Annotated in this window: 95 protein-coding genes, 1 tRNA gene and 3 pseudogenes (1 of these 99 running past the window's edge); 35 read left to right on the top strand and 64 right to left on the bottom strand. The window is 69.5% G+C overall.

The window, feature by feature from the left end:
• Together HC028_RS12700 and pulA are read right to left on the bottom strand one after the other, a co-directional pair.
• Window positions 1-316: the 5' portion of a DUF2267 domain-containing protein gene (locus HC028_RS12700; RefSeq protein ID WP_168076772.1), read on the bottom strand. Its footprint begins 68 nt before the window's first position; 316 of the gene's 384 nt are visible here — the first part of the coding sequence; the start codon lies at window positions 314-316; its stop codon lies off the left edge, out of view.
• A gap of 67 nt (window positions 317-383) precedes the next feature.
• Window positions 384-6,047: a pullulanase-type alpha-1,6-glucosidase gene (pulA, locus tag HC028_RS12695; RefSeq protein ID WP_168076770.1), complete on the bottom strand. Its 5,664-nt coding sequence runs from the start codon at window positions 6,045-6,047 to the stop codon at window positions 384-386.
• A 285-nt stretch (window positions 6,048-6,332) separates the two neighbouring features.
• On the opposite strand from pulA, the gene HC028_RS12690 reads away from it, so the two are divergent.
• Both HC028_RS12690 and HC028_RS12685 read left to right on the top strand, forming a co-directional pair.
• Window positions 6,333-9,188, top strand: a complete 2,856-nt coding sequence (locus HC028_RS12690) for an aconitate hydratase (RefSeq protein WP_168076768.1) — start codon at window positions 6,333-6,335, stop codon at window positions 9,186-9,188.
• A gap of 102 nt (window positions 9,189-9,290) precedes the next feature.
• Window positions 9,291-9,536 (top strand): DUF2630 family protein, encoded by a 246-nt coding sequence (locus HC028_RS12685; protein ID WP_168076766.1) that lies wholly within the window; start codon window positions 9,291-9,293, stop codon window positions 9,534-9,536.
• Window positions 9,537-9,548: 12 nt separating this feature from the next.
• On the opposite strand, the gene HC028_RS12680 is transcribed toward HC028_RS12685, so the two are convergent.
• Complete coding sequence (locus tag HC028_RS12680) at window positions 9,549-10,196, bottom strand: HAD family hydrolase (protein WP_168076764.1); 648 nt, start codon at window positions 10,194-10,196, stop codon at window positions 9,549-9,551.
• Window positions 10,197-10,352: 156 nt separating this feature from the next.
• Between HC028_RS12680 and HC028_RS12675 the strand changes: the two genes are divergently transcribed.
• Complete coding sequence (locus HC028_RS12675; protein WP_168076762.1) at window positions 10,353-10,961, top strand: TetR/AcrR family transcriptional regulator; 609 nt, start codon at window positions 10,353-10,355, stop codon at window positions 10,959-10,961.
• An 8-nt stretch (window positions 10,962-10,969) separates the two neighbouring features.
• Window positions 10,970-11,731, top strand: a complete 762-nt coding sequence (locus tag HC028_RS12670; protein ID WP_168076760.1) for an SDR family oxidoreductase — start codon at window positions 10,970-10,972, stop codon at window positions 11,729-11,731.
• Here HC028_RS12670 and HC028_RS12665 read toward each other — a convergent pair.
• The 3 genes from HC028_RS12665 to HC028_RS12655 form a co-directional block, all read right to left on the bottom strand.
• The gene (locus HC028_RS12665; RefSeq protein WP_239075400.1) at window positions 11,725-13,662 is read right to left on the bottom strand and encodes an ABC transporter ATP-binding protein; all 1,938 of its coding nucleotides are present in this window, start codon (window positions 13,660-13,662) and stop codon (window positions 11,725-11,727) included. The two genes, HC028_RS12670 and HC028_RS12665, sit on opposite strands and share 7 nt — an antisense overlap.
• A gap of 128 nt (window positions 13,663-13,790) precedes the next feature.
• Entirely contained in the window at window positions 13,791-14,666 is an 876-nt protein-coding gene (locus HC028_RS12660; RefSeq protein WP_168076758.1) for an enoyl-CoA hydratase/isomerase family protein, read from the bottom strand.
• Window positions 14,663-14,893, bottom strand: coding sequence for a helix-turn-helix domain-containing protein (locus tag HC028_RS12655; RefSeq protein ID WP_168076757.1), 231 nt, complete (start codon window positions 14,891-14,893; stop codon window positions 14,663-14,665). The genes HC028_RS12660 and HC028_RS12655 overlap by 4 nt, the downstream gene beginning before the upstream one ends.
• Window positions 14,894-15,030: 137 nt before the next feature.
• On the opposite strand from HC028_RS12655, the gene HC028_RS12650 reads away from it, so the two are divergent.
• On the top strand, window positions 15,031-16,398 hold the full coding sequence (locus tag HC028_RS12650) for a hypothetical protein (protein ID WP_239075397.1): 1,368 nt from the start codon (window positions 15,031-15,033) through the stop codon (window positions 16,396-16,398).
• Window positions 16,399-16,422: 24 nt separating this feature from the next.
• Here HC028_RS12650 and HC028_RS12645 read toward each other — a convergent pair whose 3' ends face one another.
• Window positions 16,423-18,033 carry an ABC-F family ATP-binding cassette domain-containing protein gene (locus HC028_RS12645; protein ID WP_168076755.1) on the bottom strand — a complete coding sequence of 537 codons (1,611 nt, stop codon included), beginning with the start codon at window positions 18,031-18,033 and terminating at the stop codon, window positions 16,423-16,425.
• Window positions 18,034-18,288: 255 nt separating this feature from the next.
• On the opposite strand from HC028_RS12645, the gene ypfJ reads away from it, so the two are divergent.
• Window positions 18,289-19,218: a KPN_02809 family neutral zinc metallopeptidase gene (gene ypfJ / locus HC028_RS12640; protein WP_168076753.1), complete on the top strand. Its 930-nt coding sequence runs from the start codon at window positions 18,289-18,291 to the stop codon at window positions 19,216-19,218.
• A 6-nt stretch (window positions 19,219-19,224) separates the two neighbouring features.
• Here the strand turns inward: ypfJ and HC028_RS12635 are convergent, their stop codons facing one another.
• The 9 genes from HC028_RS12635 to HC028_RS12595 form a co-directional block, all read right to left on the bottom strand.
• Window positions 19,225-19,857, bottom strand: a complete 633-nt coding sequence (locus HC028_RS12635; protein WP_168076751.1) for an acVLRF1 family peptidyl-tRNA hydrolase — start codon at window positions 19,855-19,857, stop codon at window positions 19,225-19,227.
• A gap of 70 nt (window positions 19,858-19,927) precedes the next feature.
• The gene (locus tag HC028_RS12630; protein ID WP_168076749.1) at window positions 19,928-20,269 is read right to left on the bottom strand and encodes a metal-sulfur cluster assembly factor; all 342 of its coding nucleotides are present in this window, start codon (window positions 20,267-20,269) and stop codon (window positions 19,928-19,930) included.
• Window positions 20,266-20,727 carry a Fe-S cluster assembly sulfur transfer protein SufU gene (sufU, locus tag HC028_RS12625; RefSeq protein ID WP_168076975.1) on the bottom strand — a complete coding sequence of 154 codons (462 nt, stop codon included), beginning with the start codon at window positions 20,725-20,727 and terminating at the stop codon, window positions 20,266-20,268. Before sufU ends, HC028_RS12630 begins: the two co-directional genes overlap by 4 nt.
• The gene (locus HC028_RS12620; protein WP_168076747.1) at window positions 20,727-21,986 is read right to left on the bottom strand and encodes a cysteine desulfurase; all 1,260 of its coding nucleotides are present in this window, start codon (window positions 21,984-21,986) and stop codon (window positions 20,727-20,729) included. Before HC028_RS12620 ends, sufU begins: the two co-directional genes overlap by 1 nt.
• Before the next feature lie 12 nt (window positions 21,987-21,998).
• Complete coding sequence (gene sufC / locus HC028_RS12615) at window positions 21,999-22,772, bottom strand: Fe-S cluster assembly ATPase SufC (RefSeq protein WP_168076745.1); 774 nt, start codon at window positions 22,770-22,772, stop codon at window positions 21,999-22,001.
• On the bottom strand, window positions 22,769-23,092 hold the full coding sequence (locus HC028_RS12610) for a Rieske (2Fe-2S) protein (RefSeq protein ID WP_168076743.1): 324 nt from the start codon (window positions 23,090-23,092) through the stop codon (window positions 22,769-22,771). The genes sufC and HC028_RS12610 overlap by 4 nt, the downstream gene beginning before the upstream one ends.
• Window positions 23,089-24,234 (bottom strand): Fe-S cluster assembly protein SufD, encoded by a 1,146-nt coding sequence (gene sufD / locus HC028_RS12605; protein ID WP_168076742.1) that lies wholly within the window; start codon window positions 24,232-24,234, stop codon window positions 23,089-23,091. The genes HC028_RS12610 and sufD overlap by 4 nt, the downstream gene beginning before the upstream one ends.
• Window positions 24,235-24,286: 52 nt before the next feature.
• Window positions 24,287-25,708 (bottom strand): Fe-S cluster assembly protein SufB, encoded by a 1,422-nt coding sequence (sufB, locus tag HC028_RS12600; RefSeq protein WP_168076741.1) that lies wholly within the window; start codon window positions 25,706-25,708, stop codon window positions 24,287-24,289.
• The gene (locus HC028_RS12595) at window positions 25,705-26,478 is read right to left on the bottom strand and encodes a helix-turn-helix transcriptional regulator (protein ID WP_168076740.1); all 774 of its coding nucleotides are present in this window, start codon (window positions 26,476-26,478) and stop codon (window positions 25,705-25,707) included. Before HC028_RS12595 ends, sufB begins: the two co-directional genes overlap by 4 nt.
• 157 nt (window positions 26,479-26,635) lie before the next feature.
• Here HC028_RS12595 and HC028_RS12590 point away from each other — a divergent pair, with 157 nt between their 5' ends.
• A complete protein-coding gene (locus HC028_RS12590) occupies window positions 26,636-27,583 on the top strand; it encodes a COX15/CtaA family protein (RefSeq protein WP_168076974.1) in 948 nt (315 codons plus the stop codon).
• Window positions 27,584-27,660: 77 nt separating this feature from the next.
• On the opposite strand, the gene HC028_RS12585 is transcribed toward HC028_RS12590, so the two are convergent.
• From HC028_RS12585 to HC028_RS12575, 3 genes are all read right to left on the bottom strand, one after another.
• Entirely contained in the window at window positions 27,661-28,569 is a 909-nt protein-coding gene (locus HC028_RS12585; protein ID WP_168076739.1) for an ATP-grasp domain-containing protein, read from the bottom strand.
• Entirely contained in the window at window positions 28,566-28,889 is a 324-nt protein-coding gene (locus HC028_RS12580) for a hypothetical protein (protein ID WP_168076738.1), read from the bottom strand. Before HC028_RS12580 ends, HC028_RS12585 begins: the two co-directional genes overlap by 4 nt.
• A 292-nt stretch (window positions 28,890-29,181) precedes the next feature.
• The gene (locus HC028_RS12575; protein ID WP_308442034.1) at window positions 29,182-30,165 is read right to left on the bottom strand and encodes a heme o synthase; all 984 of its coding nucleotides are present in this window, start codon (window positions 30,163-30,165) and stop codon (window positions 29,182-29,184) included.
• A gap of 391 nt (window positions 30,166-30,556) precedes the next feature.
• Between HC028_RS12575 and tkt the strand changes: the two genes are divergently transcribed.
• The 6 genes and pseudogenes from tkt to pgl all read left to right on the top strand — a co-directional run bounded on the left by tkt (window position 30,557) and on the right by pgl (window position 39,171).
• The gene (tkt, locus tag HC028_RS12570; protein ID WP_239075402.1) at window positions 30,557-32,599 is read left to right on the top strand and encodes a transketolase; all 2,043 of its coding nucleotides are present in this window, start codon (window positions 30,557-30,559) and stop codon (window positions 32,597-32,599) included.
• Between the two features lie 24 nt (window positions 32,600-32,623).
• Window positions 32,624-33,790, top strand: a complete 1,167-nt coding sequence (gene tal / locus HC028_RS12565) for a transaldolase (RefSeq protein ID WP_168076735.1) — start codon at window positions 32,624-32,626, stop codon at window positions 33,788-33,790.
• 93 nt (window positions 33,791-33,883) lie between these two features.
• Complete coding sequence (locus HC028_RS12560) at window positions 33,884-35,530, top strand: glucose-6-phosphate isomerase (protein ID WP_168076734.1); 1,647 nt, start codon at window positions 33,884-33,886, stop codon at window positions 35,528-35,530.
• Between the two features lie 55 nt (window positions 35,531-35,585).
• Entirely contained in the window at window positions 35,586-37,103 is a 1,518-nt protein-coding gene (gene zwf, locus HC028_RS12555; RefSeq protein ID WP_168076733.1) for a glucose-6-phosphate dehydrogenase, read from the top strand.
• 34 nt (window positions 37,104-37,137) lie between these two features.
• Window positions 37,138-38,127: pseudogene (locus HC028_RS12550) on the top strand (glucose-6-phosphate dehydrogenase assembly protein OpcA); the annotation flags it as partial.
• A gap of 273 nt (window positions 38,128-38,400) precedes the next feature.
• Window positions 38,401-39,171: a 6-phosphogluconolactonase gene (gene pgl / locus HC028_RS12545; protein WP_168076732.1), complete on the top strand. Its 771-nt coding sequence runs from the start codon at window positions 38,401-38,403 to the stop codon at window positions 39,169-39,171.
• A gap of 30 nt (window positions 39,172-39,201) precedes the next feature.
• On the opposite strand, the gene HC028_RS12540 is transcribed toward pgl, so the two are convergent.
• The 12 genes and pseudogenes from HC028_RS12540 to rsgA form a co-directional block, all read right to left on the bottom strand.
• Window positions 39,202-39,546 (bottom strand): RNA polymerase-binding protein RbpA, encoded by a 345-nt coding sequence (locus HC028_RS12540; RefSeq protein ID WP_168076731.1) that lies wholly within the window; start codon window positions 39,544-39,546, stop codon window positions 39,202-39,204.
• A 108-nt stretch (window positions 39,547-39,654) separates the two neighbouring features.
• Window positions 39,655-39,912 (bottom strand): preprotein translocase subunit SecG, encoded by a 258-nt coding sequence (gene secG, locus HC028_RS12535; RefSeq protein WP_168076729.1) that lies wholly within the window; start codon window positions 39,910-39,912, stop codon window positions 39,655-39,657.
• 148 nt (window positions 39,913-40,060) lie between these two features.
• Window positions 40,061-40,843, bottom strand: a complete 783-nt coding sequence (gene tpiA, locus HC028_RS12530) for a triose-phosphate isomerase (RefSeq protein ID WP_168076728.1) — start codon at window positions 40,841-40,843, stop codon at window positions 40,061-40,063.
• A complete protein-coding gene (locus HC028_RS12525) occupies window positions 40,840-42,030 on the bottom strand; it encodes a phosphoglycerate kinase (RefSeq protein ID WP_168076727.1) in 1,191 nt (396 codons plus the stop codon). Before HC028_RS12525 ends, tpiA begins: the two co-directional genes overlap by 4 nt.
• Window positions 42,027-43,031 carry a type I glyceraldehyde-3-phosphate dehydrogenase gene (gap, locus tag HC028_RS12520; protein ID WP_168076725.1) on the bottom strand — a complete coding sequence of 335 codons (1,005 nt, stop codon included), beginning with the start codon at window positions 43,029-43,031 and terminating at the stop codon, window positions 42,027-42,029. The genes HC028_RS12525 and gap overlap by 4 nt, the downstream gene beginning before the upstream one ends.
• A 255-nt stretch (window positions 43,032-43,286) precedes the next feature.
• Window positions 43,287-44,267 (bottom strand): DNA-binding protein WhiA, encoded by a 981-nt coding sequence (gene whiA, locus HC028_RS12515; RefSeq protein ID WP_168076715.1) that lies wholly within the window; start codon window positions 44,265-44,267, stop codon window positions 43,287-43,289.
• A 74-nt stretch (window positions 44,268-44,341) separates the two neighbouring features.
• On the bottom strand, window positions 44,342-45,328 hold the full coding sequence (locus HC028_RS12510; RefSeq protein ID WP_168076713.1) for a gluconeogenesis factor YvcK family protein: 987 nt from the start codon (window positions 45,326-45,328) through the stop codon (window positions 44,342-44,344).
• Window positions 45,325-46,233, bottom strand: a complete 909-nt coding sequence (gene rapZ / locus HC028_RS12505; protein ID WP_275408233.1) for an RNase adapter RapZ — start codon at window positions 46,231-46,233, stop codon at window positions 45,325-45,327. Before rapZ ends, HC028_RS12510 begins: the two co-directional genes overlap by 4 nt.
• A 68-nt stretch (window positions 46,234-46,301) precedes the next feature.
• On the bottom strand, window positions 46,302-48,380 hold the full coding sequence (gene uvrC, locus HC028_RS12500; RefSeq protein WP_168076711.1) for an excinuclease ABC subunit UvrC: 2,079 nt from the start codon (window positions 48,378-48,380) through the stop codon (window positions 46,302-46,304).
• Window positions 48,381-48,470: 90 nt separating this feature from the next.
• Window positions 48,471-48,950, bottom strand: coding sequence for a Rieske (2Fe-2S) protein (locus HC028_RS12495; RefSeq protein WP_168076709.1), 480 nt, complete (start codon window positions 48,948-48,950; stop codon window positions 48,471-48,473).
• Between the two features lie 200 nt (window positions 48,951-49,150).
• Window positions 49,151-52,138: an excinuclease ABC subunit UvrA gene (uvrA, locus tag HC028_RS12490; RefSeq protein WP_168076707.1), complete on the bottom strand. Its 2,988-nt coding sequence runs from the start codon at window positions 52,136-52,138 to the stop codon at window positions 49,151-49,153.
• A 310-nt stretch (window positions 52,139-52,448) separates the two neighbouring features.
• Window positions 52,449-53,288: pseudogene (rsgA, locus tag HC028_RS12485) on the bottom strand (GTPase RsgA); the annotation flags it as partial.
• Between the two features lie 208 nt (window positions 53,289-53,496).
• Here rsgA and HC028_RS12480 point away from each other — a divergent pair.
• Genes HC028_RS12480 through HC028_RS12470 form a run of 3 tightly spaced genes read left to right on the top strand, consistent with a single transcriptional unit; the run spans window position 53,497 to window position 56,288 of the window.
• On the top strand, window positions 53,497-54,207 hold the full coding sequence (locus tag HC028_RS12480; RefSeq protein ID WP_168076703.1) for a maleylpyruvate isomerase family mycothiol-dependent enzyme: 711 nt from the start codon (window positions 53,497-53,499) through the stop codon (window positions 54,205-54,207).
• Window positions 54,208-54,217: 10 nt separating this feature from the next.
• Complete coding sequence (locus tag HC028_RS12475) at window positions 54,218-54,862, top strand: MBL fold metallo-hydrolase (RefSeq protein ID WP_168076701.1); 645 nt, start codon at window positions 54,218-54,220, stop codon at window positions 54,860-54,862.
• Window positions 54,863-54,890: 28 nt separating this feature from the next.
• Entirely contained in the window at window positions 54,891-56,288 is a 1,398-nt protein-coding gene (locus HC028_RS12470; RefSeq protein ID WP_168076699.1) for a N,N-dimethylformamidase beta subunit family domain-containing protein, read from the top strand.
• On the opposite strand, the gene HC028_RS12465 is transcribed toward HC028_RS12470, so the two are convergent.
• The 3 genes from HC028_RS12465 to HC028_RS12455 all read right to left on the bottom strand — a co-directional run bounded on the left by HC028_RS12465 (window position 56,285) and on the right by HC028_RS12455 (window position 60,059).
• The gene (locus HC028_RS12465; RefSeq protein ID WP_168076698.1) at window positions 56,285-57,040 is read right to left on the bottom strand and encodes a metal-dependent hydrolase; all 756 of its coding nucleotides are present in this window, start codon (window positions 57,038-57,040) and stop codon (window positions 56,285-56,287) included. The genes HC028_RS12470 and HC028_RS12465 overlap by 4 nt on opposite strands.
• Entirely contained in the window at window positions 57,037-58,713 is a 1,677-nt protein-coding gene (locus tag HC028_RS12460; protein WP_168076696.1) for a carbamoyltransferase family protein, read from the bottom strand. The genes HC028_RS12465 and HC028_RS12460 overlap by 4 nt, the downstream gene beginning before the upstream one ends.
• A gap of 131 nt (window positions 58,714-58,844) precedes the next feature.
• Window positions 58,845-60,059: an AI-2E family transporter gene (locus HC028_RS12455; RefSeq protein WP_203981235.1), complete on the bottom strand. Its 1,215-nt coding sequence runs from the start codon at window positions 60,057-60,059 to the stop codon at window positions 58,845-58,847.
• A gap of 175 nt (window positions 60,060-60,234) precedes the next feature.
• On the opposite strand from HC028_RS12455, the gene HC028_RS12450 reads away from it, so the two are divergent.
• The 4 genes from HC028_RS12450 (at window position 60,235) to HC028_RS12435 (ending at window position 65,169) form a co-directional block, all read left to right on the top strand.
• Window positions 60,235-62,352 (top strand): catalase, encoded by a 2,118-nt coding sequence (locus HC028_RS12450; RefSeq protein ID WP_203981236.1) that lies wholly within the window; start codon window positions 60,235-60,237, stop codon window positions 62,350-62,352.
• Between the two features lie 67 nt (window positions 62,353-62,419).
• Window positions 62,420-62,968 carry a G/U mismatch-specific DNA glycosylase gene (mug, locus tag HC028_RS12445; RefSeq protein ID WP_168076694.1) on the top strand — a complete coding sequence of 183 codons (549 nt, stop codon included), beginning with the start codon at window positions 62,420-62,422 and terminating at the stop codon, window positions 62,966-62,968.
• A gap of 88 nt (window positions 62,969-63,056) precedes the next feature.
• On the top strand, window positions 63,057-63,410 hold the full coding sequence (locus tag HC028_RS12440) for an ankyrin repeat domain-containing protein (protein WP_205861366.1): 354 nt from the start codon (window positions 63,057-63,059) through the stop codon (window positions 63,408-63,410).
• Between the two features lie 334 nt (window positions 63,411-63,744).
• The gene (locus HC028_RS12435; protein WP_168076690.1) at window positions 63,745-65,169 is read left to right on the top strand and encodes an aldehyde dehydrogenase family protein; all 1,425 of its coding nucleotides are present in this window, start codon (window positions 63,745-63,747) and stop codon (window positions 65,167-65,169) included.
• 72 nt (window positions 65,170-65,241) lie between these two features.
• Here the strand turns inward: HC028_RS12435 and HC028_RS12430 are convergent, their stop codons facing one another.
• The gene (locus HC028_RS12430; protein ID WP_168076688.1) at window positions 65,242-65,496 is read right to left on the bottom strand and encodes a DUF6158 family protein; all 255 of its coding nucleotides are present in this window, start codon (window positions 65,494-65,496) and stop codon (window positions 65,242-65,244) included.
• A gap of 119 nt (window positions 65,497-65,615) precedes the next feature.
• On the opposite strand from HC028_RS12430, the gene HC028_RS12425 reads away from it, so the two are divergent.
• From HC028_RS12425 to HC028_RS12415, 3 genes are read left to right on the top strand one after another with little or no spacing between them, the layout of a single operon-like run.
• Entirely contained in the window at window positions 65,616-66,053 is a 438-nt protein-coding gene (locus HC028_RS12425) for a phage holin family protein (protein ID WP_168076686.1), read from the top strand.
• Window positions 66,050-66,439 carry a DUF3618 domain-containing protein gene (locus tag HC028_RS27055; protein WP_203981237.1) on the top strand — a complete coding sequence of 130 codons (390 nt, stop codon included), beginning with the start codon at window positions 66,050-66,052 and terminating at the stop codon, window positions 66,437-66,439. Before HC028_RS12425 ends, HC028_RS27055 begins: the two co-directional genes overlap by 4 nt.
• Window positions 66,436-66,738 carry a DUF4235 domain-containing protein gene (locus tag HC028_RS12415; RefSeq protein ID WP_308442035.1) on the top strand — a complete coding sequence of 101 codons (303 nt, stop codon included), beginning with the start codon at window positions 66,436-66,438 and terminating at the stop codon, window positions 66,736-66,738. The genes HC028_RS27055 and HC028_RS12415 overlap by 4 nt, the downstream gene beginning before the upstream one ends.
• Window positions 66,739-66,813: 75 nt before the next feature.
• Here HC028_RS12415 and HC028_RS12410 read toward each other — a convergent pair whose 3' ends face one another.
• Window positions 66,814-67,704 carry a transglycosylase SLT domain-containing protein gene (locus HC028_RS12410; protein WP_168076684.1) on the bottom strand — a complete coding sequence of 297 codons (891 nt, stop codon included), beginning with the start codon at window positions 67,702-67,704 and terminating at the stop codon, window positions 66,814-66,816.
• A 151-nt stretch (window positions 67,705-67,855) separates the two neighbouring features.
• On the opposite strand from HC028_RS12410, the gene typA reads away from it, so the two are divergent.
• Entirely contained in the window at window positions 67,856-69,718 is a 1,863-nt protein-coding gene (gene typA, locus HC028_RS12405) for a translational GTPase TypA (RefSeq protein WP_168076682.1), read from the top strand.
• A 24-nt stretch (window positions 69,719-69,742) separates the two neighbouring features.
• Here the strand turns inward: typA and mptB are convergent, their stop codons facing one another.
• The 3 genes from mptB to HC028_RS12390 all read right to left on the bottom strand — a co-directional run bounded on the left by mptB (window position 69,743) and on the right by HC028_RS12390 (window position 73,300).
• Entirely contained in the window at window positions 69,743-71,290 is a 1,548-nt protein-coding gene (gene mptB, locus HC028_RS12400) for a polyprenol phosphomannose-dependent alpha 1,6 mannosyltransferase MptB (RefSeq protein WP_168076671.1), read from the bottom strand.
• Window positions 71,291-71,302: 12 nt separating this feature from the next.
• On the bottom strand, window positions 71,303-72,112 hold the full coding sequence (locus tag HC028_RS12395; protein WP_168076669.1) for a tyrosine-protein phosphatase: 810 nt from the start codon (window positions 72,110-72,112) through the stop codon (window positions 71,303-71,305).
• 141 nt (window positions 72,113-72,253) lie between these two features.
• Window positions 72,254-73,300: a TerC family protein gene (locus HC028_RS12390; protein ID WP_168076667.1), complete on the bottom strand. Its 1,047-nt coding sequence runs from the start codon at window positions 73,298-73,300 to the stop codon at window positions 72,254-72,256.
• A gap of 378 nt (window positions 73,301-73,678) precedes the next feature.
• Here HC028_RS12390 and HC028_RS12385 point away from each other — a divergent pair, with 378 nt between their 5' ends.
• Window positions 73,679-73,972: an antibiotic biosynthesis monooxygenase family protein gene (locus HC028_RS12385; RefSeq protein ID WP_168076665.1), complete on the top strand. Its 294-nt coding sequence runs from the start codon at window positions 73,679-73,681 to the stop codon at window positions 73,970-73,972.
• A 114-nt stretch (window positions 73,973-74,086) separates the two neighbouring features.
• On the opposite strand, the gene uvrB is transcribed toward HC028_RS12385, so the two are convergent.
• From uvrB to rpsA, 3 genes and pseudogenes are all read right to left on the bottom strand, one after another.
• Entirely contained in the window at window positions 74,087-76,219 is a 2,133-nt protein-coding gene (gene uvrB / locus HC028_RS12380) for an excinuclease ABC subunit UvrB (RefSeq protein ID WP_168076663.1), read from the bottom strand.
• Between the two features lie 338 nt (window positions 76,220-76,557).
• Window positions 76,558-77,139: pseudogene (coaE, locus tag HC028_RS12375) on the bottom strand (dephospho-CoA kinase); the annotation flags it as partial.
• A 142-nt stretch (window positions 77,140-77,281) separates the two neighbouring features.
• On the bottom strand, window positions 77,282-78,787 hold the full coding sequence (gene rpsA, locus HC028_RS12370) for a 30S ribosomal protein S1 (protein WP_168076661.1): 1,506 nt from the start codon (window positions 78,785-78,787) through the stop codon (window positions 77,282-77,284).
• Window positions 78,788-79,051: 264 nt separating this feature from the next.
• On the opposite strand from rpsA, the gene HC028_RS12365 reads away from it, so the two are divergent.
• Together HC028_RS12365 and HC028_RS12360 are read left to right on the top strand one after the other, a co-directional pair.
• A complete protein-coding gene (locus HC028_RS12365; protein ID WP_239075398.1) occupies window positions 79,052-79,885 on the top strand; it encodes a class I SAM-dependent methyltransferase in 834 nt (277 codons plus the stop codon).
• Between the two features lie 10 nt (window positions 79,886-79,895).
• Complete coding sequence (locus HC028_RS12360) at window positions 79,896-80,477, top strand: Uma2 family endonuclease (RefSeq protein ID WP_168076657.1); 582 nt, start codon at window positions 79,896-79,898, stop codon at window positions 80,475-80,477.
• A 10-nt stretch (window positions 80,478-80,487) separates the two neighbouring features.
• On the opposite strand, the gene polA is transcribed toward HC028_RS12360, so the two are convergent.
• The 11 genes from polA to HC028_RS12305 all read right to left on the bottom strand — a co-directional run bounded on the left by polA (window position 80,488) and on the right by HC028_RS12305 (window position 92,675).
• Window positions 80,488-83,187, bottom strand: coding sequence for a DNA polymerase I (polA, locus tag HC028_RS12355; protein WP_168076654.1), 2,700 nt, complete (start codon window positions 83,185-83,187; stop codon window positions 80,488-80,490).
• Window positions 83,188-83,247: 60 nt separating this feature from the next.
• Window positions 83,248-83,823, bottom strand: coding sequence for a DUF6328 family protein (locus HC028_RS12350; protein ID WP_239075399.1), 576 nt, complete (start codon window positions 83,821-83,823; stop codon window positions 83,248-83,250).
• A gap of 314 nt (window positions 83,824-84,137) precedes the next feature.
• Window positions 84,138-84,905 carry an amino acid ABC transporter ATP-binding protein gene (locus tag HC028_RS12345; protein ID WP_275408234.1) on the bottom strand — a complete coding sequence of 256 codons (768 nt, stop codon included), beginning with the start codon at window positions 84,903-84,905 and terminating at the stop codon, window positions 84,138-84,140.
• A complete protein-coding gene (locus HC028_RS12340) occupies window positions 84,902-85,879 on the bottom strand; it encodes an amino acid ABC transporter permease (RefSeq protein ID WP_168076653.1) in 978 nt (325 codons plus the stop codon). The genes HC028_RS12345 and HC028_RS12340 overlap by 4 nt, the downstream gene beginning before the upstream one ends.
• A 2-nt stretch (window positions 85,880-85,881) precedes the next feature.
• Window positions 85,882-86,832 (bottom strand): ABC transporter substrate-binding protein, encoded by a 951-nt coding sequence (locus HC028_RS12335; RefSeq protein ID WP_168076648.1) that lies wholly within the window; start codon window positions 86,830-86,832, stop codon window positions 85,882-85,884.
• Window positions 86,833-86,896: 64 nt separating this feature from the next.
• Window positions 86,897-87,607, bottom strand: coding sequence for an ABC transporter ATP-binding protein (locus tag HC028_RS12330; RefSeq protein ID WP_168076646.1), 711 nt, complete (start codon window positions 87,605-87,607; stop codon window positions 86,897-86,899).
• Entirely contained in the window at window positions 87,597-88,508 is a 912-nt protein-coding gene (locus HC028_RS12325) for an ABC transporter ATP-binding protein (protein ID WP_168076644.1), read from the bottom strand. The genes HC028_RS12330 and HC028_RS12325 overlap by 11 nt, the downstream gene beginning before the upstream one ends.
• Window positions 88,501-89,628, bottom strand: a complete 1,128-nt coding sequence (locus HC028_RS12320; protein ID WP_168076959.1) for a branched-chain amino acid ABC transporter permease — start codon at window positions 89,626-89,628, stop codon at window positions 88,501-88,503. Before HC028_RS12320 ends, HC028_RS12325 begins: the two co-directional genes overlap by 8 nt.
• A gap of 29 nt (window positions 89,629-89,657) precedes the next feature.
• Window positions 89,658-90,608: a branched-chain amino acid ABC transporter permease gene (locus HC028_RS12315; protein ID WP_168076957.1), complete on the bottom strand. Its 951-nt coding sequence runs from the start codon at window positions 90,606-90,608 to the stop codon at window positions 89,658-89,660.
• 98 nt (window positions 90,609-90,706) lie between these two features.
• The gene (locus tag HC028_RS12310; protein WP_168076642.1) at window positions 90,707-91,864 is read right to left on the bottom strand and encodes a branched-chain amino acid ABC transporter substrate-binding protein; all 1,158 of its coding nucleotides are present in this window, start codon (window positions 91,862-91,864) and stop codon (window positions 90,707-90,709) included.
• Between the two features lie 205 nt (window positions 91,865-92,069).
• On the bottom strand, window positions 92,070-92,675 hold the full coding sequence (locus HC028_RS12305; RefSeq protein WP_275408235.1) for an ANTAR domain-containing response regulator: 606 nt from the start codon (window positions 92,673-92,675) through the stop codon (window positions 92,070-92,072).
• Window positions 92,676-92,758: 83 nt separating this feature from the next.
• On the opposite strand from HC028_RS12305, the gene HC028_RS12300 reads away from it, so the two are divergent.
• Both HC028_RS12300 and HC028_RS12295 read left to right on the top strand, forming a co-directional pair.
• Window positions 92,759-92,832 (top strand) — tRNA-Leu (locus HC028_RS12300).
• Window positions 92,833-93,108: 276 nt separating this feature from the next.
• Entirely contained in the window at window positions 93,109-93,531 is a 423-nt protein-coding gene (locus HC028_RS12295) for an SRPBCC domain-containing protein (protein WP_168076638.1), read from the top strand.
• A gap of 20 nt (window positions 93,532-93,551) precedes the next feature.
• Here the strand turns inward: HC028_RS12295 and HC028_RS12290 are convergent, their stop codons facing one another.
• The 6 genes from HC028_RS12290 to HC028_RS12265 form a co-directional block, all read right to left on the bottom strand.
• Window positions 93,552-94,439, bottom strand: coding sequence for a hypothetical protein (locus HC028_RS12290; protein ID WP_168076956.1), 888 nt, complete (start codon window positions 94,437-94,439; stop codon window positions 93,552-93,554).
• A 178-nt stretch (window positions 94,440-94,617) separates the two neighbouring features.
• A complete protein-coding gene (locus HC028_RS12285; protein WP_168076636.1) occupies window positions 94,618-96,279 on the bottom strand; it encodes an amidohydrolase in 1,662 nt (553 codons plus the stop codon).
• 53 nt (window positions 96,280-96,332) lie between these two features.
• A complete protein-coding gene (locus HC028_RS12280) occupies window positions 96,333-97,358 on the bottom strand; it encodes an ABC transporter permease (protein WP_168076634.1) in 1,026 nt (341 codons plus the stop codon).
• Window positions 97,355-98,854 (bottom strand): sugar ABC transporter ATP-binding protein, encoded by a 1,500-nt coding sequence (locus tag HC028_RS12275; RefSeq protein WP_168076632.1) that lies wholly within the window; start codon window positions 98,852-98,854, stop codon window positions 97,355-97,357. Before HC028_RS12275 ends, HC028_RS12280 begins: the two co-directional genes overlap by 4 nt.
• Before the next feature lie 86 nt (window positions 98,855-98,940).
• Window positions 98,941-100,095, bottom strand: a complete 1,155-nt coding sequence (locus HC028_RS12270) for a sugar ABC transporter substrate-binding protein (RefSeq protein ID WP_168076630.1) — start codon at window positions 100,093-100,095, stop codon at window positions 98,941-98,943.
• Window positions 100,096-100,142: 47 nt separating this feature from the next.
• Window positions 100,143-101,288 carry an FAD-dependent oxidoreductase gene (locus HC028_RS12265; protein WP_168076628.1) on the bottom strand — a complete coding sequence of 382 codons (1,146 nt, stop codon included), beginning with the start codon at window positions 101,286-101,288 and terminating at the stop codon, window positions 100,143-100,145.
• A gap of 234 nt (window positions 101,289-101,522) precedes the next feature.
• On the opposite strand from HC028_RS12265, the gene HC028_RS12260 reads away from it, so the two are divergent.
• The gene (locus HC028_RS12260; protein WP_168076626.1) at window positions 101,523-102,497 is read left to right on the top strand and encodes an Lrp/AsnC family transcriptional regulator; all 975 of its coding nucleotides are present in this window, start codon (window positions 101,523-101,525) and stop codon (window positions 102,495-102,497) included.
• Window positions 102,498-102,525: 28 nt separating this feature from the next.
• On the opposite strand, the gene HC028_RS12255 is transcribed toward HC028_RS12260, so the two are convergent.
• A complete protein-coding gene (locus tag HC028_RS12255) occupies window positions 102,526-103,548 on the bottom strand; it encodes an Lrp/AsnC family transcriptional regulator (RefSeq protein ID WP_168076624.1) in 1,023 nt (340 codons plus the stop codon).
• A 43-nt stretch (window positions 103,549-103,591) separates the two neighbouring features.
• Window positions 103,592-105,265, bottom strand: coding sequence for an amidohydrolase (locus tag HC028_RS12250; protein WP_168076622.1), 1,674 nt, complete (start codon window positions 105,263-105,265; stop codon window positions 103,592-103,594).
• A gap of 436 nt (window positions 105,266-105,701) precedes the next feature.
• Here HC028_RS12250 and HC028_RS12245 point away from each other — a divergent pair, with 436 nt between their 5' ends.
• From HC028_RS12245 to HC028_RS12225, 5 genes are all read left to right on the top strand, one after another.
• On the top strand, window positions 105,702-106,862 hold the full coding sequence (locus HC028_RS12245) for an FAD-dependent oxidoreductase (RefSeq protein ID WP_168076620.1): 1,161 nt from the start codon (window positions 105,702-105,704) through the stop codon (window positions 106,860-106,862).
• A gap of 86 nt (window positions 106,863-106,948) precedes the next feature.
• Window positions 106,949-108,175 (top strand): TMAO reductase system periplasmic protein TorT, encoded by a 1,227-nt coding sequence (gene torT / locus HC028_RS12240; RefSeq protein ID WP_168076618.1) that lies wholly within the window; start codon window positions 106,949-106,951, stop codon window positions 108,173-108,175.
• Window positions 108,176-108,192: 17 nt separating this feature from the next.
• Window positions 108,193-109,740 carry a sugar ABC transporter ATP-binding protein gene (locus HC028_RS12235; RefSeq protein WP_168076616.1) on the top strand — a complete coding sequence of 516 codons (1,548 nt, stop codon included), beginning with the start codon at window positions 108,193-108,195 and terminating at the stop codon, window positions 109,738-109,740.
• Entirely contained in the window at window positions 109,724-110,773 is a 1,050-nt protein-coding gene (locus HC028_RS12230; RefSeq protein WP_168076614.1) for an ABC transporter permease, read from the top strand. Before HC028_RS12235 ends, HC028_RS12230 begins: the two co-directional genes overlap by 17 nt.
• A gap of 95 nt (window positions 110,774-110,868) precedes the next feature.
• Window positions 110,869-112,311 carry an aldehyde dehydrogenase family protein gene (locus HC028_RS12225; RefSeq protein ID WP_168076612.1) on the top strand — a complete coding sequence of 481 codons (1,443 nt, stop codon included), beginning with the start codon at window positions 110,869-110,871 and terminating at the stop codon, window positions 112,309-112,311.
• 1 nt (window position 112,312) lies between these two features.
• Here HC028_RS12225 and HC028_RS12220 read toward each other — a convergent pair whose 3' ends face one another.
• Genes HC028_RS12220 through HC028_RS12210 form a run of 3 tightly spaced genes read right to left on the bottom strand, consistent with a single transcriptional unit; the run spans window position 112,313 to window position 115,227 of the window.
• Window positions 112,313-113,023, bottom strand: a complete 711-nt coding sequence (locus HC028_RS12220) for an SDR family oxidoreductase (RefSeq protein ID WP_168076610.1) — start codon at window positions 113,021-113,023, stop codon at window positions 112,313-112,315.
• A gap of 48 nt (window positions 113,024-113,071) precedes the next feature.
• Window positions 113,072-114,193 (bottom strand): Gfo/Idh/MocA family protein, encoded by a 1,122-nt coding sequence (locus HC028_RS12215; RefSeq protein WP_168076608.1) that lies wholly within the window; start codon window positions 114,191-114,193, stop codon window positions 113,072-113,074.
• A gap of 29 nt (window positions 114,194-114,222) precedes the next feature.
• On the bottom strand, window positions 114,223-115,227 hold the full coding sequence (locus HC028_RS12210) for an alcohol dehydrogenase catalytic domain-containing protein (RefSeq protein WP_168076606.1): 1,005 nt from the start codon (window positions 115,225-115,227) through the stop codon (window positions 114,223-114,225).
• Between the last annotated feature and the right edge of the window lie 116 nt (window positions 115,228-115,343).

Genomic DNA, 115,343 nt, shown 5'->3' with positions numbered 1-115,343 from the left:
ACTCGCCGTGGCTGACCGCCTCGTGCACGGTCGTCAGTACGGCGCGCACCGCGTCGAGGGCCTGCGCGGTGTCGACGCCGGCCCGCTGGGCGACCCGGTGGACGAACTCCTGGATCCCGAACTGCTCGGCGGGTCCCCGGTTGGCTCGCAGCGGCACCTGCAGGGCCTTGGGCAGTTCGGAGGCGAGGTCATGGGCCTCGGCCTCGGTGATCCGCTCGGCGAGGGTCTGCAGGGTCGTCGCGGCCAGGACCTCCGCCTGTTCCCGGGGCACCCGCGCGAGAACCGCGACGGTGTTGATGAAGATGTCGTATTTCATGATGGCGCTCGCTACCCCGACCCGGCCGCGGCAACCCGGAAAATCCTTCAGGATCATGGAGCCTCGACTACGGCTGGACGAAGACCGCCACGGTACGCCCCGGCACCGTGAGCGTGCCGGTCGACGAATCGAAGCCGGAGTGCTTCACCACCGGGTCGCTGCCGGCCGCCTGCACCGGGTGCAGCGCCACGGACCCGCCGCGCAGCGCCGGGACGGTCTGGTCCGCGGCCGACGGCGTCGCGTTGAAGACGACGGTGATGGACTTCCAGCGCGGATCCCCGGTCAACCGCATCGTGATCACGCCGGGCGTCTCGCCCGTACCCGACAGCGGGAACGACACCGACCGCTGGACGTCCACGGCCGTGGTCAGCCCGAACGCTGGTGAGCTGGTGCGGATGCGCAGCAGCTCGGCGTAGCCCCGTGCGGTGGCGTCGACCGCCGCGCAGTCGGGCACGAGTTTCGGGTCGGCCAGCAGCGGCCGCGCATAGGGCCACTTATCGCGATTGTCGGCGGCCGGCGGGAGCCCGCGCCCGAAGCCGTTGCCGGCGCGGCAGTCCCACGAGATCTCGTTGAACCAGTCGCCGGAGTTGAACGAGTTGCGGTCCAGGGACTTGGAGCGCAACCGGTCGGAGCCGGCGGTACTGAACCCGACGCCCTGGCCGAGGATCGTGGTGGACAGCGCGAGCACCTGCATCCGGGCCCGGTCGGCGGCGGAGGTACCGGCCGGCAGCTTGTACGCGAGCGCGTCGTACAGGATCTCGTTGTCGTGCGCGTCCACGTACGTGATCGCCTCGCGGGGAGAGTCGGTGTACCCGGCCGACGAGCCGTCGTAGTCGACCTGCGCGCCGGCCACCTCCCGTCCGGTCGAGTCGGTGAACCGGTAGCCGGCCAGGTTCCCGGTCAGCCCGACCTTGATCAGGTCCTGGTAGTGCAGGAGCCGGGCCCGCTGCTCGGCGGCGGTGCCGTTCACCGGGTCGCCGTTCGGGTCGGTGTACAGGCCGGACGCGAAGCCCTGCTGACGCGGGTTCGGGTCGAACGGACCACCGCCCCGGACCCCGTCGCGCAGCCGGTCGTTGAACGTACCGATCCCGGTGCCGGCCATTTTTGCCTGCGTGGCCTGTGTAAACCGGGCGTTGTCAGCGACCTCGCCGAAGTTCCAGCCCTCGCCGTACACGTAGATCTTCCTGCCGTCGACGCCGTCCCGGGCGAGGGTGAGCCGGTCGAGGGCGGCCCGGACGGCCAGGATGTTGGCCTTCGGGTGGTGGCCCATCAGATCGAACCGGAAACCGTCCACCTTGTACTGCCTGGCCCAGGTGACGACCGAGTCGACCACGAGCTTGCCCATCATGGCGTGCTCGGGCGCGGTGTTCGCACAGCAGGTGGAGTTCGCCACCGTGCCGTCGTCGAGCAGCCGCTGGTAGTAGCCGGGCACGATCTGGTCGAGTACGGAGAACCGGTCCACGCCGGCGGCGTGCGTGTGGTTGTAGACCACGTCCATGACCACCCGCAGCCCGGCGCCGTTCAGGCCGGCGACCATCTGGCGGAACTCGGTGACCCGCCGGGCCGGGTCGGCGGCGTAGGAGCCCTCCGGGGCGGTGTAGTGCAGCGGGTCGTAGCCCCAGTTGTAGCCGTCGGAGTCGGCCACGCCCGCGACGCACTCCTGCTGCTTCTCGCTGTCGGGCGGCAGGCTGGCCAGGTCGCAGGCCGGCATCTGCTGGTCGGACTTACGCTCCGGCACCGACGCGAAATCAAAGACCGGAAGCAGGTGTACGTGCGTGAGCCCGGCCTGCGCCTGAGTGCGCAGGTGCGTCATGCCGGCCGACGTCGCGTCGGTGAACGCGAGGTAGGTGCCCCGATGGTCAGCGGGGACGCTGGCGTCGGCGATAGAGAAGTCCCGGACCGACAACTCCTGGATCTGGATCTTCGACGGGTCGACTCCGGGCTTGCGCAGGGAACCCCAGCCGGCCGGCGCGAGCGAGCGGTCGCTCAGGTCGGTGACGCGGCTGAAGGTCGAGTCGACGGACAGGTCGACCGAGTACGGGTCGGTGACGCTCGCGGTCACGACCTTCTGCTCGGCCGGTTGCCAGGCGGTCACCCGGTACCGGTAGTACTTGCCCTTCCAGTCGCCGGACGCCTGCCACACCCCGGTGGCGTCGTCGCGGCGCATGGGCAGCACTCGAGGCGTCGCATCCGGCGTGTCGGCCAGTTCGAGGGAGACTGCCTGCGCGGTGGGCGCCCAGACGCTCAGGGTCGCCTTCTTCCCGTCGAACGTCGCGCCCAGCCTCGCGCCGGTCGCCTTCGCGTACACGTCGTCGAGGACGCCCGCGACCTGCGCGGAGGTCGCCCCGAGCACGGCGCCGTCGGCGTCCCGCTCGGTGACGATCACCTGGCCGCGCAGCGCGTCGCGGACCTTGCCCCGGTCGGCCGGGTCGACGGTGAACGCCTGGTAGTTCCACAGGTGCGGGTACTTCAGCCGCTGCGCCTCGGTCAGCACGCCCGCGTGCAGGCGGATCGTCTTGCCGTTGCCGCGCAGGTCGTAGATCTTGCCGTCGGTCGGCCCGACCTTCCACAGCACGGTGTCCCGGTCGATCCACTGGGCCTTCGCGCGTGTGGTGTCGGTGTCGGGTCCCGCTGCTGCCGGCATGGGTAACAGGTAGCGCGGCTGACCCGCCAGCAGCCACACCTCGTGTCCGGTCTTGCCCAGATCGATGGACTGGTCCGCCGGCAGATCCTTCTCGTCACCCTTGTGGACGATGTAGTTCAGGATTTTCGCGCCGTCGGCGAGCGGCACCCGGAAGACGGCGCCGTACGCGTCCTGCCCGACCGGCTTCCGGGGCGCGCTCCAGTCGGTGGGCGTCGCCGCGCCGGCCCACAGGTGCAGCCCCCAGCCGTCGTAGTCGCCGGCCGGGCGCCGGTAGTGCAGCACCGCCGTGTGTTCGGCCGCGGCCCGCGTGGGGTGGGCGGCCGCCTCCCCGGAGCGCACCCACGCGTCGCCGGCTGCCGCCGGGATCACCGACTGGTCGGCTTCCTTCTCGGCCCCCTTGTACACAGTGAACGCGACCGGCTTGGTCGGATAGCCGACCGGCACCCGCCAGTACGCGCCGTAGCTGTCGACACCATCGGGTTGGCGCTCGGTGGGCGTACCGGCCGCGAGCCCGTCGCCCGACACGCGCAGGCCCCATCCGGTGTACTGCCCGTCCGGCCGGCCGTAGTGGACCGTCACCGACGTGGTCGCCGCCGCGTCCGACGGGTACACGGCAGGGTCGCCCTGTTTCAGCCAGATCTCGCCGGTCCGACCGGCGTCCACGCTGCCCGTGCCGTCCGTCGCGCCACTCGCGTTGGCGATGGTGACGCTGACCGACCGGGCCCCGGGCTTGAGCTTCACCCAGGCGAACCGGCCGTACGCGTCCTCGCCGGCAAAGGGCTGCGCGGCGGTGGCGTCCACGTCGCCCGACGCCTGCAGGCTCCAGCCGGCATAGTCGCCGGCCGGCCGCTGGTAGTGCACGACGACGTGGTCGCGGTCGGTCGTCGTCGGCGGGGTGCCGACCGCCGCGGTCGTGGTGGCCGAGCTCGTGCGGCCGGCGCCGTCGCGGACCACCGCCTTGTAGCGCAGTTTCGTGCCGCCTTCGAGCCCGGCGAGGTCGTGGTAGACCCGGTACGGGGCGCGGGTGGCCGTCCCCAGCGACTGCCACGGTCCGTTGCCGATCTGCACCGCGTACGCGACGGTTGCCAGGGGGTCGCCGGTGACGTCGGCGACGATCTCGGCGCGGGTCGGCACCTGCTGGCCCGCCGCGGGTTTGGTGATCTTTATCGTCGGCGCTGTCGCCGGCTTGGACAGGGGCTTGGTCGCCTTGTAGACGACGGCCGACAGCGGCGGGACGGTGACGGTCAGGCGTTTGCCCGCGTCGCTCGCGACCCGCTCCCCGGCGTTCGGGTAGAGCCGCTCGAAGCTGCCCCCGTACGTGCCGAACGTGGCGGTCTGCGCGGTGTTCGCGTTGTTCGTTGCGACGACGTACTCGCCGCGCTGGGCCGGGTCGACACGGGAGAACGCGAAGATGCCGGGGCCGTTCGCCGCGTACCGGGTGACCTGCACGCCGTCGCGCAGGGCGGGGTGGTCGCGCCGCAACTCCCCCAGCTTCGCGATCCTCCGGTAGATCGGGTGGTTCACGTCGTACTGGTCGACGGCGTGCGTACGGTCGGTGCCGAGCAGCGGGTCGTCGAGGTAGTCGGCGGTCCGCGAGGCGAACATGTCCTGCCGGGCGTCCTTGTCCCCACCCGGCCCGGTGAAGCCCTGCTCGTCACCGGAGTAGACGATCGGCTGGCCGCGGGTAAGGAACATCAGCTCGTGGGCCAGGACGTCCGTGCGTAGCTGGGTGGCTCCATCTCCGCCGGCAGCGCGCGCGAACGAGCCGATCCGGCCCATGTCGTGGTTGCCGAGAAACGTGGGCAGCCGGTTGGCGTCGGTGCCGCTCGTCGCGTACAGATCGTCGCTCGCGTACAGCGTGGCGAGGTCGATGGCTGACCCGCCGAGCACCGCGTACCCGGTCGCCGCCGCCTGGAACGGGAAGTCCAGGGTGGCGCCCAGCCGGCCGCGGCGCACGTACGTGGAGTTGAAGTCCGGATCGCCGCTGAACACTTCGCCGAACATGAAGAAGTCGGGCTTGCCGGCCCTCCGCGCGGCCTGCTGGACGCCGGCGGCGAACTGCGGCCAGAACGGCAGGTCGACGTGCTTGACGGTGTCGATGCGGTACCCGTCGACCCCAACCCGACCGATCCAGCTGGAGTAGATGTCGGTCATCCCGCGTACCACCTCGGGCCGCTCGGTCCACAGGTCGTCGAGGCCCACGAAGTCGCCGTACTCGGCGTTCTCGCCCACGTAGGTGGAGTCGCCCCGGTTGTGGTACATCGTCGGATCGTTGAGCCACTCGGGCTTCTTGACGCCGGTGTCGGCGGGGGTGGCGAACCGCGGGCGGTACGGGAACGAGTCGAGGTTGACCGCCGGGAAGCCGCGCTTGCCGTCGGCGTAGTTACTGTCCTCGAACGGATGCCCGTTCGCGTCCTGGTACGGCACGTCGGCCTTGCTCACGTACGCGCGCTTGTCCTGGATGATGACGTCCGCGGTGTGGTTGGTGATGATGTCGAGGTAGACCTTCATGCCGCGCTTGTGCGCAGCTGCCACCAGCGTCTTCAGGTCCTCCTCGGTCCCGAAGTGCGGATCCACCCGAGTGAAGTCGGTGATCCAGTAGCCGTGGTAGCCGGCCGACACGTCGTTGCCGTTGACCTGCACCGGCCGGTTGCGAAAGATCGGCGCGAGCCAGATGGCGGTGGTGCCGAGCCCCTGGATGTAGTCGAGCCGGTCGAGAACGCCCTTGAGGTCGCCACCGTGGTAGAAGCCCTTGTCGGCCGGGTCGTAACCGGTGGCCGTCCGGTCGCCGGCCAGGCCGCCCCGGTCGTTGCGGGGGTCGCCGTTGGCGAAGCGGTCGGGCAGCGCGAAGTAGAACTGTTCGGCGCGGGTGCGTCGGCCGGCACCCCCGGCCGCCTCCAGCAGCGATTCTGCCGAGGGTTCGCGCTCCCAGGTGGGCGCGCCGGGGATCTGGTGCGTACCGGCGGCCTGTTCCGTACCGGCAACTGCCCGTTGCGGCAGCTCGACCACTGCGGCGGAGGCGCTGGCGGTCAGGGTGAGGCTGAGCGCGCAGCCGAGCGCGACAGCGACGGATCCAAGGATTCCCATAGCGACCGTCCTCGATGGGTAGGTGGCCGCAACGTATCGGTAACTGAAAATTTCAGCAAGACCTTGCAGGTTGCTCGCGCACCCGCCATCCCCGCTTTTGCTGAGGTGTTTCCGAGTGATCTTTCGAACGTCGGCGAAACTTGCGTCGTTTAACAAGACGGACGTACGGTTTTATTTAATAGGCAGTGGTGTCAGGAGGACGCGCGGAGGGCCGACCCGCCGCAGCCGACCGGCCCGGCCTGCGGGAGACTGCTAGCCGACCAACCAGTGACGCGAGGAGTACACGTGGCAAGCCTCGACTCGTTTGGCGCCCGAAGCCAGCTAGGCGTCGGTGACGCCAGCTACGAGATCTACAAGATCAGTCAGGTGGAGGGGTCGGCGCGACTGCCGTACAGCCTCAAGATCCTCCTGGAGAACCTGCTGCGCACCGAGGACGGCGCGAACATCACCGCCGACCACATCCGCGCACTCGGTTCGTGGGACCCGACCGCCGAGCCCAGCGTGGAGATCCAGTTCACCCCGGCGCGGGTACTGATGCAGGACTTCACCGGCGTGCCCTGCGTCGTCGACCTCGCCACGATGCGGGAGGCCGTGCGGGAACTGGGCGGCGACGCCACCAAGGTCAACCCGCTCGCCCCCGCCGAACTGGTCATCGACCACTCCGTCATCGCCGACCTGTTCGGCCGCGCAGACGCGTTCGTGCGCAACGTCGACCTGGAGTACCAGCGCAACCAGGAGCGCTACCAGTTCCTGCGCTGGGGCCAGACCGCGTTCAACGAGTTCAAGGTCGTCCCGCCGGGCACCGGCATCGTGCATCAGGTCAACATCGAGTACCTCGCCCGCACCATCATGACCCGAAACGGCGTCGCCTACCCGGACACGGTCGTCGGCACCGACTCGCACACCACGATGGTCAACGGCCTCGGCGTCGTCGGCTGGGGAGTGGGTGGCATCGAGGCCGAGGCGGCCATGCTCGGCCAGCCGGTGAGCATGCTCATCCCGAAGGTCGTCGGCTTCAAGCTGCACGGTGAGATGCCCGAGGGCACCACCGCCACCGACCTCGTGCTCACGATCACCGAGATGCTGCGCCAGCACGGTGTCGTCGGCAAGTTCGTCGAGTTCTACGGCCCCGGCGTCTCCGCCGTCCCGCTGGCCAACCGGGCCACCATCGGAAACATGAGCCCTGAGTACGGCTCGACCGTCGCCATCTTCCCGATCGACGACGAGACCGTGCGGTACCTGCGCCTGACCGGCCGGCCGGAGGAGCAGCTGGCGCTCGTCGAGGCGTACGCCAAGGAGCAGGGCCTCTGGCACGATCCGGCCGCCGAGCCGGAGTACTCCGAGCGCCTCGAGCTCGACCTGTCCACGGTCGAGCCGTCCCTCGCAGGTCCGAAGCGCCCACAGGACCGGGTGCCGCTGCTGTCGGCCAAGACCCTGTTCCGCGCCGCGCTCAAGGACTACGTCAAGGCGCCGGTGCCGGTCAACGTCGAGTCGGCGGGCAACGGCGTCGATGGCAAGGCAGACGAGGCCAGCGCCGAGTCGTTCCCGGCCAGCGACCCGCCGGCGGTCCATGCCGAGCAGCGCACCGAGGACCCGGCCGACAAGCCGCGCGACCTCATCTCGGCCGCCGTGGGCGCCGCCGGGCGGGCCACCAACCCGGTGACGGTCACCCTGGACGACGGTACGAGGTTCGAGCTCGACCACGGCGCCGTCGTGATCGCCGCGATCACCTCCTGCACCAACACGTCCAACCCGCAGGTCATGCTCGGCGCGGCGCTGCTCGCCAAGAAGGCGGTCGACCGCGGGCTGGCCCGCAAGCCGTGGGTCAAGACCACCCTGGCGCCGGGCTCCAAGGTCGTCATGGACTACTACGAGCGGGCGGGCCTGACCCCCTACCTGGAGAAGCTCGGCTTCAACCTGGTCGGGTACGGCTGCACCACCTGCATCGGCAACTCCGGCCCCCTGCTGGAGCCGATCAGCGCCGCCATCAACGACAACGACCTGACCGCGGTCAGCGTTCTGTCGGGCAACCGCAACTTCGAGGGGCGGATCAACCCCGACGTCAAGATGAACTACCTGGCGTCGCCGCCGCTGGTCGTCGCGTACGCGCTCGCCGGCACGATGGACATCGACCTGGCCAACGAGCCGCTGGGCAACGGTGCCGACGGTCAGCCGGTGTACCTTCGCGACATCTGGCCGACGGCGCTGGAGGTCGAGGAGGTCATGGCGACCGCGATCGCGAGCGAGATGTTCGCCCGCGACTACGCCGACGTGTTCGCGGGAGACGAACGCTGGCAGTCGCTGCCCACCCCGACCGGCGACACGTTCGACTGGGCCGCCGACTCCACGTACGTGCGCAAGCCCCCGTACTTCGAGGGCATGCCCGCGGAGCCGGCCCCGGTGTCGGACATCGCGGGCGCCCGGGTGCTCGCCAAGCTCGGCGACTCGGTGACCACCGACCACATCTCTCCGGCCGGCTCGATCAAGGCCGACTCCCCCGCCGGGAAGTACCTGTCCGAGCACGGCGTCGACCGGCGCGACTTCAACTCGTACGGGTCCCGCCGGGGCAACCACGAGGTCATGGTCCGGGGCACCTTCGCCAACATCCGCCTGCGCAACCAGCTGCGGCTGCCGGGCACCGGTTCCGCTGCGGGAGCTGCGCTCCCTGAAGGCGGCTTCACGGTCAACCACCTCACCGGCGAGCAGACGACGATCTACGACGCCTCCGTCGCCTACCAGGAGGCCGGCGTGCCGCTGGTGATCCTGGCGGGCAAGGAGTACGGCTCGGGCTCGTCGCGGGACTGGGCGGCCAAGGGCACGATGCTCCTGGGCGTGCGGGCGGTCATCGCCGAGAGCTACGAGCGCATCCACCGCTCGAACCTGATCGGCATGGGCGTTCTGCCGCTGCAGTTCCCGACCGGCGAGAACGCCGAGTCGCTCGGCCTGACCGGCACCGAGACGTTCACGATCTCCGGGATCGAGGCGCTCAACGCCGGCACCACGCCGCGGTCGGTGACCGTCAGCACCGACACCGGCGTCACGTTCGACGCCGTGGTGCGCATCGACACCCCCGGTGAGGCGGACTACTACCGGCACGGCGGCATCCTGCGGTACGTGCTGCGCCGGATGCTGGCGAGCTGAACCTGACGACAAAAGCGGGGCGGCGTCCTTTGTGGACGCCGCCCCGTCGCCTTTCTGACTGCCACACGTTTCGACTGCCCCGGATGTGGAAGGCTCGCCGGTATGGCCGAGGACCCGATCCTCAAGCACATCCGGGAACTCGTCGAGGATGAGCGCCGGCTGCGCGCGAAGGTGCTGACCGGAGAGCTGCCCACCGACGAGGAGCAGGCCCGGCTACGCCAGGTCGAGAAGTCGCTGGACCAGTGCTGGGACCTCCTGCGCCGCCGCCGCGCCGCCGAGGACCAGGGCACGGACCCCGACACGGTGGTGCCGCGGCCGGCCGATGAGGTCGAAGACTACTTGCAGTAACCGCTCCTCGAGCTACTCCGCCCCCATCAGGACGGCAAGGGCCTCGATCGCGCTGTCGACGGTGCGGGTCGGGGTGAACCGCGGGTCGGGCCAGGTCCTCCCGCGGCGCAGCCAGATGCTCGGCGCTCCGATCGCCTCGGCGCCGCCGATGTCGGCTTCGGGTGCGTCCCCGATGACCCACGCGCCGCGCAGCCGGACCCTCGCCCGCTCGGCGGCGATCGCGTAGATGCGCGGGTTCGGCTTGCGGCACCCCGCCTCTTCCGAGATCACCCAGGTGGCGAGGTACCGGTCCAGGCCGGTGCGGCGCAGCTTCTCCTCCTCCAACCGCGTCTCGCCGTTGGTGACCACCACCGGCACCCAGCCCGCGTCCTCCACGATGCCGAGCGCGCACGCGACCAGCGGATCAAGGCGCAGCCGCTCCATCAGCCCCTCTCGTACGATCTCGACGAGATCGAGCGACGGCACGCGCAGCCCGTACCGGGCCTGGATCGCGTCGGCCAGGTCCCAGGCCGGCGTCAAGCCGTCGGCGTCTACCGAGAGCAACCAGTCCAGGTCATAGTCGGGAGCGTCGATCCGTTCGAGAAAGTCGCGCCCCCACGCGCGAAATGCCCCTTCGCGGTCGATCAGCGTGTTGTCCAGGCTGAGTAGCAACAGGGGCACGCCGGGACCCTACGTGACATTGTCGGCTTCCGGACACCCCCTTGTCCGCTCCCAAATTGGCAAACCGGCTGTAACCAGTCGTTCCAGCGGTCAGCATGGGCAAGATCATTGGTTGGAAAATTGCACGACGCCGGCCGCGACTGTCACGATCGACTCGTGCCCAGGGTGAGTCAGGACCAACTCGACGCGCGCCGCCGCGAAATTCTCGCCGGTGCGCGTACCTGCTTTGCCCGGCACGGGTACGAAGGCGCCACGGTCCGCCGGCTCGAGGACGAGATCGGCCTGTCCCGTGGCGCCATCTTCCACCATTTCCGGGACAAAGAGTCGCTGTTCCTGGCCGTCGCGGAGGACGATGCGGTGGCGATGGTCGCCACCGTCGCCGAGCACGGTCTCGTACAGGTCATGCGCGACCTGCTGGCCCGCGCCGCCGAGCCGGCGGTCGGCGCTACTGGCGAGCCGGAGGTGGCCGGCTGGCTCGGCACCCAACTGGAGGTGTCCCGCCGGCTGCGCACCGACCCCGAGTTCGCCAAGCGGTGGGCCGCGCGCTCCGAGGCGATCTCTGCGGCCACCCGGGAACGCCTGACCCGTCAGCGCGAGGCCGGCGTGCTGCGCGCGGACGTACCCGTCGACGTGCTCGCCCAGTTCCTCGAGCTCGCGTACGACGGCCTCGTACTGCACCTGGCGACCGGCCGGCCCGCCGACGACCTCGACGTCGTGCTGGACCTCGTGGAGGAGACCGTTCGGCGTCCCCGCTCTCACCCCTAGGACGTGAAATGGACCTTGGACTGGCTGGCCGCGCTTACGTGCTGACCGGCGCGTCCCGCGGGCTCGGCTTCGCGACCGCGCAGGCTCTCGTGGCCGAGGGCGCCCGAGTGGTCATCTCCTCCCGGAACGCTGACCGGGTCGCCGCCGCGGTGGAACAGCTCGGCGGTTCCGACGTCGCCGTCGGGCTCGGCGCCGACCTCGCCGACGAGACCACCCCGGCCCACCTGGTACGGCTGGCGTTCTCGACGTTCGGCCGGCTCGACGGCGCGCTGATCTCGGTAGGCGGCCCACCCCGGGGAACCGCGCTCCAAGCCACCGACGACCAGTGGCTGCAGGCGTTTCGCTCGGTCCACCTCGGTTCGATCCGCATGGCCCGCACCGCTGCCGACCGCCTCGATGAGGGGGGCGTGATCGGGTTCGTGCTGTCCACCTCGGTCCGCCAGCCGATCCCGGGTCTCGGCATTTCCAACGGGCTGCGCCCAGGTCTCGCCGGGGCCGCCAAGGACATGGCCGACGAGCTGGGTCCGCGCGGCATCCGGGTGGTGAGCCTCCTGCCCGGACGGATAGCGACAGACCGCAGCCGTGAACTGCTCGCCGCGGCGCCGGACCCGGAACAGGCCCTCGCCGCGATCCGGGCGGAGATCCCCCTGCGCCGGCTCGGCGAACCGGAGGACTTCGGCCGGGTTGCGGCGTTCGTCCTCTCCCCGGCGGCGAGCTACCTCACCGGACTCACCGTGCCGATCGACGGTGGCGCGCTGCGCGCCTACTGACCGACCGGCTCGGGTCCTGACATGGTCGCGATCGTCTCCACCTCGGTGAACGGCCGGGGCGAGTCGGCCACCGCGAACTGGGTCCGGTACAGCTCGGCGTACAGCCCACCGGCGGCGACCAGCTCGTCGTGGGTACCCCGCTCGACGATCCGGCCCTTGTCCATCACCAGGATCTGGTCGGCCTCGCGGACGGTCGACAGCCGGTGCGCGATGACGAGAGCGGTGCGGCCGGTGAGCGCCTCGGTGAGGGCCCGCTGCACCGCCGCTTCGGACTCCGAGTCCAGGTGCGCCGTCGCCTCGTCGAGGATCACGACCGAGGGGGCCTTGAGCAGCAGCCGGGCGATCGCGATGCGCTGCTTCTCGCCGCCGGAGAACCGGTAGCCCCGCTCCCCCACCACGGTGTCGAGCCCGTCGGGCAGCTCGCGGATCAGGTGGCCGACCTGCGCCCGGTCCAGCGCGGTCCACAGCTCCGCGTCGGTCGCGTCCGGCCGCGCGTACCGGAGGTTCTCCGCGATCGTCTCGTGGAACAGGTGCGAGTCCTGGGTGACGACCCCGATCGTGTCACGCAGCGACGACAGCGTCGCGTCCCGTACGTCGACGCCGCCCACCAGCACGCTCCCGGCGGTCACGTCGTACACCCGCGGCAGCAGCATCGCGGTCGTGGACTTGCCCGCCCCGGACGGCCCGACCAGCGCCACCATCTGGCCCGTCTGCACGGTGAACGAGACCTGGCGCAGCACCGGCTCGCTCACGGTGCGGTCGAGGGCCGCGACATCCTCGAGGGAGGCCAGCGAGACGTCCGACGCGCTCGGGTACCGGAAGGACACGTCACGGAACTCGACCCGGCCGGCGCCGCGCGGGATCGGGCGGGCGTCCGGGGACTCGGAGATCGCCGGTTCGAGGTCGAGCACCTCGAAGACGCGCTCGAACGACACCAGCGCGCTCATCACGTCGACGCGCACGTTGGAGAGCGCGGTCAACGGGCCGTAGAGCCGGGTGAGCAGCAGCGCGAGACTCACGACGGTGCCTGCGGCAAGCGCCCCACGCACCGCGTACCAGCCGCCGAGGCCGTACGTGAGCGCCTGGGCGAGCGCGGCGACCAGCAGCATGGCCACGAAGAAGGTGCGGCTGTACATCGCCGACTGGATGCCGATGTCACGTACCCGCTCGGCCCGCTCGCCGAAGCGTTTCGCCTCGACGTCCGGCCGGCCGAACAGCTTGACCAGGAGCGCGCCGGCCACGCCGAAGCGCTCGGTCATCGTTGCGTTCATCTTCGCGTCGAGCTGGTAGGACTCTCGGGTGATGTCGGCCAGCCGCCGGCCGACGCGCCGGGCCGGCAGGATGAACATCGGCAACATGACCAGCGACAGCGCGGTGATCTGCCAGGAGAGCGTGAACATGACCGCGGCGGTGAGCGCCAACTGGATGACGTTGCTGACGACGCCGGACAGCGTCGACGTGAATGCCCGCTGCGCGCCCAGCACGTCGTTGTTGAGCCGGCTCACCAGCGCCCCGGTCTGGGTACGGGTGAAGAACTGCAGCGGCATGCGCTGCACGTGGTCGTAGACCTGTCTGCGCAGGTCGAGGATGATTCCTTCGCCGATGCGGGCGGAGTACCACCGCTGGGCGAGCGACAGCAGCGCGTCGGCGACGGCCAGCCCCGCGATGAGCAGCGCCGTCAGCACGATCGCCCGCGTCGCCTCGCTGCCACCCTTATTGATCAGGTTGACCACCCGGCCGGCGAGCACCGGCGTGGCGACCCCGATACCGGCGGCGAGGACGACGGCGAACAGGAACACGATGATGTCGCGCCGGTAGGGCCGGGCGAATGCGAACACCCGCCGGGCGGTCTCGCGCCCGATCTTGCGGCCGGAGAGGTCTCCCTCGCGCCGCATCGAGCGCAGCATCTCCCAGCCGCCCATGCCACCCATAGGGCCCACCGACACACCTCCGCGTCACGTCCGCACGCCAGTGTCGCGGACGGATACGACAACGGTAGATGCGAGCGCTTTCTTCCCAAGTTTCCTTGGGCAGGTTACTCGCCGCCGGACGTGCCGGCTTACTCGCCGACGCCAGCGAGGTCGCGCAGCCGGCGGATCTGAGCCGCCCGCTCGGCCTCCTCCTGCTCGGCGTAGCCGCGCCAGGCGGCCCCGGCGATCAGCGCCTTGATCTCGACGACGGCGTCGCGCGGAGCCGACAGGACAGCGGCGGTCAGATCGGCCACCGCCGCGTCCAGGTCCGCGCGCCCGACGACCAGATTGGCCAGCCCTATGCGCTCGGCCTCAGCCGCCGGCACCCGGCGGCCGGTCACGCAGATCTCCAGCGCACGGGCGTATCCGACCAACTCGACCAGGCGTTTCGTACCGGTCAGGTCCGGTACGAGCCCGAGGCTGACCTCCGCCATCGTGAACGTGGCGTCGTCGGTGACGACCCGGAAGTCGCAGGCCAGCGCGAGTTGGAAGCCGGCTCCGATCGCGTGCCCCTGCACGGCCGCGATCGTGATCAGATCGGGCCGGCGAAGCCAGGAGAACCCTTCCTGGAACAGCGCGATGCGATCCTGCGCCTGCTCCGGGGGGAGCGACACGAGCTCCACGAAGGTGCCGCTGGGCGCCGACGAATCGCCTGCGCCCGTGACACGGTCAGCAGTTCCCCGTTCATCCGCGGCCGAGCCCCCCGCTGCCTCGCCACCTGACGCAAGCGCTCCGGCCACGGACAGATCGAGACCTGCAGAGAATGCCCTTCCCTCACCGCGCACCACCACGACGCGTACGTCGCCCGGCAGCTCTCGCGCGAAATCACGGAGAGCCGCCCACATAGCGGGTGTCTGCGCGTTGAGGACGTCGGGCCGGCACAACGTCACCGTTGCAACCGGCCCCTCCCGATCCAGTCGAACCCCGACGGACGGGGCCGGCTGGCCGTTCTCTTGCCCGGTCACGCCTTCTTCCGCCGGCGTGCTCCGCCGCGCTGGCGCAGCTGGACTCCGGACTCCGTCAGAACACGGTGCACGAAGCCGTACGAGCGGCCGGTCGACGAGGCCAACGCCCGGATACTCTCACCGCTGGTGTAACGCTTCACGAGATCCTTGGCGAGCGTCTGGCGTTCGGCTCCGACGATCCGGCGACCCTTCTCGGTGCTGGTGGTGGTGGTGGCGGTGGCTGCCATGTTGATTCCTCACGTCCCAGACTGAGCGGTTGGTGCGGTCTCACCTATTAGACCGCCTCACGCGATCATGCGCCAGATATAGACCTTGCGCCAACCGAGACGCGCACCCCTGTCCCGTACCGATAGCGTGGTGCCCCGTGACGAGCAATGCGGGCGTTGGCACCGCCACCGACCCGCCCGACCAGCTACGGGACCTCGATGGGCAGGCTCATCGGGAATGGCGGGACGCCATCGGGTGGGGCGTCCTCACCCTCATCGGCCTCGCGATCACGGCTCTCGCGGTACGCGCGGGTGCGCAATTGGGCACCGCCAGCGCACCGTTTCTCGGCTGGTACCGCTTCCAGATCGGGCCGCCGAGCCTCCTCGCCCCGGCCGTCGCGGCCGTGGTCATCCTGGTCAGCGCGCGCGGCTGGCTCGACCGGGTGCGGTGGTCGGTCCTGCTCGCGTGGTCATACGTTGCCGCGTTGAGCTGGGCACTGGCCTTGGCACTGGTCGACGGGGTGTCCGGGCTGACCCGGGCGCTGAGCTCACCCGAGGAGTACTCGGCCGATCTCGCCGCGGTCGGCGACGATCCCGTCCACTTTGTACAGCACTTCACCGAGCACGCCGGCCAGCTCTCGGTCGCCGCGCGCGGACACCCGCCAGGTCCGGTGCTGCTGCTGTGGGCGCTGCACCGGGTCGGCATCCGCGACGAGGTCGTGCTCGGGCTGCTCATCACCGCGCTCGGCGCGCTCGTGGTGCCGCTCGTGCTCACCGCGGTGCGCGGCACCTGTGGTGAGACGGCGGCCCGCCGCTACCTGCCGGTGCTGGCGTTGGCGCCGTACGCGGTGTGGACCGCGGTGAGCCTCGACGCGATCGTCGCCATGCTCGGTGCCGCGATGATCGCCGCGGGCGTACGCGCGAGCGACCGGGAGCGCACCGGCTGGCGGGCGGCCAGGTGGGCCGGGATCGCCGGTTTACTGGCCGGGATCGCGGCGCTGTTCTCGTACTCGGTGCCCTGGTTGGGCCTTGCCCTCATCCTGCTCTACTTCGCCCGGCGGCGCCCGTTCCTCAACCTCGCCAGCGGCATCGGCGCGTTGATCCCGGTGCTCGCCGTCTCGGACCTGGTCGGCTTCTCGTGGGCCAACGGGCTCGGGGCGGCGCACGCCGACTGGACCAGCCGGATCGTGCCGTACCGGTCAGTGGCCTGGTGGAGCGGCATCAGCCTGGTGGCGCTGCTGCTCGCGGTCGGGCCGCCGCTGTTCGCCAGCCTGCGCAAGGTACGCAACACGCCCGCCTGGCCGTTCCTGGTCGGCGCCGGCACGGCCATTGTCTTCTCGGTACTCGCCGGGCTGGCGCGTGGCGGCGTGGAGCATGCCTGGCTGCCGTTCTTTCCGTGGCTGACCGTCGCGGCCGTGGCACCGCAGCGGCAGGCCGGGCCGCCGGTGCCCACCCCGCTGCTGTTGACCGCCCTCGGCGCGGTCGCCGCGATCGTCGTGGAGGCGGTACTGGCGACGCCCTGGTAACCGGCCCCTCCTCAGCAGAAAGCCCTACGCGAGCTCCACCAGCTCCAGCAGGTCGTCGCTCCACGCGTCCTCGACACCGTCGGGCAGCAGGATCGCCCGGTCGGGCTTGAGCGCGGTGACCGCGCCGGGGTCGTGGGTCACCAGCACGATCGCCCCCGGGTAGCGGGCGATCGCGTCGAGTACCTGCTCGCGACTGACCGGGTCGAGGTTGTTGGTCGGCTCGTCGAGCAGCAGCACGTTCGCGCCGGAACAGACGAGCGTGGCCAGGGCCAGCCGGGTCTTCTCACCACCGGAGAGCACACCGGCCGGTTTGTTCACGTCGTCGCCGCTGAACAGGAAGGCACCGAGGATCTTTCGAAGCTCGGTGTCGTTCTGGTCGGACGCGGCGGATCGCATGTGTTCGAGGATCGTCCGGTCGACGTCGAGCGTCTCGTGCTCCTGCGCGTAGTACCCGATCCGCAGGCCGTGGCCGTGGATCACCTCGCCGGTGTCGGGCTGCAGGTAACCGCCGAGCATCCGCAGCAGCGTCGTCTTGCCCGCCCCGTTGAGCCCGAGGATCGCCACCCGTGAACCGCGGTCGACCGCCACGTCCACGTCGAGGAAGATCTCCAGCGAACCGTAGCTCTTGGACAACCCCTGGGCGGTCAACGGGGTCTTGCCACAGGGCGCCGGGGCCGGGAAGCGGACCTTCGCCACCTTGTCCGAGACCCGCTCCTCCTCCAGACCCGACAGCAGCTTCTCGGCGCGCTTGGCCATGTTCTGCGCGGCGGTCGCCTTCGTCGCCTTGGCCCGCATCTTGTCGGCCTGTGCCAGCAGCGCGCCGGCCTTCTTCTCGGCATTGGCCCGCTCGCGGCGGCGGCGCCGCTCATCGGTCTCGCGCGCCTCCAGGTACGCCTTCCAGCCCAGGTTGTACGCGTCGATCGTGGACCGGTTGGCGTCGAGGTACCAGACCTTGTTGACGACGGCGTCGAGCAGGTTGACGTCGTGGCTGATGACAACCAGGCCACCCTTGTGGCCAGCGAGGAAGGCACGCAGCCAGTTGATCGAGTCGGCGTCGAGGTGGTTGGTCGGCTCGTCGAGGAGCAGGATGCCGCCGCCGGTCTCGCTCGCGTCGCGGAAGAGGATCCGGGCCAACTCGATGCGGCGGCGCTGACCACCGGAGAGCGTGCCCAGCGACTGTTCGAGGACCCGGTCGGGCAGCCCGAGGTTGGCGCAGATCCGGGCAGCCTCGGCCTCGGCGGCGTAGCCACCCAGCCCGGCGAACTGGTCTTCGAGCGTGCCGTACCGGCGCAGCAGCGCGTCGCGCTGTGGCGGCGAACCGGCCAGCTCGACCTCGATCTTGTGCATCTCCGACATCAGCGTGTCCAGCCCGCGGGCGGACAGCACCCGGTCACGGGCGGACATGGTGAGATCCCCGGTACGGGGATCCTGCGGCAGATATCCGACGGGTCCGCGGGTGTCGACCGAGCCGCTGTACGGCTGCCCCTCACCGGCGAGAACCTTGAGCGTCGTAGTCTTACCCGCGCCGTTGCGGCCGACGAGACCGATCCGGTCGCCCGGCTGGATGCGTAGGGTGGCATCCGCCAGCAGAATCCGGGAGCCGGCGCGCAGTTCCAGGGCGGTAGCGGTAATCATGCGGGGAAAGCTCGCTCTCTTGGGATCGGCACTGACCAGGGGGGCACGCGGAAACGCCGGCCGCGTCAGCGGTCGGCGTGGAGCAGGTCAGTCTCTGCAGGCGAGCACCGACCCATTGTACCTACTCCCCCGCGCCGATCAGCGACACGATTATCGATCGCGGCCACCGGGTACTCACGGTGCGCGCGGACCCTGAGGTGCGCAGCGGGGGCAGTGGTTTGATGACGTGAGCTTGAGTCGGCGATCGGGGTCGAGATGGAACTCAACGAGAACGCAGATCTGGATACCAGCCAGGTCGAGGACGCGCGCGGAGCCGGTCGTGGCGGGGGCGGATTCGGCGGCATACCGATCCCGATCGGCGGCGGGATCGGCACGATCATCACACTCGTCGTGGTCGTGATCGGCCTGGTGGTCGGTGGCGGGACGTTCGGCCGCAGCATGCTGGGCGGCGGCGACGGGAACGATCAGGGCAACAACACGCAGCTCGAACAGAAGTGCGCGGCGAGCAACCCCGACCGGTTCAAGGACGCCGACTGCCGCAACCTGCTCTACGTCAACTCGATCCAGTCCTACTGGCAGAGCGCGCTGCCCCAGATCTTCGGCAAGGCCTACAGCCAGGCTCCGACCAGGTTCTTCTCCGGCGGCGTCAACACCGGCTGCGGGCAGGCCGACTCCGGTGTCGGGCCGTTCTACTGCCCCGCCGACGACCATGTGTACATCGACCTGGACTTCTACCAGGAACTGGCGAGCCGGTTCGGCGCGAAGGGCGAGTTCGCGCAGCCGTACGTGCTGGCCCACGAGTACGGACACCACATTCAGGACCTGCTCGGCACCGAGGCGCAGATGCGCCGCGCGCAACAGCGCGACCCGAGCAACGCCAACCAGTACTCGGTGATGCTGGAGTTGCAGGCCGACTGTTACGCCGGGGTGTGGACCAACCACGCCACCGAGACCAAGAGCGCGAAGGGTCAGGCGCTGTTCAAGAGCATCACCCAGCAGGACGTCCAGGAGGCTCTGACGGCGGCCGCCGCGGTGGGCGACGACGCGATCCAGAAGAAGATGGGCGGCGCCGTCGACGAGCACAAGTTCACGCACGGCTCGTCGGCACAGCGCCAGCAGTGGTTCAGCAAGGGGTACGAGACCGGCGATCCGCGGTCCTGCGACACGTTCGGCAACGGGGTGTAGCAGCCGTCAGGGCAGCCGTATCCGGACCTTCCGAGCGGCTGTGACGGCGGCCTTGAGCACGGCGAGCTTCGGGTCTGGTACGTCGAGAAAGCGGTCGACCCGAAGCTCGCGCAGCGCCGCGAGGCGCGGATCGGCGAGCACGTCATCGACCAGCCGCCGGTCTCCTCCGGTCACCAGCGCGTCCAGGGCCTTCGCTTCCGGGGCCAGCAGGCGCAGGACGGTGTCCGCGGTCTCGCCGGCCGCCGCGCGCGCCTGGTTGTCCCGCCGGCGGGCGAAGCGCTGCTGGGACCAGCCGCCGGCAGCGGTACGGCTCTGCACGTACCGGCTGCCGACCTTGGACCCGATGAGTTCGGGCCCCTCGGCGATGCCGACGCCGAACCCGCCGCGGCGTACCAGCAGCAGCCCGAGCCGGCGCGGTCGCAGCGCCTCGGCCACCAGGCCGGGAAGGTCGAAAGCGGCGCCGACGAGCAGGCGGCACTCGGCCACCTCACCGTCGGCCGCCGCAAGCTCCAGACCGTCGGGCAGCGGGCGTGCCTCGACATCACCGTGGCGCTCGACGAAGCCGGAAAGCCAGCGGCCGAGGCGCTCGGGGTCTACCTCGACCCAGCGCCCACCACCCGCCGCCGGCCTACTCACCACTGGTTAACCATACGATCTTGGACAGTTGGACCGGCGATGACCGGTCCAACTGTCCACGATCACGGAGAAATCAGACGTTGAAGCCGAGCGCCCGCAACTGCTCGCGGCCCTCGTCGGTGATCTTGTCCGGACCCCACGGCGGCATCCAGACCCAGTTGATCCGGATGTCGTTGACCAGTCCGCCACCGGGGCCGGCGCAGAGCGCCTGCCGGGCCTGATCCTCGATCACATCGGTGAGCGGGCAGGCTGCCGAGGTCAGGGTCATGTCGAGGGTGGCGACGTTCTCATCGTCGACGTGGATTCCGTACACGAGACCGAGATCGACCACGTTGATGCCCAACTCGGGGTCGACGACATCCTTCATCGCCTCTTCGATGTCCTCGAGGGGCGGTTTAGCGGTGGTCTCGCTCATGATGTGGTTCCTCCCACGTTCGACTCCTCAGCGGCCCGCGCGAGGGCGTCCTTGAACGCCATCCACGACAGCAGCGCGCACTTGACCCGCGCCGGGTAACGGGCCACTCCGGCGAACGCTATCGCGTCGCCGAGCTTTTCCTCGTCCGGCTCCACCTGGCCACGGCCGGCCATGAGGGTGGCGAACGCGTCGTGCCGGGTCAGGGCCTCGGTGACCGGCAGCCCGACCACCAGCTGGTGCAGGACGCTCGCCGAGGCCTGGCTGATCGAGCAGCCTATTCCCTCGTACGAGACGTCGGTGATCTTGTCGTCGACCAGGTCGACCCGCAGGGTCACCTCGTCGCCGCAGGTCGGGTTGACGTGGTGCGCCTCGGCCCGGTACGGCTCGCGCAGCCCCCGCCCGTGCGGATGCTTGTAGTGATCCAGGATTATCTCCTGGTAGAGGTCGTCCACCTGTATCACCCGAACACCTTCCGAACCCGCTGCAGGCCCCGCACCAGCGCGTCCACCTCGTCGGTCGTCGTGTACAGGTAGAACGAGGCGCGGGTGGTCGCCGGCACGCCGAACCGCGCACACGTCGGCCGGGCGCAGTGATGGCCGACCCGCACCTGGACACCCTCGGCGTCCAGGATCTGACCGACGTCGTGCGGGTGGATGTCCGCGAGCGCGAACGAGATCGTCCCGCCTCGGCCCTCCGCCGTCTGCGGGCCGATGACCCGCAGGTCCGGCACTGTCGCAAGCACCTTCAGCGCGTACTCGGTGAGGTCCTTCTCGTGCTCGTGGATGGCGTCCATGCCGATCCCGGACAGGTAGTCCACCGCCGCGCCGAGTGCGACCGCCTCCGCGATCGGCGGCGTGCCCGCCTCGAACTTCATCGGCGGCAGCGCGTAGGTCGACCGCTGCATCGTGACCGTCTCGATCATCGAACCGCCGCCGAGGAACGGCGGCATCGCCAGCAGCAGGTCGTACCGGCCCCACAGCCCGCCGATGCCGGTCGGCCCGCACATCTTGTGCCCGGTGAAGGCCAGGAAGTCGACCCCGAGCGCGGTCACGTCGACCGGCAGGTGCGGTACGGACTGCGACGCGTCGAGCATCACCAGCGCACCGACCTGCCGGGCTCGCGCGACGATCGCGGAGACGTCGTTGACCGTGCCGAGAATGTTCGACACGTGCACGATCGACACCAACTTGGTCCGCTCGTTGACCAGCTCGTCGAGGTTCGACTCGTCGAGCCGGCCCTCGTCGGTGAGGCCGAACCACCGCAGCGTCGCGCCGGTGCGCTCGCACAGCAGCTGCCACGGCAGGATGTTCGAGTGGTGCTCCATCTCGGAGATCACGATCTCGTCCCCCGGTCCCAGCCGGAACCGGGGGTCGCCGGCGCGCTCCGAGAAGGCGTGCCCCACCAGGTTGATCGCCTCGGTGGAGTTCTTCGTGAAGACGACCTCGTCGGGCCTTGTCGAGCCGATGAAGGCCGCGATCTTCGCCCGGGCACCCTCGAACGCCTCCGTCGCCTCGGTGCCCAGCGTGTGCACCGACCGCGAGACGTTGGCGTTGCACCCCTCGTAGTGCGCGCGCAGCGCGTCGAGCACCTGTCGGGGCTTTTGCGACGTGGCCGCCGAGTCCAGGTAGACCAGCGGACGGCCGTTGACGAGCCGACTCAGGATCGGGAAGTCGGCTCGTACGGCCTGGACGTCGTACGTCGGGAGGGTCGCCGTCATCGAAACTCCGTCCTATGCGCTCGCCGGACCGGCACCGGTCAGGTACCGCTCGTAGCCTTCCTCTTCCAGCTTCTCGGCCAGCTCGGGGCCGCCTTCCTCCACGATGCGGCCGGCGACGAAGACGTGCACGAACTCCGGCTTCACGTACCGCAGAATCCGCGTGTAGTGCGTGATCAGCAGCAGGCCGGTGTCGCCGGTGTCGCGGACGCGGTTGACGCCCTCGCTGACAACGCGCAGCGCGTCGACGTCGAGGCCGGAGTCGGTCTCGTCGAGGATCGCCATCTTCGGCTTGAGCAGCTCCATCTGCACGATCTCGTGCCGCTTCTTCTCACCACCGGAGAAGCCCTCGTTGACGTTGCGCTGGGCGAACGCCGGGTCCATGTGCAGCCGCTCCATCGCGCCCTTGAGCTCCTTGCCCCAGGTACGGATCTTCGGCGCCTCACCGTCGATGGCGGTCTTCGCGGTGCGCAGGAAGTTGGCCACCGACACGCCCGGCACCTCGACCGGGTACTGCATGGCCAGGAACAGGCCGGCACGCGCCCGCTCGTCGACGGTCATCGCGAGAACGTCCTCGCCGTCGAGCGTCACGGTGCCACCGGTGACCTCGTACTTCGGGTGCCCGGCGAGCGAGTACGCGAGCGTCGACTTGCCGGAGCCGTTGGGGCCCATGATCGCGTGCGTCTCGCCGGACCGGACGGTCAGGTTGACCCCGGCCAGAATCGGCTTCAGCTCACCATCGGGCAGCTTGACCGAGACCTGCAGGTCGCGGATCTCCAGGGTGCTCACTTGCTCTCCTCGCTCAGGTTCACGTAGATGTCGCCGTCGCGGACCTCGACGGAGTAAACGGTTACGGGCTCGGTGGCCGGCGGCCCGCTGGGCTTGCCGGTGCGCAGGTCGAACCGCGAGCCGTGCAACCAGCACTCGAGCGTGCAGCCGTCGACCTCACCCTCGGACAGCGGGATCGACGCGTGCGAGCACTCGTCGTAGACGGCGTGGAAGCTGTCGTCTTCGCAGTGCACCACGGCCAGCGGGGTGTCATCGACCGTCACCGCGATGACCTCGCCCTTGGCGAGCTCATCGGCGCGGCAGATTCGTACGGAGGTCACGCGTTGCTCTCCCGCAGACGCGCCTCGATGGTGCCGGCCAGGCGCTCGCGCAGGTCCTCGACCGGGATCTTGTCCAGCAGCTCGTTGAAGAAGCCCCGGACGACCAGCTTGCGCGCCTCCTCGGCCGGGATGCCCCGAGCCATCAGGTAGAACAGCTGCTCGTCGTCGAACCTTCCAGTCGTGCTCGCGTGCCCGGCCCCGGCGACCTCGCCGGTCTCGATCTCCAGGTTGGGAACCGAGTCGGCGCGGGCGCCGTCGGTGAGCACCAGGTTCCGGTTGATCTCGTACGTGTCGGTGCCGGTCGCCTCGGCACGGATCAGCACGTCGCCGACCCACACCGTGTGCGCGTCCGCGCCCTGCAGCGCGCCGCGGTAGGCCACGTAGCTGCGGCAGTCGGGCACCGCGTGGTCGACCAGCAGTCGGTGCTCCAGGTGCTGGCCGGAGTCGGCGAAGTACAGGCCGTAGGCCTCGCACTCGCCGCCGCGGTCGGCGTACTCGACGCTCGTGTACTGGCGGACGAGGTCCCCGCCCAGCGCCACCTGGACGTGGGTCACCTTGGCGTCGCGACCGAGCCGGAACCGCACGTGCTGGGCCTGAACGGCGTCGGACGCCCAGTCGGCCACGGTCACGAAGGTCAGCCGCGCGCCGGCCCCGACCGAGACCTCCACGTTGTCCGCGAGGGTGGTGGACCCGCTCTGCTCCAGCACGAGCGTGCCCTCAGCCAACTCGCCGACCTCGACGAAGGTGTGGGCGAACGAGGGGCCCTCGGCGCCCGCGCCGACCAGCCGCACCACGGCGGGCGCGTCGAGCACGGCACCGCGCGCGATGCTGATCAGCAGGGCCTCCTGGGCACCGCCGTGGGCCAGGGCGCTGATCCGGTCGAACGGGGTCAGCAGGGACCCGATCCGGGGGTCCTCCCGGTCCACCGTGGACACGGTCACGCCGGCCGGCAGTTGCCCGTACTCGTGCTTGGGCGCCGGACCCGCGGCGGTGCCGGCGGCCGCCGACGCGAGGCCGCGCAGCCGCTTGAGCGGCGTGAACCGCCACTCCTCCTCCCGGCCGGTCAGCGCCGGGAAATCGGCAACATCGTAGGAGCGCAACGCCTGGGACTTCGTCTTCGGCGGCGCGATGGTGTCAGTCATGCTGTCCTTCGTAATGCTTGAAGCTTGACCCAGCCAGATCCAGCGGGAGGCGCTAGCCGACCGCTCCTTCCATTTGGAGCTCGATGAGCCGGTTGAGCTCGAGCGCGTACTCCATCGGAAGTTCCTTGGCGATCGGCTCGATGAAGCCACGCACGATCATCGCCATCGCCTCGTCCTCGGTCATGCCCCGGCTCATCAGGTAGAAGAGCTGGTCATCGCTGATCTTGGAGACGGTCGCCTCGTGGCCCATCGCGACGTCGTCCTCGCGCACGTCCACGTACGGGTACGTGTCCGACCGGGAGATCGCGTCGACGAGCAGCGCGTCGCACTTGACGGTCGACTTGGAGTGGTGCGAGCCCTCGAGGACCTGGACCAGGCCCCGGTAGCTCGTCCGGCCGCCGCCGCGGGCGATCGACTTGGAGATGATGCTCGACGAGGTGTGCGGAGCGGCGTGCACCATCTTCGCGCCGGCGTCCTGGTGCTGGCCCTCGCCGGCCATCGCGACCGAGAGCACCTCGCCCTTGGCGTGCTCGCCGTACATGTAGACGGCCGGGTACTTCATCGTCACCTTGGAGCCGAGGTTGCCGTCGATCCACTCCATGGTGGCGCCCTCTTCGCAGACGGCGCGCTTGGTGACCAGGTTGTACACGTTGGTCGACCAGTTCTGGATGGTGGTGTACCGGCAGCGCGCGTTCTTCTTCACGACGATCTCGACGACCGCCGAGTGCAGCGAGTCCGACGAGTAGATCGGCGCGGTGCAGCCCTCGACGTAGTGCACGTAGGCACCCTCGTCGACGATGATCAGCGTCCGCTCGAACTGGCCCATGTTCTCGGTGTTGATCCGGAAGTACGCCTGCAGCGGGATCTCCACGTGCACGCCCTTCGGCACGTAGATGAAGGAGCCACCCGACCAGACCGACGTGTTGAGCGAGGCGAACTTGTTGTCACCGACCGGGATGACGGTGCCGAAGTACTCCTGGAAGAGCTCCGGGTGCTCCTTGAGCGCCGTGTCGGTGTCCAGGAAGATGACGCCCTGGCGCTCCAACTCCTCGTTGATCTTGTGGTAGACGACCTCGGACTCGTACTGGGCCGCGACACCCGCGATGAGGCGCTGCTTCTCTGCTTCCGGGATGCCCAGCTTGTCGTACGTGTTCTTGATGTCGGCCGGGAGTTCGTCCCAGCTCGCCGCCTGCTTCTCGGTCGAGCGGACGAAGTACTTGATGTTGTCGAAGTCGATCGTCGACAGGTCGGCGCCCCACGCCGGCAGCGGCTTGCGGCCGAACAGCCGCAGGCCCTTGAGGCGCAGGTCCAGCATCCACTCGGGCTCGTTCTTCTTGGCCGAGATGTCGCGGACGACCGCCTCGTTGAGCCCGCGCTGGGCGCTGGCCCCAGCGACGTCGGAGTCGGCCCAGCCGTACTGGTACTTACCGAGGCCGGCAAGCTGGTCCACAGGCTCGGTGATCTGTTCGGTCATTGGGCGGTCCTCACGATTCGATCGGTCTTGTCGTGATCGGTCTGGTCTTGATCTTGCTCATTGTGGCTTAGCTTTTCCAAAACGCGGCGGGTGGGGATGTGTGTGGTGCACACCCCGTCGCCGTTGGCGATCGTCGCCAGCCGCTGCACGTGCGTGCCGACGAGCCGGGAGATCACCCGGGTCTCCGCCTCGCACAGCTGCGGGAACTCGGCGGCCACGTGCGCCACCGGGCAGTGGTGCTGGCACAGCTGGCCGCCGGACGCGATCGTCGACGCGCCGGCAGCGTACCCCTCGGCGGTCAGCGCCCGTGCGAGCGCCTGAGCGCGGGCCATGGGGTCGTCGCCGGCCTCCTGCATGGCGGCGCGGCAACGCTCCTCCAGGGCGGCGACCTGGGCCGCAGCAAAAGCGCTCACGGCCGCCGGCCCGTCGTGCTGCGCGATCCAGCGCAGCGCCGCCGAGGCCAGGTCGTCGTACGCGTGCGGGAACGATTCGCGGGCGCTCTCGGTGAGCGAGAAAACCTTCGCCGGCCTGCCCCGCCCACGCGGGCCGCGGACCGGACGCTCCCGCGCCTCGACCTGCCCCTCGCTCAGCATGGCGTCGAGGTGACGGCGAATGGCCGCACAGCTCAGGCCTAGGGTGTCGCTCAGCTCACTGGTGGTCGCCGACCCGTACTGCAACAGCAACTGGGCCACGCGGTCGCGGGTGCGCACGTCGACCGGATCCCGTTCAACGGGACCGGCACGCTCGGCGAGCACTGCCGCATTTTTCACAACACCAGTGTTACGTATTTCCTTCCCCGGGCGCAAACCGGTTGTCCGGTGACTCAGGCCACTCCCACCCCGGCCGATCACCACGAAGCGTGGTCGCCCGGGCTGAGGTCAGTACGATCGCCTCGTGAGCTTCATCCGCCGGGTTCTCGGCACGCCCATGGTTCTCCGCCGCCTCGCGCTCGCGTCCCTGCTGGCCAACATCGGTCTCGTGGGCACCGGAGGCGCCGTCCGGCTGACCGGCTCCGGCCTCGGCTGCCCCACCTGGCCGCGCTGCACGGCCGACTCGTACACCACCACCCGGGAGATGGGTGTGCACGGGATGATCGAGTTCGGCAACCGGAGCCTCACGTTCGTGGTCGCCCTGCTCGCGCTGGCCTGCGTGGTCTCAGCGCTCTGCCAGCGGCCGCGGAGCCGCCCGCTGACGCTGTGGTCGGCGCTGGTGCTCGCCCAGATCCCGGCCCAGGCGGTCATCGGCGGCATCACGGTGCTGACCAACCTCAACCCGTGGGTGGTCGGGCTGCACTTCCTGGCCTCCATGGTGGTCATCGCCGCGGCCTATCAGCTGTGGGTACGCACGGCGGGCGCGCCTTCCGGCGCCGCGCTCGCCCGGCCATTGCGGACGCTCACCCGGCTGACCGTGATCGTCGCGGCGGCCGTGCTGGCGGTTGGCACCGTGGTCACCGGCAGCGGCCCGCACGCCGGTGACGCCGGCGCCCGGCGTACCGGGCTGGACCCGCAGGAGATCTCGCAACTGCACACCGACCTCGTCTTCCTGCTGCTCGGTCTGTCGGTCGCCCTCTGGTACGCGCTGCGCGCCGCGGGCGCCCCGGCTCGGGCGCGGCGGGCGGCCGAATGGCTGATCGCAGTCGAGCTGGCGCAGGGCGTCATCGGCTTCGTGCAGTACTTCACGCACCTGCCGGCGCTCGCCGTCGGACTGCACATGATCGGCGCCGCCGCGGTCTGGGTGGCCACCCTCGCCGTCCTGGAGACGACCCGGCCGGGCGCGGCGGTAGCGCCCCCGCCGGCACCTCAGGCGGCACCGGCCCACCAGCCCGCTCCGGCGTCCGAGGCGCTACCGCCGACGCTCGCCCGGCCGCACGCCTAATCCTTGAACACCGAGAGTTTGCGGCATCCTTGATCACCGAGAGTTTGCGGCGTCACAGCGCCGCAAACTCTCGGTGATCAGGTAAGAACCCGGGCCGCGATCGCGTCCGCCAGCCGCTCCGCCGCGCCGGCGGACCGACTCAGGAACAGCGACGGCTCGGTGAGCTCCAACTCGACCAACATCGGGGAGCCGTCCGGGCCGGGGATGAGGTCGACGCGGGCGTACAGCAGGCTGTCGACACCGCCCGGGATGGCGGCGAGAGCCTTCCCCGCCACCTCCAGCTGAGCGGGTGACGGCTCGCGGGCGGTGATCTGCTCTGGGCGGTACAGCCCGGCCTCCGCAGTGTCCGGCCCCGCCAGCATCGGCCCCTTGCGGATCGCGTGGCTGAACGTGCCTCCGATGAACAGGACGGCGGTCTCGCCGTCGCTGTCGACCGCTGTCAGGTAGGGCTGCACCATGACCAGCCGGTCCGCCGCCTGTAGCCGCGCGACGTGGGCAGCCGCGAGCACGCGATGACCCGGATCGGCGAGGTCGTAGCGACCGGTGTCGAGACTGCCCGCGCTGATCGCCGGCTTCACGACGTACGCGCCGGTGGCGGGCGGGCCCCAGGAGTCTCCGGGGTGCACCCATTCGGTCGGCACGACCGGCACGCCGGCGGCCGCGAGCAGCTCCAGGTACGTCTTCTCGGTGTTCCACGCCACCACCGTGGCCGGGTTCGCCAGCCGCGGCACGCGGTGGGCCCACTCGACGAACGCGGGCCTCCTGCTGACGTAGTCCCACGGTGAGCGCAGCACGACCAGGTCATAGCCGGCCCAGTCGACGCGGGGGTCATCCCAGACCGCCGGCTCGGCGCGTACGCCACGGTCGGCCAGCGGCTCGATCACGAGGCGGTCGTCGGGCTCCAGATCGGGCAGTTCCCCGCATGTAACGAGAGCGACCCGGGCATCCGCCCGGGTCGCGCCGAAGGGGGGTTTCCTTTCAATCATCGTGCGAGGGACCGACGACCCATCGAACGCCAGAGGTCATTGTTCGGACGCATCTGCTCGATCAGTTCGCGCTCCCACTGGTTCTCCACGGCAATGCCGGCCTGGATGCAGGCCGACCGGGCTATATCGGTACTGGGGGCGAACTGGTCACCCCACGCGCCGTCCTCGCCGACGAGCACGATGCGAGCACCGCGCCGGCCGACGTACTCGATGACCGCCTTGGCTCCGCCGTGGTCGCCGGCGAACGACTTCAGGCCGTCCACCAGGCTTCCGTCTACAGGCGCATCAAGGGTCATCGTGCTACCGGAACCATCTGCCATGAACGACACCGTAACCACAGCGATCGTGAATGTGGAGCCACCCAAACACGAATTGTGAGAACCATAACTTGACCATGAAATGACGTTTAAATTTTAGCCCTATCGCATTTCGGGCAAAAACGGACCATTCACGGCCGCAGCGTCAGACCTACGACATCCACGACCCGCGCGACACGCACGACACGCCACGAAGGAAGTTGACGAGAAACCGCGGCGACTCATGAGCAAAACAGGCGAAGTACCCCATTCTGCTCAGAGATCGGCGCGTCTCGGCGACCCGGGTCGGCGCGTCTCAGTGAATCAGCGCGTCGACCGAGATCGCGACCGACAGGATCGTCAGGTACGTCGTCGACCAGTGGAACAGTCGCATCGGTTTGAGGGGCTCGTCGCGGCGGGCCCGTCCGTATACCCGGTGCGCCTCCAGAACGAAGAGCAAACCGGCGATGAGCGCGGTCACGCCGTAGAGGGGGCTCATGCCTAGCGCCCACAGCGCCATCGACGCGGCCAGGGTCAGCCAGGTGTAGACGACCGAGTGCAGGCCGACCTTCCGCAGCGAGGCCACGACCGGGAGCATCGGGATGCCGGCCCGGGCGTAGTCGTCCTTGCAGGTGATCGCGAGGGCCCAGAAATGCGGCGGCTGCCACAGGAACACCACCGCGAACATCGCCCACGCCGGCCACGCGAGGCTGCCGGTCACCGCCGCCCACCCGATCAACACCGGCATGGCGCCGCAGACGCCACCCCAGAAGGTGTTGGCAGGAGTCGTCCGCTTGAGCCACATCGTGTAGACGAGGTCGTAATAGGCGATGGCAATCGCCGTCAGCCCCGCGGCGAGCAGGTTCGTGAACGCCGCCATCAGCGCCACTGAGATCACCGCGAGGATCAGGCCGAACATCAGGGCCGACCGTGGCGCGATGGTGTGCGCCGGCAGCGGCCGCTTGCGGGTACGGCGCATCAACGGATCGATGTCGCGGTCGATGTAGCAATTGATCACGTTGGCCGCGCCGGCGGCGAGCGCGCCTCCGACCAGCGTCACCAGCATCAGCCACAGCGACGGCACCTCACGGCGCGCAAGCAGCATCGCCGGCACGGTGGTGACCAGGAGCAGTTCAACGATGCGCGGCTTGGTCAGCGCCAGGTAGGCCCGGAACACGGCCGAAGGCCGTGAACGCGGGGTGATGACCTCGCGGATGACGGTCGGCCGTACCGGCGCCTCTCCGTTGGTCTGGACCGCCGGCTCCGCGGCGGACGGGGCGCGATCGGCGAGCGTGCTCACCGCTGCCACCCCTGTAAAACTGACCGGACGGGCAGGAATGTCACGCGGAATTGCCACCTTCCGGCATCGGCTTGACGTGCGGGCCGAACCACAAGAACCGCACGTATGAGACAACGAATCGTAGAACACCATCCGGGCTGTTCAGATGCCGACCCGGCGGACATTGCGGGCGAGGTCACACTGTGGCGCGCCGCCACTTCCCTAACCATCAGCGATTACTGACCGACCGGTGCATTGCGCGGCAACCAGGTGGGTAGGGTGATCAATGACAACCCACGACGCATCCGCGCCTCGCCGCCCCTGGGGCCCCGGAAGGAGCAGCACCACTGTGACTGAGCTGAACTGGTCCGACCTCGACCGGCGCGCGGTCGACACGGTCCGCGCCCTCGCGATGGACGCGGTTGAGGAGGCCGGTAGCGGCCACCCCGGTACGGCCATGAGCATGGCACCAGCGGCTTACCTGCTCTTCCAGCGGGTCCTGCGGCACGACCCGACGGACCCGCACTGGTTGGGCCGGGACCGCTTCGTGCTCTCCATGGGGCACTCCAGCCTCACCCTGTACATCCAGCTCTTCCTTTCCGGATACGGGTTGAGCCTGCAGGATCTACAGCAGTTGCGCCAGTGGGGCTCGCTCACACCGGGCCACCCCGAGTTCGGCCACACGGTCGGCGTCGAGACCACGACCGGCCCGCTCGGCCAGGGCGTCGGCAACGCGGTCGGCATGGCGATGGCGGCGCGCCGCGAGCGCGGGCTGTTCGACCCGGACGCGCCGCAGGGCGAGAGCCCGTTCGACCACTTCGTGTACGCCTTCTGCTCGGACGGAGACCTTGAGGAAGGCATCAGCCACGAGGTGGGCTCCCTCGCCGGCCACCTCAAGCTGGGCAACCTGATCGTCGTCTACGACAACAACCAGATCTCGATCGAGGACAACACGAACATCGCGCTGTCCGAGGACGTCTCCGCGCGCTTCGCGGCGTACGGCTGGCATGTCCAGGAGGTCAACTGGCGCGGCGAGGACGGCTACCACGAGGACGTCGAGGCGCTGTACCAGGCCTTCGAGGCCGCGAAAGCGGAGACCGACCGCCCGTCGTTCATCAACCTCCGCACGATCATCGCCTGGCCGGCGCCCAACAAGCAGAACACCGGCAAGTCGCACGGCTCCGCGCTGGGCGCCGAGGAGATCGCCGCGACCAAGAAGATCATGGGCTTCGACGTCGACCGGAGCTTCCAGGTCGACGAGGACGTTCTCCGGCACGCCCGCGAGCTCATCGAGCGCGGCCGGCAGCTGCACGCCGACTGGCAGAAGGGCTACGAGTCCTGGCGCGAGAGCAACCCGGACCGCACGGCGCTGCTGGACCGGATGCTGAAGCGGGAACTGCCCGCGGGCTGGACCGAGGCGCTGCCGGAGTTCCCCGCCGACTCGAAGGGGCTCGCGACCCGGGCGGCTTCCGGCAAGGTGCTCAACGCGATCGGGCCGGTGCTGCCGGAGCTGTGGGGCGGCTCGGCCGACCTCGCGGAGAGCAACAACACCACGATCGAGGGAGAGCCCTCGTTCGTCCCGCCGGAGCACGCCACCGACGCGTTCCCGGGCGGATGGTACGGCCGCACCCTGCACTTCGGCATCCGCGAGCACGGCATGGGCTCGATCCTCAACGGCATCGTGCTGCACGGCCCGACCCGCCCGTACGGCGGCACGTTCCTGGTCTTCAGCGACTACATGCGCCCGGCGGTCCGGCTCGCCGCGCTGATGAAGCTGCCGGTGACCTACGTGTGGACCCACGACTCGATCGGCCTCGGCGAGGACGGTCCGACCCACCAGCCGGTCGAGCATCTGGCCGCGCTGCGCGCCATCCCCGGCCTCGACGTGGTCCGGCCCGCCGACGCCAACGAGACCGTGTGGGCCTGGCGGATGACCCTCGAACACACCGACCGGCCGACCGCCCTGGCCCTGACCCGCCAGAACGTGCCGACCCTCGACCGCACGGAGGTCGCCTCGGCCGAGGGGCTGACGCGCGGCGGGTACACCCTCGTCGACGCGTCCAACGGCCAGCCGCAGGTCATCCTGATGGGCAGCGGCTCGGAGGTGCACCTGTGCCTGGAGGCCCGCGAGCGCCTGGAGGCCGACGGCGTGCCGACCAGGGTGGTGTCGATGCCCTGCCAGGAGTGGTTCCGCGCCGAGGACCGGGCGTACCAGCAGGAGGTGCTGCCGTCGGGGGTCACCGCACGGGTGGCCGTCGAGGCCGGCATCGCGATGCCGTGGCGCGACCTGGTCGGCAACGCCGGCGAGGTCGTGAGCCTTGAACACTACGGGGCCAGCGCGCCGTACAAGGTGCTGTACGAGCAGTTCGGCTTCACCCCGGATCGGGTCGTGGCGGCCGCCCACGCCTCGTTGGCGCGCAGCAGCCTGATCAAGGGCGAGACGACCGGCAACTGAACCAACTGAATTCAGGGAGTGACGATGACCGACAGGCTGGCACAGCTGCAGGCGGCCGGGGTGGCGATCTGGCTGGACGACCTTTCCCGGGAGCGGCTCGTCACCGGCGGGCTGGACAAGCTGCGGCGCGAATGTCATGTGTCCGGAGTGACCACCAACCCCACCATCTTCGCCAAGGCCCTCAGCGACGCCGACGTCTACGCCGAGCAGATCAAGGATCTGGCCACGCGGGGCGTCGACGTCGAGGAGGCGACCCGCATGCTCACCACGTACGACGTGCGCTGGGCCTGCGACGTGATGCACCCCTCGTACGAGGTCTCCCGGGGCATCGACGGCCGGGTCTCCATCGAGGTGGACCCGCGCCTGGCACATGACACCCCGCGTACCGCGGCCGAGGCCAGGGCGCTGTGGTGGCTGGTCGACCGGCCGAACCTGTTCATCAAGATTCCAGCCACGCTCGAAGGGCTCCCGGCGATCACCGAAACGCTCGCCCATGGCATCAGCGTGAACGTGACGCTCATCTTCAGCCTGCAGCGGTACGAGCAGGTCATGGACGCGTTCCTGGCCGGCATGGAGCAGGCGAAGGCCAACGGCCACGACCTTTCCAAGATCGGTTCGGTCGCCTCGTTCTTCGTGTCGCGGGTTGACAGCGAGGTCGACAAGCGCCTCGACAAGATTGGCAGCCCGGAGGCCCGGGCGCTGAAGGGCAAGGCGGCGATCGCGAACGCGCGGCTGGCGTACCAGCGGTACGAGAAGGTGTTCGGCACCGACCGCTGGCAGGCTCTCGCCGACGCCGGTGCCCGTCCGCAGCGGCCGCTGTGGGCGTCGACCTCCACCAAGAACCCGGAGTACCGCGACGTGATGTACGTCGAGGAGCTCATCGCGCCGGGTGTGGTCAACACGATGCCGGAGGCGACGATCCACGCCTTCGCCGACCACGGCGAGGTCCGCGGCGACACCATCACCCCTTACTACGCCGAAGCCCAGAAGGTCCTTGACGACCTGGCGCGGCTCGGCATCGACTACGACGACGTGGTCGGCGTGCTGGAGCGGGAGGGCGTCGAGAAGTTCGCGGCCAGTTGGAACGAGCTTCTCGAAGGCGTCACCAAGTCGCTGGACGCCGCGAAGTCGGGCGCTGCCGACCCCGGCAAGGCCGCCGCGGGTTGCGCGAAGACGGAAGCGCAGCAGTGAGCCGAGCGGTCCGGCAGAGCACGCGGCACGGCGGCCGGGCGAGGCCGGCCACGTGACGACACCCCGAGGAGACTCGGCCAGGAAGATCCTTCGATGAGTGGACTGCTCGAAGTCGAGGCGGCGGCCGGACTTGCCGTCTACGGCGCGAAGGCGGTGCCCGGCACGGCCGACGCTCGGGCACAGCTCACCGCCGACCGGGTACCGGAGCGGCTCGCCGCCAAGGACCCCACCCTGTGGGGTCCGGAAGCCGAGGCCGAGGCGAAGATCCGGCTGGGCTGGGTCGACACGTTCCGGCACAGCCGGGAGATGCTGCCCGCGCTGGCCGAACTCCACGCCGAACTGGAATCCATAGGAATCGACCATGTCGTACTCGCCGGGATGGGCGGCTCCTCGCTCGCCCCGGAGGTCATCGCCCGTACGCTCGACGTGGACCTGACCATCCTCGACTCGACCGACCCGCACCAGGTACGCGCGGCGCTGACCGATCGGCTCGCCAACGCCGTCGTCGTCGTGTCGAGCAAGTCCGGCGGCACGATCGAGACCGACAGCCACCGCCGCGCGTACCTGAAGGCGTTCGAGGACGCCGGGCTACCCGGCGGCGGCTCGCGCTTCGTGATCGTCACCGACCCCGGATCACCGTTCGAGGCGATCGCCGACGAGATGGGCGCGAACCTCTTCCTCGCCGATCCGAACGTCGGCGGTCGGTACAGCGCCCTGACCGCCTTCGGCCTCGTACCGACCGCCCTGGCCGGCGTCGACGTGGCGGAGCTGCTCGACGAGGCCGACGACTTCTCGGCGTCGCTGGCCAGCGACGCCGAGAACCCGGCGCTGTCGCTGGGCGCGGCCCTCGCCGCGGCCGCTCTGGCCGGCCGGGACAAGCTGGCCCTGGTCTCCGACGGCACCGGCATCGTCGGGCTGGGTGACTGGATCGAGCAGCTCATCGCCGAGTCCACCGGCAAGCAGGGTCGCGGCATCCTGCCGGTGGTCGTCGAGTCGCCCGACGCGCCCGGCGCGACCGGTGACGACGTCCTGACCGTCACGGTGGGCGGTTCGCTGCCGCCGGAGTCGGTGCCGGGTGGCGGGATCACGCCGCACATCGCGGTCAACGGACCGCTCGGCGCGCACTTCCTGGCCTGGGAGTACGCGACGGCGGTCGCCGGGCGGTTGCTTCAGATCAATCCGTTCGACCAGCCGAACGTGGCCGAGAGCAAGGAAAACACGCAGCGCATCCTCTCCTCGGGGCTCCCCGAAGAGAGACCGGCGTTCACCGACGGGACGATCGAGGTTTACGGCACGGACCTCGGGCATGCCTCGACGGTGGACCAGGCGCTGGGCTGGTTGCTCGGCCGGCTGCCCCCGGGCGGATACCTCGCGGTGCTGGCCTTCCTGGACCGATTCGCGGAGGCCGACGCGGCGAAGGTACGGGCCGCTCTGGCCGGCCACACCCCGCGCCCGGTGACCTTCGGCTGGGGCCCGCGGTACCTGCACTCGACCGGGCAGTACCACAAGGGTGGTCCGCAGACCGGCGCCTTCCTGCAGATCACCGGCGCCGTGTCCGAGGATCTGCCGGTACCGGGCCGGCCGTACACATTCGGGCAACTCGAAGCCGCGCAGGCGGCCGGCGACCGCGCGGCGCTGGCCCGCCGGGGGCGGCCGCTGGTGCGACTTCACCTGACCGACCGGAAGGCGGGCGCGGCCAGGCTGCTCGCCGCTGCCAATGAACTCCCCTGGATTTCCTGAGAAAGGCCGGCGCGATGAGCGACTGGAGTGCCGTTGAGAGCGGTGAGGTGGCACGATGAACAACCCGCTACGTGATCCGCAGGATCGGCGGCTGCCGAGGATTCCGGAGCCCTGCGCTCTAGTGATCTTCGGGGTCACCGGAGACTTGTCGCGCAAGAAGCTGATTCCGGCGTTGTACGACCTGGCGAACCGGGGGCTGCTGCCACCAGGATTCGTCGTGCTGGGCTTCGCCCGGCGCGACTGGGGCGACGAGGACTTCGCGAGCCTGGCCCGCAAGGCGGCGCAGGCGCACGCCCGTACCCCATGGCGGGATGAGGTGTGGGACCGGCTGGGCGGCAACATCAAGTTCGTACCCGGCTCGTTCGACGACGACGAGGCGTTCGACCGGCTAGCCGAGACCCTCGACGAGCTGCGCGCCACGCACGGCATCGAAGGCAATGCCGCGTTCTACCTGTCCATCCCCCCGTCGGCGTTCCCGGTGGTGCTCAAGCAGCTCGAGCGCACCGGCATGAGCGACAACCAGAAGTCGGGCGGCTGGCGGCGGGTCGTCGTGGAGAAGCCGTTCGGCCACGATCTGCCGTCGGCCAAGCAGCTCAACGACCTGGTCGACCACGCGTTCACGCCGGACGACGTCTTCCGCATCGACCACTACCTGGGCAAGGAGACCGTCCAGAACATCCTGGCGCTGCGCTTCGCCAACGCCCTGTTCGAGCCGGTGTGGAACTCGCTCTACGTCGACCACGTCCAGATCACGATGGCCGAGGACGTCGGCATCGGCACCCGGGCGGCGTTCTATGACAAGGTCGGCACCACGCGGGACGTGGTGCAGAACCACCTGATCCAGCTGCTGTCGCTGGTGACGATGGAGGAGCCGACGGGCTTCTCGGCCAACGAGATCCGCACGGAGAAGCTCAAGGTACTGCGCGCGGTCAAACTGCCCGACGACGTCGCCCGCGACACCGTACGCGGGCAGTACCAGCCGGGCTGGGTCGCCGGTGAGCGGGTGCCGGGATACCTCGACGAAGAGGGCGTGCCGCCGGACTCCACGACCGAGACGTACGTGGCGCTCACGCTCGGCGTCCAGAACCGGCGCTGGGCCGGCGTGCCGTTCTACATTCGGGCCGGCAAGCGGCTCCCCCGCCGGGTCACCGAGATCGCCGTGCTGTTCAAGCGGGCGCCCCACCTGCCGTTCGCGCCGTCCGACGTCGAGATGCTCGGCGCCAACCAACTGGTGATCCGCGTGCAGCCCGACGAGGGCGTCACCCTGAAGTTCGGCTCCAAGGTGCCCGGGACCACGATGGAGGTCCGCGACATCACGATGGACGTCCAGTACGGCGAGGCGTTCACCGAGACCAGCCCGGAGGCGTACGAGCGCCTCATCCTGGACGTGCTTCTCGGCGACAAGACGCTGTTCCCGGACGCCGAAGAGGTCGAGGCGGGCTGGAAGGTCGTCGACCCCCTCGAAATGGCGTGGGCGGGCACCAAGCCCGCGCCGTACCGCGCCGGCGAATGGGGCCCCCGCGCCGCGGACGAGATGCTCGCCCGTACCGGTCGCACCTGGCGGCGTCCATGACCGAGATCGCTGTGACAACTGCTCAGGAGAAGTCATGATCGGGCTCTGGGACACGACCGGGAGCGCGGTCGTCAAGGCGCTGGCCGCGGAGCGTCGCTCCGCCGGGGGTGTCACGAGCGGGCTGGCCCTGACCCTCATCGTGGTCACCGAGGAGTCGGAGGTCCGTGCCGCGGAGGCGGCGGCGACTGTCGCAGCCGCCCAACACCCGTGCCGGCTGCTCATCGTCGTCCGCGACGAGGTCACCCACGCGCGGTCCCGGCTCGACGCGGAGGTCGTCGTCGGTGGGCGGCTCGGCCCGTGCGAGGCGGTCGTCATGCGCATGCGTGGCCGGCTGGCGCTGCATGCCGAATCCGTCGTGATGCCGCTGCTGGCGTCCGACGTACCAGTGGTCACCTGGTGGCGGTGCGCTCCGCCGGACCGGATCGCGTACGACCCGCTGGGAGTGGTCGCCGAGCGTCGTATCACCGACACGATGCAGTGCGACGATCCGCTCGAGGCGCTGCGGGAGCGGGCCGAGGACTACGCTCCGGGCGACACGGATCTCGCGTGGACGCGCATCACGCCGTGGCGCACCCTGGTCGCGAGCGTCTTCGACGCCGCGCACTCCCTGCCGGCCAGCATCACCATCGACGCGCCGGAGAACAATCCGAGCGCGATGCTAATGGGCGGCTGGCTGCGGTCACGCCTGGGCATCGTCCCGGAGACGCGGCCGGAGTCGGGGGCGCAGTACCTGCAGGGCGTGACGATGCAGATGCGGGACGGCGGCACGGTCAAGGTCGAGCGCGAGAACGGTTCGGTCGTCGTGCGCCGCACCGGGCTTCCCGACCGCGCGCTGCCGCTTTCCAAGCGGTCCCTCGGCGACGACCTGGCTGAGGAGCTGCGCCGGCTGGACCCGGATCCGACGTACGCGGCCGCGCTTGCCTCGGCCACCGGCATCAACGGGTTCCAGGGCCGCTCCCCGCACCGGGTACACGTCTGGCACGACCCGGCCCTCGCCGAGCGGCCGGACACCGCCAACGTCGCCGGCAGCGACACCGGCGCGACCGGGGAGACGGGCGCGACCGTTGACACCAGCGCGGCTGGCGCGACCGTCAGGTCCATCGACACCGGCGAGACCGGCTACTCCGGTCCCGCCGCCGAACCGCCCAAGACCACCAGCCCCACTGGGGCCGCCAGAGTCACCGGCGAGATGGAGGCCGAGGGCGACACCAGGGCCCCGGCCGGCGAGTAATCACCTGATCGTGGACACGCGGGTCGGACTGGCCCGCGTGTCCACGGTTTTACCTGAGGAGCACTCTTGAGCGAAGCCAGCGTGATCGTGCACGCGGATGCGCACCTGCTCGCCCAGGCGGTCGCCGCGCGGCTGGCGGTCCGGCTGATCGACGCGCAGGCGGAGCGCGGCGAGGCGAGTGTCGTACTGACCGGCGGCACGATCGCCGCGGCGGTGTACCGGGCACTCCGGGACAGCCCGGCGCGAGACGCCGTGGACTGGTCACACGTGGACGTGTGGTGGGGCGACGAACGCTTCGTGCCGCACGGCGACCCCGACCGCAACGAGCTACAGGCCAGGCAGGCCCTGCTCGACGCGCTGCCGCTGGACCCGGCGCGGGTGCACCCGATGCCGCCCTCCGACGGTCCGGACGGTCCCGATCCGGAGGCCGCGGCCGCGCGGTACGCCGACGAACTGGCGCGGGCCGCGGGGCCCGGCACGGCCCCGCTGCCGCACTTCGACGTGCTGCTGCTCGGCGTGGGCGAGGACGGGCACGTGGCGTCGGTGTTCCCGGAGCACCCGGTGGCGTACGAGACGCAACCGGTCGCGGCGGTACGGGGAGCGCCGAAGCCGCCACCGGTGCGGTTGACGATGACGCTACCGACGATCAACACCGCCGAGGAGGTGTGGCTGATCGCCTCCGGAGCAGGCAAGGCGAGCGCCGTCCGGCTGGCACTGTCGGGCGCCGGCCCGGTACAGGTACCGGCCGCCGGCGTACACGGCGTCGACCGTACCCTCTGGCTGTTGGACCGGGCCGCAGCCGCCGAGATCGGTCCCCGCTTCCGGTCCCCGCGCTGATCAGCGCGGGGACGCCCCCGGCGTCGCGCCCTAGCGGCCGCGGCGTTGCCGCACGCGCGCGAGGGCCTCGGCGAGGATCGCCGCGGCATCCGCGTCACTGCGGCGTTCTTTGACGTACGCGAGGTGGCTCTTGTAGCGCTCCGTGCGTGGGGTGTCCGGCGGGTTGTTCTCGTCCGGTCCGGCGGGGAGTCCGCATCGCGGGCAGTCCCACACCGGCGGCGGCGCGACATCAGCCGCGAACGAGGGCGACGTGGCGTGCCCGCTGGCGCACCAGTACGTCACCGATCGGCGCGGGACTTCGTCGCTCCGCTCCTCCAACCAGCGCATCGGTCCGGAGCCCACGCGACTACCGCGAATGGTGTTACCAGCTGCCACTGCTGATTCTCCTGTCGTCCGGGGGCGGCGAGTGCAGGAGCGCTGCGCAAAAATGCGCGCGGCCCGTGGTTGTGGGTCGCGCGCATGAGTGTAGAACGATCGGCGTCGTTACGATGCCCCGTTCTGGGCCAGCTTCAGCCAGAGGCCGAGGCCGACGATGCAGGCGAACCAGATGATCCCGACGAGGACCGTGTAGCGGTCGAGGTTCTTCTCGGCCACCGAGGAGCCGGCGAGGCTCGACGAGACGCCGCCGCCGAACATACTGGACAGACCGCCGCCCTTGCCCCGGTGCAGCAGGATCAGCATGGTCAGCAGCATGCTGGTCAGCACGAGCAGCACGATCAGGGTGTAGGCGAACGCCATCATGGCGGTGCGGGTCCTCTCACTAGTGCGCGCGGGTGCGGCGTTTCACAGGATAGCCGGACGCGTGCCATCGCCGCGCGCCAGCACGCCCGGCGACGTACCGGGCAAGGCGCGATCCGTACGGATCGCGCCTTGCCCGTTCAGTACAGGATCAGTGCTCTTTAAAACGGCAAATACGGACGAACTCGTCGGCGTTGACGCTCGCCCCGCCGACCAGTGCGCCGTCCACGTCCGGCTGCGCCATGATCGACGCGACGTTGTTGGCCTTCACCGATCCGCCGTACAGGATGCGCACCCGGTCGGCGACGTTGCCGTGGCGGTCGGCGAGCCGGTTGCGCAGCGCGCCGATCACCTCCTGGGCATCCTCGGGGGTGGCTGTCTTGCCGGTCCCGATGGCCCAGATCGGTTCGTAGGCCACGACGACCTTCTCCACCTGGTCGGGCTTGAGCCCCTTCAGCGCCGCATCCAACTGGGCAGTCGTGTGCGCCACGTGGTTGCCGGCCTCGCGGACCTCGAGCCCCTCCCCCACACACAGGATCGGCATGAGGTCGTTGGTGAGGGCCGCCTTGACCTTCGCCGCGACCAGCGCGTCGTCCTCGTGGTGGTACTGGCGCCGCTCGGAGTGCCCGACGACGACGTACTGGCAGCCCAGCTTCGCCAGCATCCCGCCGGAAATGTCGCCGGTGTAGGCGCCGGAGACGTGCGGCGACAGGTCCTGCGCGCCGTACCCGATCATCAGCTTGTCGCCGTCGACCAGGGTCTGCACGCTGCGGATGTCGACGAACGGCGGCAGCACCACCACCTCGACGTCCGTGAGCTGCTTCTCGGTGAGGCTGAACGCCAGCTTCTGCGTCAGCGCGATCGCCTCGAGGTGGTTGAGGTTCATCTTCCAGTTGCCGGCCATCAAGGGCCGGCGGGCGGTCGCGGCGCTCATGATTCAAGCACCTCGATACCGGGAAGCCTCTTGCCTTCGAGGTACTCCAGCGACGCGCCGCCACCGGTCGAGATGTGACCGAAAGCGTCCTCGGGGATGCCGAGCTTGCGCACCGCAGCCGCCGAGTCGCCACCGCCGACCACCGTGAACCCGTCGACCTTGGTGATCGCCTCGGCAACCCCGCGGGTACCGGCGGCGAACGGCTCCAGCTCGAACACGCCCATCGGCCCGTTCCAGAAGACCGTCTTGGCGCCGTGCAGCGCGTCGGCGAACACGGCCACCGACTCACGACCGATGTCGAGGCCGAGCCAGCCCTCCGGGATCGAATCCGCCGGCACGACCCGGGTCTGGGCGTCGGCGGCGAAGCGGTCGGCCACCACGATGTCCACGGGCAGCACGATCTTCTCCCCCGCCCGGGCGAGGAGATCGCAGCAGGTGTCGACCATGTCCTCTTCCAGCAGCGAGGCGCCCACCTCGTGGCCCTGGGCCTTGAGGAAGGTGAAGCACATGCCGCCGCCGATCAGCAGCTTGTCCACCTTCGGCAGCAGGGCCTTGATGACCGCGAGCTTGTCGGAGACCTTCGAGCCCCCGAGCACCACCACATACGGGCGGGCGACGTCGTCACTCGTGAGCCGCTGCAGCACCTCCAGCTCGCGCAGCACCAGCCAGCCGGCGTAGTGCGGCAACAGCTTCGCCACGTCGTACACGCTGGCGTGTTTGCGGTGCACGGCGCCGAACGCGTCATCGACGTAGGACTCGGCGAGCGCGGCGAGCTGGCGCGCGAACGCCAGCCGCTCCTCGTCGTCCTTGCTGGTCTCACCCGGGTTGAACCGGAGGTTCTCCAGCAGGGCCAGGTCGCCCTCGCCGAGCGCGTCGACCGTCGTACGGGCGTTCTCGCCCACCGTGTCCGTGGCGAACGCGACCGGCGAACCGAGTAGCTCGGCCATGCGGTTCGCGACGGGCCCGAGCGAGTACTTGGGGTCCGGCGCGCCCTTGGGGCGGCCGAGGTGCGAGCAGACCACAACTCGGGCACCCGCGTCGCGCAGGGCGGTCAGCGTCGGCAGCACCGCGCGGATGCGACCGTCGTCGCTGATCTGCCCGTCGGCGAGCGGGACGTTGAGGTCGGCGCGTACCAGCACGCGCCGACCCCGTACCCCCTCGCGGAGCAGGTCGTCGAGGGTTTTCACAGCTGGGAACCCACCAGCTTCACCAGGTCGACGAGGCGGTTGGAGTAGCCCCACTCGTTGTCGTACCAGCCGACGACCTTGGCCTGAGTGCCGTTGACCATCGTCAGCTCCGAGTCGAAGGTGCAGCTCGGCGGGGTGTTGGCGATGTCGGTGGAGACGATCGGGTCCTCGGTGTACAGCAGGTAGCCCTTCAGCGGACCCTCGGCCGCCGCCTTGAACGCGGCGTTGATCTCTTCCTTGGTGGTCTCCCGGCCGAGCTCCACCACCAGGTCGGTCACCGAACCGGTCGGCACCGGCACGCGCATCGCGATGCCGTCGAGCTTGCCTTTGAGCTCCGGGATGACCAGGCTGGTAGCCTTCGCCGCGCCGGTCGTGGTCGGGATGATGTTGATGGCCGCGGCGCGGGCCCGGCGCAGGTCGGAGTGCGGGAAGTCCAGGATGACCTGGTCGTTGGTGTACGCGTGGATCGTCGTCATCAGGCCCTTGTTGATGCCGAAGTTCTCCAGCAGCACCTTGGCCATCGGCGCGACGCAGTTCGTCGTGCAGGACGCGTTCGAGATGATGTGATGGCTGGCCGCGTCGTACGCGTCGTCGTTGACGCCCATCACGATCGTGACGTCCTCGCCCTTGGCGGGCGCGGAGATGATGACCTTCTTGGCACCGGCCTGGATGTGCTTGCCCGCGTCGTCGGCCTTGGTGAAGCGACCGGTCGACTCGATAACGATGTCGGCACCCAGGTCACCCCAGGGCAGGGCGGCGGGGTCACGCTCGGCCAGCGCCTTGATGCGCTTGCCGTCGATCGAGATCGACGTCTCGTCGTAGGTGACCTCGGCGTCCAGCTTGCCCAGCAGCGAGTCGTACTTGAGCAGGTGCGCGAGCGTCTTGGTGTCGGTGAGGTCGTTGACGCCCACGATCTCGACGTCTGCGCGCTGTGCGAGAGCCGCGCGGAAGAAGTTACGGCCGATGCGGCCGAAACCGTTAATGCCAACCCGGATGGTCACAGGACACATCTCCTCGCAGTGTCGCCGGCGCCCCTGGCGGCCGGCCGCCCAGAGTGAACTGGCCGCTGACCGCGGCCGTGCCACCGCGAATGACCGACCCACCACGCGACGGCGACGCCCGGCGAGCGACCCAAGTCGGCTCGTCGCCGAACAAAGTGACGATATCGCCAGTCGGAATTTCCCGCCGCGCGGGGGGCCATTTTTGATCAACGTAGCGCCAGCGCCGCCGTCGATACGTCGGCGGCGCTGGCGATGTCAGCTCGCCATCATCTCCGGAGTGACGGCGGACTCGGTGTCGGGAATCCCAAGGTCACGAGCGCGCTTGTCGGCCAGGGCCAGCAGCCGCCGGATCCGGCCGGCGATCGCGTCCTTCGTCAACGGCGGGTCCGAGAGCGCGCCCAACTCCTCCAGCGACGCCTGCCGGTGCTCCAGACGGAGCTGGCCCGCGCTGGACAGGTGATGCGGGGCGGTCTCGCCCAGGATCTCCAGCGCCCTGGACACCCGTGCGGCCGCCGCGACGGCCGCCCGGGCGGACCGGCGCAGGTTGGCGTCGTCGAAGTTGGCGAGCCGGTTGGCGGTCGCCCGGACCTCGCGCCGGACCCGGCGCTCCTCCCACGCCAGCACGCTGCTGTGCGCGCCGATGCGGGTGAGCAGCGCTCCGATCGCGTCGCCGTCCTTGACCACGACCCGGTCGACGCCGCGTACCTCCCGCGCCTTCGCGGTGATGCCCACCCGTCGCGCCGCGCCCACCAGCGCGAGCGCCGATTCCGGTCCCGGGCAGGTGACCTCCAGCGCGCAGGAGCGGCCGGGCTCGGTCAGTGAGCCGTGGGCCAGGAACGCTCCCCGCCAGGCGGCCACGGCGCAGCACATGTTGGCCGAAACGACGTGCGCCGGGAGCCCCCGGACCGGACGGCCACGCACGTCGAGCAGGCCGGTCTGCCGGGCGAGCGCCTCGCCGTCCTTGACGACCCGCAGGATGAAGTGGGTGGCCTTACGCAGCCCACCCGAGGCCAGCAGGTGCACCTCGCTGGCGTAGCCGTACACCTCCGCGATCTCCGTACGCAGGCGCCGGGCCACCGAATTGGTGTCCAACTCCGCTTCCACCACCACGCGTCCGGAGACGATGTGCAGGCCACCCGCGAAGCGCAGGAGCGCCGCCATCTCCGCCCGGCGGCAGCAGGGTTTGGCCACGCTGACCCTGCTGAGCTCGTCCTTGACCGCGCCGGTCATCGCCATTGTGTCGTCACCTCGTGGGCCGATCCATTGTCTGTGCGTCAGTATCCACCGCCAACCCAGGGCGGCCGACTCGATCATGGAGGACCGAGCACGGCCTCCAGGGCTATGGCGAGCGCGGCCGGGTCATGTCGTGGAGACCCATCAGACGCCGCAACAGGCGCGAGCGACAGTCGCGCACCGAGCGATTCCGCCGCATGATTTACGGGCTCAGGGTCTCCAACCGCTTTCCCGTCGGCAAGTACTACATCGACCCGGAGGGCCGGTAGGTAACGGGTCAAAGCCGCCAAATGGTCGGGCAACGAAAGACCATGCGTCTCCTTCTCCGCCGCGAGATTCAGCGTGACCAGGCGTTTTGCCCGGCTGGCGGCAACGGCGGCGGCCAGGTCGGGCACGAGTAGGTGCGGAATCACACTGGTGAACCACGACCCAGGCCCGAAGATCAGCCAGTCGGCCGCCTCGACCGCCGCCAGCACCTCGCCGCACGCCGACGGCTGCGCGGGCCGCAGGCGCACCCGCTGGACCTCCCCGCCGGTGAGCGCGACGGCATGCTGGCCACGGACGACGACCACCTCGTCGGGCCGGGTCGGGTCGGCGCCGAGCACATCGGCCTCGATCTGGACCTCCTGGCGGGACATCGGCAGTACCCGCCCACAGCAGCCCAACATCCCCGCGGCGTGGTCGAGCGCCGCCACCGAGTCGCCCAGCATCTCCATCAAGCCGTGCAGCAGAAGGTTGCCGACCGCGTGGCCGGACAGGTCGCCGTCCCCGTCGAAGCGGTACTGGAAGAGACCGGCGCTGAGATCGCGAGCCGGCTCGTCGACATCGGCGAGCGCGACGAGAGCCTGCCGGAGATCGCCGGGCGGCAGGCCCCCCCGCTCCGCCCGTAGCCGGCCACTGGAGCCACCGTCGTCACCGACCGTGACGACCGCGGTGACGTCTAACTCGCGCCGCTGCGGACACCTGCTCCACTGCTGGCGAAGCAGCCGCAGCGCGCGCAGCGACGCCGACAGCCCGTGACCACCGCCGAACGCGACGACCCGGACCACATCTGAATGGGTCATTCCCGCCCCAGGTCGCGGTGCTGGGCGGACGCGGCCATCCGCGTCTCGCGCAGCCGCCGTGCCAGCTCCTCAGCGATCGCGACGCTGCGGTGCTTGCCACCGGTACAGCCGACCGCCACCGTGACGTAGCGCTTACCTTCCCGCTCGAACCCAGGAGCGGTCGAGCCGAGCAGCCGGGCCAGGGTTTCCACGAACGTGACCGCGCCGCTCTGGCCCAGCACGTACTGGCTGACCTCCACCTCCCGGCCGCTGTGCTCGCGCAGCTCCGGGATCCAGTGCGGGTTGGGCAGGAACCGGGCGTCGACCACGAAGTCGGCGTCGGGCGGCAGCCCGTACTTGAACCCGAACGACAACACCGTGACACGCAGCCGGCGGGCGTCCTCCGGCGCGAACATCTCCTCGACCCGCGCGCGGAGCTGGTTGACGTTGAGGTGGCTGGTGTCGAGGAAAAGGTCGGCCTGCTCGCGCGCCTCCCGCAGGAGCTCCCGCTCGGCCTCGATGCCGTCCGACAGGCGACCCTCGCCCTGCATCGGGTGCGAGCGGCGAACACTCTCGAACCGCCGGATCAGCACCTCGTCGTCAGCGTCGACGAAGACCACCTGCGGGTGGAAGCCGCGCTCCCGCAACGCCTTGATGGCCCCGGCGAGATCCGTGGAGAAGGCCCGGCTGCGGACGTCGAGGACCATCGCGGTACGCCGGGCGGCACCACCGGCTGCGAAGGCCAGCTCGGCCATGTCGAGCATGAGCGCCTGCGGCAGGTTGTCCACCACGTAGTAGCCGACGTTCTCCAGGGCCCTGGCCACCGTGCTGCGGCCGCCGCCGGACATTCCCGTCACGATGACCAGGTCGGTCTCCGAGCGCTGCGGCTCGGTTGCATCCGCGGTAGGTGCCGTTCGTTGCGTCACGCTTCCCCCTCGCCCGTCGCGCGACTCGTCACAATGACCTCTCGCGGACGGCTAACCCGGCAACGATCCTAGGGGGCCTGCGGCGCGCCATGGGCGCCGGCCATGTCCTCCGCGGCGTGAACTGTGCCTCCTCGGCCGGCTACCGGGCTCTTTTGGGCAGGGCCCGCTCCACCGTCGGCAGGAGCCTCGGCGCCGGTCGGCTGCTTCGCGTCAAGAGCGGCCAGGATCGACTCAGCCGTACGCCGCCCGATCCCCGGAACCTCGACGATCTCCTCGACGGTCGCCTCCTTCAGGCGCTTGAGCGAGCCGAAGTGTCGGAGCAGCGCCTTCCGGCGCACCTCACCGAGGCCCGGCACGGAGTCCAGGTCAGAGGCGATCATCCGCTTCGAGCGTTTCTGCCGGTGGTAGGTGATGGCGAAGCGGTGGGCCTCGTCGCGGACCCGCTGCAGGAGGTAGAGGCCTTCGGAGGTGCGCGGGAGGATCAGCGGGAAGTCGTCGTCGGGGATCCACACCTCTTCGAGCCGCTTCGCCAGCCCGCAGACCGCGATATCGGTGACGCCGAGACCAGCGAGGACGCGTGCAGCCGCGTTGACCTGAGGCTGGCCGCCGTCGACCACGACCAACTGCGGAGGGTACGCAAACTTGCGCGGCCGGCCCGTCTCCGGATCGACCCCGGGGCGGTCGGCTGTCTCCAGTTCCTCCTCCCCCGGCTCCGCCGGCACCGCACCGTCAGCCTCGGCCAACGCCTGCTTGTACCGGCTGAAACGGCGCCGCAGCACTTCGGAGATCGCTGACACGTCGTCGGTCGCCCCGGTGATCGCGAACCGCCGGTACTCGCTCTTGCGGGCAAGCCCGTCCTCGAACACGACCATGCTCGCGACCACGTCGGTGCCCTGGATCTGTGACACGTCGTAGCACTCGATCCGCAGCGGCGCGCTGTCGAGGGCGAGCGCCTCGGCGATCTCTTCGAGGGCCCGGCTGCGGCTGGTCAGGTCGCCGGCCCGGCGCAGCTTGTGCTGTGCGAGGGCCTGCTGGGCGTTGCGCGCCACGGTCTCCTGGAGGGTCCTCTTGTCGCCCCGCTGTGGAACGCGGATCGTGACCCGGCTGCCGCGCAGGGCCGACAGCCAGTCCGCCAGGGCGTCGACGTCGTCCGGCAACTCCGGCACCAGCAGTTCGCGCGGGATCCCACCGCTCGCGGCGCCGGTCTCGCTCTCCTCGCCGTAGACCTGGGAGCAGAAGTGATGGACCAGGCCGCCCGGGCTGAGCTCCTCGGTCTTTTCGACCACCCAACCCCGCTGACCGCGCACCCGGCCGTCGCGCACGTGGAACACCTGCACCGCGGCTTCGAGCGGATCGTCGGCGAACGCCACGACATCGGCGTCCGTGCCGTCGCCGAAGACCACGGCCTGCTTCTCCATCGCCCGGCGCAGCGCGGCCAGGTCGTCGCGTAGCCGGGCGGCGAGCTCGAAGTTCAGCTCGTTGGAGGCTTCCTGCATCTCCCGCTCGAGCCGCTTCATCAGCGAGTCGGTCTTACCGGCCATGAAGTCGCAGAAGTCGAGCACGATCTGGCGGTGTTCATCGACACTGACCCGTTCGACGCAGGGCGCCGAGCACTTGCCGATATCGCCGAGCAGGCACGGGCGCCCCATCCGGCTGGCCCGCTTGAACACGCCGGCCTTGCAGGTACGCGCCGGAAAGACGCGCAGCAGTAGGTCGAGCGTCTCGCGAATGGCCCAGGCGTGCGCGTACGGCCCGAAGTAACGCACCCCCTTCCGCTTGGCTCCCCGCATGACCTGCAGCCGCGGGTACTCCTCGTCGAGGGTCACCGCCAGGTACGGGTACGTCTTGTCGTCGCGATAGCGGACGTTGAACCGCGGGTCGTACTCCTTGATCCAGGCGTACTCGAGTTGGAGGGCCTCGACCTCGGTCCCGACGGTGACCCAGTCCACCTTCGCGGCGGTGGTGACCATTTGTTGCGTACGCGGATGGAGCGTCCAGGTGTCGGCGAAGTATGAGTTGAGTCGCTGCCGCAGGCTCTTGGCCTTGCCAACATAGATCACCCGGCCGGACGGGTCGCGAAATCGGTAGACACCGGGCTCATCGGGAATGGCTCCCGGGGCGGGGCGGTAAGTGGACGGATCCGGCACGTATGCGAGCGTAGCCCGCGAGTACGTCAAGAATCTTTTACGGGCACCGCGGCGGCCAGCGGGCCGTCGCGGTGCCCATGAACGTCCTGATCAGGCGATGGTGAGGCTGTCGCCGTTGACCGTGACGGTCTTGGCCGCCAGCGGCGACCTCGCCGGGCCCGCCTGGACCGACCCGTCGGTCGCCGAGAACCTGCTGCCGTGGCAGGGGCAGTTGATCGCGCCGCCGGAGACGCTGTTGACGTTGCAGCCGGCGTGGGTGCACTTGGCGCTGAACGCCTTGAACTGGCCAGCGGTCGGCTGGGTCACGACCACGCCCTGCTCGGTGAAGACCTTGCCACCGCCGACCGGGATGTCGCTCGTCTTGATCGCAGAACCACCGGCCTGCTGGCCACCCTGCCGCTGGCCAGCCGTGGTCGGCGCTGCCGGCCCGGCCGGGTTGGCGCCGGCGTTGTTGTTGGTATCCGCGGTTGACCCGGTGTCGGAGTTACTACCACCGCACGCGGCCAGCACGGCGGCGGCACCGACACCGGCGGCACCGGCCAGCACGTTACGCCTGGTCGTCTCGCTCATTTTGCTCCTCATCGTTATGGGGAAGCCTCTTTCGTCCGTATCTACGCAGCCGGGAGCCGGCCAGTTCACTACGGACGGTAAGCCGATCCCGGCTCCCACGCTCGGGCTGCGGAGGTATCGCCTCTGCGGGGCGGCCGGCCGAACCGCGCGGTCCGGCCGGCACCCCGTCCATGAGGGCCTCAACCCCAGGTTGGGGGGCGTCAGCGCGCGGCCGCCGTCCGCTTGGTGGCCTTGCGAGGGGCGCTCTTCACGGCCTTCTTGACCGCCGGCTTCTTCTCCGTCGACCGCCCGGACCCGTTGGCCTTCTCGGCCCGCGCCTGGGCACTGCCGCCGGCCGGCGTGCCATCCAGATCGAGGACCTGGCGCAGGAAGGTGCCGGTGTGGCTCTCGGCGATCTCGGCGACCTCTTCGGGCGTGCCGGCCGCGACGACGGTGCCACCCCGGTGGCCGCCCTCCGGGCCCATGTCGATCAGCCAGTCGGCCGTCTTGATCACGTCGAGGTTGTGCTCGATCACGATCACCGTGTTGCCCTTGTCGACCAGGCTCTCCAGGACCAGCAGCAGCTTGCGGATGTCCTCGAAGTGCAGACCGGTGGTCGGCTCGTCGAGCACGTACACCGTCCGCCCGGTCGACCGCTTCTGCAGCTCGGAGGCGAGCTTGACGCGCTGGGCCTCGCCACCGGACAGCGTCGGCGCCGGCTGGCCGAGCCGCACGTACCCGAGACCGACGTCGACGAGCGTCTTCAGGTGGCGGTGGATCGCCGAGATCGGCTCGAAGAACTCGGCCGCCTCCTCGATCGGCATGTCCAGGACCTCGGAGATGGTCTTGCCCTTGTAGTGGACCTCGAGCGTCTCCCGGTTGTACCGAGCGCCCTTGCACACCTCGCACGGGACGTACACGTCGGGCAGGAAGTTCATCTCGATCTTGATGGTGCCGTCGCCGGCGCAGGCCTCGCACCGACCGCCCTTGACGTTGAACGAGAATCGGCCAGGCCCGTAGCCGCGCACCTTGGACTCGGCCGTCTCGGCGAACAGGCGGCGGATGTGGTCGAAGACCCCGGTGTACGTGGCCGGGTTGGAGCGCGGGGTGCGGCCGATGGGTGACTGGTCCACGCCGACGACCTTGTCGACGTGCTCCAGGCCGGTGACCCGCGTGTGCCGGCCGGGGACCAGGCGCGCGCCGTTGATCTGGTTGGCGAGCACCGCGTGCAGGATGTCGTTGACCAGCGTCGACTTACCCGAGCCGGACACCCCCGTCACGGCGACGAACTGGCCCAGCGGGAACGACACCGTGAGGTCGCGCAGGTTGTTCTCGCGCGCCCCGTGCACGGTCAGTTCCCGGCCGGGCGTCCGCGGCCGGCGCGTCTGCGGCGTCGGAATGCTCGTGCGCCCGGACAGGTAGGCCCCGGTCAGCGACTCCTCGTTGGTGAGCAGGTCAGCCACCGCACCGCTGTGCACGATCTTGCCGCCGTGCTCACCCGCGCCGGGGCCGATGTCGACGATCCAGTCGGCGGTGCGGATCGTGTCCTCGTCGTGCTCGACGACGATCAGCGTGTTGCCGAGTTTCTTCAGCCGGCTCAGGGTCTCGATCAGCCGGTGGTTGTCGCGCTGGTGCAGGCCGATGCTGGGCTCGTCGAGCACGTAGAGCACGCCGACCAGACCGGATCCGATCTGGGTGGCCAGCCGGATCCGCTGTGCCTCACCACCGGACAGGGTGCCGGCCGCCCGGTCCAGCGACAGGTAGTCCAGACCGACGTCGACCAGGAAACGCAGCCGCGCGTTGATCTCCTTGAGCACCCGCTCGGCGATCAACTTCTGCCGGTTGGTCAGCTTCATCTGGCCGAGGATCTCGGCCGCCTCCCCCACCGACAGGTTGCACAGCTCGGCGATGCTGCGCCCGTCCAGGGTGACCGCGAGGATCTCCGGCTTGAGCCGGGCACCACCACACGCGCCGCAGGGCACGTCACGCATGTACCCCTCGTACTTCTCCCGCGACCAGTCGGACTCGGTGTCACCGTGCCGGCGCTCGATCCACTGCACCACGCCCTCGAAGCCGGTGTAGTAGGAGCGCTCCCGCCCGTACTTGTTGCGGTAGCGCACGTGCACCTGGTCGTCGGAGCCGTACATGATCGCCTTCTGCGCCCGGCTGGACAGCGCCCGCCAGGGCGTGTCGAGGCTGAAGCCCTGCTCGGAGCCGAGCGCCTCCAGCAGCCGCAGGAAGTACTCCAGGGTGTGGCCACCCGACCAGGGCTGGATCGCGCCCTCGCGCAGGCTGCGCTCCGGGTCGGGGATGATCAGCTCCGGGTCGACCTCTTTCTTGGTGCCGATGCCGGTGCACTCGGGACAGGCGCCGAACGGCGAGTTGAACGAGAAGCTGCGCGGCTCCAGGTCGTCGATGGCGAGCGGGTGCTCGTTGGGGCACGCGAGGTGCTCGGAGAAGCGCCGCTCGCGGTGCTCGTCATCCTCGGCACGGTCGACGAACTCCAGGATGACGACACCGGCGGCCAGCTTGAGGGCGGTCTCGATCGAGTCGGTCAGCCGCTGCTTGGCGCTGGGCTTGACCGCGAGCCGGTCGACGACGACCTCGATCGTGTGCTTTTCCTGCTTCTTGAGCTTGGGCGGCTCGGTCAGCGGGTGCACCACGCCGTCGACGCGCGCCCGCGCGAAGCCCTTGGACTGCAACTCGGCAAAGAGGTCGACGTACTCACCCTTGCGCTCGCGCACGACCGGCGCGAGGACCTGGAACCGGGTGCCCGGCTCCATCGCGAGGACCCGGTCGACGATCTGCTGCGGGGTCTGCTTGGCGATCGCCTCGCCGCACACCGGGCAGTGCGGCTCACCCACCCGGGCGTAGAGCAGTCGCAGGTAGTCGTAGACCTCGGTGATGGTGCCGACCGTCGACCGCGGGTTGCGGGAGGTCGACTTCTGGTCGATCGAGACCGCGGGGCTCAGGCCCTCGATGAAGTCGACGTCGGGCTTGTCCATCTGCCCGAGGAACTGCCGGGCGTACGACGAGAGCGACTCCACGTAGCGCCGCTGCCCCTCGGCGAAGATCGTGTCGAAGGCGAGGCTGGACTTGCCCGAACCGGACAGCCCGGTGAAGACGATCAGCGCGTCCCGGGGAAGCTCGAGGTTGACGTCGCGCAGGTTGTGCTCCCGCGCTCCGCGAATGATCAGTCGGTCGGCCACAGCCCGCCCTCAGTAGTTGATCTGTCCGGATTCACACCCGTCCCGGTGCCGCAGCAACTGTAGCCGGGGGGTCTGACAATTCTCGTCTCGCGCAGGTCAGCCGCCACCCACAGACGGCCGCCGACCCCAGCGTACGTAGCACCTGCGGCCGGCCCATGAGAGTCGCTGCGCTCGTCCATCTATAGGAGCAACGAGAGGTTCCGGCCAGCGTCACGCCCTCAAGATCGTCCGGCTGCTCACACCCGTGGTCCGCTGGGGCCAGCTCAAGGTCGCTGTGGTCAGCTCAAGATCGCTGTGGTCAGCTCAAGATCGCTGTGGTCGGCACGTCGGCGAACGCGGTGTTCAGCCCCTCGACACCGCCGATCAGGCCGATTGCCCGTACCCCCGGGGTGTCGATCACCACCCCACCTCCCGGCACCGGGACCAGGGCACGGTACGTGGTGGTGTGCCGGCCCCGCCCGTCCGCGCGCAGCGCTTGTGTCGTCATGACAGCCGCCCCGGAAAGCGCGTTGACCAGGCTGGACTTGCCCGCGCCCGAGGGGCCGAGCAGACCGAGGGTCCGCCCGTACTCGACATGACGCCGCAGGTCGGCCACGCCGTCGCCGGTACGCGTACTGACCAGGTGTACCGGTACATCGGGGGCTGCCGCCGCAAGCTGGGCGGCGACCGCGTCAGGCCGCGGCACCAGGTCGGCCTTGGTGAGGACGAGTACAGGCCGGGCTCCCGACTCGAAGGCGAGGGCGAGCAGCCGCTCGATGCGCCCGGTGTCCGGGGCGGGATCGAGGGGTTCGACCACGGCCGCCACGTCCAGGTTGGCGGCGAGCACCTGACGGTGGGAGGCGGTGCCGGCGCTGGCCCGTACGACAGCGCTGCGCCGCGGCAGGACTGCTTCGACGGTCACCCGCCGGTCCGGCCAGGTGTGGACGACGACCCAGTCGCCCGTGCACGGAAGCGCGCCCGGATCGCTCGCGGCGGCAGCGAGGACCGAGCCCGCGAGGCTCGCCCGTACCGGGCCGGACTCCCCCAGTACCGTGCAGACACCCCGGTCGACCCGGGTGACCCTGCCGGGCCGGCGGGTGGGGCGGTCGTAGGCGGCGTAGGCGCCCGCGAAGTACGGGTCCCAGCCGAGGGACCCCAGGTCGAACGTCATCGTCTTCCTTGTCTGTGACGGCGTCTACGACGGTTGGCGAACGAGGTGGTTCAGGCATGCCATGCGCGAGCCACCTCCCTTGATGACCGGTCTGACGATGAACGCGTTCGACCTCGACGGTAGGGCTCCACCAGGGGAAACGAAACCGAATATCGCGACCCTCCGGCGGCCGAGCGCGGTGATCCGGGCCGGGCTTAGAGTGGTGGACATGACCGCCGACCCGCTCGTGCTCCTTCCTGAGATCGACCGGGCAACGGCCCGGCTGCTCGAGACGACGCGCAGGCTCGACGACGCCGCGGTCACCGGAGGGTCGCTGCTGCCCGGCTGGACCCGCGGGCATCTCCTGACCCATCTCGCGCGCAACGCCGACGCCTGCGTCAACCTGCTGACCGGCGCTCGGACCGGGGCGGATACGCCGGCCTACCCCAGCGACGAGCACCGCACCGCCGACATCGAGGCGGGCGCTCGGCGACCGGTCGCCGAGCAGGCCAGCGACCTGGCGGCAGCGGCCGAGCGCTTCGACGCCGCGGTCGCGCAGCTGCCGCCGGCGGCCTGGACCGCCACCGTGCGCTGGCGCGGCGGTCACACCCGGCTGGCCGCCTACATTCCGTGGGCGCGGCTGTCGGAGGTCGAGCTTCACCACGTCGACCTGGACGCCGGATATCGGCCAGCCGACTGGCCCGACGCGTTCGTGCACCGACTGCTGCACGACCTGGTCGCCGACCTCGCCGAATCGATGGCGCCGGTGCGGTTGCACGCCACCGACCTCGAACACGAACTGACCATCGGCACCGACCCGGCCGTGACCGTGAGCGGGAGCGGGCACGGGATCGCCGCGTGGCTCAGCGGCCGCGCCGATGGCGCCGACCTGACGGTGACGCCCGAGGGGCCGCTGCCGACCGTACCGATCTGGAAGTGAGAGTGTTGCTGTGACCTATACCGGACAGGTCTCCCCCGGCGGCGCGCCGGACGTTCGTGAACTCGCCGAGCTGACCATCATCAAGATCTCGGTAGGCCCCATGGATAACAATGCCTACCTGCTGCGCAGCGCCGGCGAGCAACTCCTCATCGACGCGGCGAACGAGCCGAACCGGCTGCTGTCGCTGCTCGGCGAGGGCGGCCTGCAAACGGTGGTCACCACACACCAGCACTTCGACCACTGGCAGGGGCTGCACGACGTCGTCGGCCTCACCGGCGCCGAGTCGCTGGCGCACGAGGCCGACGCGCCGGAGATCCCGATCGTGACCCAGACCCTGAAGGACGGCGACCGGGTACGGGTCGGAGACGCCGAACTGGAGGTCATCCACCTCGTCGGGCACACCCCTGGTGCGATCGCGCTGCTCTACCGCGACCCGGCCGGTCATCCGCACCTGTTCACCGGCGACTCGCTGTTCCCCGGCGGCCCCGGGCGGACGACGTCACCGGAAGACTTCACGAGTCTCATGGACGACCTGGAGAACAAGATCTTCGGGCGGCTGCCGGACGAGACCTGGTTCTACCCGGGCCACGGCAACGACAGCACCCTGGGCGCCGAGCGGCCGTCGATCCCGGAGTGGCGCGCCCGGGGGTGGTGACACCGGGAGATGTGACCACGAATCGGCCATGATCTACGGCTACCCCGAGTACCCCACCGTGTCGGCGGGCAGCGAGCTCACGCTGCGCGTGTCGACGGACGCACCCGAGTTCCGCGTCGACTTCTACCGGTGGGGTGCCAGGGTCGCGCCGCACGGACGCTCACCGTGGCACCGTGGGCACAACCTGCCGGCCCACCTGCCCTACCAGGACTGGGGCCGGCCCGGCCCCGGCCTGCACGGCGAAGAGTTACCGGGCTGGCCGGCCTATCCGTTCGCTGTACCGCGCGACTGGCCGCCGGGCGTCTACATCGCCGTCCTGGTCGAGGGCGACGGCAGCGGCAACCCCGTGGCGCCGCCCGACCGCCGCGCCGGTGACGCACGCGATGCGCGCGCGCTCTTCGTCGTCCGCCGCCCGGCCCCCGCAGCGGCGATCCTGTACAAGGTTCCGCTGCTGACCTACCACGCGTACAACCAGGTCACGCCGCACCGGTACGACCGCACCACCCACCGGGGCGGCTGGTGCCTGTACACGCTGCCCAGTCCCCAGGCGTTGCCGGTGCCGGTGCCGGCGACGGTCTCGGTGCGCCGGCCCGGCGGCGGCACCGGCGGAACCCCATGGGACATCGGCAACTTCGACCCGTTCGACCCGGCGACACCACGCCAGACGTTCGCCCACTGGGATGCGCCCTTCATCGCCTGGCTGGAGCGCGCCGGTTACCGGGTCGACTACTGCACGGACCTCGATCTCCACGACAGCGCCGGACCGGGGTCGCTGCGCGGGTACCGCCTGCTGCTGAGCGCCGGGCACGACGAGTACTACAGCGACGCGATGCGGACGAACCTGGAACGCTTCGTCCACGATGGTGGCAACGTCGCCTTCTTCGGCGGCAACACCTGCTGGTGGCGGGTCACGTTCGACGACCGGTTCAGCTTCCGCCGGGTACACAACTGGTCGGACACCTCCCAGCCGGAGAACTCGCTGACCGGCGTCAGCTTCAAAAACGGCGGAGAACGGGATGTCGACCGGAGCCCGCTCCCGGTGGGCTACCGAGCCCAGCACACCGACCACTGGGTGTACGCGGGGACCGGCCTGCGCGACGGGGACAGGTTCGGCGACCGGCCGGACGAGTACCTCGTCGGGTACGAGTGCGACGGCGCGCACTTCGACCGCGGGCGGCTCGCACGCGGGCTGCCGGCACGGCCGACCGGCGACGACGGCACGCCGGAGAGCTTCACGATCCTCGGCGTCGGTGACCTCACCGGCAGCGGGTGGGGACGGGGAAACCGGGCCGCGACGATGGGGCTGCTCACCAACCACGGCAACGTCTTCACCGCCGCCACGACCGACTGGCCCCGCCTCCTCGCACGAGGGGAGCCCGTGGTCGAGCGGATCACCCGTAACGTGCTGGACCGGCTCGCCAGCTAGGCACCGCCCCACGCGAGGCTCTGCCCCGGGCTCATCTCGATCATCTCGACGTCGCGCAGCCCGATGGCGTCCAGGGCCTGGCGGAACGCCGCCGGCGCGCCCCGGGACCCGGGCGTGATCCCGTAGTGCATGGGAACGACCTGGCCGACCTTGAGCAGGCGGGTCGCCACGGCCGCCTCGGCCGGCCCCATCGTGTGCTGGTCGCCCATCGGCAACAGGGCCAGGTCCGGCTGGTACACCTCGTGGATGAGCTCCATGCCCGGGAACGCCGCTGTGTCCCCGGCGTGGTAGATCCGACTGCCGTTGGAGAACTGGAGGACGTAGCCTGCCGCGACTCCGACGTACGCCCCCGGGTCGTCGTCGACGCTCGAACTGTGCTCGGCCGGCGTCATTGTTATCCGCACGCCTTCGATGTTCACGATTCCGCCGACGTTCATCGTCCGCAGCCCCTTGAGCCCGCGCGACCGTAGCCAGTTCCCCAGTTCCGCCACGGCAATGATCTTCGGGGCGCCGCGCCTGGCGATGGTGAACACGTCGCCGAGGTGATCGTGGTGGCCGTGCGTGATCAGGATCAGGTCGACCTCGCCGACGTCCTTGGCCTCCTGTGGACACAGGGGGTTGCCGTAGGTCCACGGGTCGACCAGCACCACCTTCGACTCCGGGGTGGTGAACCTGAATGTGGCGTGGCCCAGGCAGGTGATCTCGACGGGCTTGCCGATCACCTCGCCCCGCACCGGCCGCCCGGTCGTCATCTGTTCGGCAGCGGCGGCTCGATTTGCTTGCGTACCAGGTACGGCGGCATGGCGAGGGCGTGCATCGACGTCTGTTGCAGGCATGTGAGCGCTTCCTGAGGGGTCTCGACGAGGGGGTCGCCCTTGCGGTTGAGGGAGGTGTTCAGCAGTACGGGCACACCGGTGCGCGCGGCGAAGGCGTGCAGCAGCTCGTACAGGAACGGGGTGTTCTCGTCTTCCACGGTCTGCAGCCGCGCCGAACCGTCGACGTGCGTGATCGCGGGGAGCGCCGCGCGGTACGCCGGCCGGACGTCGGCCGCGTACTGCATGAACGGCGCCGGCCGGTCGACGTCGAAGATGGTGGCCGCCGCGTTGGCCAAGACGATCGGCGCGAGCGGTCGGAACCATTCGCGCCCCTTGACGTGTGAGTTGATGAACCGCTGCATGCCGGGCCGGCGGGCGTCGGCGATGATGCTGCGGTTGCCCAGCGCGCGCGGCCCGGACTCGCTCCGGCCCTGGTGCAGCCCGACCACCCGGCCGGACTCCAGCAGCCGCGCCACCTCGTCGACGAGGTCGACCGGCTCCTCGACGACCAGGTCCGACGGAGCGGCGCGCAGGGCCTCCTCGACCGTCCGCGCGTCGAGATCGGGCCCGAGGAAATCGTTGACCCAGCGGAACTCGCTCGGCTCCCCGAGACAGTCGATCATCCCGTAGAGCGCGCAGCCGAGCGCGGTACCGCCGTCGTGGGGGCTGGGCGGGATGAAGACGGCGTCGAAGCCGCTGTCGTGCAGCAGCCTGCCGTTGGCCGTGCAGTTCAGCGCGGTCCCGCCGGCGAAGCAGAGGTTGGCCGCGCCGGTCTGGTCGTACAGCCAGTCGGCCACCCGCATCAGCGCGGTCTCGAACACCCGCTGGCCAACGGCGGCCAGGTTGGCGCAGTCGGAGAAGGAGCCGCTGCCGTCGGAGAAGAACGCGAACCGGGCGCGGTCGGCGAAGATCTCCAGCCACTCCGCGGGGATGGAGACCCGGTACTCGTCGACCCCCAACTCGGGCAGGGCAAACGCGTACGGCCGGCCGAACGGCGCGAGGCCCATCACCTTCCCTTCGTTCCCCTCACCCGGAAAGATGGTGCGGGTCAGCAGGTAGTAGAAGCAGCCGAGGCCCGCCGGCTCGGCCCAGTTGCCGTGCCACAGGTGCTTGCCCAGACACTCGACGCGCCCCCGCTCGCAGGAGTAGAACGACGCGACCTCCAGCAGGTCCGGGCCGGCGTCCGGAGCTGGGAAGGTCTCCGTGACGTCCTTTACCCGGCTGCCCTGCGCGTCCACCACCATCACGGCGGCGCGCTCGAACGGCGACGGGTAGAAGGCGCTGTACAGGTGCGCGAGGTGATGGGACAGCATGGCCACCCGTACGCCGTCGCGGAACGTCAGGCTCTGCGTGAGCTCGTCGCGGTAGGCCGGCAGCCGCTCGACCTCGCTGTCGGAGGAGTAGCACTCGACAACGAGGTCGACCGGTTCGCGTAGGGCGGGCAGGGCCGGCAGGTACAGGTTCGCCAGGTCGCCCAGTCGCCCCCAGTGGTGCTTGCGGCGGGTGATCCGCTCCTTCTGGATGCTGTACACAGTGGAGGGACCGGCGGCGACGGCGATGGACGCGTCCTGGGTGCGGTTGATTCCGATGACGGTGGGATCGTCACTCATCGCTTCACCCTCCAGCCCGGAGCCCTCGCGGGCCACAGGTCGCACGGAGATGGAGTCTTGCCGGACAATCACTCGCCGTTCCGGCCGGCCTACCCCCCGCTTCGGCGGGCCAAACCGCCACCGCCGGCGGGTCACATCCGGTCGAGGCGGGGGAAGACGACCTCGCGCAGCACCAGCCGGACGGCCGCCGCCACCGGAATGGCGATCAGTGCACCGATGATGCCGAGCGCGGCGCCGCCGAGCAGGACCGCGACGAGGGTGACGGTCGCGGGTACGTCGACGGCGCGTCCCATGACCCGCGGCACGAGCAGCCAGTCCTCGAGGTGCTTGTACACGACGAAGTAGACGGCGGTGGCGATCGCGACCGGCAGCGAGACCGTCAGCGAAACAAGGGTGACGATGAGCCCCCCAAGGATCGCGCCGACCACCGGGATCAGATCGAACAGCGCGACCATGAGCGACAGCAGCAGCGCGTACGGTACGCCCCAGGTGATCAGCCACCCGAACGTGAGGACACCCGCGACCAACGAGGTGATCAGGTTTCCCATCACGTACCCGCCGATCTTGGCGAAGATCTCGTCCCCGAGCAGGATCGCCCGGGGGCGCCGCCGCCGTGGGACGAGCCGGTAGATCAGCGCCCGGATCCTGGGCATGTCGGCCAGCAGGTAGACGGTCAATACCAGGACGGTGAGCGTGGACGCGAGGGCGTCCAGCACAATCACGCCGGCACCGAGCAACCCGCCGAACAGTTTGCTGCCTCCGGCCGTTTGCAGCGCTTCTGTCGCGCGTTCGCGTATGTGGTACTGGGTCTCCAGCCGCCCCAGCGCTGAGTGGGGGTCGTTCAGGTGCCGGAGATAGCCGGGGAACTCCCGAGCGAACTGGCCGGCCTGGGCGGCCAGTGGCGGGATCGCCACGGCGAAGAAACCGATGACAATGCCGATCAGGACCAGACTCACCGCGGTCACGGCCGCCCAGCGGGGCAGCCCGCGGCGGATCAACCACTGCACGGCGGGGTCGAGCCCGGCGGCCAGGAACAGCGCGAGCGCGATCAGGGCGATCACCCCGCCGGCCCGCAGCAGGATCTGGAGAAGGATGTACGTGGTGGCCACGCCGGCGGCGCCGAGCATCCCCACGATGTACGGCGAGCGGCGGTTGATCGGCGGCCCGGGTTCGCCCAGCTCGGGCTCGGGCTGGGCGCGACCCAGCACCCGCGCCCTGGCCTCGGCGGCCGTCCGTAGGTCGTCGGAGTCCGCGTCGGGCACCCCCACCGGCAGGGTCGTCTCGAAGGCCCGGACCGGGTCGCTGTTCTCGTCCCGCGATGCCGCCGCACTGCCCCGTTCCGGCACGGGGTCCACCTCCGTCACTGCCCGCGTGACAGCCGCGGGCGATGACGCGTAGCTACCCACCCACCCGGCCTCGACACCCTTGCGCAGGTGACGGGGTGCGTACGCGCAGGGTTGAACCGTTCCAATTGCGGTAGTAGGCGGTGACGCTTCTCCGTACCACCCCAAGGAGGCGGTCATGACTGCCCAGCGCCGCACCGACACCCCACCCGCGTCGATCAAGGACGAACAGCTCCGCGCGCATCAGGTCAACATGCGGGCGCACCTGACGACCGATCAGGGCATTCCAATCGACAACACGGACAACTCCGTGAAGGTCGGGGAACGCGGGGCGACCCTTCTGGAAGACTTCCATCTCCGCGAAAAGATCACCCGGTTCGACCATGAACGCATCCCCGAGCGGGTCGTCCACGCCCGGGGATCCGGGGCGCACGGCTACTTTCAGCCGTACGACGATTCGCTCGCCGAGTACACGACCGCGGAGTTCCTGACCGACCCGCTGATGGAGACGCCGATCTTCGTCCGGTTCTCGACGGTCCAGGGGTCGCGGGGCTCTCCGGACACGGTTCGCGACGTACGCGGCTTCGCCACGAAGTTCTACACCTCGCAGGGAAACTTCGACCTGGTCGCCAACAACTTCCCGGTCTTCTTCATCCAGGACGGCATCAAGTTTCCCGACGTGATCCACGCGGTCAAGCCGGAGCCACACAACGAGATCCCCACCGGCGCGTCGGCGCATGACTCGTTCTGGGACTTCGTTTCGCTGCAGCCGGAGACCATGCACACCGTCATGTGGCTGATGTCCGACCGGGCGATCCCGCGCAGCTTCGCCATGATGCAGGGCTTCGGCGTCCACACGTTCCGGCTCGTCAACGCCGAGGGCCACTCGACCTTCGTCAAGTTCCACTGGACCCCCAAGTCGGGCGTCAACTCCCTGGTCTGGAGCGAGGCCCAGGAGATAGCCGGGCACGACCCCGACTTCAACCGCCGCGACCTGTGGGAGCTGATCGAGGCCGGCCAGTTCCCCGAGTACGAGTTCGGGGTGCAGTTGATCCCCGAGAACGAGGCGGACCGGTTCGACTTCGACCTGCTCGACCCCACCAAGATCGTGCCGGAGGAGCTGGTGCCGGTCCGGCCGGTCGGCCGCATGGTGCTCAACCGCAACCCCGACAACTTCTTCGCGGAGACCGAGCAGGTCGCGTTCTGCGTACAGAACGTCGTGCCGGGCATCGGCTTCACCGACGATCCCCTGATGCAGGCGCGCCTGTTCTCGTACCTTGACACCCAGCTGACCCGGCTGGGCGGCCCGAACTTCGCCTCGATCCCCATCAACCGGCCGATCGTGCCCGTGGTCAACCACCAGCAGGACGGGTTCCACTTCGACGAGGTACCTGCCCGCGGGGCCAACTACCACCCGAACTCGATCAGCGAGGGCTACCCGAAGGACCGGGCGCCGAACGGGTACGTGCACTACCCGGAGTGGGAGGAGGGGCCCAAGCTGCGCAAGCGGCCGGAGAGCTTCGCCGACCACTACAGCCAGGCGACCCTGTTCTGGAACAGCATGTCGCCGTGGGAGAAGAAGCACATCATCGAGGCGTACCGGTTCGAGCTCGGCAAGGTCAGCCGCCGGTACATCCGGGAGCGCGTCGTCGACCACCTCAACCACGTCGACAACGACCTCGCCGTCGCCGTCGCCGTCGGCCTCGGCATCACCGAGCCGACCAAGGCGGTAGACAACCATGGCCGCAGTTCGCCGGCGCTCAGCCAGACCAGCAAGCGGGGCGTCAACGGGGTCAAGGGGCGCAAGGTCGCCTTCCTGGTCGCCGACGGCGTCAACCCGCAGAGCGTGACGGCGCTGCGCGAGGCGCTGGGCCGGGAGGACGCGGTGGTCGAACTCCTGGCGCCGGTCGACGGTGAGGTGGCCGGCTCGGACGGCACGAAGCTCCCGGTGGACCGGGCGCTCTCGACCGTCGCCTCGGTGCTCTACGACGCCGTCGTGGTGCCAGACGGGGCGGACGCCGCCGCGAAACTGCGGTCGAACGCGCTCGCGCTGCACTTCCTCGCCGAGGCGTACAAGCACGCCAAGCCGCTCGGCGTGCTCGGCACGGGCGCGTCGCTGCTGGAGACCGTCCACCTGCCGCCGTTCGTGAACGGATTCAACGGCAAGCAGGCGGCCGCGGGGGTCGTGGCCCACGGAGACTCGGGAGCGCCGAACGACGAGTTCGTGACGGCGTTCGTGAAGGCCCTCGCAGCGCACCGGTTCTACGAGCGCCCGGTGGAGACGGTCGTCGCCTGACCCGTGGCGCAAGATCTGGGGCACCGGTCGGTGCCCAAGATCTCTGCGGCGTGGCTAGGGTTGCCGCGTGTCAGCCCGCCCCTCCCCCGCCGACCTCGACGCCGCGGCCGGTCGGGTCATCCCCGACGTCATCGCCCCCGACCTCGCCGTGCTGTTCTGCGGCATCAACCCGGGCCTGTGGTCGGCGGCCACCGGGCACCACTTCGCGCGCCCCGGCAACCGGTTCTGGCCGGCGCTGCACCGGGGCGGCTTCACCCCGCGTCAGTTTCGCCCCGACGAGCAGGACGAACTCCTCGCGTACGGGCTGGGCATCACCAACTTCGTGGAGCGCGGTTCGGCCCGCGCCGACGAGCTGACCCGCGACGAACTGGTCGACGGCGGCGCGGTGCTGGCCGCGAAGGTCCACGAATACCGGCCGCGCTGGCTGGCCGTACTGGGGGTCGGCGCGTACCGGACGGCGTTCGGGCAGCGTACGGCGAAGGTGGGTGCGCAGCCGGAGCGGATCGGCGCCACCCCGGTCTGGGTGCTGCCGAACCCGAGCGGGCTCAACGCCCACTACACCCTCAACCGGCTCGCGGCGGAGTTCGCGGCGCTGCGGGAGGCGGTCGAGCGATAGGCCGCGCGAGCGATCGAGGCAGGCTCCGTCATAGGCTAGGCACGTGGCTGACCAGTTGGACGAAGAGACCCTCGCATTCGCGCACCGCATGTTCGACCTGGCCCGCTCCGGGCTCACCGAGGAGCTCGCCGCACAGGTCGACGCCGGTCTGCCGGTCAACCTCACCAACGACTCCGGCGACACCCTGCTGATCCTCGCCGCCTACCACGCGCACCCCGACACCGTCGCGGCCCTGGTGGAGCGGGGAGCCGACGTGAACCGCGTCAACGACCGGGGACAGACGGCACTGGGCGCCGGAGTGTTCCGCCAGTCGCGGGAGATCGTGACGACGCTACTGGCGGCCGGGGCCGACCCGACCGTCGGCGGCCAGTCGGCGATCGCCACGGCCACGTTCTTCGATCTGCCCGAGATGCTCACGCTGCTGCGTGGCACCTCCTCATGACGAGGTCACAGCCGAAAACGACGAACGCCTTCTTCCACATACCTACCTCCCGGCTCGTTTGTCCCGGGGAGGGAGCGTACGGACAGTGAAAGAATTGACACTTCCCGTTTTCGCACTGTCCAATCCGGCCACTGTGGACGGAGTCCGCACGGAAGGCTGTTCCGCACCACCCGACCAAGCGAGTACGACCGGACTGTCAGGGGTGGCCGTTAGGGTCAGCCCTCCAGTCCGCTGTGGATAGGGCGCGCAGACGGGTGGAGATGGCGGACCGCGCCGAATGGTGATCCGGTCGGCTCGGCGTTTGCATTCCATCGAATCGGGACATGTACCCGCCATGACCGACACCGAAAAGCTTGTCCATCGGGAGTGGTCCGCCGCCGAGAGCACCCGGCGCATCACCATCACCAATCCGGCCGACGGCCAAGAGCTCTTCGCCGCGCCGGTAGCCTCTCCCGCCGAGGTGGACACGGCGGTCGGCGCGGCGCGGTCTGCCGCGGCCGAGTGGGCACGCACTGCCGCGGCCGAGCGCGCCGCCGCGGTCCACCGTGCCGCTGACGCCGTGGCGGCGCGCGCGGACGACCTGGCCCGGCTGACGACGCTGGAGATGGGCAAGCCGCTGGGCGATGCCCGTGGCGGGGTGGACGCGGGCGTGGGGACCCTGCGCCAGTACGCCGAATTGGGCCCGGTGCACCGTGGCCGGTCGCTCAACGGCGGTTTCGGTGCCACCGACCTGATGGTGTACGAGCCGCGGGGCGTGGTCGCGGCGATCACCCCCTGGAACGACCCGGTCGCCGTCTCCTGTGGGCTGATCGGCGCGGCCCTGGTCACCGGCAACACCGTGGTGTACAAGCCGAGCGAGCGCACCCCGGCGACCGGCTGGCTGCTCGCGCGGATCCTGTCCGAGCACCTGCCCGCCGGCGTCCTCAACCTGCTCCTCGGCGACGGAGCAGTCGGCGCGCGGCTGGTGGAACAGCCGGTCGACGTCGTCGCGCACGTCGGCGCATGCGCGACCGGGCGGGCGATCGCCCGCGCGGCCGCCGGTACGCGTACCAAGGTGCTGTTGGAGAACGGCGGCAACGACCCCCTCATCATCGATGCCGATGTCGACCCGGAGTGGGCGGCCGCCCAAGCGGCGCTGGGCGCCTTCGCCAACGCCGGGCAGATCTGCGTGTCAGTGGAGCGGATCTACGTACACGAGGCGATCGCCGACCCGTTTCTCGCCGCCCTCGCTGCGCGGGCGGAGGCGCTGCGGATGGGGCCGGGGCTGGAGGCGGGCACCGAACTCGCACCGCTCGTCGACCGCCGGCTGCGCGAGCACGTTCACGGCCACGTGGAGCAGGCGGTCGCCGGTGGCGCCAAGCTGCTGGCCGGCGGCGACGTTCCGGAGGGGCCTGGTGCCTACTACCCGGCGACGGTGCTCGCGGGCTGCACCGACGACATGGCGGTGATGCGAGAGGAGACCTTCGGACCGGTCGCGCCCGTCGCGGTGGTGGGCACGTTCGACGAGGCGCTTGCGCGCGCCGGCCAGGGCGAGTACGGGCTGGCGGCGACGGTGCTCACCCGTGACCTCGCTCATGCCATCCGCGCGTCGCGGGAACTTCCCGCCGGCACTGTGAAAGTCAACAACGTGTTCGGCGGGGCGCCCGGTGGCGCCGCCCATCCCCGCCGGGCAAGCGGTCAGGGGTACGGGTACGGGCCCGAACTGCTCGACGAGATGACCCAGACGAAGGTGGTCCATCTCGGAGCGCCGCCGGCCTGAGACGGTAAGCGGGCGATGGTCCCTACCGTCGCCCGCTTACCGCGCCGATACGTCGAGCGTCACGGCGATGGTTCAGTCATCTTGCCGCAGCCGATGCGGATCGACCTCGCGGTCCGGAAAGCGTCGCAGGTACTCCCGCTCCAATTCGGCGGTGCGCCGGTCGTGGTGGGCCAGCGCGTCATCAGAGCCGTGGCGGAACGTGAGGTGCCGCCGATCGTGCAGGACACGCAGCTCGCGGAGCAGGTCGTCGGTGCTCAATGCCCCGGGCTCGACGCCAAGGCCGGGCCTGGCCACATCGTCGGGCGTTTCGTGGTAGGTCACATCCATCACTGTCCTCCTGTAGCGGCAACTCACCACAACGCATACCCCGTGGGAGCCGCTGACATTCGGTGATTAGCACCTGCCGCCCTGGGGAACCAACCGGTAAGGGCCCGAAAGGAGCCACGATGACGAACCTGATGAACCAAGAACGGACCGCCGAACGAGTCGACGGCCGGTCCACCGCCGAGCTGGTGAAGCTCGCGTCCGAGCAGGTCACGCACCTGGTCCGCGACGAGCTGCGGCTGGCGCAGCTCGAGCTCAGCCGCAAGGGCAAGCAGGCCGGCGTCGGGGCCGGCATGTTGGGCGCCGCCGGTATCGTGGCGTTCTACGGCGGAGCCGGTCTGCTGGCGACTGTCGTGCTGCTCCTCGCGCTGGTCATGCCCGCCTGGCTGGCCACCCTGATCGTCGGGGTCGTGCTGATGGCCATCGCGGGGGTGATGGCGATGCTCGGCCGCGCACAGGTCAAGAAGGCGACCCCACCGGTACCCAGGCGGACAGTGGACAGCCTGAAGGAGGACATCGAGACCGTCTCGGAGGCGGTCAAGGAGAGGGGAGTTCGATGACGACGCCAGACGCCTCGGACGGTGCGGCGAGGTCGCCTGACCGGCCGTCTCCGGACCGGCCGGAGCGCTCCGCGCCGCCGAGCGATGTCGACGAGCTACGAGCGGACATCGAACACACCCGCGCCGAACTCGGCGAGACCGTACAGGCGCTGGCGGCCAAGGTGGACCTCAAGGCCCGGCTGCAGGAGACCGCCGACGAGGCCAAAGCGCGGGTACGGGAGGGGATCCAGAGCGCGGCCGTCGAGGCCAGGACGGCGGCGGTCGAGGCGCCCGAGAAGGCCCAGGAGCTGGCGTCCCGGGTGCGCCGGAACCCGGTCCCCCTCGTCGTGGTGGTGGGCGCCGCCGCGCTGGTCGTGTGGTTCATGCGGTGGAGGAGGAGTAGGTGAGCAACAAGCGCACTACGGGCGACCGGGACGGCGACCCCATGGCCAAGGCGCTCTACAAACCGCTCAGCCTCGCCGTCGGGGTCGCCGGGGGTGTCCTGGCCAGCGTCGTGTTCAAGCAGGTGTGGAAGAAGATCAGTGGCGAGGAGGAGGCTCCGCACGCCAGGTCTGAGGATTACACCTGGGCCGAGGTGCTGACCGCGGCCGCGCTCCAGGGTGCGATCTTCGGCCTGGTGAAGGCCGCGGTCGACCGGAGCGGCGCGGCGGGCTTCCGAAAGCTGACCGGCACGTGGCCTGACTGATCGCCCACTCGACGCCGTGATCGGGGTGGTGAACCGGAGTCCGGTTCACCACCCCGATCACGTACGCGGGGTCGGCTAAGAAGCGGCGAGGCACGGGCAGTTGGTCATCAACGCCTCCACGTTGTTGACGTACTGCCAGTTGGGGATGCCGGCCTCACCCTGGTCCGGATGGACCGCGCCGGGCCCGTAGTTGTACGCGGAGACCACGCTGTCCAGCAGCGAGACGCTCCCCGCCGGCGCCGGGACCGACAGGTCGTAGTTGCTCTCGTAGTACGCGTCCCCGAAGTACTTGACCAGCCAGGACAGGTACTCGCCGCCGAGCATGATGTTGCCCGTGACCGTGTGGACGTCGTAGTTCTTGGGGGCGAACCGGTCGTTCAACCAGGTCGCCGTGTCTGGCATGATCTGCATCGTGCCGATGCCGCCGTCACAGGCCAGGATCGCCGACTGCCAGCCACTCTCCTGCCACGCCACGGCGTACATGAGGTTCTCGGGAATCCTGATCTGCGGGGCGCTGTTGTACCAGAAGCTCGTGCCGGCGACGGTGTCCAGCGCGGCACGGACGTCGGATTTCGGGGCGTTCGTACCGGTATAGCTCGGGCACTTCGCGCCGGGCGGCGGCGACGTGGGCCGCGGTCCCGGCTGGTGCGGGGGCGGTGGCAGCGGCTGCGCCGCCTTGACCGGATCCCGCGAGGGCGTCACGGCCGCGGGCTTGGCCGTCCGGGTCGGCTTCGGCGTCACGGACGGGCGGGCCGATGCGGTCGGTGCGATCGGCGCGGCCGGCGCGGCCGTGGGGCTGGCGGCCGGAGTTGGAGTGGCGCTCGCCTCCCCGTAGGGCTCTCCAGCGGACCGGCCGTGGAGATCGACTGCGCCACCTCGAGTGTCGCGGGCACAGCCGGCCACCACGAGCAGTCCGGCGAGCACCGCCGCCGCACCCATGATTTTCACCCGTCTGCCGGAGCCCATCCCCGATACCTCTTCCCCGGCGCGCGGGCACGTTACCGTTGACGCCGTCAGCGCGCTACCCGCACCGAGTTCAGCTGTCCCCGCCGCCGGTCCCCGGCGGCGCTATCCACCCCGGCATCAGCCGATGATCACATCCAGGACAATAACGCATATGCAGACCCGCTCCGATCTTCGTAACGTCGCAATCGTCGCCCACGTCGACCACGGCAAGACCACCCTGGTCGATGCCATGCTCCGGCAGTCCGGCGCATGGCACTCCCGGGCCGAGATGGCCGACCGGGTCATGGACTCCATGGACCTCGAACGGGAGAAGGGCATCACGATCCTCGCCAAGAACACCGCGGTCCGTTACCACGGACCCGACGGCGAGGACGTCACCATCAACATCATCGACACCCCGGGCCACGCCGACTTCGGCGGCGAGGTCGAGCGTGGGCTGACCATGGTCGACGGCGTCGTCCTGCTCGTCGACGCGAGTGAGGGTCCCCTCCCCCAGACCCGGTTCGTGCTGCGCAAGGCGCTCAAGGCCCGGCTGCCGATCATCCTGGTGATCAACAAGGTGGACCGCCCCGACGCGCGGATCAAGGAGGTCGTCGACGACACGTACGAGCTCTTCCTCGATCTGGACGCCGACGAGGCGCAGATCGACTTCCCGATCGTGTACGCCTGCGCCCGCGACGGCCGCGCCTCGCTCAACCAGCCCGACGACGGCGGCCAGCCCGACTCCGACAACCTGCAGCCGCTGTTCCAGACCCTGCTCGACACCATCCCGGCGCCGTCCTACACCGAGGGCGCCCCGCTGCAGGCCCACGTGACCAACCTCGACGCCTCGCCGTTCCTCGGGCGGCTGGCGCTGTGCCGCGTCCACGAGGGCACCATCCGCAAGGGCGAGACCGTGGCCTGGCTGCGCGAGGACGGCTCGACCGAGCGGGTACGCATCTCCGAACTGCTCATCACGGAGGCGCTGGAGCGCAAGCCGGCCGAGGAGGCGGGGCCGGGCGACATCATCGCGGTCGCCGGTATCCCCGAGATCATGATCGGTGACACCCTCGCCGACCCGGAGAACCCGCAGCCGCTGCCGCGGATCACCGTCGACGAGCCGGCCATCTCCATGACCATCGGCACCAACACGTCGCCGCTCGCCGGCCGGGTCAAGGGCGCGAAGGTGACGGCCCGGCTGGTCAAGGACCGTCTCGAACGGGAGCTCATCGGTAACGTCTCGCTGCGCATCCTGCCGACCGAGCGCCCCGACGCCTGGGAGGTACAGGGCCGCGGCGAGCTGGCGCTGGCCATCCTGGTCGAGCAGATGCGCCGCGAAGGCTACGAACTGACCGTCGGCAAGCCGCAGGTCGTCACCCGCGAGATCGACGGCAAGGTACACGAGCCGGTCGAGCGGCTGACCATCGACGCGCCCGAGGAGTACCTCGGCGCGATCACCCAGCTGCTCGCCACCCGCAAGGGCCGCATGGAGCAGCTGATCAACCACGGCACCGGCTGGGTCCGGATGGAGTGGCTGGTCCCGGCGCGCGGCCTGATCGGCTTCCGCACCGAGTTCCTCACCGACACCCGGGGCACCGGCATCCTGCACCACGTCTTCGAGGGCTACGAGCCGTGGTTCGGCGAGCTGCGCACCCGGGCGACCGGATCGCTGGTCGCCGACCGCGCCGGGGTGGCCACCCCGTTCGCCATGATGAACCTCCAGGAGCGCGGCACGATGTTCGTCGAGCCGACCACCGAGGTGTACGAGGGAATGATCATCGGCGAGAACTCCCGCGCCGACGACATGGACGTCAACATCACCAAGGAGAAGAAGCTCACCAACATGCGCGCGTCCACCAGCGACGAAACCGAGAAGCTGATCCCGCCGCGGAAGCTGTCGCTGGAGCAGGCCCTGGAGTTCTGCCGCGAGGACGAGTGCGTGGAGGTCACGCCGGAGACGGTACGGATCCGCAAGGTGCACCTGGACCACAAGGAGCGCGAGCGGATCTTCCGCCGCCGGGCTCACTCCAACTGATCCGACGCCACAAAGAGGCCGGGGTCAGCGCTTCACGGCGCTGGCCCCGGCCTCTTGTCGGGTGCGCCCCATCGATGCTGCGCGGCTGCGGCTGATCGCCCACACCGCGAGCGCGAGCAGGGCGACGACCTCGGCGATCACGCCCGGCCAGCGGGTGACGATCGCGAGGTTCAGGCTGTTGGGCAGGACGACAAAGCTGAGCACACCGACCACCACGGCGACGGCGCGTACGACCCGGCCGCTCGCCGCGGCGGCGAGCACGGCCGCCGGGGTCACCACATACCAGGGGTAGACCACCGGCGCGAGAACCACGGTCGCCGCGAGAGCCGCACCGGCCGCCGCGGTGACGGCCCGGAGGTTCCCGGATCGGGCGGCCCACCACCACAGCGCCAGCAGGACCGCCGGCAGCGCGCCGTACAGCGCGACGGCGCGCGCCACCTCGACTGAGGCGGGGACACCGGACAGCGAGAATCCGCCCACCACAGCACCCACGACCGCGCCCACCGCGCTGGGCGGTGACATCCAGGACACCGGCTGGTGGGAGACGGGCAAGGCAGCCGTCCAGCCCAGGTCCAGGCCGGCGGCGAGCGTCAGCGCGGTGAAGGCGGCAGCGGCGGCCGCGCCGACGGCCAGCATTGCCCGCACCCACCTGTGCCCGACCGTGCGCGTCGACGCGCTTCGCGACGCCACGACCGCGAGCAGGACGGCGAAGGGCAGCACGACGACGGCGGTCGCCTTCACCGCGACGGCGACGCCGACCACCGCAGCGCCAGGGACGGCGCGCCCGCCGGCGACGAGCGCCAGCCCGGCGACGACGAGGCCGGCGGTGAGCGCGTCGTGGTGCGCACCGCCGACCAGATGGACCAGCACCACCGGGTTGGCCAGCCCCAGCCAGAGCGCGGTGGCCGGGCGGGCACCGCAGCGGGCGGCGAGGGCCGGCAGTCCGATCGCGAGCAGCACCAGGCCGGCGACCGCGGCGAACCGCAGCATTGCCACAGCACCCAACAGCGAGCCGTGCGCGGCGGCAGCAGCCACCAGGACGGCGACCGGACCGTACGGTGCGGGCTGGCCGCGCCAGATCGGCGGCACGGCCGTCAGCCACCGGCACGGCAGGGCGGACGGCCCCACCCGGTACGGGTCGGCCCCGGCCAGGTAGGCCTGCCCCTGGCAGGCGTACGAGTAGACATCATGGCTGGCGAGCGGCGCAGCCACCAGCAGCGGCACCGCCCACAGCGCCGCGGTGACGATGACCGCTCGGGGGGTCACCCGGCGGTGGCGCACCTCCCTGCCCAGCACCCACCACGCGGCCACCAGCACCGCCATCGCCACCAGCCACAGCCCGAGGCCGACCCGGTGCCAGACCAGCCCGGGCAGCATCGGCGCCCCTGCTGCCAGTTGGTGGGGCTGCTGCCACGGCAGCGCACCGACGGACCACGACAGCAGCGCCATGAGCGTCGTGGCGGCCAGGCCGGCGTACCGCGCCACAACGGCGGATCGGGCGCTTCTCCTCGCGGGCTGCCCCGCCGGGTCGTCCTCCCGGCAGTGCGATTCGGCGTTCGGCTGGATCGGCATGCGCCCGGGCACTCAGGGCCGATCGAGTAACAGGTCGCGGAGGGCGTCGGCGGTGTCGGCGTCCACGCCGAGCGCATCGCGCACGTACCGCTCCATGCCGCCGTACCGCTGCTCCACCTCGCCGTACGCGGCTGCCAGGTACTCCGGGCGTACCTCAAACAGCGGCAGCAGCACCTCCGGCTGCACCAGGCGCCCCTTCGCCCGCATCGCATCCATGATCGCTACATGGGTGGCCCGGGAGTAGCCGTTCGTGGCCAGATAGTCAGCCGTGATCGTGTCCCGGTCCACCCCGACGATGCTGAGCAGGACCGCCGCCAGCCAGCCAGTACGATCCTTGCCGGCGCTGCAGTGGAACAGCAGCGGCTCGCCGGCGGCATCGGCGACCGCCCGGATCGCGACGGCGAACCCGGCGGTGGCACCCTCGTCACCCACCATCCAGCGGTACAGCTCGACCATCGCGCCCGGCGAGCCGTCGACCCCGGCGACGGGCGTCGCCGCGACGTCGTGCCCCATCAGCACCGCCGACACGTACGTGAAGACCGGGTGCTCGGGATCGAACACCGGGATGTGGCGTACCCGCGGTGCGGGGTCGGTGGGTAACCGGTCCGGCGGGGCGGTCTCGATCTCGCTCGTGTCGCGCAGGTCCACGACGTGGGCCAGCTTCCGTTCGGCCAGTACCGCCACGTCACCGTCGGTCAGGCGCCCCAGCGCGCTGGCGCGCATCAGCACGCCGGAGCGCAGGCGCCGGCCGTCGACGGTGACGATGCCACCTAAGTCACGGGTGTTGGGCGCACCGACCAGACCCAGACCGCGCTCGAGCATGCCGCCTCCGTTATGTCGTTTCCGCGAGAGACAGCCTGCCTTATGCGCCTTCGGCACACGACCGGGTGGGTACCCACACCGGGATCGCCGCCGACACCGACCCTCGGCCTGTTCGTGCGGCGGGATCCCGGGTCGGCGGAATCAGTCCGTGACGCGGTCCCGGTCGCGCGCCTCCTGGGCCGATTCCATCGTCGCGGCTGGGCCGATCAACTCGCGGCGGGCAACCGAGCGGGACTTGATGAGGCTGGCGACTGCCGTGATCGCGAGCGTACCAAGAATGACCGCGAGCGAAATCTGGGTCGAGATCTCCGGCGCCCAACCGACGTGCTCACCGCCGTTGATGAAGGGGACGTTGTTGTTGTGCAGCGCGTGGAAGACCAGTTTCACGCCGATGAACCCCAGCACCAGCGACAGCCCCACCGACAGGTAGACCAGGCGGTTGAGCAGGTCGCCGAGCAGGAAGTACAGCTGCCGCAGCCCCATCAGCGCGAACACGTTCGCCGTGAAGACGAGGTAGGGCTCCTGGGTCAGACCGAAGATCGCCGGAATCGAGTCGAGGGCGAAGATCAGGTCGGTCGTGCCGATGGCGATCATCACGATCAACAGCGGCGTGAGCAGCCGGCTCCCATTCACCTGGATCGTCATGCGCGCGTTGTTGTACCGGTCGGACATCGGGAGCATCCGGCGCGCCCACCGGATCATCACGTTCTCCTTGAACTCCTCGCCCTCGTCCTCCCCGCCGCTGGCGAGCTTGACCGCGGTGTACACGAGGAACGCGCCGAACAGGTAGAACACCCACTCGAAGCGGCTGATCGCGGCCGCGCCGACCGCGATGAACGCGCCGCGCATGAGCAGCGCCAGCACGATGCCGACCAGCAGCACCTTCTGCTGGGCGCTCCGCGGCACGGCGAAGCGGGCCATGATGATCACGAAGACGAAGAGGTTGTCGACCGAGAGGCTGTACTCGGTGATCCAGCCGGCGAAGAACTGCCCGGCATAGTCCCCGCCGTGTGCCGCCCAGACACCGATGCCGAACAGGACCGCCAGGCCCACGTAGAAGGTGATCCAGAGCGCGCACTCGCGAACGGACGGTTCGTGCGGGCGACGGCCGACGATCACCAGATCAAACAGCAGTAACGCGCCGAGAACGACGAGAGTGATAGCCCAAACCGAGGTCGAGACGTTCATATGGGTGCCCCTCCGGTAGACACATGCACGCCAACAGAACGCCGGGGCTTCCCGGCGCACCACGTGTGCAATTAGTGACTCCGGAGGTCTCTCCCGCCGCCTTAACCGGCGACCGGCGACGCCGGGCAACCGATGACCCGAAGGTCGTGGCCGCCGTGTTGACGACGTCGTCGCGAGGGAATACTCCCCTCCTTGTTCCGCCATTCTCCCCTACGGACCCCGACGGGGGCGAGCAGGGTCGCAAAAGATCGGATCGGCGTGTCGGATTAGACCTACGTCACCGCATTCGGTCAGCGCCCGCACGCGGCCGGCGCCCGGCTTTCGTCGACGCCCGCCCCGCCGCCCGTATCCACGGCCCTACATGGCAGGCTTGCCGGCATGGTGCTCGAAGTCGCGTTGATCGACGTACAAGAAGGCCGTGAGGACGAGTTCGCCGCGGCGTACGCCAAGGCCAGGACCTTGGTGGCGGACACCCCCGGCTGCCGCTCGGTGCGGATGACCCGGGGCGTGGAGACGCCGACCCGGTTCGTGCTGTTCGTCGAGTGGGACTCGGTCGAGGCCCACATCGAGAACTTCCGCGCCACCGACCGCTTCACCCAGTGGCGCGGGCTTATCGGGCCTTACTTCGACGGAGCGCCCCGGGTGGAGCACTTCGTGGACGTGCCGGCCTGAGCCTCGCGTCTTCCCCGGGTACGTGGCGATGATCGTCGCCACGTTCCGGGTGACGCGCACCTCGGTGGCGAGCAGGTGCGGATGGCGCAGCCAGTGCAGGCGCGCCCGGTCCGGTCAGCGCACGCCCGCCACGTCCATGCCCCGGAGCTCCTTCTTCAGCTCGCTGATCTCGTCGCGGATCCGGGCGGCCAACTCGAACTGAAGCTCGCGCGCCGCCGTCAGCATCTGCTCGTTGAGATCCTGGATGAGCTGCGCCAGGTCGGCACGGGCCATGCCCTCGCGCGACGGCGTCGCAGCGGCCTTGCGGCGCGATCGGGTCTCGGGCACCGGCGCCTTGCCCCGCGACATCTGCCGGCCGGAGCCGCCGACCATCGCACCGCCCGCGTCGTGGCCGGCCAGCACGCCCTCGGTGTCCTCCGACTCGCGGTAGATGTCGTCGAGGATGTCATGGATCTTCTTGCGCAGCGGCTGCGGGTCGATCCCGTTGGCCTTGTTGTACGCGACCTGCTTGGCCCGCCGCCGGTTGGTCTCGTCGATCGCGTGCGCCATGGAGGGAGTCACCTTGTCGGCGTACATGATCACTTGGCCGGAGACGTTACGCGCGGCGCGACCGATCGTCTGCACGAGGCTGGTGCCGGAGCGCAGGAAGCCTTCCTTGTCGGCATCGAGGATCGCGACCAGGCTCACCTCGGGCAGGTCGAGACCCTCGCGCAGCAGGTTGATGCCGACCAGGACGTCGTAGTCGCCGAGGCGCAGCTCCTTGAGCAGCTCCACGCGGCGCAGCGTGTCAACCTCCGAGTGCAGGTATCGCACCCGGATGCCGTGCTCGAGCAGGTAGTCGGTGAGGTCCTCGGCCATCTTCTTGGTGAGCGTGGTGACCAGGACCCGCTCGTCGCGCTCGGTGCGGACGCCGATCTCGTGTATCAGGTCGTCGATCTGGCCCTTGGTGGGCTTCACGATCACCTCGGGGTCGACCAGTCCGGTCGGCCGGATCACCTGCTCGACGTACTCCCCCTGGGCCTTGCCCAGCTCGTACGGGCCCGGGGTCGCCGACAGGTAGACGACCTGTCCCACACGGTCGGTGAACTCGTCGAAGCGCAGCGGCCGGTTGTCCATCGCGCTCGGCAACCGGAACCCGTGCTCGACGAGCGTCCGCTTGCGGGAGGCATCCCCCTCGTACATCCCGCCGATCTGCGGCACCGTGTTGTGCGACTCGTCGATGACGGTCAGGAAGTCGTCCGGGAAGTAGTCGAGCAGGCAGTGCGGCGCGCTGCCGGGCGCCCGCCCGTCGATGTGACGCGAGTAGTTCTCGATGCCGGAGCAGAACCCGACCTGGCGCATCATCTCGATGTCGTAGGTGGTGCGCATGCGCAGCCGCTGGGCCTCCAGGAGGTTGCCCTGCCGCTCCAGCTCCTCCAGCCGCTCGGCCAGCTCGGCCTCGATGTCACGGATCGCCCGCTCCATCCGCTCCGGACCGGCCGCGTAGTGGGTCGCCGGGAAGATCAGCAGTTCGTCGGTCTCCCGCAACTTCTCGCCGGTGAGCGGGTGCAGGTAGGACAGCTGCTCGATCTCGTCGCCGAAGAACTCGATGCGGATCGCGAGCTCCTCGTACGCCGGGATGATCTCCAGCGTGTCGCCCCGGACCCGGAACGTGCCGCGGTTGAACGCGATGTCGTTGCGGGCGTACTGCACGTCGACGAGGCGGCGAAGCAGTTTGTCGCGCTCCATCTCGTCGCCGACGCGCACCTTCACCGCGCGTTCCAAGTACTCCTGCGGGGTGCCGAGGCCGTAGATCGCCGACACGGTGGCGACCACGACGACGTCGCGACGGGTCAACAGGCTCATCGTCGCGGAGTGGCGCAGCCGCTCGACCTCCTCGTTGATCGAGGAGTCCTTCTCGATGTAGGTGTCGGTCTGCGGGATGTACGCCTCGGGCTGGTAGTAGTCGTAGTAGCTGACGAAGTACTCCACCGCGTTGTGCGGCATCAGTTCGCGGAACTCCTTGGCCAGCTGGGCGCAGAGCGTCTTGTTCGGCGCGAGGATCAGCGTCGGGCGCTGCAGCCGCTCGATCAGCCATGCCGTCGTGGCGCTCTTACCGGTGCCCGTCGCGCCGAGCAGCACCACGTGCCGGTCGCCGCGGCGGACCCACTTCTCCAGCCCTTCGATCGCGGTCGGCTGGTCACCGGAGGGCTGATATTCACTCACGACCTCGAAGCGGCGATCCAAGCGGGGAATGGCGAGCGTCATGGCACCAACGGTACGTCGTGGGTCCGACAAGACTTCTGGGCCGGCGTCACTTCTGGGCCGGCGTCCCCCGCGCGGGTGCGTGGACACGATTCATTCCGGCATTGCGATTGTGCGCCAAAGATCACCAGGTTACCGTCGATACGTAGGCCGCTCGCGGCGGCCGATCGGGAAGCTGACGGATCGTCCATACCGATCCGTCCCCCGACGCAGGGTCTGCAGCCCCGGCATGGCCGGTGAGGCGCACCGCTGCGGTCGCGCTGGAGAGCGCTGACCGGCCGCCGCGAGCGCCGTAACGTATGTGAACCTCTCGTTTACAGTGCCTCGCGTCACGCGGACGCGAGGCGCTCGCGCCACACCTCGTCGACCTTGCGGCTCAGATCCTCAAGGCTACCGTCGTTGACGATCACGATGTCGGCGACAGCTCGGCGCTGCTCGTCGGTCGCCTGGGCACGGATCCGCGCGGCGGCCTCGTCAGGGGTCATCCCGCGATCACGGATGAGTCGGGCCACCCGGGCGTCTTCATCGGCGAGTACGACGATGACGAGCTCGTACGCTCCGTTGAGTCCCGACTCGACGAGCAGCGGCACATCGTTGACGACGACCGCGTCCGGCGGCGCCGCTGCAACCAGTTCCGCGGTCCGGGCGCGTACCCGCGGGTGGATGATGCCCTCCAGCCGGCGGCGCGCTGGGTCGTCGCCGAACACGCGGCTCGCGAGCGCCGCCCTGTCCAGTGCGCCGTCCGCAGCCAGCACCTCGGGCCCAAACTCGGCCACGACCTCGGCGAGCCCGTCCGAACCCGTGGCCACGGCCTCCCGCGCGAGCCGGTCGGCGTCGATGACGATCGCGCCAAGTTCCGCGAGCCGGGTGGCGACGGCGCTCTTGCCCGCGCCGATCCCGCCGGTCAATCCCACCATCAGCACGGGCAAAGTCAACCGCACCGGCGAACGAGCCGATCAACCGGGCTCCGTTCTACCGCAGGTGCGTTCTACCGATGAACGTGCCGCGGCCCCGCACCGGCAGAACCGGTGCGGGGCCGCAGATGTACCTAGTTGCTGACGGAGGTCAGCTCTTGCCGCCAGCGAGCTTCTCGCGCAGAGCCGCGAGCGCCTCGTCGGTGGCCAGGGTGCCGCTGGGCTCCTCGGTGGCCCGGGCGGGCGCCGGGGTCGTCGAGGACGTCGGGCCAGCGGGAGCCGCCTCGGCGGTCGCCTCGGCCGCGCGGGCCGTCTGCACCTGCTTGGTGTGCGCCTCCCAGCGCTGGCGGGCCTCGGCGTACTGCCGCTCCCACTCCTCGCGCTGCTTGTCGAAGCCCTCGAGCCACTCGCCCGTCTCCGGGTCGAAGCCCTCGGGGTAAATGTAGTTGCCCTGCTGGTCGTAGGTCGCGGCCATGCCGTAGAGGGTGGGGTCGAAGTGCTCCTCGCCCTCGACGAAGCCCTCGTTAGCCTGCTTGAGCGACAGCGAGATCCGCCGGCGCTCCAGGTCGATGTCGATGACCTTGACCATGACCTCGGAGCCGACCTGCACGACCTGCTCCGGGATCTCCACGTGGCGCTCGGCCAGCTCGGAGATGTGCACCAGGCCCTCGATACCGTCGTCGACGCGCACGAACGCACCGAACGGCACCAGCTTGGTGACCTTACCCGGGACGATCTGCTGGATCGCGTGGGTCCGGGCGAACTGCCGCCACGGGTCCTCCTGCGTCGCCTTCAGCGACAGCGAGACCCGCTCGCGGTCGAGGTCGACGTCGAGCACCTCGACCTCAACCTCCTGGCCGACCTCGACAACCTCGGACGGGTGGTCGATGTGCTTCCAGGACAGCTCGGAGACGTGCACCAGACCGTCGACGCCGCCGAGGTCCACGAACGCGCCGAAGTTGACGATCGAGGAGACGACGCCCTTGCGGACCTGGCCCTTCTGCAGCTTGTGCAGGAACTCCGTGCGCACCTCGGACTGAGTCTGCTCAAGGTAGGCGCGGCGGGACAGCACCACGTTGTTGCGGTTCTTGTCCAGCTCGATGATCTTGGCCTCGAGCTCACGACCCACGTACGGCTGAAGGTCGCGGACGCGCCGCATCTCGACCAGCGACGCGGGCAGGAAGCCGCGCAGCCCGATGTCGAGAATGAGGCCGCCCTTGACCACCTCGATGACCGAGCCGCGGACGACGCCGTCCTCTTCCTTGATCTTCTCGATCGTGCCCCACGCGCGCTCGTACTGCGCACGCTTCTTCGAGAGGATCAGGCGGCCCTCCTTGTCCTCCTTCTGGAGAACCAGAGCCTCGATCTGGTCACCCACCGTCACAACTTCAGCGGGGTCGACGTCGTGCTTGATCGACAACTCGCGCGAGGGGATGACACCCTCGGTCTTGTAGCCGATGTCGAGCAGGACCTCGTCCCGATCGACCTTGACGACGGTGCCCTCGACAATGTCGCCGTCATTGAAGTACTTGATGGTCTCGTCAATCGCGGCGAGGAACGCTTCCTCGCTGCCGAGGTCGTCGACGGTGACCTTGCTGCCGCTGGTGGTGGTGATCGCGGCGGGTGCGCTCGAGGTGGCCTCGATGCTGCTCGTCATGTGGGTTGTTGCTCCGGTCGGATGGGTGTCAGGCGGTGACCTGTGGTGCCCTCGAGGACCCGGCGCCAAGCACGACCCGCCACCCAGACGGTGATGGGGTTGTGTTGACGACCAGCGGGCCTGCTCCCTGCCGAGACACGCGGCCCACGAGTGCATCGAACAGCCTACCGTGCGCAATACCACACGGTCCAACCATCCCCGGCAACCGTCGCCATTATCTTCCTGATCTTTTTGCTCAGGGTGACTACCCGTACCGTTATGGCCGTGAGTGACGCGGGTGTGACACGTCGGTGGGTGACCTCCGGCGAGAACCGTCGGGCCAGTCGTGGCTGGTGGGACGCTGATGCGGACGCGTACCAGGCCGAGCACGGCGACTTCCTGGGTGACGTCGACTTCGTCTGGTGCCCGGAGGGGCTACGCGAGGCCGACGCGCGCCTGCTGGGCGACGTCGCCGGCCAGCGGGTGCTGGAGATCGGGTGCGGCGCGGCGGCCTCCGCACGGTGGCTGGCCACCCAGGGAGCGCGGGTCGTGGCCGCGGACCTGTCCGGCGGGATGCTGCGGCACGCGCGCGAGGCCGCTGAGAGATCAGGCGTACGGGTACCGCTGGTGCAGTGCGACGCCCTCGCCATCCCGTTCGCCGCCGAGGCTTTTGACACGGTATGCACTGCTTTCGGCGCGGTTCCGTTCGTGGACGACTCGGCCCGGCTGATGCGCGAGGTGTTCCGGGTGCTGCGCCCCGGCGGGCGATGGGTCTTCTCGGTGACCCACCCCATGCGCTGGGTCTTCCTCGACGACCCGACCGAACGCGGCCTGGTCGCGGCCCACTCCTACTTCGAACGCACCCCCTACGTGGAGTACGACGAAACCGGCGCGGCGACGTACGTCGAGCACCACCGCACCCTGGGCGACCGGATCCGGGAACTGGTCGCGGCCGGCTTCGTCCTGGCCGACCTGATCGAGCCGGAGTGGCCTGAGGGGCACGAGCAGATCTGGGGCCAGTGGAGCCCACTGCGCGGCCGGATCTTCCCCGGTACGGCGATCTTCGTCGCCGAGAAGCCGTCGGTTCTGGCCCCTCCCCCGGCGTCGGTTTCCGAGTAGCGTGACCGGCATGAGCGCAGAGCCGATCGACCGCGGCGCCCGACCATGGTCTCCAGACCCGGTTCGGCAGCGAATGGCCGATTTCACCATCGAAGACGTGCTCGCCATCCCGGACGACGCCCCCCGCGTCGAACTCGTCGATGGAGTGATGGCCGTGGTCCCCTCCCCTTCGCTCGACCATCAGGCCATCAGCAACCTGCTATGGGCATGGCTGCGGAAGCACCGCCCGCATCCTCTCGACGCCGCAACAGCAGTCGGCGTCGCCGTGTCACTGAACAACACCTGCGAGCCCGACGTCCTGCTGCACTGGGCTGAGATCAAGCGGACCCGCCACTTCCTCATGCCGCACGAAGTCCTGCTGGTCGTCGAAGTCGTCTCGCCGGGCACCAGACGTCGCGACCGGCTCGAGAAGCCGGCCGTCTACGCCGAGGCTGGCATCCCGAACTTCTGGCGGATCGAGCAGGACCCGGTCCACGTCTACGCCTACACGCTCAAGGACGGTGCCTACGTGGAACTGGCGAACAGCGCGGACGAGCTCGTCGTCGACGAGCCGTTCCCCATCCGGCTGCCGATCCGGGAGATCACCCCGTAGGCAGCCGGCCTCAGTGCTCGGCGTCGTCCCAGTCGCGACCCACGCCGACCGAGACCTCCAGCGGCACGTCCAGCGGGTAGGCCGCGCCCATCTGGGTGCGTACGAGGTCCTCGAGCGCCTCGCGCTCCCCCGGGGCCACCTCGAAAACCAGCTCGTCGTGCACCTGCAGCAGCATCCGCGACCGCAGCCCGGACTCGCGAAGAGCGGCGTCGACGCGCAGCATCGCCACCTTGATGATGTCGGCTGCCGAGCCCTGGATCGGAGCGTTGAGCGCCATCCGCTCGGCCATCTCGCGCCGCTGCCGGTTGTCGCTGTTGAGGTCGGGCAGGTAGCGCCGCCGCCCGAGCACCGTCTCGGTGTACCCCTCGCGGCGGGCCTGGTCGACGACGGCGTGCAGGTAGTCGCGCACCCCGCCGAAACGCTCGAAGTACTCCTCCATCAGCACGCTCGCCTCGGCCGGGCTGATGCCGAGCTGCTGGGACAGGCCGTACGGCGACAGCCCGTACGCCAGGCCGTAGTTCATCGCCTTGATCTTGCGCCGCTGGTCGGGGGTCACCTCGTCCACGGGGACCGAGAAGACCGACGACGCGGTGGCGGCGTGGAAGTCGAACCCGGAGTTGAAGGCGTCGATGAGCGCCTCGTCCTTGGACAGGTGCGCCATGATGCGCATCTCGATCTGGCTGTAGTCGGCCGACAGCAGGGACTCGAAGCCAGGACCGACGACGAAGGCGCGCCGGATGCGCCGCCCCTCCTGCGTACGGATCGGGATGTTCTGGAGGTTGGGGTCGGTGCTCGACAGCCGGCCGGTCGCCGCGACCGTCTGGTTGAACGTGGTGTGGATACGCCCGTCGGTGCTGACGGACTTGAGCAGGCCGTCGACGGTGGACTTCAACCGCGCCACGTCCCGATGCCGCAGCAGGTGCTCCAGCAGCGGGTGCTGGGTCTGCGCGTACAGCCACTGCAGGGCGTCGGCGTCCGTCGTGTAGCCGGTCTTGATCTTCTTGGTCTTGGGTAGCCCGAGCTCGTTGAAGAGGATCTCCTGCAACTGCTTGGGTGAGCCGAGATTGAACTCCCGGCCGACCACCTCGTAGGCGGCGTGCGCCGCCTCCTTGACCCCGGCGGCGAACTGGGCCTCCAGCTCCGACAGGTACTCGGTGTCGGCCGCGATGCCGGCCTGCTCCATCCGGGCCAGGACCTCCGACAGCGGCAGCTCAACCTCGGCGAGCAGCCGCTGGTTGTGCTCACCGCCCCGGATCGGGTCGGCGGCGATCGCGTCGGCCAGGTCGAGCGTGGCGCGCGCCCGCAGCATCAGGTTGCGCTCGACCTCGCCGTCGTTGCCGAGGCCGTCGAGGGTGAGCTGGCCGTCGTCGGGCTCCTCGACGCGCAGTTCGCGCTGCAGGTAGCGCAGGGCCAGGTCGGTCAGGTCGTACGAGCGCTGGTCGGGCATGGCGAGGTAGGCCGCGAGGGCGGTGTCGGTGGCGACGCCGCTCAGCTGCCAGCCCCGGGCCGCGCACGCCAGCAGCGCGGGCTTGACCTCGTGCACCACCTTCGGCCGCTGCGGGTCGGCGAGCCACAGCGCCACGGCCGCCTCGTCGGCGTCGTCGAGGCGGGTCGGGTCGAACCAGGCGGCCGGCCCCTCGGCTGTCGCGAGGGCGACGCCGGTGAGGTCACCCGTGCCGCGGCCGAACGTGCCGGTGAAGGCGGCGCCGATGCGCGCGCCGACGGGGGCGTGCTCGTCCAGCCACGCCTGCACCGTGCCGGGCTCGAGCATGGTGCAGGTCAGGTCGAAGCCCGCCTCCGCCTCCGGCTCGACCGCCTCCAGGTACTGGTAGAGCCGGTCGCGCAGGATCCGGAACTCCAGCGTGTCGAACAGCTGGTGCACAGCCTCCCGATCCCAGCCCTGCCACTCCAGGTCGCCCGGCGCGACCGGCAGTTCCAGATCGTCGACCAGCCGGTTGAGCTCGTAGTTGCGCATGACGTCGGCCAGGTGGGCGCGCACGTTCTCGCCCGCCTTGCCCTTGATCTGGTCGATGTTGGCGATCAGGCCCTCGAGCCCGCCGTACTGCCCGATCCACTTCGCGGCGGTCTTCGGGCCGACGCCCGGTACGCCGATCAGGTTGTCGCTGGCCTCCCCGACGAGGGCGGCGAGGTCGCGGTAGCACCCGGCGCCCACACCGTACTTCTCGGTGACCTTCTCGTCGGTCATCCGGTCCATCTCGGAGACGCCCCGCTTGAGGTAGAGCACGGTGATGTCGTCATCGACGAGTTGGAACGCGTCGCGGTCACCGGTGACCACCCCGACCCGCATGCCGGCGTCCCGGCCGCGACGGGCGAGCGTCGCGATCACGTCGTCGGCCTCGTACCCGGGCTTCTCGACATAGGTGATGCCCAGCGCGTCGAGGACCTCGCGGATCAGGCTCACCTGGCCGGCGAATTCGTCCGGCGTCTTGGCCCGGCCAGCCTTGTACTCCGCGTACTGCTCGGTGCGGAACGACTGCCGCGAGACGTCGAAGGCGACCCCGATGTGGGTCGGCTTCTCGTCGCGGAGCATGTTGATGAGCATGGAGGTGAAGCCGAAGACCGCGTTGGTCGTCTGACCGGTCTTGGTCGCGAAGTTCTCCGCCGGCAATGCGTAGAACGCCCGGTATGCCAACGAGTGGCCGTCCAGAAGGAGCAGTCGCGGAGTGGCGTCAGCCGACGAAGGTGTCACGCCCTGCGACTCTAGTCCGCACCTCCGACAAGGTATGAGATCGGCACGGCGTTAAGGACATCACCGATCCGATCCGCCGGAGACCCGCGGGACGCCCGTCCGCGGCAGCGCCCGCCGTTGCAGGAGCGGCTGCACGTACCAGATGAGGACGAACCAGGCTGCGATCATGCCCGCGACCACGCCGGCCGCACGTACGCCTACGACCACGTCGAAGATCAGATATACCGAACCGATCACCGCAACGAGCAGAAACGCCAGGCCGGCGAGGGCCAGCCGACCCGCTCGATTGACGATCTCCGGCTTCTGCCGGCGCCGGAACAGGATGCGGTGCTGGCTGACCGGAGCGATGAGGCACGAGGTGGCAAGCGCGGTGGCGATCAGGGTGACCAGGTACACCACCCGCTGCTCCGAGTTGATCTTCCCGAAGCCATCGGTGAACGGGAGCGTGAGCAGGAACGCGAACAGGATCTGTACGCCGGTCTGGGCGACCCGTAGCTCCTGGAGCAGTTCGTTGAAGTTGCGGTCGGCGCGCTCGGCACGCGTCTCCCGACGACCGTCGACCGCCGCGTCCCCGCCCACCCGATCCTGGATCACGGCCGCGACCTCCCCGTCGATGCCCATAACGCTGGTCGTCATTAAGTGCCCAGGCAGGATTGGATCAAAACCCCGGTAAACGACAAGGTGAACGGCTGGTAACGGGAAATGTCGCACCGTCGGCGGGACCTCCCCTACCTCGGTCCCGCCGACGGCGGCTTCGATGGTCGCCACCACCACTATCGCGGTGACAACCGGCGAACGCTGTCGCCCGGGGTCGAGGGTACGGCGGTGCCCCGGGGGCAGCGATACCCCCGTGGGTACCGCCCTGACCGGCCAAGCGGACCGCCGGCACGACCGTCGGCGCCGGCGACCCCCTCAGGCGGTGATATCAGGAGTGGGTACGACCGGGTCGTTCAGAGCACCTTTGCCAGAAACGCCCGGGTACGTTCATGCTGCGGGTTCGCGATGACTTCCCGGGGCGCACCCGCCTCGACGACCACGCCGCCATCCATGAACACCAGAGAGTCGCCGACCTCCCGGGCGAACCCGATCTCATGCGTCACGACGATCATCGTCATGCCCTCGCTGGCCAGGCTCTTCATCACGTCGAGCACCTCGCCGACCAGTTCCGGGTCGAGCGCGCTCGTCGGCTCGTCGAACAGCATCAGTTTGGGTCGCATCGCCAGCGCCCGCGCGATCGCGACCCGCTGCTGCTGACCGCCGGAGCACTGTCCCGGGTACGCGTCGACCTTGTCGGCGAGCCCGACCCGGCTGAGCAGTTCGACCGCGCGCTCCCGGACCTGGGCCTTCGGCTCCCGACGGACCCGCAGCGGCGCCTCCATCACGTTCTCCAGCACGGTCAGGTGCGGGAACAGGTTGAACCGCTGGAACACCATGCCGATGGCGCGACGCTGCTCGGCGACCTCCTTCTCCCGCATCTCGTGCAGTTTGCCGCCGCGCTCCCGGTAACCGATCAGGTCGCCGTCCACCCAGATGCGGCCGGCGTTGATCTTCTCCAGGTGGTTGATGCAGCGCAGGAAGGTCGACTTGCCGGACCCGGACGGCCCGATCACGCAGCACACCTCGCCCTGGCGCACCTCCAGGTCGATGCCTTTGAGAACCTCGAGCCGGCCGAACGACTTGTGGACGTTCTCGGCCCGCACCATCGGCTGGTCGGTCATGCCGCCACCCCGCCTCCGCCGCCACCCTGCTCGGCGGCGAGCCCTCGCAGTTTCAGCTTCGCCCGGTCCTGCTTGCCGTAGCCCCGGGAGAAGTGCCGCTCGATGAAGTACTGGCCGACCAGCAAGAGGCTGGTCAGAGCGAGGTACCACAGACAGGCGGCCGTGTACATCGGGAACGGATCGAAGGTGCGCTTGCCGATCGCGTCGAGCTGGAAGAACAGCTCGTAGGTGACGGGCACCATGATCAGCAATGAGGTGTCCTTGAGCATCGCGATCGTCTCGTTCCCGGTCGGCGGCACGATCACCCGCATCGCCTGCGGGAGGATGATCCGCCGCAGCGCCTGCCCCCGGCTGAGGCCGAGCGCCTCGGCCGCCTCGGCCTGCCCGGGGTCCACCGACTGGATGCCCGCGCGCACGATCTCGGCCATGTACGCCGCCTCGGACAGCGCCAGGCCGAGCAGGCCGGCGAAGAAACCGGCGAACACGTCCCGGGAGGTGAAGCCGCCGACGCGCAGGTGCAGGTCCGGGATCCCGAACAGGGCGCCCAACTGGGTGTCGAACGGCACGCCGAACTCGACCCGACTCCACAGGATGCCGAGGTTGCCGAAGACGGCCAGGAGCACCAGTCGGGGAACCGCCCGGAAGAACCAGGTGTAGACCCAGGCGACCGACCGCAGGATCGGATTGTCGGACAACCGCATCACCGCGATGATCACGCCGAGGGCGATGCCGACCGCCATGGCGCAGATGGTCATCAGCAGCGTGCCGCGCAGCAGGCCGTCGACGACCGGTTGGTTGAACAGGTTCTCGAAGATGAAGCCCCATTTGAACGCCTTGTTCGTCACGATCACGTGCACGAACATCGCGGTCAGCACCGCGAGGACGGCGACCGCGGCCCAGCGTCCGGGGTGCCGCACGGGCACGGCCTTGATCGGTTCAGGCCGTGCCCGCACGTCGGTGACGTCTGTAGCCATGATCAGGAGCTGGGGCTGGCACTCGGGGTGGCGGCGCCGTCAAGCTTGGGGTTCAGCTCGGGGTTGGCGATGGCACCGGCCTGGACGTTCCACTTCTCCAGGATCTTCTGGTAGGTGCCGTCGGCGATGAGCGCCTTGACCGCGTCCCGGACCGCCTCGGCGAAGGCCGTCTGGTCCTTGGAGATGGCGTACCCGTACGGTGCCGAGTCGTAGATCTGTCCCAGCGTCTCGAGCTGGCCGTTGGTCTGCTTCACCGCGTACGCGATGACCGGCGAGTCCGCCAGCATGGCGTCGTCCTTGCCGCTGACCACGGCGTTGGTCGCGTCGCTCTGGGCCGGGTACGGGTCGATCGTGATCGCCGCCTTGCCCGCGTCGGTGCACTTCTTGGAGCGCGCGGTGATGTCGTCGACCTGCACGGTGTCCTTCTGGACGGCGATCTTCTTGCCGCACGCCTCGTCCGGCTTGATCCCCGCTGGGTTGCCCTTCTTGGTCAGCCAGTGGGTACCGGCCGAGTAGTAGGTCACCATGTTGGCCTGGGCGAGCCGCTCGGGGTTCACGGTGAAGGATGACACCCCGATCTCGTACTTCCCGGAGGTGGTGACGCCGGGAATGATGTCGCCGAACGTCGCCGTCTGGAACTCCGCCTTGAGGCCGAGCTTGGCCGCGACGGCCTTGAACAGGTCGACGTCGAACCCGATCGCGGTCTTGCCGTCGGTGTCCAGGAACTCGCTCGGCGCGTACGTGGTGTCGCTGCCGACCAGGATCTTGCCGTCGGCCTTGATCGCGGCGGGCACCTTGTCGGCGAGCGCCTTGTCCACGGTCGTGTCCGACGCGCCGTTGTTGCCGCTGGTGCCACCGTCGCTGTTGGTACCGCCGCACGCCGCCATGGACAGCGTGACGGCCACGGCCGTCAGCGCCAGAGCGGCACCCTTGCCGCGAGTGGGGAGAAACATCGTGTGCGAAACCCTTCTGTACTGATGTGACTCGCGTGGGTAGCGCGCCGGATTGCCGGACACCCTACGCCACGCCCAGGTACGCCTCCTTGACGGCTGGGTCATGCAGCAGCTCCGCGCCGGTGCCGGAGCGCACGATGTTTCCGGTCTCCAACACGTACCCCCGGTGCGCACGGGACAGCGCCTGCTGGGCGTTCTGCTCCACCAGGAGGATCGTCGTGCCCTGCTGGTTGATCTCGGTGATGATGTCGAAGATCTGCTGGATGAGCATCGGCGCCAAGCCCATCGACGGCTCGTCGAGGAGCAGCAACCTGGGCCGGCTCATCAGGGCGCGCCCCACCGCGAGCATCTGCTGCTCCCCGCCGGACAGCGTGCCGCCCGGCTGTTTCGCCCGCTCCGCCAGGCGCGGGAAGAGGGCCAGCACCCGTTCGAGGTCGGCCGCGATCCCGGCGCGGTCCTTACGGGTGTAGGCGCCCATGTCGAGGTTTTCCAGCACGGTCATGCCGGGGAAGATCCCCCGGCCCTCGGGTGCCTGGCACAGCCCCCGCACCACTCTCAGGTCGGCGCGCAGCCGGGTGATGTCCTCACCGTCGAAGCGGATCGAACCCGAGGCGACCGGACGAAGACCGGAGATGGCCCGCATGGTGGTGGACTTTCCCGCGCCGTTGGCCCCGATGAGCGCCACGATCTCGCCCTCGTCGACGGTCAGGCTGATGCCGTGCAGGGCCTGGATCCGCCCGTACAGCAGCGTGATGTTCTCAAGCTCAAGCAGCATCTGCCGGCACCCCCAGGTAAGCGGCGATCACCTTGGGGTCGTCCCGGACCTCTGCCGGCGAGCCTTCCGCGATCTTCTTGCCGAACTCCAGCACCACGATGCGGTCGGTGACGCCCATGACCAACCGCATGTCGTGCTCGATGAGCAGCACGGTCACCCCGGTGTCCCGGATCTGTCGGATGAGCTGGAGCAACTGCCCCTTCTCGGCCGGGTTGAACCCGGCCGCCGGCTCATCCAGGCACAGCAGTTTCGGCTCGGTCGCGAGCGCTCGCGCGATCTCCAACCGGCGCTGCTCGCCATAGGAGAGGTTGCGCGCGAGCTCATTGCGGCGCCTCTCGACCCCGACGAACCGGAGCAGCCCCTCGGCCTTCTCGCGGGCCGCCCGCTCCTCGAGCACGTGCCGGGACAGGCCGAAGATCCGCTGGCCGGCGCGGCGCAGGCGCTGCACCATACCGGGGAGACCGCCCGCGGTGACCTCGGTCAGCTCGTGCGGCTTGGCGGCGACCCGGTACAGGCGGAACAGGGCGCCCACCACACTGGTCCGGTGCCGGGCGTCGGCACCGACGAGGACGTTCTCCAGAGCGGTCATCTCGGGAAAGAGCCGGATGTTCTGGAAGGTGCGAGCGATGCCCATCCGAGTGATCTCGTAGCGCTTGCGACCCGACACCCGCTCGCCGTCGAACCGGATCTCACCGCTGGTCGGACGGAAGACCCCGGTCATGGCGTTGAAGCAGGTCGTCTTGCCGGCGCCGTTGGGCCCGATCAGACCGAGGATCTCCCCGCGGTACAGCGTGAAGTTGACCGAGTCGAGCGCCACCACGCCGCCGAAGCGCAGCGTGACGTTGTCGACCTCCAGAAGCGGTTCCCCGGTCGCCCGCGTCGTCGTGTTCAGCTCAGCCATTGACAGGCGCCTCCTTGGCCCGGTCAGCCAGTTCGACCGCACGGCGGCGACTGGGCAGGATGCCCTGCGGGCGGAAGATCATCACCGCGATCAGCGCGAGGCCGAAGATCAGGTATCGGTAGTCCGCGAACTCGCGGAACCGTTCGGGTAGGTACGCGATGATGACGGCGCCGATGGTCACCCCCAGGAGGTTGCCCGCGCCCCCGACGACGACCGCGGCGACGTACAGGATCGACGTCTGCAGCAGAACGGTCTCGGCGTTGAAGAAGGTCTGCTTGGTGGCGAACAGCGCCCCGGACAGGCCGCCGAGTGCCGCCCCGATCGCGAAGGCCCACAGCTTGAACCGAAACGACGGAACGCCCATGATCTCGGCCGCGTCCTCGTCCTCACGGATCGCCAGCCAGGACCGGCCGACCCGGCTGTTCTCCAGCCGCCGCACCGCATACATGCAGATCAGCACCGCGGTGAGGGCCAGCCAGTAGAACGGGCGGGTGTCGTTGATGCTGAACAGCGACCGACCGCCGAGCGGCTCGCCGTCGACGCCGAGGGTCTGGACGAAGGACGGCCAGTTGCCCGGCGGGACCGGCACGCCAGTGATGCCACGGTTGCCGGCGGTGATCGACGAATTGACCGCGAAGAGGCGGATGATCTCACCGAAACCGAGCGTAACGATCGCCAGATAGTCGCCCCGCAGCCGCAGTGTCGGCCAGCCGAGCAGGACACCCGAGATCATGGTCAGGGCGATCGCGAGCGGGATGCAGACGATCCAGGGGTACTTGATGACCACCGGGGATTGCGGCGATCCGAAGATCGCGACGGTATAGGCCCCTACCGCGAAGAAGCCGATGTAGCCCAGGTCAAGCAGACCGGCCAGGCCGACGACGACGTTGAGACCGACAGCGATCAGGACGTACACCGCCACCAGGAACAAGATCCCGGTGAAGTCCGTCTCGGTGGTGCGGATGAAGGGGATCTGCAGGTTGGGCAGCGCGTAGAGCACCACGAGGAACGCAGCCATCGCGCCGACTCGCCAGCCGCGTGGCAGGTCGCTCCAGCGCCGTCGGAGGCCGCTCACCGCCTCGACCCGCCGGTCGTCGAAACGCCGCAGCCTATCGGTCACGCCGGCGCGGGGCTTGTCGTTGGTCTGGGTCATACCCGCGCCCTCCCGAGTGACTCACCGAGGATGCCGTTCGGCCGGAAGAGCAGCACTAGCACCAGCACCAGGAAGCTGACGACCTGACGCCACGGGTTGCCGAACAGACCCGCGCCGAAATTTTCGACGACGCCCAGCAGGAGCCCGCCCAGCAGTGCGCCGCGCAGATTGCCGATGCCACCGAGAACGGCGGCGGCGAAGGCGGCGATACCGAGGTTGAACCCGACGTCGTAGGTGGTGCTGCCGACCTTCAGGCAGTAGAGCACCGCCGCGAAGCCGGCGAGGATGCCACCCAGCGCGAAGATCAGCATGATGATCCGGTCCCGGTTGACGCCCATCAGCGACGCCGTCTCCGGGTTCTGCGCGACCGCCCTGACCCCGCGACCCCACTTGGTCCGTTTGATGAAGAAGTCCAGCGCGGCCATCATGGCCAGCGCGCTCACGACGATCACGATCTGCACGTTGTATACGGTGGCGTCGAAGAAGTCGAACTGCGCCGCCGGCTGGACCAGCCGCGGCATTCCGCGCGGTTGCCGATCGACGATGATGCCGACCGCCTCCATCAGCACCAGCGACGCGCCGATCGCGGTGATCAGGAAGATCAGGCTCGGGGCGTTGCGTTTTCGTAGCGGCCGGTAGGCCACCCGCTCGATCACCAGCGCCGTGGCGCCGGCGGCGACGGCCGCCACCGCCATGGCGATGACGACGTACCCGAGCACCTGGACCATCGGCGGGACCTTGGTGTCGACGCCGAGCCCGAGCCAGTTCCAGGTGAGCCAGCTCGCGAACGTCCCCACCATGAAGACTTCCGAATGCGCGAAATTGATCAGCTTGAGGACGCCGTACACCAGCGTGTAGCCGAGCGCCACCAGGGCGTAGATCGAACCCTGTGTCAGGCCGGTGACGATCAGTTCCCAAACGTTGTTGACGACGAAGTCGATGTTCACGGGTGGGCGCTCCACGGAGATATGGGGAAGGCCGGTGCGGCCGGAGCACGCTCCGGCCGCACCCTGATCGGTGTCGTACGAGCCTCGGACGGGCCCGGTTACGCCTTCGGAATCTCCTTGTCGGGCACGATCTGGCCGTTTTTGACGATGTACGCCCACACCGCGACGGAGTTCGGGTCCAGCTCACCGTTGTCCTGGAACTTGAACTTCGTGGTGATGCCCTGGCCCTCGTATTTGCTGACGAAGTCGTTGAGCTTGGCCCGGGTGGTGTTGCCAGCCTCGATGCCCTTCAACAGGATGTTGGCCGCGTCGTAGGCCTCAGCGCTGTAGGTGCCGGGGTCCCGCCCGCTCAGGGCTTTGTAGTCGGCCGGGAACGAACCCTCCACCTTGTCACCCGGCACACACGGGCAGGTGAGGATGGAGCCCTCGGCCGAATCCTTGCCGGCGCCACTGATGAGGTCGTCGGTCTTGGCGCCATCGCCCGCCACGTACGTGGCCTTCACACCCGCGCCGCGCAGCTGCTTGAGGAACGGCGCACCCTCACGCACGTACCCGCCGTGGAAGATCGCGTCGGGGTTGGCGGCCTGGATCTTGGCGACCAGCGCCGAGAAGTCGGTCTGCTTCTCCTGGATGACGTCGCTGCCGATGACGGCGGTGCCCAGGGTCTGCTTGACCTGGTCGGCGAGGCCCTTGCCGTACTCGGAGGCGTCGTCGATGACGAACACCTTCTGCGCCTTCAGCGTGTTCTTGATGTACCGGGCCGCCGCCGGCCCCTGCGAGGCGTCGTTACCGAGGCCGCGGTGGAAGGTCTTCCAACCCGAGGTGGCCAGCGCCGGGTTCGTGGCCGACGCGGTGAGGATCACCACCCCTGCGGAGCTGAGGATCGGGTTGGCGACCTTGGACTCGCCGGAGAACGCGGGTCCGACCACGCCGAGGATCTTCGAATCGCCGGCGACGGCGGTCGCCAGCGGCGGCGCCTTCTCGGCCGATCCCTCGGAGTCCTTCTCCACCAGGTCGACCGTGCAGTCCTTGTGCTTGTCGTTGTACTGCTTCAGAGCCAGCTTCGCGCCGTCACGAATATTGATACCCAGGATGGCGTTGCCCCCGGTGAGCGCGCCGAAAAAGGCGATTTTGTAGCCACACTTGTTGGCCGCCGCCGTTTCCCCACCGTTCGAGCTGGCGCACGCGGCGGCACTGGCGACCATTGCCGCGGCGAGGGCGGCGCCGCCCGCCACGCGCACGAATCGTTGCCTCAACGCTTCGAACCCTCCTCCATTCGGAGGATCTCCACCAACCCCACGTTGATCTGCTGGGATGTGACAGAGATCCCAAAACCGTGGTCCGGTCTGGGCGGGGACTCTATTGCACGGAACTAGCGCGCCGTAAGTGTCTGAGTGACGGGTTGTCTGAACCGTTACGTGCGACCGCAGCCGATGCTTGATCGGTGTAACAAACAGGTTTCTATGCCGGCTTCGCGGAGGGATTTGACGGGGATTCTGCGAGAATCCGATCGGCTACCTCGCGCATCGACATCCGGTGGTCCATGGCCGTGCGCTGGATCCATTTGAAGGCTTCCGGCTCGCTCATGTCGTACGCCGCCATGAGCATGCCCTTCGCCCGCTCGATCGCCTTGCGCGTCTCCAGCCGGTCCTGCAGCGAAGCGACCTCGGCCTCGAGCGCGGCCACCTCGGCGAATCGTGACAGGGCGATTTCGATCGCCGGCACGAGGTCGCTCTTCTGGAAGGGCTTGACCAGGTAGGCCATGGCCCCGGCCGCCCGCGCCCGCTCCACCAGCTCCCGCTGGCTGAAGGCGGTCAGAATGACGACCGGCGCAATCTTGGCTCCCGCGATCTTCTCAGCGGCGGCCAAACCGTCCATGATCGGCATCTTGATGTCGAGAATGACGAGGTCCGGGCGGAGGTCCTCCGCGAGCCGCACGGCGGTCTCGCCGTCGGCCGCCTCGCCGACGACGTCGTAGCCCTCCTCGATCAGCATCTCCCGCAGGTCCAGCCGGATCAGCGCCTCGTCCTCCGCGATGAGCACCCGACGGCTCGGCACCTCAGTCACCCGCGACACTCCGATCGACCTCGAAACTCCGACGGCGATTACCGCCCCGATCAGAGTAGTCGGTACCCTATGACCGCGTGCTGGTCCCCGTATCCCAACCGGCAGAGGAACGGAGCTCAAACCTCCGACAGTGTGGGTTCGAATCCCACCGGGGGCACATCTCGAACGAAAAAGCGCACCGAGGCTCCGGCGCCCCCGGAGCCTCGTCTCTTTCGCCGTGAATGTTGCCGTCTGTGCCGCGCCAGCCGGCAGCGGATCCACCACCCGCCCGATCAGCAGCGGACCGAAACGTCAATCGTCCGCCACATCGGCCGATGGACGCGGGGTCCAGGTGCGGTGATGCTGAGCACTGACGCGCACGTCCGCGATCAACACTCCCTCTCCCCCTCCCCCAGCACCGCACTCGGCGAAACAGGGCGATACCGGAGGACAGATGAACACCCGGACGGCTACCGCCTATCTCCCCGCAGTCCCTGAAGACGTGTGGATTGCGCTGACCGATCCGGGACAGACGCCGGAGTTCCTCTTCGGCCTGGCCGTCGAGTCCGAATGGTCGACCGGAAGCGCGATCAGGTACCGCAGCCCCTGCGGTCGGGTGGTCGGCGGGCAGATCGTTCACATCGAACCCGGCCGGCTGCTCGTCCACAGCTTCACCGACTGCGGCACGTGCGCGGGCGACCCGACAAGCTGGGTCACCTGGGAGCTACAGCAGGTCGGCATCGCCGTCTGCCGGGTGAGCGTCACGATCGACGAGCCCGACACCCGCGACGAAGCAGACCCGGACGGCGCGTGGGCGACGGCGTTGGCCAACCTCGAGGCGTACGTGGCGGGCGGTGGATGCCGGCCGGCGGATTGAGGCCGACATCCCGGGCGTGGTCACTGGCCGCGGCGTACCCGCGCGACCACGGAACCGGCAGCCCCGGAGACCGCACCGGACGTGCTGGTCCACCGGCCGTCCGTGGCCGTCCACCGCGACATCCCCGCCCGTACCTCTTCGACGCCGCCCGCTTGCGCGTGCGCGACCAGCCAGTACGCGTACCGCCGCCCCGTCACCGCGTCCGCCGCGCGTACGCTGACCTCGCTCGCGCCGGGCCCCGCCACGACCTGGGCCCCGCTCCCCCAGTCAGCACGCAAGCCCTCGGTGAGCGCGTCGATCGCGGATGCGCCGCGGGGCGCCACGTCGACCGCGCTCGTGTCGGCCGGGAGCGTGCAGGCGACGGCGGCAGCGGCCTCGCCGGACAGCGCGCGGGCCAGCGTGTCCGCCCGGTCGACCCACTGGGCGTACGCGTCCGGGTAGGCGCTGCGCTGTACCGCCTGCGCCGCTGCACCGACGTCCATCGCCTGCCAGCCGGGTACCTTCACCAGCGCCGCGTAGAACGCGGCGGCAGCGAAGCGCGCGTCCATGAGCTGTTGCGGCTCGCCCCAGCCCTGGCTCGGCCGCTGCTGGAACAGGCCCACCGAGTCGCGGTCCCCACCGGACAGGTTGCGCAGCTTCGACTCCTGCAGTGCCGTCGCGAGCGCGACGTGTACGGCTCGTACCGGCAGCCCCGCGCGCAACCCGACCGCCGCGATCGTCGCCGCGTTGGCCATCTGTTCGGGCTCCAGGCTCGTCTGCGCGCCGGCCCGCGCCACGCACACCGGTTGCGGCGGTGCGGGCTTCAACGCGGCCGGCATGAGGACGTGCCAGGCGCCGTAGCAGCCGATCCCGATACCGGCGACCACGACGAGCAGCACCACCACGACCGTACGGATCCGCAAGCCCACCTCCCCACACGGCGGAGCGCCCACGGCGACGCGCACCCAGGCGACAGCGTACGGGCCGCGCCGCCGCGGGCGGTTCCCGCCGGCGCGGGTCGGCTTCGTCGTGGCCCGGGGCTTGCCGCATCGGCGCGGGCGAGACGCTGCCCGTCTGGCGGTCAGTCCTCCCGCGCCACCCCGTCGATCACGACGAGACCGTACGGCGGGTGGGCGGCACCGCTCCATCCCGCGAGTAGACCAGCCGCCCGTCGACCATCACGTGGTCCACCTTCACGTCCAGCAACTCGTCCACGCCACAGGTGGTCGGGTCGCGATCGAGAACGATAAGGTCGGCCGCCTTGCCCACCTCGACCGAGCCGTAGCGCTCCGCCAGTCCGAGCGCCTCGGCAGCGTTGATGGTGTGCATCCGTAGCGCCTCCTCCAGGGTGACCGCCTGCTCCGGCTCGACGATCTCGCCGAGAAACGTCTGGCGGCGCAGGCAGCACCAGATCCCGAAGAACGGGTTGGTCTGGCGGTCTTCGGCACCCACGTACACATCGGAGCTTCCGGAGACGATGAATCCCTCGTCGTGCAACAAGCGGAAGGGGAACCGTCCCCGGCTCGCCACCGGACCGAGGTACGTGGGGAAGAAGTCACCGAAGTTGTAGAGGAAGACCGGCTGCGGTACCGGCAAAATGCCTGCGGTGCGCCACGAGCGCAGCGCTCCGGGCCGGGTCAGCAGGTTGCCGGCATGCTCCACCCGGGTGATCGGCAGATCGGGTACCAGCCGACGTGCCTCGGTCGCCGCGGCGCAGACCACTTCCTGGGCACGCTCACCGTTGGCGTGCACCGCCAGCTGAAGGCCGACCGCGCCGGCGCGTCGGATCATGCTCGACAACTGTCGCCGGTCGAGGTTGACCTTGCCCCTGGAGCCGGGGCGTATCGCATGGGGCCGGCGGTACGCGGTGTGCACCGCCGCGTTCTTCGCCGAGTAGCCGCCGTCGGAGAAGACCTTGATGCCGCGCGCGGAGATCCGCTGCGCGTCTGCCGGGATGAGGTCCTCGGGGTGCAAGGCGGCTTCGAAGTCGACGGTCCCGGGCGCGCAGACGAACACCTCGAGACGCTGTGGGATCCGGCCCGACGCCACCAGGCCCACCAGCTCCCGGACCCCCTCGGCGGAGCCGGAGATGTCACCGACGGCCGTCACGCCGAACCGGGTGAAGAGTTGCTGGGCGCCGGCTGCGAGAACGTCGGCCAGGTCGAGGTATTCGGGATCCTTGATCGGAAGGAGGCTGTCGACCTCGCTGACCACGCCGGTGGGTGTGCCGTCGGCGCCCATCTCGACCACGGCCCCACCCATCGCGCCCTTGCTCCGGTCGCTGAACCGGCCGAGATCGGCCAGCTCCATCGCCACCGTGTTGAGCAGCGTGGTGTGACCGCCAGCGTGCACCGCGATGGGAACGGTCTTGCTGACGGAGTCGAGTTCGGACCGGGTCGGATACCGTTTGTCGGCCAACTTCTGGTTGAAGAACAGGTTCGCCTGCGCGCGCAGCCAGCCGCCGTCATGCTTGTCCTGTGCGATGCCGTCCCGCAGGGCATCGAGCACGTCAGCGATGGACGCGCAGTGCGGGACCCGGACGTCCACCATGGTTCCCAGGGCGCGTGCGCTCACCTCGAGATGCGCGTGCGGGTCGATGAATCCCGGCATCGTGGTCCGGTCGCCGAAGTCGATCACCTCGTGCGGCCCGCCGCCCGCGTCGCCGTCTGCCACTTCGACAATGACGCCGTCCCGTACGCGTACCGCGCCGGCGTGCTGCGCCCCCCGTCGGGCGAGCGTGCGGACCTGACCCTTGATCACAGTGTCCATCAGCCGAATTCCCTTCTCGTGTTCGCTGCTGTGGTGCGGATCCTCGGTAACGGCTACCGCCGGGCGTTGCGGGCGGCGTCGAGCGCCACCGCGAGCAGGAGTACGGCGCCCTTGGCCACGGACTGGCGGGTCGTGTCCCACGCCATCGCGTTGAAGATGTTGGTCAGCACGGCGAGGATCAGCACGCCGGTGGCGGTGCGCCACAGCGCGCCCCGACCGCCGTAGACCGACGTCCCGCCGATGACGACGATGGCGAACGAATCGAGAGCGATGTTCGCCCCCAGCGTGGGCTGCCCGACGCCGAGTTGCGACGCGGTGAGCGCGCCGGCCAGTGCCGACAGGCCACCCACCACCACAAGGCAGAAGATCTGCACCGCCGCCACCGGTACACCGGTGAGCCGGGCGGCCTCGGCGTTCCCGCCGCTGGCGAAGACGTAACGTCCCAGGATCGTCCGGTTCAGGACCGACGCCAGCACCACGAAGACCGCCAGCATGATCAGGATGGACCAGGGCACGCCGGCGATGCCGCCCAGTCCGAGCGTGTCGAAGCCGACGGCGTCCGATTGGACCGGAGCCGAGTCACAGGCGACGTAGACCAGACCGGAGATGATGGCGGCGGTCGCGATCGTGCCGATGAAGGAGTTGACCCGGAATTTGGTCACGATGACGCCGTTGAAGGCACCCGCGAGGAGGCCGATGCCGATCGCGAGGAGCGCCGAGGACGTCAGGTCGAACACGTTCGACAGGGAGGCGAACGCGACCGCTCCGGCCGCGAAGATCGCCCCCACCGACAGATCGAACACGCCGGCGATGATGACCAGGGTCATGCCGAAGGACACGAGCGCGACGGCCGCGTTCTGAGTGAGGATGTTGCGGATGTTGTCGACGGCCCACAGCCCGGGGTGGACGATCGTGCCGATGACGAGCAGTGCTGCCAGCACCAGAAGCGGCGCGTACTTCGTCAGGACCCGACCGACCGACCCCGCGTTCAGGACACGCTTCGTGCTGGGCGTCGGGGTCTCGTCGTCGACCGCGATGGAGTCACGAGGTGAGACGGACACGCTGGAGTTCATCTTCATCGGACGGCACCTCCGGGGCCGAAGACCTTTGAAACCATGGCGTCGATGGTGATTTCGGGGCCGATCAGCTCGGCGACGAGCGTGCCTCGCCACATCACCAGGACCCGGTCGCACAGCTCGTACAGGTCCTCGAACTCCGAGGACACGACGAGGATCGCCGACCCTTGCGCAGCCATCCCGCGCAGGCTCGCGGCGATCTCCGCCTTGGCTCCCACGTCGACTCCGCGGTTGGGTTCGTCGGCGAGAAACACCTTCGGTTGGAAGTGGACCGCCCGCGCGAGCAGTACCTTCTGCTGGTTGCCACCGGACAGGACGCCGACCGGCGAGCTCAGGCGCTGCTCGGACAGGCGCACCGCGGTGGCGGCGGACCGGCTGGCGGCGACGCTGCGACTGCCGGAGACCACTCCGAGCCGGGACACCGCGCCGAGATTGCTGATCAACAGGTTGTCCGACGACGTCGCCTCGGCGAACAACCCGGACCGCTTGCGGTCCTCGGTCAGCAGCGCGATACCCGCCCGACGCGCCTCGCGCACCGATCTCGGCCATCGGCGCGGATCGCCGTGGAGCCTCATCGACCCACTGGCGGGTGGCGTGTCGCCAGCCAGCGCGCGGAGGAGGGTCGTCCTTCCGGAGCCCACCAGGCCGGCAATACCCACCACCTCGCCCTCGGCCAGGCTCAGGGACAGGTTCTGGATCTTGCTGCCGACGGTCAGGTTCTCGACGGCGAGCAGCTCCCGAGGCCGCGTATTCCGCTGCTCCGTACGGATTGCCGGAGACAGCGAGTGACCGACCATCGCTCGGGTCAGGTCAGCCTTGGTCCACTCGGCGGTCGGGCGCGACTCACTGATCCGGCCGTCGCGGAAGACCGTGGCGTGATCGGCGAGGTCGAGTACCTCGTCGAGATTGTGGCTGACGAAGATGATGGTGACGCCGTCCGCCTTGAGTTCCCGTACCACCCGGTAGAGGACCGACCGCTCCCGCGGACCGAGCGCCGCGGTCGGTTCGTCGAGCAGGATGGCGGTCGGGGTACCGACCAGCGCCCGCATGATCTCGATCATCTGCTGATCGCCAATGGACAGTTCGGCGACCGGCTGCGCGGGGGCGATGGCGACGTCCAGGCGTGCGCACAGCGCACGGTACTGCTCACGCATGCGGCGACGGTCTTCGAAGACTGACGCGCGGCGTCGCTCCTGTCCGAGGAACACGTTCTCCAGCGCCGTCAGCGTGGGAACGACCGACAGTTCCTGGTAGATCGCGGCGACTCCCGCCCGCGCGGCCTGACGGGGGCTGCCGAACGGATGTGGGCGTTCCGCGACGGTGACCGTGCCGGAATCGGGCGTGACCCGGCCAGCGAGGACCCCGAGGCAGGTCGACTTTCCCGCGCCGTTCTCGCCCACGAGCGCATGAATCGTTCCTGCCTCCACGCGCAGATCGATACCGTCCAGGGCCCGCGTGCCGCCGAAGGACTTCGAAATTCCATCGAAAACGATTGTCACTCTCACCACCCACGTCGGCTGAGGTCGCTCGTGGGATGCGGACAGCGCCCGGCAATCCGCATCCCACCAGGGATAACTTCGCTCGGCTACTCGGCGACCTGTTCCTTGAACGCCTTGACGTTGTCCTTGTTCACGAACATGATCTTGGCGTCAGCCGGCCTCATCGACTCGGGCGCGTGCCCGGAGTACCCGTAGTAGGCGTCGACCTTCTGCCCGTGGCGTGCCAGGTGCAGGGCCTGCAGCGCGGTCTTGACCTTCGTGTACGAGTAGAACGGCGTGCTTCCCGCGACAGTGCCTTCTTCGATCGCTTTCAGCGCCTGCTCGTTGGCGCCGAAGTCGAAGACGCTGACCTTGCCCTGGCGACCCGCGAGGCGAACCGCGGAGATCGAAGCCTGGGTGCCCTCCGGGAACGCGCTGGCGATGAGCGTGGCGTCGGCGTGCCGCTGCAGGGCGTTCTGCGTCTTCTGCAGCGAATCCGGCTGGGTGAAGTCCGTGTACAGGACGTCGAGAAGCTCGATGCCCTTCTCCTTGAAGACGGCCTCGGCGGCCTTCGCGGCGAGCTTCGCGCTGTAGTCGAGCTGCGGCCCGACCAGCAGGATCGCCTTGCCGCCAGTCTTCTGAGTGGCGGCGATCTCCTTCGCCCACTCGGTGTAGACGTAGTCGGTGTAACCGGTGTCCGCGACCGTGGTGACCACGCCCGGCGTGTCGCTGGTGGTACACGCGGGGCTGCCGATGGCGGCCGTGATGATCCCCTTCCTCGGCATCTGACGGGTCATCAGGTCGCAGGTCAGGTCCGGTGAGAGCGGGAACGCGACGACGGCGTTGTACTTGCCGGACGCCATGATGTCCTGCATCTGGGCGACCTGCTTCTGGGCATCGCCGCTAGGGTCGAACTCCTCCAGCTCCATGCCGAGCGCCGCGGCCTGCTCCTTCGCCGCCGCGTACTCCGGCTTGGAATAGTCGTAGCCCTTGCCGTACCCGACGAAGGCGACGCGGAGCTTCTCGCCCTCCTTGAACGGCACCGTGATCCCGCTGTCCAGCTTTACCTCGGTGGCGGGCAGCGCCTTGGTCAGCGCCTTCACCTTGTCGTCCAGGAGGGTCGCGTACCGCTCCTTGCTGGACGCCGCGGGCGCGGCACCCTCATCGGCCCCCGCGCTTTTCTTCTCGGCCGCGCAGCCGGCCAGAGCCAGTGCGGCGGTGAACGGGAGGACCGTTATCCCAATCGTCTTGCGTAACTTCACTCCTGTGCCTCCAAACAGTGTTGTCTTCCAGGTCGGAGCGTGCTCGGCTACGCCTCGATGGGCGTGCCGACCGCTGGGACGTGTCGCGCCGCGACGTTGATCCGCTGCTGCATGTGCTTCGAGTGGGCGAGCGTCCAGATCAGGGCCGACCGGACGCCGAGCGCCGGACGCGGCCAGTGGGTGCCGATCCATCCGTAGAAACGGGAGTACTTCTGGGTGCTGTCGGTGACCGGCCGTTCGGCCTGCTCCCACTTGGCCAGTGCCGTCTCGACGTCCAGGTAGGCGTCGAGTGCCTGAGCGAGCGCGACGGCGTTCACCATGCCGACGCACGCGGCCTGCCCGAGGTTCGGAGACATCGCGCTGGCCGCGTCGCCGACCAGCGCGACCTTGCCGCGCGACCAGTTGGTGACGACGGCGTCGGCGAAGGAGCGCCATACGCCGCCCGGCGGGATTCGCTTGATGTAGCGGGCGAACTCCGGGAAAGTCTCGATCCAGGTCGACAGGTCGTGACTCTGGTTGCGGCCGGCGACGTCAGCCTCCGGGCAGCAGAGGTAGATGTAGACCTGGTCCTTGGTGCAGGGCACGATGCCGATCCGCCGGCCCCCGTTCCAGCGCTCCACCATCATGTCGTTCGGGTCGTCCGGCAGCCGCGGGATGAGGTGGCGCCCGCAGCCATCGTGCAGGTCACGGACGCGGCGGGCGAGACCCAGCGAGTCGCGCACCCGGGAGCCCACGCCATCGGCACCGACCACCAGGTCGGCCGGCAGGGCCTCCCCACTCTCCAGGAGCAGCTTGCCATCCGGGGTCGCGCCGGCCACCGGTGAACCGGTCACGATCTCCGCGCCGTACCGGCGAGCGGCGTTGGCCAGCGCCTGGTGGAGCCGAGGGCGCAGGATGGCGTACGACTCGCTCACCCCGGACATCAACCATTCTTCTTGGACGAGCCGGTTCTTCTCGTCGCGAAGTTGCCAGTGGTCGATGCGGTCGGTGCCGGCAACGGCCTCCTCGTACGCGCCGACCTCGCGCAGCGCGTAAACGCCGTTGCTCCAGACGGCTATGCCGGCGCCGATTTCACGCAGCTCGGCGTTTCGCTCATGGACGCGTACCGACCACCCCCGCCGGGCCAGGGCTGCGGCGGCAGCCAGGCCGACCATCCCCGCGCCCGCGATCTCGGCGTGCCTTGCCTTCGTCATGAAGCTCTCCGTTCCTTCTCCTCCATGCGCCCTGTGAGCGCGACGCACCCGTCAGCGAGCACCGTTCATCGGCGCACCGCTGACCACTTGCGTCGGCCGAGATGCGTTCTCAGATGCGTTTCGCGGAACCATAGTCGTCAGTGACGGCCACCACAAGGACCAGTTCTCGTAGTTCATGCCGTCGGTTAGGGCGTGAATTCGCAAATTCGGATGATGGTGCGCTAGCTTTATGCCGTGACGATTCACCTGCTCGCGCAGCGCGGTAGAAGGCGGCACCCGGTGAAAGCACTCACCGCGCTCGAACTCGCAGTCGTGAAGGAGTTACAGCGAGACGGGCGCGCACCCAACTCGGTGATCGCCCGGACGGTAGGCGTCACCGAGAAGACGGTGCGGCGGATCATCGGTGAGCTGCTCGAGCGCCAAGCCATCGAGATCACGGCCGTGACGTTCCCGCACCTGCTGGGCTACCGGGCCATGGCCTTCGCGCTACTGCAGACCGATGGAACCAGGCCGCGGCACGACGTCGCGGACGAGCTCGCCGCCCTCGGCTCGGTCGACTACGCCGCCATCACGACCGGCCCTACCGACTTGATGATCAATGCGGTGTGCCAAGACCTGGACGAGCTCGACAGCGTCATCGAAAACGAGATCCACAAAGTGGCGGGCGCGCGCCTCGTCGAGGTCGCGCCCTACCTGAGCCTCCGCTATCAGCGCCCGTCACGCAGTGGCCTGCCCACGGCGGTGCCAACGGCCGTCACCCCGGACGGCATCACAATGGACTCCCTCGACCGCGACATCATTCGCGCGCTCGGGCAGGACGGTCGCGTGCCCTACCTGCAGCTCGCCTCGAAGCTCGGCGTGTCCGAGGCACAGATCCGGCTGCGGGTCAAGAAGCTCACCGGCATGGGCGCGCTGCGCATCATGGCCATTGTGGACCCTGTCTTCCTCGGCTTCGACACCATGGCATGGCTGGCCGTGCGGCTCAGCGGCCATGGCTCCGCGTCCGTCGTCGAATCACTGATCGCCATGGAGCCCGTCAGCTACATCGCCGAGACCGCGGGCTCGTTCGATCTCATGGTCGAGCTCGTCTGCATCGACGAACGTGAGCTCCGCGAGTCGCTCGATCAGATCCGGCAGATGGACGGCATCGCGGCGGTTCTTCCCCACGTCTACTTCGACCTGTATTACAAGCCGATGCTCCTGCGATGAACCGGTGGATGCCGGGGACCGGCTGCGGTCAGCCCTCCCGCACCGGGGGCTGGACCGCACGGTAGTAGAGATCGAGGCAGAGCAGCACCTCGGTGTCGGCCACCCCGGTGAGCGTGCGGATCTCGGAGTCCACGAGGCGCATCACGTCCTGGGCGTTGCGACACACCGCCTCGACGAAGATGTCGAAGCGCCCGGCACAGGTGACGACGTACTTGACCGACGGCAGCTTGGTCAGGGTGTCCGCGAGGTCGGCGATACTGTGCCCCGGCGCGCATTTGATCGCCATCCAGACCTGCATGGTGTAGCCCAGGCTGCGCGGGTTGACGATGGCGGTGATCCGGATGGTCTTCTCCTGGAGCATCCGGGTGACGCGCTTGCGCACCTGCGACTCCGAGATCCCGAGCCGCTCGCCGACGAGTCCGAACGGCAGTCGCCCATCCGCGTTCAGCTCGGCCACGATCCGCCGGTCCATGGCGTCCAGGGGCGCACGCGTCTCGACGCCGCGGACGTTCTCGCCGTGGTGATGTGCCGTGTCCCAGACCGGGTCCTGGTAATGCAGCTGCAGATACGGAAAGACCTCGGCCGAGCGGACCCCGGGCGCCCGGATGAACGACTCGTCGATGACGTTCAACAGTTCGGTCGTGTCGCGGCAGAGCACCTCGACCAGCGCGTCGTACCGGCCGGTGGTGATCACGGCGTAGTCGACCGACGGCAGGTTCGCCAGCGACTCCACCAGCGACCTGATGCCCCGCCTGCCGTCCACGCGTACGCCGACCATGGCCCCGACGGTGTAGCCGAGGACGGCCGGATCAGCCACCGTGGTGATCTGGATGATCCGGCTCTCCAGCAGCTCGTTCACCCGCCGGCGGATCGTCTTCTCCGGCACCCGCAGCTCGCGCGAGATCGCGACGAACGACTGCCGCCCGTCCAGCTGCAGCAGCCGGATCAGTTCCCGGTCGAGCTCCGAAAGCTGTACGCGGTGCCCAGCGTCGCCGGCCACCGGAAAGGTCGCGCCCAGGAAGCCGGACACCAGATACTCCGATCCGTGCATGGCAGCCAACATAGCGGCTGGGTAGTCGCGCGCGACGCCCCGTCTAGGCGCCGGAATCGCGTGTCACCTCGTCCGACCGCTCGTGCACGACGCGGCCGCCGAGGAACACCGCGTCGACCCGCACATCGAGCAGCTCGTCGGTGGCGCATTCGAACGGGTCGCGGTCCAGGACGATGATGTCGGCCTTCTTGCCGACCTCGAGCGAGCCGTACAGGTCCTCCTCGCCCAACGTGCGCGCGGCGTTGATGGTGTGCATCCGCAGGGCCTCGGCGAGCGTGATCGTCTGGTCGGCGTCGAGGGTCTCGCCGAAGAACGACCGGCGCGCGAGGCAGTTCCACACGCTGAAGAACGGGTTGGTGGCGCCGGACTCCGAGCCGATCCAGACGTCGGAGCTGCCCGTGATGTCCCAGCCCTCGTCGAGGAGACGCCGGAACGGGAAGCGGCCGAGCCGGCCGTAGTCCCCCAGGTACGTCGGGAAGAAGTCGCCGAAGGTGTAGACGAAGACCGGCTGCGGCACCGGGATGATCCCGGCCTTGCGCCACAGCGCCGTCTGCGACGGGTCGGGCAGGAAATTGCCGGCGTGTTCGACGCGCGGCGCCGGGGCGCCGGGCTTCGGCCCACCCGCGGCGATGATCGCCTCGCAGACCTCCTCCTGCGCCTGGTCGCCATTCGCGTGGATCGCGAGCTGCAGGCCCGCCGCCGCGGTCTTGGTCAGCGCCTCGGCGATCTGGTCGGCCGACAGCGCGACCTCGCCGCAGTGGCCGTGGTCCATGTGGACGTACGGCTTCTTCACCGCGGCGCTCGCGGCGGAGTACCCGCCGTCCGAGAACATCTTGACACCGTGGATCTTGACGAGGTCCTCGGAGGACGTGAAGTCCGCCCACTCGCGGTAGGCACAGGCCTCTTCCAGGCTGACCGTACCCGGTGCCCAGAGGTAGATGCGCAGGCGGGAGCCGAGCTCGCCGGCCGCGTGCAGCGCGTCCATCTGGCGCAGGCCGTCCACGGTCTCGGAGATCTCGCCGATCGTGGTGACGCCGTTCGCCGTGAAGAGGTCGCGGACGCCCTCGCGGATCGCGTTGCGCAGGCCATCACCGTCGAGCTTCGGCAGCGGGAGGAGGTTGTCCATCTCCTTGACCACGCCGGTCGGCTCCCCGTCGGCGTCGCGCTCGACGGTGGGCATGCCGGTGATGCTGTAGTCGGCCGCCCGGTAGTTCCGGTCGATCCCGGCCCGCTCCAGGGCGCGGCTGTTGAGCACGCTGACGTGCCCGCCAGCCCGGATCACAATCGCGATCTCCGTGCTGACCGAGTCCAGCTCGGCCCGCGTGGGCAGCCGCTTCTCGGCGAGCTTCTGGTCGAAGAAGAGGTTGGCCTGGCCGACGAGCCAGCCGTCCACGGCGTCGTCGAGGTGGGCGCGCAGCCTGTCGAGCAGCGCCGGGATGTCCTTGCAGCCCGGCGCGCGGCAGTCGACGGTCTGGTACGTGGTCCGCGCGGCGACCTCCATGTGGGCGTGGACGTCGACGAAGCCCGGCATGATGGGCGAATCGCCGACGTCGCGCAGGACGGTGTCCGGCCCGACGTAGCGGTCGACCTCCTCGCGCGGCCCGGTGGCGACGATGCTGCCGTCGCGCACGGCGACGAAGCCGGGCGACACCGGCTCCCCCTCGGTCATCCAGATGACCCGGTTCGAGACCAACACGAGTTCCGCGGCGCGCTCCATACCGGCTGCCCTCCCGGAGGTTGTTGCGAAATGAGCCGTCAGCGAAGTGGATGCGCCACAGCCGACCGGCCCGATGTCTGTGCACCGGATGGCGCGACCTCTCAGCCACCACCAGCGCGGATTGAATGACGGTAACCGCCCAATTTGGTCACGTCAACGGCGAAACATGCCATCCGGACGCCGATTCTTGCCGAATTCCGCCCAACCGGCGGGCGCTGTCCGGAGATCGGACGCCGTAGACGCTCGATCATCCGATATCCATCCGACGCGACCGAGATTTTGACGGATTCAGTCCTTGACACGGCCCTAACTGACTGTTTACGGTCTAGCTCCAACGTGAAGTGAGCGAGGTCTCACTTCTCGTTATCGGCAGAAGCCAACCGCGGCGCTGTCGCGCCGGTTCTCAACATGTCTGGGTAAGTGGAAGGGCGTTTCAATGCCATCTGGGGTGCGTCATGCAGAGGTCGCTGGCGGCGGTCTTGGCGGGTTGACCGTAGCTACGGCACTCGCACAGCGCGGGTGGAGCGTCCGCGTCCACGAACGCGGCAGCGACCTGCGCGAGATCGGCGCGGGCATCTTCATGTGGGAGAACGCGGTCCGCGTCCTCGAGCACATCGGTGCCTTCGACGAGGCGCTCGGCCGCGCTGAGCGGATCGAAAGCTGGCGGCTGTTCGACGAGCGCCAGCGCCCGATCCAGGACGACTGGATGAAGTCCGACGACGTGCGCCTCTTCACCGTGCTGCGCACCGACCTGCACCGGGCGCTCGGCAACGCCGCGAAGCGGGCGGGCGTCGAGATCGTCACCAGCTCGATGGTCGCGGGCGCGTCCGAGGACGGCGAGATCTTCTTCGAGAACGGCACCTCCGCGAAGGCCGACCTCATCGTCGGCGCCGACGGTGTCGGCTCGGCGGTCCGCAACTCGGTCGGCCTCAACATCGTGGTCAAGGACCTGATGGACGGCTGCAGCCGGCACCTGGTCCCGCGGCTCCCGCACGACCCGGTCAACAACTCGCTGGAGTACTGGAACGGCGGGCGCCGGGTCGGCATCACGCCCGTGTCGGACGAAGAGGTGTACATCTACACCTGCTGCCCGTCGACCGACCTCGCCGGCCGGGAGCGTCCGTTCAACGTGGAGTCGTGGAGCGAGTCGTTCCCGCACCTGCGCCACTTCTTCGACCGCATCCCGAACGTCTCCCGCTGGGCCTCCTTCTCGGACGTCCGCTGCCACGGCTGGGTCAAGGGCCGCGTCGCGCTCATCGGCGACGCCGCGAGCGCGATGTCGCCGAACCTGGGCCAGGCCGCCTGCCTCGCGATGACCAACGGGTACGCGCTGGCGATGATGCTCGAGGGCGCGGCTGACGTCCCGTCGGCCCTCAAGGGCTGGGAGGCGCGGCAGCGTCCCGTCACCGACGCGACGCAGAAGTACTCGCGCCTCTACGGCAAGGTCGGCACCCGCTGGCCGCGTCCGCTGGCCGACCTCCGCTCCGCGCTCGTCTGGGCCGCGGGCAAGTCGCGGCCGTGGCAGGCGAAGGTCAACGTCGCCGCGCACGCGGGCGCGGAACTGGTCGGTAAGGCGACCCGCAAGTCCGGTTCCTGATCTGGCACCACTTTCTGTTCAGAACTTCCAGTACCGACCGATGAGTACTCCTGCGGCAATCGCGGGACCGCACGATGGAGACGAGAATGCCGAAGCGTAAGGCGAAGGCGGTAGTGGCGGCGTTAGCCACAGCTACCGCGCTTCTGCTCACCGCGTGCAGCAGTGGGCAGGACACCGGCGGAGGGTCGAGCAAGTACGACCCCTCCAAGCCGATTCCAGGTTCGGACAAGGGCAGCTTCAAGGCTTCCGCCAGCGAGATCCGGGAGTCGCTCAAGAGCGACGCCTGGTGGTACCCGACGCTCTTCGTCGACTGCAACGACAAGGCGACCAAGGCCGAGGGCTGCAACGGCTCGCGGACCGAGGGCGTGTACAACGCGATCCCGAAGGACCTCGTCTCCAAAAAGTGGAAGGTCTGCTTCGCGGTTCCGCACCTGTCCGACCCGTACTGGGTGGCGGCGGACTTCGGCGCGGTGGAGGAGGCCCGCCGGCTCGGCGTGGACCTCGACGTCTACGAGGCCGGCGGCTACACCGAGCTGGCCAAGCAGCTCAACCAGATCGACGACTGCGTGTCGTCCGGCGCCAACGCGATCGTGATCGGCGCGATCAGCTTCAACGGTCTCGACGCCAAGGTGCAGCAGCTCGTCGACCAGGGCATCGTCGTCATCGACGGCCTCAACGGCATCTCCAACCCGAAGGTCAGCGGCCGCGCGGTGCTGAACTGGCGGGAGATGGGCGGCGCGGTCGGCGATTACCTGAAGAAGCAGAACAAGGCCGAGAAGGTCGCCTGGTTCCCCGGCCCGCCCGGGGCTGGCTGGGCCGAGGACGCCACGGCCGGTTTCAAGGACGCGATCAGTGGCAGCCCGGCGAGCATCGCCGTCACCAAGTACGGCGACACCTCCAAGGAGGTGCAGCTCAAGCTGCTGGAGGACACCCTCCAGGGCGACCCGAGCATCTCGGTGATCGCGGGCACCGCCGTGACGGCCGACGCGGCCGTGGCCGGCAACGTTGGTGGCGGCAAGGCCAAGATCTTCGCCGACTACCTGATCCCGTCGACCTTCGACCAGATCAAGAGCGGCAAGGTCACCTGCGGCGTCTCCGACCAGCCGGTCATCCAGGCCCGCATGGCCGTCGACATGGCCGTCCGCCTGCTGGAGAAGATCCCGCTGGACGAGAAGAAGGGTCGTGCGTTCCCCGCGCCTATCCTGGTCTGCGGCCCGGGCGCCGGCGCGGACGCGAACCTCGACTCCTTCATCCCGGAGACGACGTTCGCCCCGGCCGACTTCAAGCCGGTCTTCCGCGTCAACGGCAAGTGAGCACCTGAGAAGGATTGATGAACCATCACGAGGAGGGCGTGGTTCTCCGCGCCGAACGGATCACCAAGCGGTACCTGGGTGTCAAGGCACTCGACGGGGTCTCCTTCGACCTGCGCCGAGGCGAGATCCACGCCCTTCTCGGTGAGAACGGCGCCGGAAAGTCGACGCTGATCAAGGCGATCTCCGGATCAGTCCAGCAGGACGAGGGCACCATCGTCATCAACGGCCGCGAACTGGGGGCGCTGACCCCGACCAGCGCGGCCGCCCACGGGGTCGGCACGGTCTTCCAGGAGATGAGCCTGGTCGGTGCCCTATCGATCGCCGAGAACATCTACCTCGCGCACGAGCAGCGCCGCGCGGGACTGCTCGACAAGAACCGGATGCTCGCCGGGGCGAAGGAGGCCCTCGCCCGCATCGGCGTCGACCTCGACCCGCGTACGAAGGTCGCTGGCCTGTCCCGGGCCCAGAAGCAGCTCGTGGAGATCGCCCGCGTCCTGCACCGCAAGTCCGACATCCTGATCCTGGACGAGCCCACGGCGTCGCTCAGCCTTGCCGAGACGCGCCGGCTCTTCGAGATCATCACCAACCTCCGCGAACGCGGGATCGGCATCATCTACATCTCCCACCGGCTCGCTGAGATCAAGGAGCTGGCGGACCGGGTCACGGTGCTGCGGGACGGCCAGAAGATCGGCACGATCGACGCCGCCGGCGTCACCGACGACAAGCTCGTCGAGATGATGTCCGGCCGCACGCTGGAGAAGCTCTACCCGCGAATCGACGCCCGCCCCGGCAAGGTGCGACTGCGCGTCTCCGGGCTGAGCGGGCCCCTCCTTAAGGACGTGTCGTTCGAGGTGGCGGCCGGCGAGATCGTCGGGCTGGCCGGCCTGGTCGGCTCGGGCAAGTCCGAGATCGGCCGCGCCTGCTTCGGCCTGGAACCGGTCGACGGCGGCACCGTGGAGATCGACGGCAAGGTACTGAGCAAGCCCAGCCCGAAGCGGGCCATGGCCCAGGGAATGATCTACTACCCTGCCGACCGGCACGCCGAAGGGCTCGTCACCACCGCGACGCTGCGCGAGAACATCACGCTGCCGTCGATCGCCGCCGGCACCACATCCCGGTTCGGCATCGTCAACCGGCGTGCCGGCACGGCGCTGACCAGCGAGGTCATCAAGGCGCTGGCGGTCAAGCCCGCCGACCCGGGGCGGTCGATCCTCGGCTTCTCCGGCGGTAACCAGCAGAAGGCGCTGCTCGCCCGGTCCTTCGCCAAGAGTTTCCCCGTACACGTCTTCGACGAGCCGACCGTCGGCATCGACATCGGCGCCAAGACGGATGTCTACGCATACATGAACAAGCTGTGCGAGCAGGGCGCCGCCGTGGTGCTCATCTCGTCGGACACCGAGGAGATCCTCGGCATGTCACACCGGATCTACGCGGTTCGTGAAGGGCGGGTCGTCGCCGACCTGCGCGGCGACGAACTGAACGAGGAAAATGTCGTCCGCGCGTTCTTCGGTTCGCGCGACGCTTCTGTTACTTCAGGGAGTGTGCACCGTGACCAGTCCGCTTGATCTGGACGAGCGGTCGTCCAAGCCGGAAGACGGGCCGGTCCTCGGCAAGCAGACCGACGCAGCCGCCTCGGGTCCGTCGCGACTCGTCAGCGCGCTGCTCCGAGTCGGGCTGCTCCCCGTGCTGCTCATCGCCGGCGTCGTCATCTTCGCGTCGATCGAGCCGCGGTTCCTGACCCCGCTCAACGGCACGAACATCGGCCGGCAACTGTCGTTCCTGCTCATCATCACGATGGCGCAGATGCTGGTGCTCGTCATCGCCGAGATCGACATGTCGGTCGGCTCGACGATCGCCCTGACCAGTGTCGTTTCAAGCACCGTGATGGTGAAGACCGGCGGCGACGGGGCCAAGCCGGTGCTCTTCGGCGTGCTCGCCGGCCTCGCGGTCGGCCTCGCGATCGGTCTCATCAACGGAGTGATCGTGGCGCGGTTCCGCGTGCCGTCCTTCATCGTCACCATCGGCAGCGGCGCCGTCGCCTTCGGCCTCGCGCTGATCCTGTCCAGCGGTAGCCCCATCACCGGGCTGCCGAAGACGTTCACCACGGCCCTGGGCAACTCCAGCATCGGCACCGTGCCGCTGTCCCTCGTGATCGCCCTGGTCGTGTTCGGCCTGCTGTACCTGCTGCTGAACTGGACCACCGCCGGCCGCTACTTCTACGCGGTCGGCGGCGGCGAGAACGCGGCCCGGCTGGTCGGTGTGCCGGTCTTCCGCAGCAAGGTCCTGGCGTTCGTGCTCTGCAGCACGCTGACGTCGCTCGCCGGCATCCTGCTCACCGCCCGGGTCTCCTCCGGCGAGCCGAACCTCGGTGGCCAGTACGTGATCCTCTCGATCGCGGCGGCGGTGCTCGGCGGCACGTCGTTCTTCGGCGGCGAGGGCCGGCTGAGCATGGTGGCGATCGGCGCGCTGTTCCTGGTGGTGCTCTCCAACGGCATGAACCTGATCCGGGTGTCCAGCTACACCCAGCAGGTCGTCCTCGGCGTGCTGCTCGTCAGCGCGGTCGTCATCGACCGGCTGCGGCGACGGACCACCCGCTGACCCAATCCGTTCGAGGCTGCTGACCGGGCCGGTGTGCGCGCACCGGCCCGGTCAGCCTTTTTAGGTGTACCAACGTGAGGAGTAGTGGCGAGGCGATGAGCGACGCACGCATGTTCTGGGTGGCGGGGCGGCCCGCCACGGGTGAGCAGACCTTCGAGGTCCGCCACCCGTACGACGGCCGACCGGTGGCGTCGGTCTCGGTGCCGACGGCCGCACAGGTCGAGGAGGCGGTCGCGTCGGCACAGGCCGTAGCGGCGCAGGCCGCGGCGCTGCCCGCGCACTCCCGCGCCGAAGCCCTGGCCCACGTGTCGAACCGCCTCGCCGAGCGGACCGAGGAGGTGGCCCGGCTCATCACCGCGGAAAACGGCAAGCCGCTCAAGTGGGCGCGCGGCGAGGTCGGCCGGGCCGTCTCCACCTTCCGCTGGGCGGCCGAGGAGGCGCGGCGCTGGTCGGGTGAGCTCCAGCGGCTGGACACCGACGCAGGCGCGAGCGGCCGGATGGCGATCACCCGCCGGTTCCCGCGCGGGCCGGTGCTGGCGATCGCGCCGTTCAACTTCCCGCTCAACCTCGTCGCCCACAAGGTCGCCCCGGCGATCGCGGTCGGCGCCCCGGTCATCATCAAGCCGGCGCCGAAGACGCCGCTGTCGACGCTGCTGCTCGGGGAGCTGCTCGCCGAGTGCGACCTGCCGGCGGGGATGTGGTCGGTACTCCCCCTGCTCAACGAGGAGACCGCCGCGCTGGTGGCCGACCCGCGCCTGCCGGTGGTCTCGTTCACCGGCTCCGGACCGGTGGGCTGGGGAATCCAGCGGGCGGTGCCGCACAAGCACGTCACGCTGGAACTCGGCGGCAACGCCGCCGCGGTGGTCTGCCCCGACTGGTCCAGCGAGGCCGACCTGGACTTCGCGGCGAACCGGATCGCCACCTTCGCCAACTACCAGGCCGGGCAGTCCTGCATCTCGGTGCAGCGCGTCTTCGCCGACCGGTCCGGCTACGACCGGCTGGCCGAGCGGATCGCGGCCGCCGTCGCCGCGCAGCGCACCGGTGACCCGTGGGACGAGAACACCGACGTCGGCCCGCTGATCGACGAGGCCGCCGCGCGCCGGGTCGCGGAGTGGATCGACGAGGCTGTGGCCGCCGGCGCCAAGGTCCTGACCGGCGGTACGCGGGAAGGCGCCACCGTCGCGCCGACGGTCCTCGTGGACGTGCCCGCGGACGCCAAGGTCTCCTGCGAGGAGGTCTTCGGTCCGGTTCTGGTGATCGAGGCGGTCGACGGGATCGACGAGGCGTTCGCGAAGGTGAACGCCTCCCGGTACGGGCTGCAGGCCGGCGTCTTCACCCACGACCTCCAGGTCGCGTTCCGCGCCCACCGGGAGCTGGAGGTGGGCGGCGTGGTCATCGGTGACGTGCCCAGCTTCCGCGCTGACCAGATGCCGTACGGGGGCGTCAAGGAGTCCGGCGTCGGCCGGGAGGGCGTGCGGTACGCGATGGAGGACTACACGTACGAGCGGGTCCTGGTCCTGACCGGGCTCGACCTCTAGGTCAGCCCCAGGACTGCTCCGACATGGACCGGAACGCGACCTCGAGCATCCGGTAGTGGCGTGGCCGGGTGAGTGCGAAGAGCACCATCTCGGCCACGTCCTCCGAGCTCATCATGTCCGCCAACTGCGGCATGTCCGGGGTGCGCAGCCCGCGCCCCATCCCGAAGTTGGTGGCGACGCCGCCGGGGCAGATGTTGGTACAGCGGATGCCAAGGCCGCGCAACTCATGGTCGAGCGACCGGGTGAACCCGACCGAGGCGAACTTGGTCGCCACGTAGGCGGCCTCGTCCGGCAGCCCCCGCCGGCCGGCTTCGGAGGCCACCGTGATGATGTCCCCGGCGCCGCGCGCCTTCAGGTGCGGCAGCGTCGCCCGGACGGTGTGGAAGAGGCCGCGGACGTTGACGTCGACCATCTCGTCGAGGTCCTCGACCGGGGTGTCCTCGAACGGTCCCCACGAGCCGACGCCCGCGTTCGCCACGACGATGTCCAGGCCGCCGAAGCGGTCGACCGTCGCCGCGACGGCCGCCTCCACCTGCGCGAGGTCCCGGACGTCGCACGCCACGCCCAGGCCGTCAGCCAGTCCGAGGTCCACGGGCTTACGCGACGTGAATCCGACTTTGACGCCCTCAGCGGCCAGGGCGCGCGCGACGGCGGCGCCGATTCCGCTGCTCGCTCCGGTGACGAAGGCGACCTTTCCCGCAAGCGATGTCATTGGCACGCTCCCCTTTCGCTGGGTGGGTCATGGCACGCGTAACTGGTGTTATGGCAGGCGGACGGCGTCCGCCCACGGCTCGACGGCGGTCGTCACCGGCGCGCCCCGCTCGGCCGCCTCGTGGACGGCGAGCCCGAGCAGGTGGTCCTGGCAGGCGTCGGCGAGCGGGTACGGCGCCGCAGCCTCGCCCCGGCGCCAGAGCCCGGTGCGCTCCAGGCAGGTCGCGATGGCGATCTCCTCGTCGGACAGGCGCGCGCCCGGGTACGGGTTGCGGTAGAGCACCCGACCTGCCCAGCTCAGCGTGTCGAGGTCGGCACCCTCAAGGTTGCCGTCCAGCCCCAGGTGCCGCCGTACGATCGGCGCGGACAGCGGCCGGCCGTCCTCGCCGGCCCAGATGACATCATTGCCGACGATCTCGCCGCGACTGCCGCGCAGGATCAGGTGCCGGCGACGCCAGGGGTGGAACCACTGGCCGTCGGTGAAGTCGTACACGCCGGTGCGACCGGCGAAGTCGAGGATGGACAGCGTGTGCACGACGTCCTGCACCCGCTGGACGTCGGGCCATCCGCCGCGGTCGGGCCCCTCCAGCACCGGTGTGGTCGTGTGCACAGCGCTCACCCGCGCCGGCTCCGCGCGTACCCCGAGCAGGGTCCGCAGCAGCGCCGTCGCGTGGTAGTCGTGCGTCCAGGACACCTGCGCGGAGGTCACGTCGCCCAGCACGCCCTGCTCGATCAGGGACCGCACGGCGACGACGACCGGCAGGTACGGGTGCTGCTCGGCGACCTGTACCAGGTCGGCGGCGCCGACGTCGGCCCACAGCCGCCGCATCCCATCGGCGTCCTCAGCGGGCGGCGTCTCCGACAGCACCGCGGTGTCGAGCCCGACCAGGGCCCGGATGACGTCGGGGTTCGCCTCCCTCGGTACCGAGGTGACGACGACCTCCGGCGCGCCGGAGGACACGAGGTCCTCCGGGCGCCGGTAGGTCGGGATGTTCCACTCGCGCTCCAGCCGCTCGCCTACCTCGGCCTTCCGGGTCACGGCGCCGACACACTGAAAGCGGTCGGGAACCAGGCGGGCGAGGCGGAAGTAGAAGTCCGCCCGCCAGCCGTAGCCGACGACACCGAAACGGATCGGCCCGCGCGGGGCCTCGGAACCCTGGTCAAGCGGCACGCTGGAACTCCTTGCTGTGGTCGGGGCTGTTACGGGACGAGGACCGCCCGCGCCCGGATCTCGCCGGCCTTGAGCATCCCGAGCACCTCGTTCGCCTCGGCGAGCGGGTAGTCGGCGTGGACCGAGCGCAGCTTGCCGGCGGCGGCGAGGTTGAGGACCTCACGCATCTGCTGGCGGTTGCCCAGCACCGAGCCGACGACGGTCCGCTCGTCACCGATGTCGAGCAGGCCGACGTTCTGGGCGACGCCCAGAACGATCCGCCCGCCGGGCTTGACGACGCGCATGGCTTCGGCCACCGAGGCGTCGGACGGCGCGAACACGATGGCGGCGTCCATGGCGTTGTCGGACAGGTTCCTGCCGCCGGAGGCCTTGGGGCTGTAGGAGGCGATCGCACCCAGCTCCTCGGCCACGCCCTGGTGCACCGCGCTACGGGTCACGGCGTACACGTCGGCGCCGGTGAGGGCGGCCATCTGGATGACCATGTGGCCCACACCGCCGACGCCCAGGACGGCGACCTTCTGGCCGGGCGTCAGGTGCGCCTTGGACACCGAGCCGTACGCGGTGATGCCGGGGCAGAACAGCGGGGCTGCTTCCTCGAAGGAGAGGTTGTCCGGCAGCGGGTACGCGTACGCCGACTCCGCGAGCATGTACTCGGCGTAGCCGCCGTCGAGGGTCTCCCCCGTGATCTGCCGCTGGCGGCACAGCTGCTCGCGGCCGGAGAAGCAGTACTCGCAGACGCCGCAGGTCTTCCAGATCGGCTGGACGCCGACGCGGTCGCCGACCTTGAGGTGCGTGACGGCCGAGCCGACCGACGAGACCGTACCCGCGACCTCGTGGCCGGGAATGATCGGGAACGACGCCGGCGTGTTGGGCAGCCAGTCCCCTTCGACCATGTGGAGGTTGGAGCGGCAGACACCGCAGGCGCCCACCTTGATGACGATCTGGGTCGCCGACGGGGTGGGGTCGGCCACCTCGCGCAGCTTCAGCGGCTTGCTCTCGATCGGGCCGGCTTGTTCGAGTAGGGCTGCCTTCATGTGCTTGCTCTCCTAAAGAAATGGCGTTCGACGCCAGACACCGCTCGACCCTTCCAGCGGTGACGCGTACTGGAAGGGTCGAGCAGGGTTACGCCTTACTGACGAGGGTCGAGAAG

This window comes from Planosporangium flavigriseum, from assembly GCF_011947225.1.
Classification (GTDB): domain Bacteria; phylum Actinomycetota; class Actinomycetes; order Mycobacteriales; family Micromonosporaceae; genus Planosporangium; species Planosporangium flavigriseum.
Note: the sequence above shows the minus strand (reverse complement) of the source record. Positions and strands in the feature narration are given on the sequence as shown.

Bases quoted from the DNA above. Each gene is read 5' to 3' on its own strand.
- pulA (WP_168076770.1), bottom strand. From the start codon at position 6,047: ATGGGAATCCTTGGATCCGTCGCTGTCGCGCTCGGCTGCGCGCTCAGC.
- HC028_RS12685 (WP_168076766.1), top strand. From the start codon at position 9,291: ATGGCCGAGGACCCGATCCTCAAGCACATCCGGGAACTCGTCGAGGAT.
- HC028_RS12670 (WP_168076760.1), top strand. From the start codon at position 10,970: ATGGACCTTGGACTGGCTGGCCGCGCTTACGTGCTGACCGGCGCGTCC.
- HC028_RS12665 (WP_239075400.1), bottom strand. From the start codon at position 13,662: ATGGGTGGCATGGGCGGCTGGGAGATGCTGCGCTCGATGCGGCGCGAG.
- HC028_RS12655 (WP_168076757.1), bottom strand. From the start codon at position 14,893: ATGGCAGCCACCGCCACCACCACCACCAGCACCGAGAAGGGTCGCCGG.
- HC028_RS12645 (WP_168076755.1), bottom strand. From the start codon at position 18,033: ATGATTACCGCTACCGCCCTGGAACTGCGCGCCGGCTCCCGGATTCTG.
- ypfJ (WP_168076753.1), top strand. From the start codon at position 18,289: ATGGAACTCAACGAGAACGCAGATCTGGATACCAGCCAGGTCGAGGAC.
- HC028_RS12630 (WP_168076749.1), bottom strand. From the start codon at position 20,269: ATGAGCGAGACCACCGCTAAACCGCCCCTCGAGGACATCGAAGAGGCG.
- HC028_RS12620 (WP_168076747.1), bottom strand. From the start codon at position 21,986: ATGACGGCGACCCTCCCGACGTACGACGTCCAGGCCGTACGAGCCGAC.
- sufD (WP_168076742.1), bottom strand. From the start codon at position 24,234: ATGACTGACACCATCGCGCCGCCGAAGACGAAGTCCCAGGCGTTGCGC.
- sufB (WP_168076741.1), bottom strand. From the start codon at position 25,708: ATGACCGAACAGATCACCGAGCCTGTGGACCAGCTTGCCGGCCTCGGT.
- HC028_RS12590 (WP_168076974.1), top strand. From the start codon at position 26,636: ATGGTTCTCCGCCGCCTCGCGCTCGCGTCCCTGCTGGCCAACATCGGT.
- HC028_RS12585 (WP_168076739.1), bottom strand. From the start codon at position 28,569: ATGATTGAAAGGAAACCCCCCTTCGGCGCGACCCGGGCGGATGCCCGG.
- HC028_RS12580 (WP_168076738.1), bottom strand. From the start codon at position 28,889: ATGGCAGATGGTTCCGGTAGCACGATGACCCTTGATGCGCCTGTAGAC.
- tkt (WP_239075402.1), top strand. From the start codon at position 30,557: ATGGACGCGGTTGAGGAGGCCGGTAGCGGCCACCCCGGTACGGCCATG.
- tal (WP_168076735.1), top strand. From the start codon at position 32,624: ATGACCGACAGGCTGGCACAGCTGCAGGCGGCCGGGGTGGCGATCTGG.
- HC028_RS12560 (WP_168076734.1), top strand. From the start codon at position 33,884: ATGAGTGGACTGCTCGAAGTCGAGGCGGCGGCCGGACTTGCCGTCTAC.
- zwf (WP_168076733.1), top strand. From the start codon at position 35,586: ATGAACAACCCGCTACGTGATCCGCAGGATCGGCGGCTGCCGAGGATT.
- secG (WP_168076729.1), bottom strand. From the start codon at position 39,912: ATGATGGCGTTCGCCTACACCCTGATCGTGCTGCTCGTGCTGACCAGC.
- tpiA (WP_168076728.1), bottom strand. From the start codon at position 40,843: ATGAGCGCCGCGACCGCCCGCCGGCCCTTGATGGCCGGCAACTGGAAG.
- whiA (WP_168076715.1), bottom strand. From the start codon at position 44,267: ATGGCGATGACCGGCGCGGTCAAGGACGAGCTCAGCAGGGTCAGCGTG.
- HC028_RS12510 (WP_168076713.1), bottom strand. From the start codon at position 45,328: ATGACCCATTCAGATGTGGTCCGGGTCGTCGCGTTCGGCGGTGGTCAC.
- HC028_RS12495 (WP_168076709.1), bottom strand. From the start codon at position 48,950: ATGAGCGAGACGACCAGGCGTAACGTGCTGGCCGGTGCCGCCGGTGTC.
- HC028_RS12480 (WP_168076703.1), top strand. From the start codon at position 53,497: ATGACCGCCGACCCGCTCGTGCTCCTTCCTGAGATCGACCGGGCAACG.
- HC028_RS12470 (WP_168076699.1), top strand. From the start codon at position 54,891: ATGATCTACGGCTACCCCGAGTACCCCACCGTGTCGGCGGGCAGCGAG.
- HC028_RS12465 (WP_168076698.1), bottom strand. From the start codon at position 57,040: ATGACGACCGGGCGGCCGGTGCGGGGCGAGGTGATCGGCAAGCCCGTC.
- HC028_RS12460 (WP_168076696.1), bottom strand. From the start codon at position 58,713: ATGAGTGACGATCCCACCGTCATCGGAATCAACCGCACCCAGGACGCG.
- HC028_RS12450 (WP_203981236.1), top strand. From the start codon at position 60,235: ATGACTGCCCAGCGCCGCACCGACACCCCACCCGCGTCGATCAAGGAC.
- HC028_RS12440 (WP_205861366.1), top strand. From the start codon at position 63,057: ATGTTCGACCTGGCCCGCTCCGGGCTCACCGAGGAGCTCGCCGCACAG.
- HC028_RS12435 (WP_168076690.1), top strand. From the start codon at position 63,745: ATGACCGACACCGAAAAGCTTGTCCATCGGGAGTGGTCCGCCGCCGAG.
- HC028_RS12430 (WP_168076688.1), bottom strand. From the start codon at position 65,496: ATGGATGTGACCTACCACGAAACGCCCGACGATGTGGCCAGGCCCGGC.
- HC028_RS12425 (WP_168076686.1), top strand. From the start codon at position 65,616: ATGACGAACCTGATGAACCAAGAACGGACCGCCGAACGAGTCGACGGC.
- HC028_RS27055 (WP_203981237.1), top strand. From the start codon at position 66,050: ATGACGACGCCAGACGCCTCGGACGGTGCGGCGAGGTCGCCTGACCGG.
- HC028_RS12410 (WP_168076684.1), bottom strand. From the start codon at position 67,704: ATGGGCTCCGGCAGACGGGTGAAAATCATGGGTGCGGCGGCGGTGCTC.
- typA (WP_168076682.1), top strand. From the start codon at position 67,856: ATGCAGACCCGCTCCGATCTTCGTAACGTCGCAATCGTCGCCCACGTC.
- mptB (WP_168076671.1), bottom strand. From the start codon at position 71,290: ATGCCGATCCAGCCGAACGCCGAATCGCACTGCCGGGAGGACGACCCG.
- HC028_RS12395 (WP_168076669.1), bottom strand. From the start codon at position 72,112: ATGCTCGAGCGCGGTCTGGGTCTGGTCGGTGCGCCCAACACCCGTGAC.
- HC028_RS12390 (WP_168076667.1), bottom strand. From the start codon at position 73,300: ATGAACGTCTCGACCTCGGTTTGGGCTATCACTCTCGTCGTTCTCGGC.
- HC028_RS12385 (WP_168076665.1), top strand. From the start codon at position 73,679: ATGGTGCTCGAAGTCGCGTTGATCGACGTACAAGAAGGCCGTGAGGAC.
- uvrB (WP_168076663.1), bottom strand. From the start codon at position 76,219: ATGACGCTCGCCATTCCCCGCTTGGATCGCCGCTTCGAGGTCGTGAGT.
- rpsA (WP_168076661.1), bottom strand. From the start codon at position 78,787: ATGACGAGCAGCATCGAGGCCACCTCGAGCGCACCCGCCGCGATCACC.
- HC028_RS12360 (WP_168076657.1), top strand. From the start codon at position 79,896: ATGAGCGCAGAGCCGATCGACCGCGGCGCCCGACCATGGTCTCCAGAC.
- HC028_RS12350 (WP_239075399.1), bottom strand. From the start codon at position 83,823: ATGACGACCAGCGTTATGGGCATCGACGGGGAGGTCGCGGCCGTGATC.
- HC028_RS12345 (WP_275408234.1), bottom strand. From the start codon at position 84,905: ATGACCGACCAGCCGATGGTGCGGGCCGAGAACGTCCACAAGTCGTTC.
- HC028_RS12340 (WP_168076653.1), bottom strand. From the start codon at position 85,879: ATGGCTACAGACGTCACCGACGTGCGGGCACGGCCTGAACCGATCAAG.
- HC028_RS12335 (WP_168076648.1), bottom strand. From the start codon at position 86,832: ATGTTTCTCCCCACTCGCGGCAAGGGTGCCGCTCTGGCGCTGACGGCC.
- HC028_RS12330 (WP_168076646.1), bottom strand. From the start codon at position 87,607: ATGCTGCTTGAGCTTGAGAACATCACGCTGCTGTACGGGCGGATCCAG.
- HC028_RS12325 (WP_168076644.1), bottom strand. From the start codon at position 88,508: ATGGCTGAGCTGAACACGACGACGCGGGCGACCGGGGAACCGCTTCTG.
- HC028_RS12295 (WP_168076638.1), top strand. From the start codon at position 93,109: ATGAACACCCGGACGGCTACCGCCTATCTCCCCGCAGTCCCTGAAGAC.
- HC028_RS12285 (WP_168076636.1), bottom strand. From the start codon at position 96,279: ATGGACACTGTGATCAAGGGTCAGGTCCGCACGCTCGCCCGACGGGGG.
- HC028_RS12280 (WP_168076634.1), bottom strand. From the start codon at position 97,358: ATGAAGATGAACTCCAGCGTGTCCGTCTCACCTCGTGACTCCATCGCG.
- HC028_RS12265 (WP_168076628.1), bottom strand. From the start codon at position 101,288: ATGACGAAGGCAAGGCACGCCGAGATCGCGGGCGCGGGGATGGTCGGC.
- HC028_RS12255 (WP_168076624.1), bottom strand. From the start codon at position 103,548: ATGCACGGATCGGAGTATCTGGTGTCCGGCTTCCTGGGCGCGACCTTT.
- HC028_RS12250 (WP_168076622.1), bottom strand. From the start codon at position 105,265: ATGGAGCGCGCCGCGGAACTCGTGTTGGTCTCGAACCGGGTCATCTGG.
- HC028_RS12245 (WP_168076620.1), top strand. From the start codon at position 105,702: ATGCCATCTGGGGTGCGTCATGCAGAGGTCGCTGGCGGCGGTCTTGGC.
- torT (WP_168076618.1), top strand. From the start codon at position 106,949: ATGCCGAAGCGTAAGGCGAAGGCGGTAGTGGCGGCGTTAGCCACAGCT.
- HC028_RS12235 (WP_168076616.1), top strand. From the start codon at position 108,193: ATGAACCATCACGAGGAGGGCGTGGTTCTCCGCGCCGAACGGATCACC.
- HC028_RS12225 (WP_168076612.1), top strand. From the start codon at position 110,869: ATGAGCGACGCACGCATGTTCTGGGTGGCGGGGCGGCCCGCCACGGGT.
- HC028_RS12220 (WP_168076610.1), bottom strand. From the start codon at position 113,023: ATGACATCGCTTGCGGGAAAGGTCGCCTTCGTCACCGGAGCGAGCAGC.
- HC028_RS12210 (WP_168076606.1), bottom strand. From the start codon at position 115,227: ATGAAGGCAGCCCTACTCGAACAAGCCGGCCCGATCGAGAGCAAGCCG.